Raw genomic sequence first — 104,883 nt, forward strand, 5'->3', positions numbered from 1 at the left:
GGAACAACCAGCGGCTCCACTCCGAGCTCGACTACCGCACCCCGATCGAGGTCGAGCAAGCGTTCTACGCTGCCCTCGAATCAGCCCGGCCAGCACCCGCTGGCCAAAGGGAACGATAGGAACCGAACCCAGGCCGAATCAAGATGAGCACCTCAGATCGTGTGTGATGTCTCAGGACATCGGTGACAGTTCTGCGTCAGGACATCGGTGACACTTCGTGCGTCAGGACATCGGTGACAGTCAGAGCGTGCGGCGGGGTCCGCGGGGGCGGCCGCTGCCGACGTATTTGGTTCCCGGTGTCGGCCAGGGGTGCTCGATGACGAGGGTGCCCTGCTGGTCGAAGATCAGGAGGGCGGCGGGTTCTTCGAGCAGGTAGGCGAGTTGGCCGGCCAGGACGCGGCGGACCTGGAAGCGGACCTGCCGGGCCACGACGGTGCCGTTGACCCCGATCCCGGTGACCCTGAGGCCGTCGAACGCTGGGGCGGTCGGCGGCTGCGGGGCGCAGCCGCGGCTCGGCCTGGGGCGGGGCGGTCCAGGCCTGGGCCGGCGTGATGCGGCCGGGCAGGCCCTGGTGCGGGCGTTCGGTGTTGTAGGGCCGGTCGAAGGTGTCGACCTGCTGCTGCGGCTGCTCCAGCGTCTCGGCCAGGGGCTGCTTGTCGAGGTAGCGGAACAGGGTCCGGTGGAAGCGTTCGTTCTTGCCCTGGGTGGTCGGCTTGTAGGGCTTGCCGGTGATCGGCTCGATCCCGAGCGCGGTGAGGAAGACGACCAGCTGGCCCAGGACGCCGTGCCGGGATGGGTTCAGCGCGGCCCCGTTGTCACTGAGCAGCCGTTGCGGGACGCCGTGGGCTTGGATGCCCTTGCTGACGACCGCGATCGCCGCGGCGGGGGTCTCGCCCCAGGCGACATGGGAGGCGACGGCGCAGCGGGAGTGGTCGTCGATGAGCTGGAAGATCACGCATTTCCGGCCGCCGGTGAGCACGTACTCGGTCGCGTCCAGCTGCCAGCAGGCGTTCGGCGCCGGGTATACGAACCGGCGGTAGGACGCCCGTGGTCTCTTCCGCGGCTCGACCCGGGCGACGTTCGCGGCGCGGAAGATCCGGGTCAGCGAGGTGACCGAGGGCACCGGGGTCATGCCGAGTGCGGCCATCTTGTCGTGCACGCTGATCGGGCCGTGGTCCAGCCCCGAGGACTCCAACGCCGCGCGGACCCCGATCGCGGCCTCTGCCGCAGCAGGGTCGATCCGGGTCGGGCTGCTCCTCGGGCGACGTGAGCGTGGCTCCAGCGCCGCGGCCTGTCCCTCGAGCTCGGCGCGTCTGCGGATCGCGTAGAACGTCTTGCGCGCGATCCCGTGCTCCAGGCAGAACGTCGTCACCGCCCCGCGGGGCGCCTCCGGCGGCCACTGCGCGATGGCGAGACGGACACGAGGATCGACGGGCTCGACGCGAGGCATGCCCCACCGAAGTGGGCAGAACCGTCACCACCAAACCGGCCAGAACCGCCACCGATGTGTTGATGCCCGACTGTCACCGATGTCTTGAGACATAACAAGCACCTCAGATCGAGCACCTCAGTCGGCGGACACGTCTCATGACGTCTGTCGGGCGTCGCCTTCGAGCGCACCGGCGCGAGCGGCGCCAGGGAGGTTGGGCGCGGCATCTCGACCGGGGGGATCTGACTGCGTTCTGTGACTCTTGCCGCCCGATTGCGCGGCCCGTACCCGAGTCCTGCACCACCGCTCAACGTCTCCTGACAGTTCGCGATCCCTCTCCATCCGCTCGTCCGTACGGATATACGGTATTGCTGGAGGTCAGATGTTCGTGCTGCAACTGCTCGGCGAGGGGCTCGGCGAGGCTTTCACGATGTTCTGGCAAACGCTGTGGGCGCTCGTGCTTGGTTTCGCGTTGTCGGGTGCCGTCCAAGCGTTCGTCTCACGCACTCGCATGCAGCACTCGCTCGGGGATCATCGCCCCGCGACGCTGGTCAAGGCCTCAGTCTTCGGCGTCATCAGTTCGTCCTGCTCCTACGCTGCGTCCGCGCTGGCCAAGACGCTGTTCGTACGATCGGCGGACTTCACGACCTCGATGGTGTTCATGATCGCGAGCACGAACCTCGTCGTCGAACTCGGGATCGTGCTGTGGCTGTTGATCGGGTGGCAGTTTGCGCTGGCGGAGTTCGTCGGCGGCGCGATCATGATCCTGCTGCTGGGCGTCCTCCTGCCGCGACTCGTGCCGGCTGCTGCGGCGGACCAGGCACGCGCCCGTCTTGCCGCCGCGCAGCCGCCGGAGGGGGAGATGGAGGATACCGAGGTGGCCGAGGAGTCGCTCGGTCGACGGCTGCGATCCCGGGCCGGCTGGGCGGACGCAGCCGCCTATACGATCAGTGACCTCACGATGCTCCGCAAGGAGCTGCTGATCGGGTTCCTCGTCGCCGGGTACCTCAGCGCGCTGGTTCCGGCGTTCGTGTGGCAGTCGATCTTCTTCACCGGCCATGGCTTCTGGTCGTCGTTGGAGAACGTGCTCATCGCGCCGCTGATCGCCGTTCTGAGCTTCGTGTGCTCGGTCGGGAACGTGCCGCTCGCAGCCGCCCTGTGGCATGGCGGGATCAGCTTCGGCGGGGTCGTCGCGTTCGTGTTCGCCGATCTCATCACGCTGCCACTGCTGCTGATCTACCGGAAGTACTACGGCACCGCGATCACCATGCGGATCCTCGTGGCCTTCTGGGCCACGATGAGCGCCGCCGGCCTGGCGGTGGAGTACTTGTTCTCCTTGTTCCGGATACCCCTCCCTGCACCGACCGAGACCCGCACGACCGCGGGGATCGCGTGGGACCCGACGTCCTGGTTGAACATCGCCGCCCTGCTGCTGTTCGCGCTCCTGTACGCCCTCTACCGGACACGGACCGTCGAGGGGAGCAGGTACGCCAAAGACCCGGTGTGCGGGATGCAGGTCCAGCGCGCGAACGCGCCAGCCACCCGACAGGTCGACCATTCGACCCACTACTTCTGCTCGGACCACTGCGCGGCCCGATTCGACGCCGATCCCGGTCGCTTCACCGCTTCAGCCACTGACAACCCGCACGACCACGAAGGAGCAGCCATGCACCCCGAGCACCCATCCGCCGCGTCCGCGACCGATCCGATCTGCGGTATGACCGTTGACATCGCGACAGCCGAGTTCAGCGCCTCCCATAGTGGCGAGACCTACTACTTCTGCGGCGCCGGCTGTCGGAAGGCTTTCGCCTTGAACCCCGATGCGTTCGTCGGCGCTGACGCCGAGCGCTCGTGACTCCCGACCATGCGCACCCCATCGATCCGACGCGGGTCGCGCACGCCAGGACTCGACTGCCGACGCCTGATGAGACGGCACGTCTGACCGGGCTGCTGTCGATGATCGCCGACCCGGTCCGACTCCGCCTCGTGTACGCCCTCGATGTCGCCGAGGAGCTCTGTGTGGGCGATCTCGCCCTCGCGCTCGAAGTCTCGGAGGACGCGGTGTCCTACGGGCTCCGCCTCCTGCGCTCGGCCGGTCTGGTCACCACCCGTCGCGCCGGCCGCATCGTCTACAACCGACTCGCGGCCGACTTCCCTCCTCCGCTGCGAGATCACTGCCTCCGCCAGCTCGTCGCGCTCACCTACTCCGAAGACGAAGCGCGATCGACTGAGGATCCCCGCTGATGCCTGCACCGTGGCTCGTGACGGTCGCATGGATCGCACTCGCGCTCGGCATCGGCTCCGCGTTGCTCATCGCCGTCGACGTCTTCGTGCGCGGATACCGGCTGAAGATGCCGATCATGAACGCCGTCTGGCCGATCACCGGCCTCTACTTCGGACCGGCAGCTGTCTGGGGATACCTGCGCTTCGGGCGGCCCACCAGCCGCAAATGGCTCACGCTGCACGGCCTCGACGACCCGCCCTCGAAGCCTGGCTGGGCGACTATCGCCGTCGGAGTGAGCCATTGCGGCGCCGGCTGCACTCTGGGCGACATCGGCGCCGAGTTCACAGTGGCGGCGCTCGGTCTGAGCGTCGCGGGCACCGCGCTGCCGTTCGAGTACGTCGGTGACTACATCGCCGCTGTCGCGCTGGGGCTGCTGTTCCAGTTCTTCGCGATAGCCCCGATGCGTGGCCTCGGTGTCCGGGATGGGATCAAAGCGGCAGCGAAGGCCGACATCCTGTCGCTGTCTGCGTTCGAGGTGGGGTTGTTTGGCTGGATGGCCCTGATGGCCTTCGTCTTCTTCCCTGACCCGCATCTCACGCCCGCATCACCGGTGTACTGGTTCTTGATGCAGATCGGGATGATCATCGGGTTCGGAACCGCATGGCCGGCCAACGTCTGGCTGATCAAGCGCGGCGTCAAGGAGGCGATGTGATCGCCGCATCGCGCAGCGGATCTCACGAATGCACGGGCGTCGCCGCACCAGCCGAGACGAACTGCCGTATTCTCACTCCTCCTCTGGACCTCGTGAGGTGATCAGCGTGCTGACAGTGGGTGATCGACGCGTGCGCGCGGCGCTGCTCGCCGTCCTCGTCCTCGGCGCCCTCCTGCTGGGCATCACCGCAATGCACGCGTCGATGGTCTCCGACGGCGCCATGCACGGCTCGAGCCAGATGGCAGCGACTGGTCACGACGCGCAAGCATCGACGTCGGCAACAGTGTCGGCCTTCTCTGGTAGCTCGCCTTCCGGCGGAAGCATGGACCTGATGGATTGCCTGCTGGTCGGGATGGTCTGCTTCCTCACCGCGATCGGCATCGTGCTGCTCGCTGTCGCCTTGACGCGGCTTCGGTCAGTGCTTCGTTCTCGGGGGCTCACGCGCGCCCCTGCGATATCCGTTCGGGCGTTGCGTCCCCCCGATCCGCCCTCGCTCCTCGTTCTCTCGATCTGCCGGACCTGATCGGTCGTCCGGCCGAGCCGTCGTGCTCGGCACAGCGACGCCCCTCACGCCCGACTGATCGATTGGAACAGAACGATGATGAAGACCCGCCTGACTGCTGCCCTCGCGCTGGCTGGCAGCACCACTGTCCTGCTGGCTGCGTGCTCGACCGGGAATGCCTCCGGTGGGATGGACGGCATGAGCGGCATGGACCACTCCGGCGCCAGCATGTCCGCCACCGCAAGCCCCAGCAGCTCCGCGTCCTCCGCGCACAACTCGCAGGACGTCTCCTTCTCCCAGGGCATGGCGATGCACCACCAGCAGGCCATCGAGATGAGCGACCTGTTGCTCAAGAAGCAGGGGGTCGACCCGCGCGTCAGCTCTCTCGCGACTTCCATAAAGAGCGCTCAGCAGCCCGAGATCGATGAGATGAACGGGTGGCTGTCGAGCTGGGGCGAGCAGACCGTCTCCGGCTCGATGAGCGGGATGGACATGGGCGGCACCGGAAACGGCATGATGAGCGCCGCCGACATGGCAGCACTCAAGGACGCCTCGGGAGCAAAGGCGTCCTCGCTCTTCCTCGGCCAGATGATCCAGCACCACAACGGTGCGATCGAGATGGCGAGGACCGAGGTGAGCGGCGGTAAGAACCCGGCCGCGATCGGGCTCGCGAAGAAGATCATCACCGATCAGGCCGCGCAGATCACCCAGATGAAGCAGCTGCTCAAGACGGTCTGAGCCCCGGGCATCGCCCGACCCGTCCGCCGAGCCTGACCCGCAGCACGGCGGCATCCCGACCAGGGTGCCGCCGTGCTGCCCAGGAACACGATCGGGGAACGCACCGCTCGTCTCACGGACCACGATCGGCCCGCTGTCCGCTACTCGGGATCCCTCGCGCTGATCCGTCCGACGGCAGTCGGCTCGCGCGACTACCTCGTTCCGGCTGCTTCCCCGCCCTCCCTCAACCCATCCCCGACCTTCGCCCTCGTACTCCAGGAGTCACCACCCATGCCCATGCCCACGCCCTCGCCGCAGAACCCGATCAGCCGCAGAGCACTGCTCGGCAGCGGCCTCACCGCCGCCGGCCTCGCAGCATTGTCCGCGTGCAGCGCCGACCCCACCAGCCCAGCTCTCGTCGCGCCGACGGGGCGCGCGGTGGCCGCCGCTGAGCGAGCCCGACGATCCACAGGTGTCGTCCGGACCGCGACACTCCGCGCGCAGCAGACCACCATCGATCTGGCAGGTAGCACATCGCCGACCTGGTCCTACGGCACCGTTCCCGCACCGCTCATCCGAGCGAACGCGGGAGATACCGTCCGAGCGACGTTGCACAACCAACTGGACGTCCCGACCTCGGTGCACTGGCACGGTGTCGCGATTCGAAACGACATGGACGGGGTCCCGCCGATCACGCAGCCCGCGGTGCAACCCGGGCACCGATTCACCTACGACTTCATCGCCGAGCACCCCGGCACCTACTGGTTCCACCCGCACGTCGGCACGCAGATCGACCGCGGCCTGTACGGAGCACTGATCGTCGACGACCCGAGCGAGCCGGGGCGCTACGACGCCGAGTGGGTCATCGTCCTGGACGACTGGCTCGACACCGCTCCCGAGGCGGTCCTGCAACAACTCAGCAAGGGCATGTCCCCGATGGGCGGGATGGCCGGGATGACCATGCGGGACGGGAACATGCTCATGGGAGCCGAGTCGTCGCTGCTCAAGGGCGACGCCGGCGACGTGTTCTACCCCCGGTACCTCATCAACGGCCACCCGACCAACGACCCCGCGACCTTCCGCTCCAAGCCCGGAGATCGGGTCCGCATCCGACTCATCAACGCCGGCGGTGACACCGCCTTCCGGGTCGCGCTCGGCGGCCATGCGTTGACCGTGACCCACACCGACGGCTATCCCGTCGAGCCGGTCGAGGTGGACAGCATCCTGCTCGGCATGGGTGAACGCTACGACGCGATCGTCACGCTCACATCAGGCGTGTTCCCGCTGGTCGCATCCGCAGAAGGAAAGGGGGCCGCGGGCTTCGCGGTCGTCCGAACCGCGTCCGGACGTGCACCCAGCCCGACCCACTCGATCCCCGAGCTCGGCGGACGCGTCGCACAGGCCGCCGATCTCCACGCGGCGACCTCGGTCCGGCTGCCCGACCAACGCCTTGACCGCACGATCACTCTGACGATGACGGGCTCCATGGACAAGTACGACTGGGCGATCAACGGACAACGGTTCGACCACGAGGCGCCGCTCCGGAACGCCGAAACGATCCGCACAGGGGAGCGCATCCGACTCCGCTTCGCCAATCGCACCACGATGTGGCACCCGATGCACCTCCACGGTCACACCTATCAGCACACCGGCGGAGGACCGAGGAAAGACACCTCGATCGTGCTGCCTGGCCAGACCGTGACCGTTGACTTCGACGCGGACAACCCAGGGCGGTGGATCACCCACTGCCACAACATCTACCACGCAGAGGCGGGAATGATGGCCGTCCTCGCGTACACCGCATGACCTGCCCGGGAAGTCACCTGCCCCGCGATCGAGGACGTCTGCAGAAAACGCGCCGACACCGCGGTGACGAGCATCGCATCGGCATCACGAGTACGACGAGCGCCATCGCAGTCTCAGGCGCCGAGTACCACGCCCATCATCCCGGCGTCCTCGTGATCGAGGATGTGGCAGTGATAGACCGTGCGGCCAGGGAAATCCTGGAACGCGATCCGCACCCGGACGCTGCCGTGCGCCGGCACGTTCACCACGTCCCGCCACACCGGGCTCGCCCCATCCGTCAGTACCTGCATCGGCCATACGTGCAGATGGAAGGGGTGATCCATCGGGCTGGCGTTCACCAGGGTCCACTCCTCCACCGCGCCCATGCGTACGCGGGTGTCCACGCGGCTCGGGTCGAACGCGCGCCCGTCGATCGTGAGGGACATCCCGGACATCCCACCCATCCCCATCGCGAACGTGAGCTGCCGCTTCGCCGTGACCGCCGCGGTTCGCAGATCGCGCGCGGGCGGCGATGACGGGATGGGGGACGCCGCAGCGACCGGACGCCCGTCGACCGTGAGCGTGGCGAGATGGACGGTCTGCTGGTTGGGCTGCGCTCCTGCTCCCATCATCCCGCCCGTGCCCCCCCGGTCGACAGGGAGCGTCCAGAGGCTGTTCGTGCCGGACTGTGCGGTGACGAGGAGATCGGCGCGGTTTCCGGGGGAGAGGACCACCTCGCTGACGTCGGTGGGCCCGGTGCTCCGACCCGCGTCTATCGCCAGCAGCTGCAGGCGCTGCCCGTCGAGTCGCAGCCGCAGGACGCGAGCCGCGCAGGCGTTCACGATCCGCCACCGTTCCCGCTCACCCGGGCGGGCCGTCAGGTGCGGTGTGACCTGCCCGTTCACGAGGACCGAGGAGCCCTCGCGGCCGAGGATCCGCTCGCTCGCCGAGGCCGGCGCGGGGTGCCCGTCGGGTCCGATCGTGATGTCGGAGATGACGAGCACGCGTTCGCGCGCGGCGGGGACAGGGACCGGATCCTCGACGACGATTGCGCCGTACAGGCCGGCGAACACCTGATCCGCGACCGAACCGTGGTGATGCGGGTGGTACCAGAAGGTGCCGGGCGCATGGTCCGCGGGCAGCCGGTACTCGTACTGGAAGTCGCCGCCGGGCTCCACCGAGATGAACACGTTGTCGGAGTTCCCGCCCGGGGCGACGTGCAGCCCATGCACGTGCAGATTCGTCGGCTCCGACAACCGATTGCGCAACCGCACACGCAGCCGGTCGCCGGCACGCACGCGCAGGGTGGGTCCAGGAACCCCGCCCTCGAAAGCCCAGACCGTCGCCGACCGCCCGGCGATCACGGTCGACGTCTCGGCCGCGGTCAGGTCGACATCCAGCAGACCTCGGCTGGCGGTGCGGACGGGCGGCTGCACGAAGTCCACGCCCGACCGCACCGGCCCCGGCGCCCCCGCGCCGCCCGGCGCGGTGAGGATCAGGCCGGTGACCCCGGCAGCCACGCTCGCCGAGCCGATACCGCCGAGCAGCAGCGCCTCGCGACGCGTCACCGGACTCACGAGGAGGCCTCGCTCAGCGCGCGCACGCGTTCCTCGTACTCCTCGGTCGTGAGCTCACCGCGGGCGAACCGCTCGTCGAGCAGTCGTCGAGCAGCACTGCGCCCGGTCACGCCGGGGCGCCCGGCACGGGCGGCGACTACCCGGACGACGAGCACCACGAGCAGGACGACACCGACGAGCACGAGCCCCCACAGCCACCATCCGCCGCCGAACCAGCCGAACATCATCACCGCATCTACTCCTTCCCTGGCTTCAGCCCTCAACCGAAGCGATCCCCCAACGTCTCGCCCAGAGGCGAACTGCCCTGCTGGGGGCAAAGCCTCGATCGCTGTCCTTCTGGCGTACCCACACGATACCCGCCGGGGTATATTTTTTTCTTCGCTCAGCAATTCATGTGGACCACTGATCGACGGGAAAGCGCGTTCCCCCTTGCTACCGACGGGAGGTCGCGCACCGAGTTGGTGCAGCTGATCGGCTCGCAGCGGTAGCCGGTGGCTCGGTCCCGTAGAGGAACGGCCCGTCGATGGCGCGATGTCGCCGGCACCTCGACGCGACGTTCGGCCCGAGGCCCCTCGCTGGCCCCGTCGTTCGTGCCGTCGTTCAGGATGCTGGGGCCGGCGACGGGTTTCGTCCGGTTTGCCCTGTCCTGGCCTGCCACCTCCGCGGTGCGGCTTCCGAACCACCCTCACACAGCTTAAAAGCGTGCTGAGTGAGGGTGGTTCGGAAGTGCAGGTGGCAGGCCAGGACAGGGCAAAAGCAAAAAAGCAGAAAGAAGTTGGGAGGTAGGAGAGCGGAGTGTGGGGGAAACGAGTTGTGTCGGTGTGTCACATGAACTGACGGGAGGTGGCGGGAACGGCGTAGGAGTGGTGCTGTCGGTGGGCGGTGTTCTCGTTCGGGAAGCGGACGAGGGGCTGAATCGGGGAAGGCAGCGGGTGGCGGGATGGTGCGGACGGTAGGCCGGGGTGCGCGGACGGTGTGGGTGATGCCGCGGGACGAGCAGATGATGGTTTGGTTCCAGATCGTGCGGATCGCGAACGTGCAGTCCGTCCGCTGGGTGCTCGGGACCTTGAACGGTCAGGACGGGCCGGTGTCGGTGCGGCGGGCGCAGGCCTGGTGTGCGCGGATGGAGACCGCCGGGCTCCTCGACCGGGCACAGCTCGGCGGCCCGGGTGGGTCGTTGGTGTGGGCGACGTACGCGGGGACCGGGATGGGGAAGCCGAGCCTGTATCGGCAGACGACCCGGCACGAGGTCGCCGTCGCTGCGGCGTCGGCGCGGTATGCGACCGCCGGGTACGCGTGGCAGCGGGACGAGAAGCCTGCCTACGCCGGCGGGCACCAGGCGGACGGGGTCGCGCTCGGACACGAGTGGGTCGAGTTGATCGAGGTCGAGCTGACCCCGAAACGGTTCCCCCGGTACGTGTCGATCTTCCACGCCTTCAGCCGACGCTTCGCCGCCGGTGAGATGTCCGCGGTCACATACCTGTGCAACCAGGAGAGCGCGCGAGCGGTCCGTGACGCGCTCACCTCGCTACCGATCGGCCGGACGATCGCCGATCGCGTCACGGTCCACGAGGTGTACGACCAAGCCGGGCTCTGGCTCGACGAGGCGCCACCGAAATGGCTGCCGCCCGCTCGAGCACGCAGCTATCGAAAGGACAGGTAGATGGCGACCGTCACGGCCTACGACACGGCTGCGGGGAAGCGGTACCGGGTTCGTTACCGCAAGCCGGACCACTCTCAGACGGACAAGCGCGGTTTCCGGACGAAGCGCGAGGCGGAGCTATTCGCCGCTTCGGTGCAGGTGGCGATGGCCCGCGGCGAGTTCGTGGATGCGACCGAGGCACGCCAGCCGATCGGCCCACTCGGCACGAGATGGTTGACACAGCAATCGCACCTCAAGCCGTCGTCATTGCGGGTGCTCGAGATCGCGTGGCGGCTGCAGGTCGAACCACGGTGGGGCACCACGGCGGTATCCGATGTGCGGTACAGCGACGTGCGTGCGTGGGTCACCGAGATGAGCGAGCGACGCAGCGCGACTGTCGTCATCCGAGCCTACGGGGTCCTCGCCGCGATCCTCGATGTCGCGGTCCGGGACCGGCGGATCCTCTCCAACCCGGCTCGCGGGGTGAAAATGCCGCGGAAGGGCAAGAAGGCGCACACGTACCTCTCGCACGACCAGGTGAGCGAACTCGCGATGGCGGCCGGCGATTTAGGGCCGCTCATCCTCGTGCTGGCGTACTGCGGACTGCGGTGGGGTGAGGCCACCGGACTTCGTGTCCTGGACGTCGACCCGGCGCGTCGCCGGCTCAACGTGCGGCAGAACGCTGTCCAGGTCGGCGATCGCATCATCGTGGGCACGCCGAAGTCGCACAAGCAACGGTCGGTGCCGTTCCCGGCCTCCCTCTCCCCCGCTATCGCGCGGGCGTGCGCGGACAAGGGCGACGACGACCTCGTGTTCCCCGGACTCGACGGCGATTACCTCCGACGCGTACACGGCCCCGGCAAGGGCTGGTTCTGGAACGCTGTGGTGGCATCCGGCGTGCCGCACCTGACGCTGCACGACCTGCGACACACGGCCGCGAGCCTCGCCATCCGGTCAGGGGCGAACGTGAAGGCGGTGCAGCGGATGCTCGGCCACGCGTCCGCGGCGATGACGCTCGACGTCTACGCCGACCTGTTCGACGACGATCTGGACGCTGTCGCCATCCGCCTCGATGAGGATCTGGCGCGCACGAGTGTGGGCAAAATGTGGGCAAACACGGATTTCAGGCCGAGTAAATCAGCCACGAAATCAGGTCACAACCAGGCGAAACACCGCATCGAAGGCGAGCGGAGGGCGTGGGATTCGAACCCACGGAGCATTGCTGCTCACCGGTTTTCAAGACCGGGTCCATCGGCCGCTCGGACAGCCCTCCAGGACCCCGAGGTTACCGTCGCCGCGCCTCCGGGGGCCGCCCGCGGCAGAAGGGGCGGTGCGCGGCGCCCCGATTGCCGCGGGGGACCCCTGGAGCGCGTGGAGGCGCATCATTGTGAGCATGGCCGCGCGAGGGCAGGTCCGGATGACGCCTGATGAGGCGCAGCGCATCCGTGCGCAGGACGCGGCCGGCCGCCTCGACCACGACGATCCCGAGGTGCGGCGCGTGCTCGAGGAGGCGAACCGCATCTCGGTGCGCGCGCACGTCTACGGGCGCGACGCGGCCGCTCGGCGGACGACGCGGGCGTCGTTGCTCGTCGTCGCGGGAGGCGCAGCGCTGTACGCGGGCGGCCTCGCGCTGCACTTCCTGCTGCTGCGGCACTAGATCGACGTCGTGTCCCTCTTTCGACGGGGCGCGGCGTCGAAAGAGGGACAGGACGTCGATCTGGGCCGGCGGGGCTACGGGAGGGTGTCGAGGACCCGCGCGAGGCCGTCGTCGCGGACCGGTCGCGTCGTCTCGCTCGCGGCCGCGACGACGTCGGAGGGGGCCTGCCCCATCGCGATACCGCGGGCGGCCCACTCGAGCATGTCGATGTCGTTCCGCCCGTCGCCGACGGCCATCGTGCGCTCGGCGGGGACGTCGAGCTCGGACCGCACCCACTCCATCGCGGTCGCCTTGTTCACGCCGTCCGGCGCGATGTCGAGCCAGGCGGTCCACCCGATCGCGTAGCTGACGCGCTGCAGCCCCATCTGCTCCACGACGCCCAGGAACTCCTCGACCGCGTGGCTCGGCGAGATGACGACGACCCGCGTCGCGCGGACCGTGAGCAGCTCCTCGAACGGGACCTCCTCGCTGCCGGGGCTCATCGCCGACTCGGGGAAGCGCGGGGTGTAGCGGAACCGCCCCTCCGCGTCCTCGACCGCATACCGGGCGTCCGACAGCGCGCCTGAGATCGTGGTGAGCACCTCCGTCGGGTCGAAGGTCTCGATGCGGGCCCGGCCGTATCCCTCGCGGCCGTCACCGTCCCGCTCCAGGGTCACGGCCCCGTTCGAGCACACGAGGAACCGGGGTGCGACGCCGAGCTCCGTGAGCACCGGGATCGTGGACGCGGCCGATCGGCCGGTCGCGAGCATCACCTCATGCCCGCGCGCGTCCGCGTGCTGCACGGACCGCCGGACCGCGTCGGAGAGGAACCCGTCCTCGTGCAGCACCGTGCCGTCCACGTCGAGCCCGACGAGCCAGCCTCCCGGCCCGAGCGTCATCCGAGCGGCTCGAGCACGTCGAGACCACCGAGGAACGGGCGGAGCACCTCCGGCACGACGACGGAGCCGTCGGCCCGCTGGTGCGTCTCCAGGATCGCGGCGATCCACCGCGTGGTGGCGAGCGTGCCGTTCAGCGTCGCGACCGGAGCGGTGCGGCCGCTCTCGGTCCGGTGCCGGATCGCCAGTCGCCGCGCCTGGTACGTGGTGCAGTTGGAGGTGGACGTCAGCTCGCGGTACGTGCCCTGCGTGGGGATCCACGCCTCCACGTCGAACTTCCGGGCGGCGGAGGAGCCGAGGTCGCCGGCGGCCGTGTCGATGACGCGGTAGGCGAGACCGAGGTCCGTCATCATCCGCTCCTGCATCGCGAGCAGGCGCGCGTGCTCCTGCTCCGCGTCCGCCGGGTCGACGTACGAGAACATCTCGAGCTTGTCGAACTGGCGCGTGCGGATGATGCCGCGGGTGTCCTTGCCTGCGCTGCCGGCCTCGAGGCGGTAGCAGGTCGACCAGCCCGCGTACCGGAGGGGTCCGTCGGACAGGTCGATGATCTCGTCGGCGTGATAGCCGGCGAGCGCGACCTCGCTGGTGCCGGTGAGGTACAGGTCCTCCGACTCGACCTTGTACACCGCGTCGGAGTGCGCATCGAGGAAGCCCGTGCCCCGCATGATCTCGGGCTTCACGAGCGTCGGGGTGATGAGCGGCACGAACGCGGCCTCGAGCGCACGGTCGAGCGCGAGGTTCATCAGCGCGAGCTCGAGACGGGCGCCCACGCCGCGGAGGTAGGAGAAGCGCGTTCCCGAGACCTTCGCGCCGCGCGCCATGTCGATCGCGCCGAGCAGCTCGCCGATCTCGAGGTGGTCCCGGGGCTCGAAGTCGAACGCGGGGATCGTGCCGACCTCGCGGAGGACGACGTAGTCGTCCTCGCCACCCTCCGGCACCCCCGCGAGCACGACGTTGGGGATGGCCGCCACCGCCTGCTCCGCGGCGGCCTCGGCCTCGCTCGAGCGCTCGGCCGCGGCCTTCACGGCGGCCGCGAGGTCCTTGACCTGGGCGAGCAACGCCGGCTTCTCCTCGCGGGAGGCGACGGCGACGCGCTTCCCGAACGCGTTCTGCTCGGCCCGGAGCCGTTCGAACTCCGCGATCGCGTCCCGCCTCGCGGCGTCCGCCTCAGCCGCCTTCGCGACGAGCCCGACATCCGCGCCGCGGGCGCGCTGCGACGCCTCGACGACCTCCGGAGCCGCGCGCAGCAGCTGCGGATCGATCACGCCGTCAGCCTATGCGCGCACCCGTGCGGGCACGTTCTCATACGGCTTCCAGCTGATGCACTGAAAGTACTCAGTACCGTTCTCCCATGCCGGATACCCCTGACCCGTCCGCCGCCTTCGCCGCGGTCGTGTTCAACCCCGTGAAGGTGGACGAGGGGAAGCTCCGCGGCTTCGTCGAGCAGGCGCAGCGCGACGCGGGGTGGGCCGAGAGCCGCTGGTACCCGACCTCGGTCGAGGACCCGGGCGTCGGTCAGGCGCGGCAGGCCGTCCAGGACGGCGCCGCGGTCGTCATGGCCGCAGGCGGTGACGGCACGATCCGGGCCGTGTCGGAGGGGCTGGGGGACGGCGATGTGCCCATCGCCCTGCTGCCGTCCGGCACCGGCAACCTGCTGGCCCGCAACCTCCGGCTCTCCCTCGACCGGCTCGAGGAGTCCGTGCGTACCGCGTTCACCGGGGTGGACCGGCGCATCGACCTCGGGGTCGTGGACCTCGAGCGCGAGGACGGCGGCCGGGACTCGCACGCCTTCGTGGTCATGGCCGGGCTCGGCATCGACGCCGCAATGATCGCGAACACGGATCCCGAGCTGAAGAAGCGGGTCGGCTGGCTGGCGTACGTGGGCGGGATCGCGCAGGCGCTGCGCGGGCCGAACGCGGTGCGCCTCCGGTTCCAGCTCGACGACGAGCCGCCCAGGTCCGTGCGGGTGAACACCGTGCTGATCGGCAACTGCGGCCTGCTGACCGGCAACATCCTCCTGCTGCCCGAGGCCGCCGTCGACGACGGGATCTTCGACATCGTCGCGCTGCGACCGGAGGGCCTGCTCGGCTGGATTCAGATCGCCTGGAAGGTGCTCTGGGAGAACGGCGTGATGCGCCGCAGCGAGATGGGTCGGAAGATCCTGAGCAAGACGAAGGAGGTGCGGACGCTGCGCTACCTGAAGGGCAAGGAGGTGGTCTTCCGCACCGAGACGCCCCAGCAGTTCCAGCTCGACGGCGACGCCATGGGCGAGGTCGTCGCCGTGCGGGCGCGGGTGCGGCCGGAGGCGCTCGTCATCCGGATCCCCGCGACGGAGGCGGACAGCCTCCCGGCGTCGGAGGCGGCGAAGCAGGCGCAAGCGGCCTGACGCGGCCCGCCCGATCGGCGCATCCGGCGAAGGGGCGCTCGCTGCACCATCCGCCCGGCGCGCCGCTCTGGCATCGTTGTGCCGTGGCGGAGTCGATCGAGGGGCTGCTCGTCGTGGTCGGCGCGGCGCTCGGACCGGGCCGCTGGTTCGCCGACCGGCTCGCCGACGGCCTCCGGCCCGCGGTCCTCGTCGACACGGCGGGAGCCGCGAGCGGTTTGCGCGACCGCGACGACGGCGTGACCCTCGTCGCGACGATGGACGACGACGGGGCGTTCACCCGGGTGAGCGACGGCTCACGGATCATGCCGGGCGTCGCCGCGACGGTGGTGGTGGCGGTGCCCGCAGCCGCGGTCCCCGGAGTGCTCGACGCGCTCGCCGTGCACACCGACGACCGGACCGACGTGGTCGTCGTCACGAGCACCATGGGCGGGACGCTCGCCGCCGCCCGGCCGCGCGTCGGCGGCGCCGCGCTGTGGGGCGCCCATCTGCTGTTCGATCCCGGTCTCACCGCCGTCGACGGGCAGAGCGTGTTCGTGACCGGCGACCGCCCGGCGCCCGCCTGGCTCGAGCGGGTCGTCGCGGGGAGCGGCGGTGTGCTGCGCGCCGGCAGCGCGGAGGCGCACGACCGCGCGATGGCCGTCGTCCAGGCGACCACCCACCGGGCGCTCGTCGGCTTCGCCGACGCGGTGACGAGGAGCGAGGTCGACCTCGCGACGCTGTGGCCCCTCCGGACCCCGCTGTTCGACAGCCTGTTCGGCCTCACCACGAGGGCGCTCGACCCGCGGCAGCAGTCCTCGGTCGTGTCCGTGCAGGCGGCGAGCGGCCGGGAGGCGGCCGAGCTGCTCACCGCCTCCCTCCGCGACCTCGAGGTCGAGGACTTCGAGACGTCGCTCGTGCGGGTCCGGGATCGCATCACCGGCGCCCTGTTCGAGGAGCTGCAGGCGTCGGCCGCGGCCGGGATCCAGGCCGCGCAGGCGCGCCGGCGCGACATCTCCCGTCGCCGCCGCGACGGCCGGCTGGTCGGCCTGCGCCGGGTCGGGAGCGCCGGGCCGGTGCACGTCGGCCGCATCGTCGACGTGAGCCCGACGCGGGTCGAGCTCGACGTGCTGCTCGTCGGGCCGCCGGGCCGAGCAGCGCTGCTCGACGGTGCCGGGCTGGACAACGCGCAACGGCTGGGCGTCTCGCTCACGGTGCGACGGCGATCGTTCGGACTCGGCCACATCGAGCTGGTGCCGGAGGCGGAGCTGGCGGTCGTCCTCGACGAGCAGCTCGCCTTCCTCAGCCGGGACGTGCGGTTCCTCGTGCCGGAGTCGGTCGCGGGCAGCGGGGTGACCCGGGTGGTCGCCCAGTTCGGGGGCCTGCGCGACGTGCGCCTCGTCGACGAGGTCGTCCGCACAGGGCAGCGCTCGGTCGTCGTGCACGTGGGGATCCGGGCGGACCGCGATGTCGACGCGACCATCGAGGCGGTCCGTCGCGAGGTCGAGGCCGCGTACGCCTGGCCGGTCGGCATCGCGCGGACCGTCGCGAGCGACGTGGCCGACGTCGCCTACCTCGGCCCCGCAGGCACCTTCTCCGAGGCGGCCGCGCTGCAGTGCGCGACGAGCATCGGGCTGCGGGCGGCGAACCTGCTCGCGCACCGGACGTTCCCGGAGGTGCTCGCGGCGGTGCGCCCCGGCACCATCGCGGTCCTCCCGATCTCGAGCTCCGCCTCCGGGCTCGTGTGGCGGGCGGTGGACGCCCTGCTCGCGCATCACGGCCCCGTCGCCGCGAGCGGCGTCGTCGACGTGGCCGTGCGCTTCGACGCCTACACGGCGAGCGCCGGGCCGCTCGAGTCCTTCCGCGGCGCGACCGTGTACAGCCATCCGCAGGGCCTCGCGCAGTGCACCCGGTTCATCGCGAGGTGGGACCTGCGTCCCGTGCAGACCGATTCGACGGCCGGTGCGCTGGCCCGCGCGCTCGCCTCGGACGGCCGCGCCATCGCGCTCGGGGGCGCCGACCTCGCGACCGGGGACCTCCGGGTCATCGAGCGCGAGGTGGACGACCTCTCCGGCTCCATCACCCGCTTCCTCGTCCTCGGCGCCCCGGGCGAGTTCGCCCCGCAGCGCGACGGTTCCGACCCGACGCTCCGATCCGTCCGGGTCGGCGCGCGCGCCGAGGACGTGCTGCCGCTGCTCACGGGGACGGGCGCCGCGTTCACCGAGCTCCTCACGGACGACGCCGGGCGCTTCCTCCTGATCTCGAGCGACACGGCGCCGGAGGAGCGGCCGGGCCTCCGGCTCCTCGGGACCCTGCCCTGGTCGCCGCGCACCCCAGTCGTCCGGGTCCCCTCCGCCTGACCCGACCCCGGACTCTTCGCGGATCCGGAGTAATTCGCCCACACCCCGCAGCACGGGCACCGCCCTCGGGGTGTCGGCGCGGATCTCCGGATCGGCGAAGGAAGTCCGGATCGGCGAAGTCCAGGGCGGTGCGCCAGGATGACGCCATGAGTTCACGTGCAGGGACGCCGGCGCAGTCGTCCGATCTCATCGATGTCGAGCAGCTCGTCCACGCCTACTGGAACCGGCATCCCGACGTGCAGCAGCCGGACCAGAAGGTGGTGTTCGGCACCTCCGGTCACCGTGGCAGCTCGCTGAACACGGCGTTCAACGACGACCACATCGCCGCCATCACCCAGGCCATCGTCGAGTACCGGGCGGCCCAGGGCACGACCGGGCCGCTCTTCATCGGCGCGGACACGCACGCGCTCTCCGCGCCGGCGCAGACGACGGCGCTGGATGTGCTCGTCGCCAACGGTGTGCGGGTGCTCGTCGACGAGTTCGACGGCTACACCCCGACCCCGGCGGTCAGCCACGCGATCATCCGCTACAACCGCACCGCCGCGGCCGACGACCAGGCGGACGGGATCGTCGTCACCCCGAGCCACAACCCGCCCGCGGACGGCGGCTTCAAGTACAACCCGCACCACGGCGTCCCGGCCGACTCCGACGCGACGAACTGGATCGCGAACCGCGCGAACGAGATCATCGCCGACGGCCTCCGGGCCGTGCGGCGGGCGGAGGCCTCCGCCGTGGAGACCTACGACTTCCGCAAGCACTACGTCGAGGAGCTCGCGGAGATCATCGACATCGACGCGATCAAGCGGTCCGGCATCCGCATCGGTGCGGACCCGCTCGGCGGGGCCTCCGTCACGTACTGGCAGGCCATCGCGGACACCTACGGGCTCGACCTGACCGTCGTGAACCCGGTCGTCGACCCGCAGTGGGGCTTCATGACGCTGGACTGGGACGAGAAGATCCGGATGGACCCGTCCTCCCCCTCCGCGATGGCCTCCGTCGTCGCCCGGGCCGGCGAGTACGACATCCTCACCGGCAACGACGCCGACGCGGACCGGCACGGGATCGTGACGCCCGACGGCGGCCTGATGAACCCGAACCACTACCTCGCGGTCGCGATCCAGTACCTGTTCACGCACCGCCCGGACTGGCCGGCGACCGCGAAGGTCGGCAAGACGCGCGTGTCGTCGTCGATGATCGACCGCGTCGCCGCCTCCATCGGTCGCGAGCTGGTCGAGGTCCCCGTCGGCTTCAAGTGGTTCGTGCCGGGGCTGATCGACGGCTCGGTGGCGTTCGGCGGGGAGGAGAGCGCGGGCGCGAGCTTCCTGAAGCGCGACGGGTCGACGTGGACCACCGACAAGGACGGCATCCTGCTGTGCCTGCTCGCCTCCGAGATCCGCGCGGTCACCGGCCGGTCGCCGAGCGAGCTCTACCGCGACCTGACGGCCGAGTTCGGCGACCCCGCGTACGCCCGGGTCGACGCGGCGGCGACGAAGGCGCAGAAGGCGGCGCTCGGCAAGCTCGACGGCGACGCGGTGACCGCGACGGAGCTGGCGGGCGAGCCGATCGTCGCCAAGCTGTCGAAGGCGCCGGGCAACGGCGCCGCGATCGGCGGCGTCAAGGTGCAGAGCGAGGACGCGTGGTTCGCGGCGCGCCCCTCCGGCACCGAGGACGTCTACAAGATCTACGCCGAGTCCTTCAAGGGCCCGGAGGACCTGAAGGCGGTGCAGGAGGAGGCGCGGCGCATCGTCGACGAGGCCATCGGCGGCTGATGCGGTGATCCCCGACTGATGCGGGACGCATCCGCACCACATCAGTCGGGGATCACCGCACGAGGCGCGAGACTCGGACGCCGGCGCTCGCGAGGATCGAGCCGAGGAGGCGCGCGTCGCGCCCCTCGGCCCATCCCCATCGGGCCCACCCCCGCGTGACCCGGCGGCCGCGGTCCTCCCGCACCTTCTCGTCGTAGGCCTTCTTGCCCGCCCCCATCGGCGCGTACCTCGGATCGAGGTACTTGACGAGGCCGTCGAACTCGCCCGCGACCTCCTCGTCCGGGAAGAAGAAGTCCGTGTCGCCGATCCGGCCGCGACGGTCGAACAGCGGATGCTGGAGCACGGGGTGCAGGCCGAGCCGCCTCACCATCGTCACGCGGCTCACCGACTCGCCTGCGGACTTCCCACCGCCGTCGGCGAACGCCACCACTTCCGCGATGCTGCGCCACGCTCGCCGCGGCCCGGCGAGATCGACCGCGTGGTCGAGCCGGTCGCGGGTGAGCCCGCCCGCGAGCGCGGAGTCCGCGGTGACGACGCCCTCCTCGAACGTCCCTGCGCCGGCGATGTCGACGACGGTCCGTCCGATCGTGGTGACGAGCAGCCCGTGCACCTCCTCGACCTCGCAGTCCTGCAGCGCGAAGACGTGGCCCGCGACGCGATCGAAGCTCCTGAGGCCTGGGGCGGAGAAGGTCACGTGCACCCTCCCGAAACGGTTGCCGAGCGTCGCGCGATCGTGTGCGACGGCCGAGGACCAGTGCGAGAAGACGAGCGGTCGGTCACTCGCGAGCGCGAGGGCGCGCATGCCGATCAGGTGGAGGTCCTGCGCCGATCCACCGGCGAGCGCGTCGGCGGGGACGTAGATCCCCGCGCGGACCCTCCGGAAGCGCCCGCGGGCAGCCTCGCGGGCGGCGGCGCGCTGCTCCCGATCGCCCCGAGCCGCGATCAACTCGATCTCCCAAGCGTTCACGCCGAGCAGCATGGAGCGCCGCCGCCCGCTGCGCTTGTGGAGGGACGGAACGGAGGGCGTGTGCGGTGATCTCCGACTCCTGCGGCGCGAATGGACGCGCATCAGTCGCGGATCACCGCACGAGGGCGGGGGTCAGTAGGTGGGCGCGGGCGGCAGGTCGAAGAACTGCTCGAGCGTCTTCACGCCGCTCTCGTGCATCGCCGTCGCCGCGGGCACCCCGATGTACCGGAAGTGCCACGGCTCGGTCTGGATACCGGTGATCGCGGTGTACCCGAGCGGGTAGCGGAGGATCCAGCCGAAGCGCCACGAGTTCGCGAGCAGCCACTTCGCGGCCGGATGCGACTCGAAGCACACCTCGAGGTCGCAGGAGGTGCCGTCACCGAGGTCGTCGGCGAGCCCCGTCTGATGCTCGCTGTACCCGGGCTCGGCCGTCAGCTCCAGGGTCTTCGCCGACCCGAGCTCGCGGGTGTTGCGGTCGAAGATCGACTTCTGCGTCGCGTAGGAGCGATACGCGGACAGCGAGTACAGCGTGATCCCGTCCTCCTCCTTCGCGTCCTCGAACATCTCCACGAGGGCGTCCGAGGCGACCTTCCGCAGCTGCGGCAGGTTGGTGTGCGGCACCTCGGGGGTGACGAGGTCCGGCGGCACGTAGTCGGCCGGCTGCAGCGGACGGCGCTTGTTGACGATCACCCAGATGCTCGTCGGATCGTCGAGCGAGTGCGCCGACCGGTCGAAGCCGGCCGTCCGCGACCTCGTCGGCGTCGCGGTGGGGGAGGGCGTGCCGGAGGCGCTGGTCACGCTCGGCGACCCGGCTGCCGCGGTGCTCCCCGGGGAGTGCGACGACGCGCACGAGGTGAGGAGCAGAGCGGCCGCGACGGCTGCGACTCCCCCGCTGATGAGACGACTGGGGGAACGGCGGAGCACGCGGCGACCATACTGGCGGCCCGCGGACGGGGGAGCGGCGACAGGCCGCCGAGGCGCCTCGTTCATGGTCGTGGCACCCGGGCCCGGCTCGAGTCGGTCGGCCGGATGGACCGCGTGTTCCGGGTGGTCTCGAGGCTCGCTCCGCTCGCACCTCGACCGGCGGCAGGGGGAGAGCGGGACCGCAGGCCACCTGCCACTGCCTGCTGATCCAGGTGCGGCGAAGCCCAGCCCACACCAATCGCTCCGGGTGGTCTCGAGGCTCGCTCCGCTCGTACCTCGACCGGCGGGAGGGGCGACCCGCTGTCTCAGCGAGGACGCGGGCGCCCCGCCATCGACTCGAGGCGGGCGATGCGCTCCTGCATCGGCGGGTGGGTCGAGAAGAGCCGCCCCACGTCCCGCGCGCGGAAGGGGTTGGCGATCATGAGGTGGCTCGCCGACTGCAGCTGCGGCTCCGGAGCGAGCGGACGCGCCTCCACCCCGCGCTCGAGCTTGCGCAGCGCCGAGGCCAGCGCGAGCGGGTCGCCGGTCAGCTTGGCACCGTCCTCGTCCGCGTCGTACTCGCGCGTGCGGCTGATCGCCATCTGCACCAGTCCGGCGGCGATCGGGCCGAGGATCAGCATGAACAGCGCGCCGATCCCGCCGCCGCCCCGCTCACGGTCGTTCCCGCCGCCTCCGAAGAGCATCGCGCCGTACGCGAGGTACGTGATCACCGAGCTCATCGCCGCGGCCAGGGAGCCCGTCAGCATGTCGCGGTTGTACACGTGCATCAGCTCGTGCCCGAGCACACCCCGCAGCTCCCGCTCGTCGAGGATCTGCAGGATCCCCTCGGTGCAGCAGACGGCCGCGTGCTCCGGGTTGCGGCCGGTCGCGAACGCGTTCGGCGCGAGGGTCGGGGACACGTAGAGGCGCGGCATGGGCTGCCCGGCCCGCTCCGACAGCTCCCGGACGATTCGGTGCATCGCCGGCTGCTCCGCCTCCGTCACGGGCCGCGCCCGCATCGCGCGGATGGCGACGGTGTCGCTGAACCAGTACGAGCCGAGATTGACGGCGAGCGCGATCACCAGCCCGATCGTCAGCGCGGCGAGGTTCCTGCCGAACAGGAGGTAGCTCGCGAGCAGGACGACCCCGCCCAGCAGTCCGAAGAGCAGCGCGGTCTTCAGGCCGTTGTAGTGGCGGTGCATTCGTCCCTTCCGTTCCGCGCCGCGAGCCGACGCGCCGTATCGGTCAGAACACCAGCGTGACGGCCGATCTTCCCCACCGGGGCCCCATCGTCTTGGAGATGGGTAAGAGATCCTTGAGCGCCGCGCCGGGCTCGCGCTACGGCACGCGCTCGAGCCACTCCCTGGTCGAGAACTTCGTCTCCACGAGCCGCTCCGCCGCGGCGAGCTCGGCCTCGGTCAGGTCGCCGCGGGCCGCCCCGGTGAGACGCACGAACGTCTCCTCCATGCGCTCGATGATCGCGGCGCGGGAGAGGCCGCTCTGCTTCCGGAGGGGGTCAACGCGCTTGGCCGCGGAGACCGTGCCCTTGTCGCTCATCTTCTCGCGACCGATCCGGAGCACCTGGACCATCTTCTCGCCGTCCATGTCGTACGACATCGTCACGTGGTGCAGCACCGCACCCGCGCCGAGCCGCTTCTGCGCCGCCCCGCCGATCTTGCCCGCCGGCGAGCTGATGTCGTTGAGCGGCTGGTAGGTCGCGTCGATGCCGAGCGACCGGAGGGCCTGCAGCACCCAGTCGTCGAGGTAGGCGTACGACTCCGCGAACGACATCCCCCGCACGAGGTCGCCCGGCGCGTAGAGCGAGTACGTGACCACGCTCCCCGCCTCCATGAACATGGCCCCGCCGCCGGAGATGCGCCGGACCACGTCGACCCCGTACCGCGCCGCGTTCTCGAGGTCGACCTCGTTCTTCAACGACTGGAAGCTGCCGATCACGACCGCCGGCTCGTCCCACTCCCAGATCCGGAGGGTCGGCTTCCTGCGTCCGGCTCCGACCTCCTCCGTCAGCACCTGATCGAGCGCGAGGTGGACCGCAGGCCGGACGGCCGGCGGGTGCAGCAGCTCCCAGTCGAAGTCGCGCCAGTCGGCGGCGCGCCCGATCGCGCGGCGCACCGCGGTCGCGACGGACTCCGGCGTGAAGCCGAGGAGCACGGCGTCCGGCGGCAGGGCGGCACGGACGGCGGCGGCGATGTCGGCCGCCGATGCCTCGAGCGGCAGGCCCACGACCGCGCGATCGATCGCCTCCAGCGCCTCGTCGGGTTCGAGGAAGAAGTCGCCGGCGAGCCGGAACCGCGCGATCCGCCCCTCCGCCACCCCGAGGTCGACGACCACGAGCTTGCCGCCCGGCACCTTGTACTCGCCGTGCAGCAGGTCGATCCCATCGGTCATGCGCCGCGCTCCTTCAGGACGTGGGTGCGAATCCAGTCGACGAGGTCGGCCACGACCTCGTCCCGGTTGGTCTCGTTGAGCACCTCGTGCCTGGCGCCCTCGTACACGCGGACGGTGACGTCGCGCAGCCCGGACCGCTCCCGGTAGACGCGGGCCAGGCGTTCGACGCTCCGCCTGCCGCCGAGGGTGTCGTCGGAGCCGACCTGCAGCAGGAGGGGGAGCGCGGGCGGCAGATCCCTGGCCGGGCGCCCGAGCAGCCGGAGGGAGTCGCGGATGCCGATCAGCTTCGTCGTCCGCGCCAGGAAGGTCAGCGGGTCCTGCACCCAGGCCTCGGCGACGGCCGGGTCGCGGCTCAGCCACTCCGCGCCCGTCGTGCCGAGCGAACGGTGCCGGCGGTTGAGGTCCCCCGCATCCATGAACCCGGGGAGGCGGTACGCGGTGCCGGTGAGCACGACCCCGTCGTACGCGTCCGGCTCCTGGTTGAGGGACATCTGCGCCATGAGGGAGCCCCAGCTGTGCGCGAGCAGGACGAGCGGGACGCCGGGGAAGCGCGCACGCGTCAGCTCGCGGAAGCGCGAGATCGCCCCGACCGCGGCTCGCAGGCCGCCGGGGCCGAGCCGCCCGAGCTTCGCCGGGTCGCCCCACTGCCGCATGCCGGTCGCACCGTGGCCGCGGTGGTCGTTCGCGACCACGGTGAAACCCGCCCGGTTCAGGTCGGCGGCGACGGCCGCGTACCGGCCGCTGTGCTCGCCGATGCCGTGGCTGATCTGCACCACGGCGGCAGGGGAGTCGACCGGCCACTCGACGGTCTCGATGACGACGCCCTCGTCGTCGGTGAAGGAACCCACGCCCCGATTCTGGTGCGCCGTCGCTGGGCGCGTGCGCCAGATACACAGTCTGGACTGCGTATACTCGACGACGATGAGCGCGGTGACCGGTGCGGGGATGTTCCGCTCCCTCCGTGTGCACGACTACCGCCTGTGGGCCTCCGGTGCGATCGTCTCCAACGTCGGCACATGGATGCAGCGGACGACGCAGGACTGGATCGTCCTCACCCGGCTGACGCACCACGACGCGTTCGCGGTCGGTGTCACCACGGCGCTGCAGTTCGGGCCGCAGCTGTTCCTCTCCCCCGTCACCGGGTACGTGGCGGACCGGGTGCCGAAGCGCACGCTGCTCACCATCACGCAGGCGACCATGGGCATCCTCGGCCTCGGGCTGGGTGTCCTGGTGCTGACGGGCGCGGGCACGCTCCTCGAGGTCTACGGCTTCGCGCTGCTGCTCGGCATCACCGCCTCGTTCGACGCCCCCGCCAGGCAGAGCTTCGTCTCCGACCTGGTCGGACCGGAGGACGTCTCCAACGCGGTCGCCCTCAACTCCGCCTCCTTCAACCTTGCGCGGCTGCTGGGCCCCGCGGTCGCGGGCCTGCTCACGGAGGCGGTCGGCCCGGGCTGGGTGTTCGTGATCAACGCGGCCAGCTTCGCCGCGGTGCTCACCTCGCTGCGCTTCATCCACGCGCCCGCCTTCGACGCGGCGGGACGCCCGCACCGATCCTTCAGCGACATCGGCGAGGGCTTCACGACCGTCGTGCGGCGGCGCGACCTCGCGATCGTCTTCGTCATGGTGGCGGTGCTCGGCACGTTCGGCCTGAACTTCGCGATCTACGCGTCGACGATGGCGGTCCTCTTCGGTCAGGGAGCGACCGGGTACGGGCTCCTGTCCTCCGCGCTCGCGATCGGCGCGGTGACCGGAGCGCTGCTCTCCGCCCGCCGCCCCGCACCGCGGTTCCCGCTGCTCGTGCTCGCGGGCGTGCTGTTCGGCGTCGGCCTGCTGCTCGGATCGGTCGCTCCCTCGTACCTGTGGCTCGCGATCGTGCTGCCGCTCGTCGGGGTGGCCGCCCAGACCTTCATGACCACCGCGAACGGGCTGGTCCAGATGGGGGTCGACCGCGTGGTCCGCGGTCGGGTGATGGCGCTCTACATGGCCACGGTCATGGGCGGCACCGTGCTCGGCGGCCCGCTGATCGGGTGGATCGCGAACGTCCTCGGCCCCCGGGACGGCCTCATCGCCGGTGGACTCGCGGGGCTGGCGACGGCCGCGATCGGCGCGGTCTACCTCCGTCGGCATGCAGGCGAGCCCGCCCCGGAGCTCCGCACGCAGTAGCCCGTGCGCATCGCGGGCCGTCCAGGGCCGCGGTGCGTCCAGCCGCAGCGGGGACGACCCCCCGCCCACACGACCCGACCCACCCACGCGCATCGCGGCCCGTTCAGGGCCGCGGAGCGTCCAGCCGCGCCGCAGCGGCGGCGGCGGCGGCGCGGCAATGAAATCAGAGCAGGTCGGCGGCGAGCGCGAGGGCGCCGATCACGCCGGGGGAGTCCGGCACACCGGGGGCGACCAGTACCTCCGACGGGTCGGACACCGACAGCGCCTTCGGGCCGTAGCCGCGAGCGATCGCCGGGAGGGCGGCTCGCGTCGCCTCGAGCAGGCCGGGGGAGAGCATCACGCCGCCCCCGAGCACGACCTTCTCCGACCCGGTCGTGAGGATCACGCTGTAGGCCATCTGCGCGATGTACGAGGCGAGCACGGCGATGCGGCCCGCGCGCTCCGACTCCGGGAACGAGGACGCGTCCGCACCCCACCTGCCGAGCACCGCCGGCCCCGCGGTCAGGCCCTCGAGGCAGTCGCCGTGGAACGGGCAGTTGCCGGCGTAGTCGTCGTCGGGGTGCCTGCGCACCAGGAGGTGGCCCACCTCCGGCCAGCCGTCGCCGCCGATGGGGCGCCCGTCGACGACGATCCCGACGCCGACCCCGGTCCCGATCGTGGCGTAGGCGAGGGAGGAGGTGCCGCGGCCCGCCCCGTAGCGGAGCTCCCCCACCGCGGCACCGAGGACGTCGCTCACGAACGCCGACGGGGTGCCGCGCGGCACGACGCGGCCGAGCAGGTCGACGTCCGCCCAGCCGGGCTTCGGGGTCGTGGTGATCCAGCCGTACCGGGCGCTGGCGGGGTCCGCGTCCACGGGGCCGAAGGAGGCCAGGCCGATCGCCTCCACGGCATCCTCGGCCCCCGCCTCGGCGATGAAGTCGTGGATCCGACCGATCGTCTCGTCGGCCGTGGTCGTGGGGAAGCGTCCGGTGAGCACCGGGACGTCGGGGGCGTCCGCCCGCGCGGCCGCGCAGACCACCTTCGTGCCGCCCGTCTCGATGCCCACGATCATGCCGAACCCCGTTCCTCCCGCCGCAGCGCGGTCGAGCCCCGAATCTAGCGAGCGCCGGCACCCCCGTGTCGGGCGACGGCGAGCGACCGTGCAGCCTGGGGCACTAGCGTTCGTGAGCGGCGCGGCTCCTCCGGCCCCGCCCCGAAGGCGGGCGGCCACCACAGTTCCGAACGAAAGGTTCGTGCCCCCGTGACGACCTCACCCGTCGACCCCACCACCTCCGGCGCCTGGCAGGCGCTCACCGACCTCGCCGAGGACTTCGCGCCGGACCTCCGCGCCTGGTTCGAGGACGAGGGGCGCGCCGCCCGCTACACCTTCCAGGCCGCCGACCTCACCGTGGACCTCTCGAAGAACCTCGTGACGGAGGAGATCCTCGGGCACCTCCTGGAGATCGCGCGCACCGTCGACGTCGCCGGGCGGTACCGGGCGATGCTCTCCGGCGAGCACATCAACGTCACCGAGGACCGCGCGGTGCTCCACACCGCCCTGCGGCGCCCGGCGGGGGGCGCGCTCGAGCCGGCTGCGCCCCTGACCGTCGACGGCCAGGACGTCGACCACGACGTGCACGAGGTGCTCGCCCGCATCGCGACGTTCGCGGACGCCGTACGGGACGGTTCCTGGACCGGCGTGACCGGCAAGCGCGTCGAGACGGTCGTGAACATCGGCATCGGCGGCTCGGACCTCGGGCCCGTGATGGTCTACGAGGCGCTGAAGCCCTACGTGCAAGCGGGCCTCGAGGCGCGGTTCGTGTCGAACATCGACCCGACCGACCTCTTCGAGAAGACCGCGGACCTCGACCCGGAGACGACGCTGTTCATCGTCGCCTCGAAGACGTTCGGCACCCTCGAGACCCTCACGAACGCGCGGCTCGCCCGCGACTGGCTCTGGAAGGGGCTCGCGGACGCCGGCGCGATCGAGGACACCGACGAGTCGCGCCGCGACGCGGTCTCGAAGCACTTCGTGGCCGTGTCGACCGCGCTCGACAAGGTGGCGGCGTTCGGGATCGACCCCGCGAACGCGTTCGGGTTCTGGGACTGGGTGGGCGGCCGCTACTCCGTCGACTCCGCGATCGGCACGTCGCTCGCGATCACGATCGGGCCCGATCGGTTCGCCGAGTTCCTGGCCGGCTTCCACGCCGTCGACGAGCACATGCGGACCGCGCCGCTCGAGTCGAACGTGCCCGTCCTGATGGGCATGCTGAACGTCTGGTACTCGAACTTCCTCGGCGCGCAGAGCCACGCGGTGCTGCCCTACGCGCAGTACCTGCACCGGTTCCCCGCGTACCTGCAGCAGCTGACGATGGAGTCGAACGGCAAGAGCGTCCGGTGGGACGGCTCCCCGGTCGTCACGGACACCGGCGAGGTCTTCTGGGGCGAACCGGGCACGAACGGCCAGCACGCCTTCTACCAGCTCATCCACCAGGGCACCCGGCTGATCCCCGCCGACTTCATCGCCGTGGCGAACCCCGCGCACCCGCTGCGGGACGGCGACACCGACGTGCACAGCCTCTTCCTCGCGAACTTCTTCGCGCAGACGAAGGCGCTGGCCTTCGGGAAGACGGCGGAGGAGGTCCGGGCGGAGGGGACCGCGGAGGCCGTCGTACCCGCCCGCACGTTCAGCGGCAACCGCCCGACGACCTCGATCCTCGCGCCGGCGCTGACCCCCTCGGTCGTCGGCCAGCTGATCGCGCTCTACGAGCACATCACGTTCGTGGAGGGCACCGTCTGGGGCATCGACTCGTTCGACCAGTGGGGCGTCGAGCTCGGCAAGCAGCTCGCGCTGCAGATCGCGCCGGCCGTCGAGGGCGACACCGAGGCGCTCGCGTCGCAGGACCCGAGCACGAAGTCCCTCATCGCGAAGTACCTCGAGCTCCGGCGGTAGCGCCTCCGGGCGCGTGTCCCGCCCCCCGCCGGAGCAGTTCCCGGAGCACGACAGCAGGACCCTGGAGCATCAGCAGGCCGGGTAAGCCCCCTGGGTCCTGCCGATGGTGCCGGTTCCTGCTGTCGTGCTCCCCAGCGCGGAGCGGTGGTGCGCGGGTCGGCTCAGGCGGCGCGACCCGCGTGGCCGAGGTGCACCTTCGGCGCGTCCACGTCGAGCGGGCGGCGCCGGCTGCGGACGGGCGCGGAGGCGCTCCCCGGCAGTTCGACGCCGGTCCGGTGCGTGCGCGGACCGTGGGCGAGCAGCGGGTTCGTGGCGGTCGCGGTGGCGAACCGGCTCAGGAGGCGGCTCATCGGCCGTCGTGGAACAGCTGGATGGTCAGCGGGGCGTTGAACTGCAGGGCCGAGTAGCGGTCCCAGCGCAGGAACAGCTCGCGGACCAGTTCGGTGATGCGCGTGGTCATGGCTCCCCCTCGGAGTCGTCGATCCGATCTGGATCTCTTCGTATGGTAACTGAACGAACGAAGATGTGCGAGTGTTCCCGTGCGACGTGAGGAGGCCCGATGACGCTGCCCGAACCCCTGGGCGAGACGGCGGCGCGCGCCTTCCGCGCGCTGCTCGACAGCGGCCGCGCCACCCCTCCCGAGCTGGCGGAGGCCCTCGGGGTCACCAAGCAGACGATCTCCGCGGCCGTCGTCGAGCTGGAGGAGCGGGAGCTCGTGGAGGCCGTCGCGGTCCAGCAGGGCCGGACCGGTCGCTCCGCGCTGCGGTACGCGCTGCACCGGCGTGCGGGCTGGGTGGCCGGCATCGATCTCGGCTCGGCACGGCTGCGGGTGGCGGCGGCCCGGCTCGACGGCACGGTCGTGGCCGAGCGACTCGTCCCGAATCCCGCGCCGACCGTCTCGCGCGAGTGGCCCGACCAGCTCGAGCTGGCCGCGCACGCCCTCGCCGACCTCGCCCACGAGCTCTCCGAGTCCGAGGGCGGCCTGCTCGGCGCCGCGATCGCGGTCCCGCGTGCCGTCCCCGTGCGGCAGGACCTCCTCGGCCTCGGCGCGGAGGACGTGGACGTGCGGCTCCTGGCGGCCCTCGCGCCGGTGGCCCCCGCGGCCGTCTGGACCGAGAACGACGTGAACTGCGAGGCGATCGCGCAGCTCGTGTACCGGCCGGGTCCGACCCCGCCGAGCGTGCTCCACCTGCACGTGGGCGCCGGCGTGGGCGTGGCGCTCATCATGGAGGGCACGATCCTGCGCGGGGCGCGAGGCCGCGCGGGGGAGATCAAGGGTCTCGCATCGCCGATCGGGCGCGGCCGGACGGTCGAGGACGCCCTGTCGCTCGCCGGTCTGCTGGAGGCGGCGGGTCACTCGCCCGCCGCGCCGCTGCCCGGGGCGCTCGACGACCTGTTCGCGGCCGCGGCGACCGGGGATCCGGCGGCCGAGGCCGCGCTCGCGGAGGAGGCGACGGGGGTCGCGCTCCTGCTGCGGGATCTCACCGCCCTGGTGGATCCGGATCTCGTCGTGCTCTCCGGCGCCCTCGGCGCACGGCCCGAGCTCCACGACCGCGTCGTCGCCGCGTGCGCGCGGCAGGGCGTCGAACCGGTGCCCGAGCCGGACCCGCTCGGGGATGCGGCTCCCGTGCTCGGCGCGGCGGCGCTGGCCGCGGACCTCGTGCTCGGCGCCCTGGCCCCTCGGGGCTGAGCGGGCTCAGCCGGCCGCGATCAGCCGATCGACCGCGGCGACGACCACGGTCGGCGCCACGGACGTGAGGCACGGATGGCCGGGCACGGGGCAGAGCGTGGCGCGGGTGCCCGCGCAGGGCGCGTCCCGCTGCCCGAGGAGCTCGACCGGCACCCCGTACGGCGCCCAGCGCTCGGGCGGCACGACCGCGGAGAAGAGGCTCACGATGGGTCGGCCGACGGCGGCCGCGAGATGCGCGGGTCCCGTGTTGCCGACCACCACGACGGAGGCGCCCGCGAGCGCGAGCGCCGTGCCGCCGAGGTCGAGCAGGCCGCCGAGGTCGATGCCGTCGCTGCCGGCGACCCGCGCGGTCAGCTCCCGCTCGTGCTCGCCGCCGGTGACCGCGACGGCATGCCCCGCCTCCGCCAGCAGTCGCACGACCTCGGCGAAGTGGTGCGCCGGGTACTCCCTGGCCGGGTACTGCGCGCCGGGATGCACGACGACGTACTCGTCGGGCAGCGCATCGAGCGTCGCGGGTCTCGCCGGAGGGAGCCGCACGTGCAGCCGCCCGTCGTCCTCGTCGGGGAGCGCGTAGCCGGCGAGGCGCACGATAGCGAGGTTCCGCTCCGGCTCGGGGATGTCCTCCGGGAACGTCTCCCCCGGGATCCACCGCTCGTCGAGCAGCCCGGCGGAGGCCTCCACGGACGCGCCGAGGATCCGCGGCACCCCCGCGAGCCGGAGGAGGAGTGCGATCGGCAGCGGCGACTGGTGGAACGACGTGAGGATGATCGCCTCGTCCGGACGGCACTCCTCGACCACGGCGTTCACGTCGGCGACGAGCTCGGCGTCGACGGGCCGGTCCACGGCCGTGATCCACGGGATGCCGACCACCCGCAACTGGTCGATGCCCGGGAGGAGGCGCGCCGCGGACCTCCCCCGCGGCCCGGCCATCATCCACACCTCGGTGTCCTCACGCGCGGCGACGGCGCGCACGGCGGGACCCGCCATGAGCACGTCGCCCATGCTGTCGAGGCGGACGAGGAGCACCCGCCGCACGGGGCTCAGCGCTTCAACGCGGCGCGCGCGGTGTCGGCGAGCTTCGCCGCCGCGTTCGCCCTGGTGTCGGCGTCGGGCACGCCCGCGATCGCGAGCCGGACCGCCTTGCGGATCTGCTCGGCCTCGAGCAGCCAGGCGATGTGCCCCAGGAACTCGGAGGCGTGCTCCTCCGGAGGCAGGTCCTTCGCCGCGGGGCTCAGCCCGAGCTTCGGGAGCACGATCTCGTGCGCGACGACGAAGGCGCCGATGCCGTACGCGGCACCCGCCCAGAGCTTCGTCCTGGGGAGGTACTCGGCCGCGACCGAGTACGCCGCGACGGTGACCACCGAGAAGCCGAAGTGCACGGCGAGCACACCCCAGGGGACCTGGTTGCCGTTGTACTCGTAGGTCGCGCCGTCCGGGTCGACGCCGCGCTGCTTCAGGAAGGTCACGGGCGGCACCTCCCGATCGGGCGTGCGCGGCGGGAACAGGGCCTCCCAGCCCATCTTCACGGCACCGGAGGTGAGCCCGGCGACGACGCCGGCGACCAGCGCGGCGCCCGGGCGGCGGCTCTCCTTGGCGGACAGGTCGAGCAGTCCGAACGGCGTCTTCATGGCTGCATCGTCCCGTGCGCCTGTTACCGCTGTCTGGGAACCGGCTGCAACCCCTTGCGGAGGAGCTCGCACCGGCCCCTCGAGTCGGTCAACCGGGCACGAGGGCGGGCACGAGCACCGCGAGCAGCACCGCGGGCAGGGCCACGAGGGCGAGCCCGGCCGCTGCCGGCGCCGGGCGATCTCGGCGCCGCTCGGCCACGACGAACTCGGCGACCGCGGCCGCGAGCACCACCACGGTGAGCACGCGGACACCCCCGCTCGGTGGGGAACCCGTGAGGAGCCCCCCGATCTGCGTGAACGCCACCGTCCCCCACGGCACGATCCCGAGCACCGCCGACCAGTGCAGGGGGCGCGGATCGCCGCCCGGTCGGTGCAGGGACCGCAGCAGCACGGCGCCACCGCTCGCGGCGTAGACGAGGACGATCGCCACCGCGTCGGCGATCCCGTTCAAGCGGGCGACCAGGACCAGCACGATCGGGCTCGCCGCTCCGAGCGCCCAGGCGACGGCGCCGCCCGCGAGCCGCCCGCGCGCCCGGATCACCGCGACCACCGCGACGAGCGCGGGAGGGATCAGGACCGCGTCCCCGACGCGGAGGTCGGCGATGCGGACGGGACCGCCCGGCAGGACCGCGAACACGGGACGGGCCACCGGCCCGTGCAGCACGGCGACGACGCCGAGCAGCACCGTGACGAGCGCGAGGCCCGCCGAGAGCCACCCGGCACGCCGCGCGTCGTTCACGGCAGCGCGGCGCCCGTCGGGTCGCTCTCGGCCGCCGGGATGCGGCGGTCGGTCCACCGGTCGACCAGCCAGTCGCCCTCGACGCGGTCGAGGATCACCACCCCGGTGTTCGGCAGCCCGTGCTCGGCGCCGAAGTCGTCGGGCACGTTGACGGCCCGAGCCGACGCCCACGCGCGGATCGCGGCGCCGTGGCTCACGCAGAGCACCGAGTCCGCGCCGTCGAGCGCCGCGGCGATCGCCCGGTCGAAGCGCTCGAAGAACGTCTCCCCCGTCTCCGGTGCGCCGGGCACCGTCGCGGCGAGATCACCGGTCGCCCAGGCGAGCACCGTCCCGAGGTAGCGCAGGTGCGCCTCGCGGTCGGCGCGCAGCTCGAGCTCGCCCGCGAGGACCTCGCGCAGCCCCGCGTCCGTGGCGAGGTCGAGACCCCGCGCCGCCGCGATGGGGGTCGCGGTCTGGACGGTGCGGGCGAGCGGGGACGCGACCACCCTGTCGATGCGCTCGTCGGCGAGGACACCGACCAGCGCATCGGCCTGCCGCCGCCCGGTGGGCGTCAGCTCCGCGCCCGGGATCGCCGTGTCGAGCAGCCCCTGCACGTTCGACCGGGTCTCACCATGACGGACCAGGATCACGCGGCTCATGCCGCCATCCTTCCCGAACAGTCGTGCACACCCGCTGCGCGCATCCGGATCGCGCGCGTACCGTGCCGCCATGGACAGCGACGTCATCGGCAGCTCGAACCCCGGCCCCGAGGAGGGTGAGCCCCGCTCGCCCGGGCAGGGCACGGAGGATCCCGGTCCCGGCGGGGAGATCCCCGGGCGCGGCTCGTCGAACCCCGGGCCCGCGGAACCGGACGAGGTGGAGGAGCCGGGGCGGGGATCCGAGAACCCGGGTCCGGAGGAGGACTGATCACGCCTCCCGCGTGATCTCCACCTCCACGAACAGCCGGCTGCCGAACGGCCCGGCGTAGATCCCGCGGAGCGGCGCCACGTCGCCGTAGTCCCTCCCCCTGCCCACGAGCACGTGCCGCTCGCCGATCGGGAGGTCGTTCGTCGGGTCGAAGCCGTGCCACGAGCCGCAGAACCACTCGACCCACGCGTGGGACTCACCCGTCACGGGGACGCCGACCGGGAAGGCCGGGTCGGGGTGGAGGTAGCCCGAGACGTACCTGGCCGGCACGCCGATCGCCCGCAGCGCACCGATCGCGATGTGCGCGATGTCCTGGCACACACCGCGGCCGTGCGCCCACGCCTCCTGCGCGGTGGACTGCACCCCGGTGACGCCGGCCATGTAGACGATGCGGCGGTGGATCTCCCGGCAGACCTCGAGCGCGGCGGCGCAGGGAGCGAGGTCCGCGGCCGCCGCTCGGGCGAGCTCCACGACCTCCGCCGGCGGCTCGGTCGACACGGTCTGCTGGAGCTGCTCGACGGTCTCGACGGACGACTGCGCGGCCCGCGCGAGCTCCTCCCAGGTCAGCGGGGCCGAGCGGTGCTCCTCGCGCCGCACCTCCACGAGGCTCGTCGCCGTGAGCGAGAGCTCCCGATGAGGCGTGAGGATCTCGAACGAGTTCACGCGGGTGCCCCAGTAGTCGACGTACCCGTGCGACGAGGAGATGGGGGAGATCTCGAGATGCGAGGCGAGCACGAACTGGCCGTCGTCGCTGCCGGGAAGCATCCTGGCCTCGTTGTACGACTGGGTGACCTCACCGCCGTAGTGATAGCCGGTCGCATGCCTGACCCGGAGTCGGCTCATGCCGCACCACGCATCCTTCTCGCCACGGCTCAGAACTCCCCGACCCACACGGGCGTCGCGTTCGTCGGGAAGTAACGCTGCCGGATCGCCTCCGACGCCGCGGAGGTCGCGCCCTGCACCGCCTCCATCTGCACCCCGAGCTGCGCCAGGATCTCGTCGATGGGGCGGTACTCGAGCTCGGAGCGGATCTGGCCGAGCACCCGGAGCGCGCGATCGGAGGTCCCGACGCGCTCGTTGCGCGGCTCCAGCTGCCGGAGGCACGACTCCGCCCGCTGGATCGAGAACAGGATCGAGCGGGGGAACAGCCGATCCACCGCGAGGAACTCGGCCGCGTTCTGCGCCGACGGGTTGCCACGGTAGGTCCGGAGGTAGGCCTCGTAGCCGCCGCACGAGCGCAGCAACGTCGTCCCGCTCGGGCCGTTGTTGCCGGTGGGGGCATGGGTCGCGAGCAGCCGGGCCGTCATGTCGGCGCGCTCGATGCTCCGGCCGAGGGTGAAGAACTGCCACGCGTCGTCACGGCTCGTCGCGCTCTCGATGATGCCGACGGCGAGCGCCGTGCGCTCCCGCACCCAGGCGAAGTACTCGGCCACGTGGGCAGGCGATACCTGCCGCGGCATGCGCGACCTGGTGGTGTTCAGGCACTCCCAGAGCTCGGTGCTCACGATCTCCCGCGCGCGTCTCGCGTTCTCCCGCGCCGCGGTGAGCGAGTACGCGATCGACGCGGGATGGGTGCGGTCGATGGCGAGGACCGCGAGGACGTCGCCCCGGCGGAGGGGGCCGTCGGCGGGGGGCGGGGAGCCCATCACCGCGAGCAGCGCCCTGCAGGCGGTGTCCTCGTCGACCCACGGGTCCTCGAGCAGCAGCTGCAGGTGCACGTCGAGGATGCGGGCGGTGCCGTCGCCGCGCTCGATGTACCGCCCGATCCAGAACAGGCTCTCCGCGATCCGGCTCAGCACGGGGCGCCCTCGTCCGTGGCGTTCGGGGTGGTCTCGAGGCTCGGGGTCTCGAGGCTCGGGGTGGTCTCGAGGCTCGCTCCGCTCGCACCTCGACCGGCGGAGGGCATCGACTGCTGCTGTTGCTGCTGCTGCTCGCCGGTGTCGTCGACGACGTCGAGCGGCGCGCGATCGGGCTCGTGGGACGGGGGCTCGGCGATCCGCTCGGCCCGGTCGTGGGCCGCCTGGCCGCGCACGATCGCGCCCACGGACCGCTCCTGCTGGATCGGTCCCGACCCGATGACCCAGGTGTCCTTCGAACCGCCGCCCTGGCTCGAGTTGACGACCAGCTGCCCCTCCGGCAGCGCGACCCGGGTGAGGCCGCCCGGCAGCACCCACACGTCGCGCCCGTCGTTCACGGCGAACGGCCGCAGGTCGGCGTGCCGCGGGCGCACCCCCTCCTCCACGAGGGTCGGGATCGTCGAGAGCTGCACGACCGGCTGCGCGATCCAGCCCCGCGGATCGGCGATCAGCGTCCGGCGCAGCGCGTCGAGCTGCGCGGTCGTCGCCATCGGCCCGACGACGAGCCCCTTGCCTCCCGAACCGTCCACGGGCTTCACCACGAGCTCGTCGAGCCGGTCGAGCACCTCCGCGAGTGCCTCCGGCTCCTCGAGGCGCCAGGTGTCGACGTTCCGCAGCCTCGGCTCCTCGCCCAGGTAGTAGCGGATGAGGTCGGGCAGGTAGGTGTAGACGAGCTTGTCGTCGGCGACCCCGTTGCCGACCGCGTTGGCGATCGTGACGTTCCCCAGCCTGGCGGCGAGCATCAGGCCGGGGGAGCCGAGCAGCGAGTCGGCACGGAACTGCAGCGGGTCGAGGAACTCGTCGTCGACCCGGCGGTAGATGACGTCGACCCGGGTCGGGCCCGCGGTCGTCCGCATCCACACGCGACCGCCCGAGCAGAACAGGTCGCGCCCCTCCACCAGCTCCACGCCCATCAGGCGCGCGAGGAGGGTGTGCTCGAAGTAGGCCGAGTTGTACACGCCGGGGGTGAGCACGACGACGGTCGGATCGTCGATCCCGGGAGGCGCGGCGGCGCGGAGGGCCTGCAGCAGCCGCCGTGGGTACTCGCCGACCGGTCGGATGCGCATCTGGACGAACAGCTCCGGCAGCGTCTGCGCCATCACCCGCCGGTTCGAGATGACGTAGCTCACGCCCGACGGCACGCGCACGTTGTCCTCGAGCACCCGCCAGTCGCCGTGCTCGTCGCGGATCAGGTCGATCCCCGACACCTGGATCCGCACCCCGTTCGCCGGCACGACCCCGGCCGCCTGCCGGTGGAAGTGGGAGGAGGAGCTGATCAGCGCCGCCGGGACGACCCCGTCGCGCACGGCCGCCTGCGGCCCGTACACGTCGGCGAGGAACGCCTCGAGCGCCCGGACCCGCTGCTGCACACCGGCCTCGACGAACGCCCAGTCGTCCGCCTCGATCACCCGCGGCACCGCGTCGAGGGGGAACGGGCGCTCCTCGCCCGCGAAGTCGAAGGTGACGCCCTGCGCGAGGTACGAGTCGGCGAGCGCCGCGGTCCGCCCCCGCAGCTCCGCCTGGGTCATGGTGGCGAGCGCGCCGTGCACCTCCCGGTACGGAGCGCGGGGCACCGCGTCGGCCGTGGTCATCGGCAGCTCGGCGAACATCTCGTCGAACGGCCCGGTCGCGCCGGGCGCGGAGGGGCTGCCCGTGCGCGCGTACCCGTCGAAGAGGTCCGCCATGACCGCAGCGTAGCCAGGGCCGTGTTCCGGGCTTGTTACAGGTGTCGGGGCCGTCGACCGCCGTCCGGACCGGCCCTGGCAATACGATCGCGCCCATGTCGGGCCCGCCGTGGAGCGCGCGCCGCGCGCTGTCGGACGGGCTGCGCGCTGCGGGCCTCTGGTACGGGGGCGCCGTCCTGCTGCTCGCGTGGGGCGCCACCGCGGTCCTCGGCGCCGCGCCGCCGACGCTCGGGCTGCTCGCCGTCACGTCCGCGGTCGTCGCCGCGGGGGGCCTGCTGTTCCTGCTGCCGGTGTCCCGGCCGGCGGGCGCCGTCATCGTGCTCGCCGCGGTCGTCGTCATGGCCGCGGGCTTCGCGGCGTCCCTGGTGGTCCTCGCACGGTCGTCGGTGCCGCTGACCAGCACCGCCGGGTTCCCGCTGTCGCCGATGAAGAGCGCGATGCTGGCGTTCGCGGTGAACGCGGGCAGGCGCAGGGCCCCGCTGACCGCCGGGCTCGCTCTCGTGGCGGTCAGCGAGACGCTGTGCGCCATCGCCGGCCCCGCGCTCGGCGTGCGGTGGGGGTTCGACCTGCCGGAGGCGGCGACCCTCGCGCTCGTCGCCCTGGCCTCGACGGGGTTCCTCATCGCCGGGCGCCGCACGGAGCAGCCGAGGCGCGCGTCGCGGGCGGCCGCGGGGGAGGAGGCGCTCACCCGCACCAGGTCGATCGCCCGGTCGCGGGCGGCGGCGGTCGTGCACGACACGGTGCTCGGGGACCTCGCGGCGATCGCGGCGACGGGACCCGGCCGGCTCCCTCCCGCCGCCGTCGGCCGGCTGGAGCGCACGCTCGAGCTGCTCGCCTCGCCGGACTGGGCCGCTCCGGCCGCCTTGCCGGAGTCGATCGGCGGCCCAGTGCTCGCCGCCATCGCACGCCGGGAGGCCGACGGCCTCGTCGTGCGGCTCGACGGCGAGCTGACCGAGCTCCGCGGGCTCGGCACGGAGGTCGAGCAGGCGCTGGCCGCCGCGATCGAGCAGTGCCTCGTGAACACCGCCAAGCATGCGGGGACGGAGATCGCGGACGTGACCGTGCTCGCGGACCGGGACGGGCTGACCGTCATGGTCGCCGACGCGGGATCGGGGTTCGATCCCGACGCCGTGGACCGCAACCGGCTCGGGATCAGCACCGCCGTGCGCGCGCGCATCGCGGAGGTCGGCGGCACCGTCAGGGTCTTCGCCCAGCCGGGCGTCGGGACGACCGTGCTGCTCACCGTGCCGAAGGGCGCCGGCGCATGAGCCTCGCCGCCCGAGACCCCCTGCTGCTCGGCGCTCCCGCGCCCGTGCTCGCCGCGGGCGGTGCCGCCGTCGCGGCCGTGGTCGCTGCCGTCGCGACCGTCCAGGGTCGCGCGCAGATCGCCTCCTGGCCGATCGAGGCGGCAGCGCTCGCCGCCCTCGTCGCCGCGGGCGTCGTCGTCGTGCGGTTCGCCAGCCCGTTCCGGGCGCCGTTCCGCGCCCGGTCGCACATCGCCGTGCTCGCCCTCGTGCTGCTCGCCGCGGTGCTCGACGAGGCGGCGCAGATCGGGCGGGACGTCCTGATCCACGACGACTGGGGCCTCGTCGTCGTGCCCGTCTTCCTGCTCGTCCTCGCCACGCTGCGACCCCCGGGGGAGGTCCTCGTCGGCGGGCTGGTCGCGACCGCGGTCATCACCCTGACCGTGCTCGTGCTCTCCCCCTTCCTCCTCGCGCCCCTGCCACCGCTCGCCAGGGTCGCGATCACGATCACGCAGGTGCTCCCGCCCGCGCTCGCGGCCGCCGCGCTCGCCCGGATCACGGTGCGCAGGCTGGAGGTGCCCCACGCCTCCCCCGAGCCGGTGCCCGACCCGACGCTGTCGGTGCAGCAGGAGGCGATCGCTCGGCTCGAGGCCGAAGCGATCCCGCTGCTGTCGGCACTCGCGCGGACCGGCACCGCGTCGCCCGCGCAGGCGGACCGGGCGCGCGCGATCATGACCGAGCTGCGGGCGGCGCTGGTGGCGGACCTGGCCAGGGGCTGGCTCGCGGAGGCGGGCTTCGGGGTCGACGACCCGGACGCCTACGCCGAGCGGATGACGCCCGAGCAGCGCACCGCGCTGCGCACGACCGTCGCGAGCCTGCCGCTCGCCGACTTCGAGCGGCCGGGGACCGCTTCCGTGCGCGGGCAGGACCGCGAGGCGCGCCTGGTGCTGGACCTGCCCGTCGCCGCGCGGCCGCGCCGCACCCGGGTCGCACCGCTCGTGCCGCTGCTGCGCACCGCGTTCCCGCGGGCCGACCTGCGGATGGACGACGCGCACGTCCTCGTGGAGGTGGCCTTCACCGTGCCGCGGTGAGCGCCGCCTCCTGCTCCTGCACGTGAGCACGGTCGGGCGGTGCGACGGGCAGCCGCAGCACCAGGACGGCGCCGGGCAGGTCCCCGTCGACGGGGTCGGCGCAGACGAGCGAACCGCCGTGCGCCTCGAGCAGGCCGCGGGCGATCGGCAGGCCGAGCCCCGCACCGCCCCGCGCGGCCGAGCGCGCCGGGTCGAGCCGGACGAGGCGGTCGAACACGACCTCCCTGGCCTCCGGCGGGATGCCGGGGCCGTCGTCGGAGACCCGCACCACCGCCTCTCGCCCCTGAAAGGCGGCGCGGAGGCGGACGCGGCCCGCGCCGGCGGCAGCGGCGTTCGCGATGAGGTTCGCGAGCACCTGCTCGATCCGGCCGGGATCGACGGCGACGGTCGCGTCGATCCCGGACACGTCGACCTCCGGTGCGTCGCGTCGGGCGGTGACCCGCTCGGCCGCGTCGGTGAGGACCGCCAGGATCGACCGCGGCACCGTCTCGACGGTGAGCTCACCGAGCCGCGAAACGAGCAGCAGGTCCTCCACGAGCCGTCCCGCGCGGCGCGTCTCGCGCACCAGCTGGACGAGCACCCGGTCGCGCTCGGCGTCGTCGACGGGATCCCGGATGAGCCGCTCCGCCCCCGCGGACAGCGCCGCGATCGGCGTCCGCAGCTCGTGGGAGGCGTCCGAGAGGAAGCGGGCGAGTCGATCGGCCGCCTCCGCCGCTCGGTGCTCGGCCCCCTCCAGCTCCTCGAGCATCGCGTCGAACTGTGTCGCCGCGCGCCCGAGGTCCGTGCCGGGGTCCTTCGGCGCGAGCCGCCTGCCCCTGCCGCCGGCCGCGGTCTCGCGGGCGGCGCGGGTGAGCTCGCCGAGCGGGCGCATCGCGCGCCGCAGCACGACGGGCAGCAGGAGCGCCGCGAGGACCACCGCCGCCGCGCTCGCGATCGACATGATGAGGCGCACCCTGGCGAGCTCCGCGTCGATCTGCCTCGCGTCGGCGGTCAGGACGAGCGTGACGCCGGGCCGGATGGTCTCCCGCGCCACCAGCAGGCCGCCCTCCTCCGTCACGGTCGCCGTCGCCGAGCCGGGGGCGGCCGCGGGCGGGCGGGGCCTCCCCTGCCTCGGCTCGCCGGGCTGCGGGACGCCGACGACCGCGCTGCCGCCGGATCGGTAGGTGATGCGCGCCTCGATGCCCGGCATGCTCAGCCGGTCCGCGAGGGACTGGTCCGACAGCCCGGTCAGGGCCCCCGCGAGGGAGGCCACCGACTCGAGGCGCTGCCGCTGCTCCGCCTTCAGCACGGCGGCGAGCGTCAGGTCGACGCCGACGCCCACGACGAGGAGCAGCAGGGCCAGCACCGCGACGGACCAGAGCACCACCCGGCGCCGGAGGGACGGGGTCCTCACGCCGCCCTGACCTTCTCGACCGGCCGCAGGACGTAGCCGAACCCGCGGACCGTGTGCAGGATCCGCGGGCCGTGCTCCTCGAGCTTCCGGCGGAGCGCGCTGACATGCACCTCGACGAGGTTCGCGTCGTAGTCGTCGTACCCCCACACCTGCGTGAGCAGCTGTGTCTTCGACAGGATCCGGCCGCGCTCGTGCGCCAGGTAGGCGAGCAGCCGGTACTCGGTGGCGGTGAGGTCGAGGAGGACGCCGGCGCGCACCACCGCGGTGCCGCCCTCGTCGATCGTGAGATCACCGAGGTCGAGGGTCGCAGGCAGCCGGCCCAGTCGGCGCAGCACCGCCCGGACCCTGGCGATCAGCTCCTCCACGATGAACGGCTTGACGACGTAGTCGTCGGCTCCTGCGTCGAAGCCCGCGAGGCGGTCCGCGGCCGTGTCGCGCGCCGTCAGGAAGATCACGGGCACGTCGCGATCGCGTCGCAGCACGCGCGCGAGCCCGAAGCCGTCGGCGGGGCCGGGCAGGGAGACGTCGAGGAGCACGAGGTCCGGCAGGAAGTCGGCCGAGACGGCCGCGATCCCGGTGCCGTCCTCGACCCCGCGCACCACGAACCCGTCGTGCGCGAGCGCGGCCAGCACCGACTCCCGGATGAGGGCGTCGTCCTCGACGACGAGCACCCGGGCGCAGGAGGACATCCCTCGACCCTCGGGGCACGGCCTGAAGCGGACCTGAAGCGGACCCGATGGATCCACCCTGAGGCGGGGCTGAAGAAGCCGGCCGCTTCAGCGCCGCTTCAGCGCCGCGCCGTCGGCTGGAAGGGCCGCGGCGGTCGCGGCACGAACCGAGGAGAACGACATGCCCGCTTCCATCCGACCCGCTACCCGGCGCGCGGCGATCATCGCCGGGGCCGCCGGGCTGGCCGTCATCGGCACGATCGGCGCCGGCGCCGCGGCCTTCGCGGACGGCGCACCCTCCCCCGCCGCGTCGACGTCCGCGTCGTCGACGGTCGCACCGGGCCCGCACGGCGGCCCGGACCGCGACGCCGGCCCGCACCACGCTCCGCACATCGGCGGCCGCGTCCTCACCGTCGACGGCCGCACGGTGACCGTGCAGGACCGGGACGGCTTCACGCGGACGATCGTCCTCGCGTCCGGAGCGAGCATCACGAAGGACGGGGCCGCCTCCTCCGTCGCGGCCATCGCGAAGGACACGTGGATCGAGGCGACCGGCACGGTGGACCGGAACGGGACCACGCTGGATGCGACCACAGTGACCATCGGCCGGCCCACGCCGCCGAAGGGCGGACCCGCGGGCCCGCGCGGAGCGGGGCCGGGTGCGCGCGCCGGCCAGAAGGACGCCCCGGCGACCCCGTCGACCGGCGCGACGAGCGCACCGAGCGCACCGAGCGCACCGAGCGCACCGGCCCGATCCTGATCCCTCCGGTGCCGGGTGGGCGCGCGCCCGGCACCGGACGGATGATGGCGTGGTGGACGACGCGACACGACGCAGCAGGGACTTCTGGGAGGGCCGCTACCTGGCCGCGGAGGCCGACGGGACCACCCTGTGGGGCGACGCGCCGAACGGCTGGATCGCCGAGCAGGTGGGCGCCCGCCTGCAGCGACCCGGCCGGGCGCTCGACATCGGGGCGGGGGAGGGGCGGAACGCGCTCTGGCTCGCCCGCCGCGGCTGGAGCGTGGTGGCGACCGACTTCTCGGCCGCGGCGCTGCAGGGGCTGCGCTCGCGCAGCGCCGGGCTGGACCTCGAGACGATCGAGGCGGACGCCACGACCTGGGCGGCTGCGGAGTCCGCCGACCTCGCCGTGATCTGCTACCGGCAGCTGCCCGCCGACTCGCTGGCCGCGGCGATCGCCCGCGCAGGCGAGTCCCTCCGGCGCGGGGGCGTCCTGCTCGGGATCTGGCACGACCGGGAGGACCTCGCGCGCGGCCTCGGGGGCACCATGACCCCGGCGATCCGCACGACGCCCGATGAGACGCGCGCCGCGGCGGAGGCGGCGGGCCTGCAGGTCGAGCTGAGCGGCAGGCGCGACCGCGAGACGGCCGCCGGAACGGCCTGCGACTGCCTCCTCATCGCGACCAGGCCCTGACGCCGACCGGGCGTCAGGGGCGCAGGGCGGCCTCGAAGACGTCGATCGCGTGGTGCAGATCCGCCTCCTGGATGACGATCGGGGGAGCGAACCGCACCGTCTGGCCGTGCGTGTCCTTGGCGAGCACGCCGCGGGCCATCATGCGCTCGCACACCTCCCGCGCGGTGCCGAGCGCGGGGTCGATGTCGACCCCTGCCCAGAGGCCGCGCGTCCGCACGGCGGTGACGCCGTGCCCGACGAGGGGCTCGAGCCGGCCGCGCAGCACGTCGCCGAGCTCACGGGCCCGCCGCTGCGGCTCACCGGTCGCGAGCATCTGCACGACCTCCAGCCCGACGGCCGCCGCGAGCGGGTTGCCGCCGAACGTCGACCCGTGCTCCCCCGGCCGGAGCACGCCGAGCACGTCCTCGTCGCCGACGACGGCCGATACCGGCACGATGCCGCCGCCGAGCGCCTTGCCGAGCAGGTAGAGGTCCGGGACCACGCCGACGAGGTCGCACGCGAACGTCGCGCCGACCCGGCCGAGGCCGGACTGGATCTCGTCGGCGATCATGAGCACCCGGCGCTCGTCGCAGATGCGACGCACGGCCGGCAGGTAGTCCTCGGGAGGCACGACGACACCGGCCTCGCCCTGCACCGGCTCGAGCAGCACCGCGACCGTCGTGTCGTCGATCGCGGCCTCGAGCGCCTCCGCCGAGCCGTACGGCACGATCCGGAATCCGGGGGTGTACGGGCCGAAGCCGTCCCGGGCGGACGGGTCGTCGCTGAACGACACGATCGTGGTGGTGCGACCGTGGAAGTTGCCGCTCGCGACCACGATCGTCGCGGCGCCGTCCTGGACGCCCTTGACGCGGTAGCCCCAGGCGCGCGCGACCTTGATGCCCGACTCGACCGCCTCCGCACCGGTGTTCATCGGCAGCACCATCTGCTTGCCCGCCAGGGCCGCGAGCTCCCGGGCGAACGGTTCGAGCCGGTCGTTCTCGAACGCGCGGCTCACGAGCGTCACCCGGTCGAGCTGCTGCTTGGCTGCTGCGATCAGGCGGGGGTGGCCGTGCCCGAAGTTCACCGCGGAGTACGCGGCGAGCAGGTCGAGGTACCGGCGCCCGTCCGTGTCGGTGACCCACGCGCCCTCCCCCGAGGCGATCTCGACGGGCAGCGGGTGGTAGTTGCGGGCGAGCGCGCTCGGCCGCGTCCCCTCGACGAGGTGCGTGCCGCTCATCGCTCGCCCCGCAGCTCGAGCGTGCAGCACTTCACACCGCCACCGCCGAGCAGCAGCTCGGCGAGGTCGAGCCCGATCGGCGTGTAGCCGCGGTCGCGCAGCGACGCCTCGAAGCCGGTCGCCCGCGAGGCGATGACCACGTTGCGGCCGTCGGAGATGGAGTTGAGCCCGAGCCAGCGGGCATCCTCGATGCCGACCTCCACCGCGTCGGGGTAGCGGCGCGCGAGCTCGGCCCTGGACGCCTCATCGAAGGCCTCGGGGAGGTAGGCGATGTTCGCGTCGGCCCCCACCGGATCGAGCACGGCGAGCGCCGTGTCGAGGTGGTAGAACCGCGGGTCGACGAGCCGGAGGGTGACGACCTCGCGGCCGGTCACGCCCGCGAGCTCGGCGTGGCTCTCGACGCTCGTCCGGAAGCCGGTGCCGGCCAGGATCACGTCGCCGACGAGCAGGAAGTCGCCTTCGCCCTCGTTCACCTCCTGCGCCTCGTGCACGCGGAAGCCGTGCGCCCGGAACCAGTCGCCGTACGCGGGGCCCTCCGGCTGGCGCTCCGGATGGGTGAACCGCGCGGTGTAGGCGACGCCGTCGAGGGTGAAGCCGCCGTTGGCCGCGTAGACCATGTCCGGCAGACCGGCGATCGGGTCGATCAGCTCGACCTCGTGACCGAGCGCGACGTAGGTGTCGTACAGCGTCTGCCACTGGCCGAGCGCCACCGAGGTGTCGGTCGGGTCCTCCGGATTCATCCAGGGGTTGATCCGGTACGCGACGGTGAAGTGCTCGGGCCGGCACATGAGGAAGCGGCGCCGGAGCGCGGCACGTTCCCCCTGGAGGGCGGAGGCGGGGACGGGAAGCGACACGACGGTCCTTTCGTTCGGGTGACGCTGAACGGTGCCGGACCAGGTCGACGGCTCTTCCAGTGTGCCTGCGAAATCGCGCAACGGCCGCGGATCCCACGCAATCCCGCTGCGTCCGCGCCCGCGGGACGCAACGATCCGCGGGTCTCGTGCCTCCGTCGCGCCGACCCGATCATCCGCTTCCCGCGAGCGCGCGCGGCGAGCGGGGCGCGCACCGATGCTGCGCGGACAGCCTCCTGGACGCAATGGAGTCCTACGCTTTTCGCATGGATGCCATCGACTCCCGCATCATCGACCTCCTGAAGCGCAATGCACGGTCCGCCTACGGCGACATCGGCGCGGTCGTGGGCCTCTCCGCCTCCGCGGTGAAGCGCCGGGTGGATCGACTGCTCGCCGAGGGCGTCATCCGGTCGTTCACGGTGCAGGTGGACCCCGCGACCGAAGGCATGAGCACGGAGGCGTGGGTCGAGCTGTTCTGTCGGGGCACGGTGTCCCCGACCGAGCTGCGGCGCATCCTCTCCGCCGTGCCGGAGGTGGTGTACGCGGGCACCGTCACGGGCAGCGCGGACGCGATCGTGCACATGCGCAGCCGGGACATCCCGAGCCTCGAGCTGGCGCTCGAGCGGGTCCGCGTCGCGCCCAACGTGGACCACACGCGCAGCGCCATCGTGCTGTCGCGCCTCGTGAACCGCACGAGCGCCTGATCGGCGCCGGATTCCGCTGAGCGGGATCCGATGCGACCATCGGCGCTGCCCTGGGAATCCCGGGCACGACCTGGGGTTCGAGTGCCTCGACGGGGCCGATCCGACCACACCGCGGGGCCGCCGCCGGCGACCCGCTCGCACTCGGCGTGATCGTCCTGTTACCTTCCTCCGCGACAACCCGCCGTCCTCCCGATGCCCCCGGGGAGACGCCCATCCGGCGCCAGCGCCATGGCCGACGACACCCGCGTCCGGCCGGCCTCCGGCGCGCCTGCGGCATGCCTTCGACCTGCCGCGCCCGACGTCAAGGAGTCCCCCATGCGCATCCGGACCGCCGCTCGGCGCACCGCGCTCGTCCTGACCGGCGCAGCGACCGCAGCCGCTGTCGCCGTCGGCTGCGTCGTCGCAGCGGCACCCCACTCCGCCCCGGACGCAGCGGCCCCCTCCGCCGCCCGGCAGACGGCCGTCGAGCAGCTCGTGCAGGCCCGGCTCGCCGTCCTCGAGGGCCAGGCCGATCGGGCCGGCCGGACGGCGCAGCTCGCCGACGAGGCCGTGCTCGAGCACGACACCACGGCGAACCGGGCCGCCGCGGACCGGGCCGAGCGGGCGCTCGCCACGCTGGCCGCGCAGCAGACCCCCGAGCTCGACGGGCTGCTCGGCCGCCTGACCGCCCTCGGCGTGCACGTCGGTGCCCCCACCGCCGACGGCGCCGTCGTCACCACCGCGGCGCTGGTGGGGCGAACGAAGGCGCTGCGTGCCGTGTCCTTCGCTCGCAAGCAGATCGGCGATCCGTACGTGTTCGCCGCCGCGGGGCCGCACCGCTACGACTGCTCCGGGCTGACGATGCGGTCGTACCAGGCGGTGCACGTCGGCATCGGCGGCCACAGCGCGACCGCGCAGTGGCGGACGGCCAAGCGGCACCACCGGCTCGTCTCGTACGCCCACCGCAAGCCGGGCGACCTCATCTTCTACGGGCGTCCCGGCGCGGTGTACCACGTCGCGATCTACGTGGGGCACAACCGGATGATCGAGGCACCGTACCCGGGCAAGCGGGTGCGGGAGGTGCCGGTGCGCAGCTTCCAGCGGCTGTCGCAGGTCGGACGGCCCGCGTAGCCGGACCCCTCGGGCACGGGCCGTCGCTACAGTCGAGCGGTCCGTGTTCGAGCGCGTCAGGAGCGGTATGCCCGTCGACCCCACCGATCCCGATCTGCCGCTGTACGGCGCCTCCCCGCTGACGGCCTACGCGCGGTACTGGCGCCGGTACGTGGTGTTCTCGGGCCGCGCGAGCCTCTCCGAGTACTGGTGGACGGTGCTGATCAGCGTGGTGATCGCCGTCGTGCTCGGGGCCGCGGGCGCGATCCTGCTGGCGATCGGAGCAGCGATCGCCAGGCAGGGCTCGGGCTTCGCCGCGATCCCGAACGCGGTCGGCGCCGTGCTGCTGTTCACGCTGGTGGTCTTCGCCCTCGCGCAGATCGTCCCCAGCATCGCGCTCACCGTGCGGCGCCTGCACGACGCGAACCTCTCCGGGCTCCTCTTCCTCCTCGGTCTCATCCCGTCCGTCGGGGGCCTCATCCTGCTCGTCCTGAGCGTGCTGCCCGCGAACCCCGACGGTCGCCGCTTCGATCAGGGGGCCACCGCATGGCCGCCGTCCGCTCCGGCCGCCCCAGCGACCTCCGCCGCGGCTCCTCCGGCCGCGCCCTCCTCGGCCGCCTCGGCGGCGAACGGCGGGTTCGACGCGTGGCCGGCTCCCGCCGATCCGGCGCCGAGCACCGCGCCCCTCCCGGTGCTCCGATCCGCCGACGCCGCGTCGGCGCCCGAGGACGCGCTCACCGCCGCGTGGGGCGCCATCGGCGAGGTCGAGCCGGTCGAGCCGCGGCTCGGCGTGCAGCCCTCCTGGCGCCGGCAGGGCTACCTGCTGGTCCGGCGGGCCGACGGGCTGCAGCTCCTCGCGACGAACGGGCTCGCCGCATCGGAGGGCGCCGCCGCGCTCGGCGCCGGTGCCGAGGTGTACCTCGCGAGCCCGGCGCTCGGCGCCGACCCGGACGCCGTGGCCGACGGGTGGCGGTTCACGGTCGTCGCGGCGGTCGCCAGACGCATCGGGGCGAGCGGGATGCACCTGCCCGCCGAGCTCGAGCAGTTCGGCGCGCTCTCGATGGCGGTTCCCGCCGACGCGCCCGACGGCTGGCGGAACGAGGACGGCCGGGTCGGCGTGCTGATCGGCGTCGGGGTGCCCGAGGTGCCCGACTCGGTCGCCACCGCTGCGGGCGAGGTCCGGCTGGTGGGACTCACGCCGCTGCGCCCGCAGGAGCTGCAGCGCATCCTCGACGGGGGCAGGGAGGCGCGGTCCGCGATCGCGGGACGGCTCGCAGCGCTCCCTCCTGCCGCCCTCACCGATCCGGAGCGCCCCGCCGTCTGACCCGACCTGCTCCGCCGCGCGGCGCCGGTCGGCTCCCACCCCTTCGTCGTTCAGGAGATCCTGCCGCCACCGGCGAAATCCTCCTGAACGACGAAGGGAGTGGGGCCTCGGCTCAGTGGAAGCGGTGGTCCTGGGGCGCGAGCCGCTGCGCCCGCCGGGGCACGGCGACGCCCGAGGCGACGATGAGGCGCATCACCCGCTGCCGATGCCCCCGCCACGGCTCGAGCAGCTCGAGCATGCCCGCGTCGTCGACCTTCCTACCGATCAGGGCCGTGCCGACGATCCCGGGCAGGTGCAGGTCGCCGAAGCTCGGGGCGTCCGGGTCGCCGTGCGACCGCTGCGTCGTCTCTGCGGCGGTCCAGATGCCGACGCCCGGCACGCTCCTGAGGCGCTTCGCGACCTCCGCACCGCCCCGGCCGAGGCCGAGGGTGCGCTCGAGGCCCGGCGCGACGGCCGTGGCCGCCATCACCGCCGCCGACCGCTTCGGGTCGACGCCGGCGCGGTGCCAGTCCCAGGAGGGGATGCGCCGCCACGTCTCCGCGGTCGGCGCGACCCGCATGCCGTCGGGGGCCGGACCGGGCGCGCGCTCGCCGTGGCGCCGGAGGAGCCACGCCCACGCCCGGTGCGCATCGACCGTGGCCACCTTCTGCTCGAGGATCGCCGCGACCAGCATCTCGAGCACCTGCCTGCACCTGGTGAGGCGCAGCCCCTGCTGACGGCGCCGCGTCTCCGCGAGCAGCGGTACGGCGGCGACGTCGAGGTCGCTCCAGTCGTCCCCGTCGCCGAGCAGCTCGGGCACGCCGTCGATGGCCCACTCGGCTCCTTCGCCCCATGCGGCGGCGTGCACGGCGCCGTCGCCGTGCTGCGCGAGCCGCAGTGTCGCGGGACCCTCGGGCGTCCGCACCGTCCGCCACACGACCGGGCGGTCGGGCTCGCGCCGGAACGTCGGATCACCGGCGCCGCGACGGAGCACCCGGACGGTCGCGAGGAGGTCGACGGGATCCGCGGGCGCGTAGACGGTCCGCACCGCCGGGACGGCGCCGAGCGCCGGACTCGCTGTCCCCCGCACGGGGGACAGCGTAGGAACGCGAGCGGCGCGCTCCCGCATCGACACGCCGCCCGCAGGCTTCTCACCTCCCGACGGACTACCGTCCCGCGGATGGCGACACAGGACGAGACCGAGCGGCTCCGCGCACTCATCGACAAGGCGCGCATCGGCATCATCACGACCGTCAGCGCGGACGGGCAGCTGGTGAGCCGCCCCATGACGCTCGAGCAGCGCGAGTTCGACGGCGACCTCTGGTTCTTCACCGAGGACCCGTCCCACAAGACGGACGAGGTGCGGGCGAACCCGCAGGTCAACGTCGCGCTCCAGTCCGGCAAGGGCTGGGTCTCGATCGCGGGCGAGGCGCACGTGGTCAAGGACGCCGCCAAGATCGACGAGCTCTGGGACACCGGCGCCGAGGCCTGGTTCGAGGGCGGCCGCGACGACCCGAAGGTGGCGCTGCTGCAGGTGTCGGCGCGGACCGCGGAGTACTGGGCCTCCGACGACCCGAAGCCGGTCGTCCTCTTCAAGTACGCCAAGGCCGCGGTGACGGGCGGTCGCCCGGACGTCGGCGAGGCCCGCACCGTCGAGCTCGACGGCTGACCGTGCGCGCGATCCTCGCCACGGAACAGGGCGCACCCGCGCGCCTGACCGACCGCCCGGACCCGGAGGGCGCCGCCGTCACCGGGCTCTGGTCCTCGCTCAACTACAAGGACGCCCTGGCGGTCGCCGGACAACCCGGGGTGCTCCGGTCGCTCCCCATGGTGCCGGGCATCGACGTGGTCGGCCGCGACGACGCCGGACGGACGGTCATCGTGACGGGCGCCGGGCTCGGGGAGCGGGTCGACGGCGGCCTCGCCGACCGGGTCGCGATCGACCCGTCGACGGCCGTCCCCGTCCCGGACGCGTTCACGCCGCAGCAGGCCGCAGCCATCGGCACCGCGGGGGTCACCGCGGCGCTCTCGGTGCTGGCGTTCGAACGCGCGGGCATCCCGGACGGTCCCGTGCTCGTCACCGGGGCGGGCGGGGGCGTCGGCGGATTCGCGATCGCGCTGCTCGCCGCCGGCGGCCGGGAGGTGCACGCCGCGACGGGCCGCGCCGCGGCGCTCGGCGACCACCTGCGCGCCCTCGGCGCTGCGGAGGTAGTGGACCGGCTGCCCGCCGAAGCCGGGCGCCCGCTGCAGCGGGCCGCCTGGGCCGGCGTCGTCGATTCCGTGGGCGGTGGCGCGCTGGTCAACGCGATCGCCCAGACGCTCCCCGGGGGCGTGGTGGCCGCGTGTGGGCTCGCCGCATCGCCCGACCTGCCGGGTTCGGTGCTGCCCTTCATCCTCCGCGGCGTCACCCTGGCCGGCATCTTCTCCGTCGACCTCGAGCCGCAGCGCCGGGCGGAGGCGTGGGAGCTGCTCGCCGAGCGGATCGACGCGGCCACCGTCGACCGACTCGTCGAGCGCACGATCGGGCTCGAGGAGGTGCCGTCGGCAGCGGAGGACGTGCTCGCGGGCCGCGTCCGGGGCCGGATCGTCGTGCGCCTCACGGCCTGACGCCGCTGCGGGGGCCCTGCGCGGCTGACGGGGCGGCGCGCGCCGCCCCATCAGCCGCGGGTCGCCCCCGGAGCGCGGTCGGGCACGGACCGGCTCGGCGGAGCGGTCGACGTCCTGACGACGAGCTCCACCGGCGCGGGCGCGGTGCTCACGGCCCCCCGGCGCACGCCCAGCTCGGCGAGCAGCAGCGCCGCGGCCCTCGCCCCCTGCTCGGCGGGTGACTGCCGCACGGTCGTGAGCCCGAATGCGGCCGAGAACGGCAGGTCGTCGAGCCCCGCGACCGACACGGCCTCGGGGACGCGCAGCCCCAGCCCGCGCGCCGCGAGCATCACGCCGTACGCGGCCTCGTCCGAGGCCGCGAAGACCGCGGTGGGGCGGTCGGCGCCGGCGAGGAGTCGCAGCGCCGCGGCGCGACTCGCCTCCAGCTGCATGCCCCCCGAGACGAAGAGGCCGTCATCGGGGTCGACCCCCGCCTCGGTGAGCAGCTCGGCCCACGCCGCCCGCCTGGCACCCACCACGAACGCGTTCAGCCCCGGCTCGCGGTCACCGCCGACGTGCCCGATCCGGCGGTGTCCCAGGTCCAGGAGGTGACGGACGGCGAGCCGGGCGGCCTCCGCCTCCGGGATCCCGATGCCGCGCACGCCGGCGACGCGGCCGCCGACGGTCACCACCGGCTCACGCACCTCCCGGACGACGCGCTGCTCCTCCTCGTCGAGCCCGAACCCGTTCACGATGTGGGCGGACGCGTTCCCCGCGTGCAGCTCCGCCGCGGTCAGCCGCCGCCGCTGGCCGCCCGCCTCGCCGAGGTTCACCAGGCTCGTCGCCCACCCCGCCTGGCGCAGCGCCGCGTCCACCCCCTCGACGACCGACGAGTAGAACCACGGCGTCAGCGCCGGCGTGACCACGGTCACCGCCTTCGGGCGCCCGGTGGCGAGCGCGGAGGCGCTGCGCGAGGCGACGAAGCCGAGACGATCAGCGGCCTCGCGGACCGCTTCCGCGGTCTCCGGGGCGACGTGCCGCAGGTCCCGCAGGGCCCGGGACACGGTGGCCTCCGACACCCCCGCCAGCCTGGCCACGTCCCGGATCGTCGCCGGCATCCCACCCGTTCCCCGCAGTCCGGTCGATCCGGGCACGGACAACGCTACGACCCGTGCAGCGCCCGCGTGGCGATTTGCTCCGCAACCGCTTGCAGATCGAGCCTGCACGCGCCTCCACGAGCGTCGACGCCGGATCCGGTGTCCCCGTGTCCGGGCCGGCGCTCCACCGCTTTCGATCCGTTCAGGAACCCGTGTCCACGAACACCGCCGCCATCCCCGTCATCCGACCCGCCGTGTCGCCGGGCGACGCCCTCCACCGGCGCGCCCGCACGACCGTCGTCGTGGTGCTCGGGCTGCTCGTCGCGCTCGGCCCGTTCACGACCGACCTGTACCTGCCGGCCTTCCCCGCGGTGCAGGCCTCGTTCCGCACCTCCGACGTCGCGATCCAGCTGACCCTGTCGGCGACGATCCTCGGCTTCGCGCTGGGACAGCTCGTCGTCGGTCCGCTCTCCGACCGCTTCGGCCGGCGCGTGCCCCTGCTCGCGGCCACGACGCTGCACGTGCTCACCTGCCTCGGCGCCGCCGTGGCCCCGAACGTGGGCGTGCTCGCGGCGCTGCGGCTGCTGCAGGGCGTGGGGGCGGCAGGCGGAGGCGTCGTCGCGGCGGCGATGGTGCGCGACCTGTTCCACGGGCACCGGCTGGTCCGCATGCTCGCGAACATGGGGCTCGTCTCCGGGCTGGCGCCCATCCTCGCGCCGCTGATCGGGTCCCAGCTGCTCGCCGTCCTCGACTGGCGCGGCCTCTTCGTCTCCCTCGCGATCTACGGCGCCGCCGCGCTCTCGCTCGCCGCGTTCTCGCTCGGCGAGACCCGTCGGTCGGACGGTGGATCGGCCGATCGCCGCGGCACGGTGCGGGCCCGCTACCGGGCCGTGCTCTCCGACCGGGTGTTCGTCGGCGCTGCGGTCGTGGGCGCGATGCAGGGTGCCGGGCTGTTCTCGTACCTCGCGGTGTCGCCCTTCCTGCTGCAGGACCGCTACGGCCTGAGCCCGCAGCAGTACGGGTTCGTGTTCGCGGTGAACTCGGTCGGGGTGATCGTCGGCGCGCAGTCCGCAGCGCGGGTCATGCGCCGGGTCGGCCCCCAGTGGATCCTCGTCGCCACGATCTCCGCGCAGCTGCTGAGCGCGGTGGCCCTCGTCTCGACGGCGCTGTACCCGGCGCCGCTGGTCGCGGTCATCGCTCCCCTGTGCCTGTTCATGACGGCCTGCGGCTTCGCGTTCCCGAGCGTGCAGGTGCTGGGGCTGATCCACCACGGGGAGGAGGCGGGCACCGCCGCGAGCCTCCTCGGCGTCGGCAACTTCGGGCTCGCCGCGATCATCCCGGTGCTCGTCGGCCTGCTCGGCTCCGCGGCCGCGTCGTCGATCGGGATCGTGGCATCGGTCGGTGGCGTGTGCGCGGCGACCGCGATGCTCCTCCTGATCCGCCCGAGGACGGTCCCGCCGATCGCGTAGCCGCCCGCGGCCGACCACGACGTGCGCTCGGAGTGGCCTCGGGGCGAGACCACCCCGGGTCAGGCGGGCGGGGTCGCCGCCGCTGCGGCCCGTGCCGCGGCGGGCAGCGCCGCCTCGACCCGCGCGAGCGCGGCGTCGTCGTGCGCCGCCGTGAGGAACCACGCCTCGAACACCGAGGGCGGCAGGCTGACGCCCTGCTGGAGCATCGCGTGGAAGAAGGCGGGGTGCCGCCACGCCTCCTGCTCGCGGACCTCGTCGTAGTCCCTGGGCGGCCGGTCGAGGCCGAACGCGACGCTGAACAGGTTCCCCGCCCGCGAGATCGCGTGCCGGACCCCCGCCTCCGTGAGCGCCGAGCCCACCGCGGCGACGACGCGGTCCGCTGCGGCGTCGACGCGGGCGTACACGTCCTCGTCCGCCGCATGGAGGGTCGCGAGGCCCGCGGCGACGGCGAGCGGGTTCCCCGACAGCGTGCCTGCCTGGTACACCGGGCCGAGCGGCGCGAGGAGGTCCATGACCGCCGCTCGGCCACCGAGCGCGGCGAGGGGCATGCCCCCGCCGATCACCTTGCCGTAGGTGAGCAGGTCGACGTCGACGGCGCCGGCGGGATCGAGCGCCCACCAGCCGCCCGCGTGCACGCGGAACCCGGTCAGCACCTCGTCCATGATCACGAGGGCACCGTGCGCGTGCGCCACCTCGACGAGGGTGCGGTTGAAGTCGGCGTCCGGTGCGACGACCCCCATGTTCGCCGCGGCGGCCTCCGTGATCACCGCGGCGATCCGGCCGGGGTGCCGCTCGAACGCGAGCCGGAGCGCGCCCTCGTCGTTGTACGGCAGCACGAGCGTCTGCGCCGCGATCTCGGCGGGGACGCCCGCGGAGGCGGGCAGTGCGAGCGTGGCGACGCCCGAGCCCGCATCGGCGAGCAGGCCGTCGGAGTGCCCGTGGTAGTGCCCGGCGAACTTCACGATCAGCGGCCGGCCGGTGGCGCCCCTGGCGAGCCGCACCGCGGTCATCGTCGCCTCGGTCCCCGTGGACACGAGGCGCAGCCGCTCGACGGGGGAGCGGCCGTCGCGGCGCACCCGCGCGCGGACGAGCTCGGCCAGCTCGACCTCGCCCTCGGTGGGCGCCCCGAAGGAGAGCCCCCGGTCGGCGGCGCGCTTCACCGCCTCGACGACGGCCGCGTGGCCGTGCCCGAGCAGCGCGGGTCCCCAGCTGGCGACGAGGTCCACGTACTCGCGGTCCTCCGCGTCGTAGACGTAGGGGCCGGAGGCGCGCTGCACGAAGCGCGGGGCTCCCCCGACCGAGCGGTAGGCGCGGACGGGCGAGTTGACCCCACCTGGGATCGAGCGCTGTGCCCGCTCGAACAACCGGGCGTTCGCGTCGAACGGCTCCTGCGGCCCGGGGCCGCTCGGCTCGGCGGCGGCGTCCGCGAGGTGCGCAGCGCCGGTCAGCGGTTCCTCAGCCATCCGGCCACCTCCACGGCCCAGTAGGTGAGCACCGCATCGGCGCCCGCGCGCCGGATCGCGGTGATCGACTCGAGGATCGTGCGCTCGCGGTCGATCCAGCCGTTCCGCGCAGCGGCCTCGACCATCGCGTACTCGCCCGACACCTGGTAGGCCCAGACGGGCACCGGGCTCTCCCGCGCGACGTCGGCGAGCACGTCGAGGTAGAACGAGGCCGGCTTGACCATGACGACGTCGGCGCCCTCCTCGACGTCGAGCACCGCCTCGCGGCGCCCCTCGCGGCGGTTCGCCGGGTCGAGCTGGTAGGTGCGGCGGTCGCCCTGCAGCGCCGACTCGACCGCGTCGCGGAACGGCCCGTAGAGCGCGGAGGCGTACTTCGCGGCGTAGGCGAGCAGCAGCACGTCCTGCCTGCCCGCCGCGTCCAGCGCCTCGCGCACCGCGGCGACCTGGCCGTCCATCATCCCCGACAGCCCGAGCATGGCCGAGCCGGCGTCCGCCTGAGCGAGGGCCATCTCGCGGTAGCGGAGCAGCGTCGCGTCGTTGTCGACGCTGCCGTCGGGGGCGAGCACCCCGCAGTGCCCGTGATCCGTGAACTCGTCGAGGCAGAGGTCGGTCTGCACGACCAGCGCGTCCCCGACCTCCTCCGCCACCGCCCGGGTCGCGACGTTCAGCACGCCGTCCGGGTCGCTGCCGCCCGAGCCCACCGCATCGCGGTGCTCGGGGACGCCGTAGAGCATGATCCCGCCCACGCCCGCCTCAGCGGCCTCGACGGCGGCGCGGCGCAGGCTGTCGAGGCTGTGATGCAGGGTGCCCGGCATCGACTCGATGGGTCGGGGTTCGGTGATGCCCTCCCGGACGAAGGCGGGGAGCACGAGCTGGGCGGGGTCCAGCCGGGTCTCCGCGACGAGGCGGCGGACGGCGGCCGACTGGCGGATGCGGCGGGGGCGGATGGGGAGGTTCACGGCAGTGGTCCCTGCATGGTTCGGTGGAGGGCGAGCTCCACGAGCGTGTCGATGAGCGACTCGCTGCTGCGCTCGCGGGCGACGAGGTCGACGCGCAGGCCGGCGGCCTCGGCGTCGACGGCCGTGCGCGGGCCGATGCACGCGATGACGGTGCGCGACGGCACGAGCCCGATCTGCATCGAGATCTGGTTGGCCACGCTGCCTGAGGTGATGAGGATCGCGTCGAACTGGCCGGCCGCGACGCTCGCGATCGTCTCCGGTGCGATCGGCACCCCGACGGTCCGGTACGCGACCACCGCGTCGACGTCGTGCCCTGCGGCCCGCAGGCCGTCGGTGAGCACGGGCTTCGCGATGTCGCTGCGGAGGGCGAGGATGCGCAGCGGCACGACGCCGTCGGTCGCGTCGGCCCACTCGGCGAGCAGCCCGGCCGCGGAGTTGTCCCGCCGTGGCACGAAGTCGACGCGGTAGCCGACGGCCCCGAGCGCGGCGGCCGTCGTCTCGCCGACCGCCGCGACCTTCGTGCGCTCGGGGATGACGACCCGGTGCGCCGCGAGCACGTCGACCGTGGTGGCGCTCGTGATCGAGATCCAGTCGTACTCCCCCGCCCGGAGCCGCTCGAGCCCGCGGTCCAGGGCGGGCTCGTCGGCCGTGCCCGCGAAGTTGATCGAGGGCGCGACGACGGGGTTCGCGCCCCGGAGGCGCAGCTCCGCGGCGACGCCGTGACCCCACGGACCGCCGCGCGGCACGAGCACGCGCCAGCCGCGGAGCGGCTTGTCCGCGCTCATGCGGAGGCTCCGAGCGGAGCGAGTTCGGCGGCTCCGGCAGCGAGGAGGTCGCGCGCGAGCGCCTCCGCCGCGGCGAGGAGCACCGCGGGGCGGTCGCGGCCCGCGAGGTCCACCGCGGTCCGCCGGTCGATCCGCCGGCCGCCACCGGGGCGGTGCACCGCGGCCCACAGCTCGGCGGTCCCCTCGTGCACGGCGCTCGCGACGCCGATCGGCGCGGCGCAGCCGGCCTCGAGCAGCCCGAGCACGCGACGTTCGGCGGTCGCGGCGTCCCGGGCGACGGGATCGGTCAACCGGGCGACGAGCGCCCCGATCGTCGTGGCGGGGTCGGCGTCCGCCGCGCGGACCTCGATCGCGAGCGCCCCCTGGCCGGCCGCGGTGGGCCACGCGTCCAGCTCGAGCACCTCCGTGACCGCCTCCAGCCTGCCCAGCCTTGCGAGGCCGGCACGCGAGAGCACCACCGCGTCGAGGTCGCCGTCGCGCACCCGGCCGAGGCGCGTGTCGACGTTGCCCCGCAGGTCCACCACCCGCAGGTCCGGCCGCCGGTCGACGAGCTGCGCGTGGCGGCGGGGCGAGCCCGTGCCCACCGTCGCGCCCGCGGGGAGGCCGGCGAGGTCGAGCCCGTCGCGCGCGCACAGCACGTCCCGCGCGTCCTCGCGCTCGGGCACGCCCGCCACGACGAGGCCGGGGGCGGGAGCGACCGGGAGGTCCTTCAACGAGTGGACGACCAGGTCCACCGCACCCCCGGCGAGGGCGGCCCGCAGCGCGCCGGCGAACACGCCGGTACCGCCGATCTGCGCGAGCGACGCCTTCGACACGTCCCCGTCGGTCGTGACGGTCACCAGCTCGCACTCGGTTCCGAGCGCCCGGATCGCGTCCCGGATCGTCCCGGCCTGCGCGAGCGCGAGCGCGCTCCCCCTCGTGCCGAGCCGGACCGTCACGGAGCGAGCCCCGCGACCGCCGGACGGAACCCGAGCCTGGCGTTCTCGCAGCACCCTGGCCGGCAGACGTCGTACCAGGGTCCGAGCGCGGTCTCCGCCGGTCGCTCCGCGGTCGGGGTGCCGTGCACCCGCTCGAGCACGAGGTCGACGAGGCCGGCCACGTAGGCCGGGTCGACGCCGGGCGTCGGGGTCCTCACCGCGACGAGACCGAGCTCCGCCGCGGTCGCCTTCGCCTCCTCGTCGAGGTCCCACATGACCTCCATGTGGTCGGAGACGAAGCCGAGCGGCACGAGCAGCACACCCTTCACGCCGCGCTCCGCGAGCGTCGCGAGCGCGTCGTTCACGTCGGGCTCGAGCCAGGGCTGGCTCGGGGGGCCGCTGCGCGACTGGTAGACGAGATCCCACGGCACGTCCCGGCCGGACCTCGCCATGACGACCTCGGCGACCGCCCGGTGCTGGGCCGCGTACGCGCCGCCCTCGCCGAAGCCGCGCTCGTGAGGCCCGCTGCGGGACGCGTCCCCGGTCGGGTTCGAGTGGGTGCAGAACAGCACGTGGGCCTGGGTGGCGAGATCGATGCCCGGCACCCGCCGTTCGAGCTCGGCGAGCCCGTCCGCGACGCCCGCGACGAACGGCGCGACGAAGCCGGGGTGGTCGAAGTACTGGCGCACCTTGTCGATGACCATCGTGTCCGCGAGCCCCGTCTCGTCGAGCTCGCGCGCGAAGTCCTCGCGGTACTGACGGCAGGAGGAGTACGAGCTGTATGCGCTCGTCGCGATGGCGATCAGCCGGGTGTCGTCCGCGGCGGCCGCCTCACGCAGCGCCTCCGAGAGGTACGGCGCCCAGTTGCGGTTGCCCCAGTACACGGGCAGGTCGACGCCCCTCGCGGCGAGCTCCGCTTCGAGGGCGGCCTTCAGCGCGCGGTTCTGCGCGTTGATGGGCGAGACGCCGCCGAAGTGCCGGTAGTGGTGCGCGACCTCCTCCAGCCGCTCGTCGGGGATGCCGCGGCCGCGGGTGACGTTGCGGAGGAACGGGATGACGTCGTCCTGCCCCTCTGGGCCGCCGAAGCTCGCGAGCAGGATGGCGTCGTACGCGACGGGCTCCTCCACGTGCTCGGGGCCGGAGACCGCGGCCTCGGAGGCGTTGCGCACGGCGCCGAGGTTCACGGCCGTCACGACAGCACCTCGACCAGCTCGTCGAGCTCGATGCGGCGGCCCGTGAAGAACGGGGTCTCCTCGTTCACGTGGAGCCGGGCCTCGGTGGCGCGGAGGGCGCGCATCATGTCCACGAGGTCGGTGAGCGAGTCGGACTCCATGGGCAGGATCCACTCGTAGTCGCCGAGCGCGAACGCCGCGACCGTGTTCGCGACCACCGACGTGTACGCGGCGCCCTTCCTGCCGTGCTCGGCGAGCATGCGCTTCCGGTCGTCCTCCGGGAGCACGTACCAGTCGTAGCCGCGGACGAAGGGGTACACGGCCAGCCACGCGCGGGGACGCTCGCCGCGCAGGAAGCCGGGCACGTGGCTGCGGTTGAACTCCGCGTCGCGGTGCACGCCGAGCGCACTCCAGGTGGGCAGGAGCGGCGCGATCATCGCCGTGCGGCGGATGCGGCGCAGCGCCGACTGCAGGACGGCGGGATCGTCGCCGTGCAGCCAGAACATGAGGTCCGCGTCGGCCCGGAGACCCGAGACGTCGTAGATCCCGCGCGTCGTCACGCCGCGTTCGGCGAGCTCGTCGAGCACGTGGGCCAGGTGCTCCGGCGTCTCGTCGCCCGGTATCTGTCCAGCGGTCCCTCGGCGGAACACGGCCCAGAGGGCCCAGCCCTCGTCTGTCATGGTGCGGTACTTCCTTCGCCGGCAGCGCGTTCTGGTTCGTCCGCGCGGGCGGCTGCGACCCGCACGGCGGTCGGCACGCACTCGAGCGCGCCCGTCGTCGGCCGCGTCCGCGCGGGCCGCCACCAGTGTCGCACCCGTTCCCGAGCGCCTCGTCCCGGCCCGGGATGCCCGGGCCGGGACGAGATCGTGGACCGGGCGGTGCTACCGCCTCGCCGCACTCCGGACGATCAGCGCCGTCACGCCTGCGACCAGACCGAGCGCGCTCGCGATCGCGGCGTACACGTACTCCGGGTGATCCTGCCGGATCGCGTCGAGCCGCTCGATCGCGTCGCGCACGGCCTCGCGGACGCGCTTCGGCACGTCGAGGCGGTCCTCGATCGCATCGAGGGTCTCCGCGAGCCGCTGGCGGGTCGCCTCGATGTCCGACCGGATCTCCGAGAGCTGCCGCTCCTTGTCATCGGTCATACTGCTGGACCCCCTTGAACGCCTTCACGTCGTCTTTCACGCTGTCGACCGCCTCCTTGGGCACCGGAGGCACGCCCTTCTTGAGCCGCGACACCCCGATGAGCGCCAGCACCACCGCGACGAGCAGCAGCGCCACCCCGACGATGAGGGCGGACAGCCAGAGCGGCAGGGCCTCCCCGATGCCGAGGATCACCGCGGCCATGAGCGGGAACGCGGCGAAGTACAGGAACACCGCGGCGCCCAGGAAGAGGGCGATGCCGATGCCCGCGCTCTTCAGGCGGCCGACGGCCTCCCGCTTGATCTGCTCGAACTCGTCCCGGATGAGGGTGGTGATGAGCCCCGGCAGCTCACCGATGAGTGCGAAGACGGACTTCTTGCCGTCGCTCCTCTCGGCCGCCATCGTCGTCAGATGGACGGCGACGGGGCGCCGTCGTCGTCGGTCTTCTTCACCTTCGCGGCCACCTTCTTCGCCTGGCCGACGACGGCGTCCTGCACCTCCGGCGCCTTCTCCTTGACGAAGCCCTGGACGGTGCCGACGACCTCGTGCACGCCCTTCTGGACGTTGCGGTCGTTCCAGAGGCGGTCGGCGGCCGCCTTGATCTGCTCATAGCGCCGCCGGCCGGCCCGCGCTCCGAGGACGTACCCGACGGCTGCGCCGGCGACGAACAGGATTCGGCCCTGCATGGCTCACCCCTTTTTGGATCGAAGGAATCGGGCCACTGTATCGAGGGCCGACTGTGTGCTCAGGAGCTTCCCGACGGATGATCAGGAGCCTCGAGGCTCGCCGCCCTCTCGGCGCCGGCCACCACGGAGGCGAGCCCCGTGCCCGCCACCCAGGAGCCGGCGACCGTCAGGCCCGCAGGCAGCGCGGTCCGAGCGAGCGCGCTGCGGACCGCGAGCGTCTCGGGTGCGAGCGCCGGCGCGCTGTCGGTCCACACCGCGTCCGCCCGAGCGGCGACCGCGATCCGGTCGACCCCGAGCAGTGCGGCGGCGTCCGCGGCGGCGACGCCGTCCGGCACCTCGTCGCCGCCGCGGTACGACAGCCGGAGGTAATGCGTACCCGGCTCGACGCGGTCGCGCAGCCATGGCCACTTCGCGGTGAGGTGGGTGATCGCGGTCGCCCGCACCCCTTCGCGGCCGGCGGCCCGGAGCACACCCGTGCCGCGCGGCGCCGCGTCCAGGCGGCGGTCCGGCACCTGGAGGAGCACCGCCCGCGTGCGCGCCGGCGCGGGCAGCGGCAGCGCCGCGAGCGCCGGCGCGGCGTCGGCGAGCAGCTCGAGCGCGGTCGCGCCGTCCGCCGCGACCACGACCCGGTCCGCCTGCAGATCCTCCTCGGCGGTGACGACCGTGATCGGGCCCCCGAGCGGATCCGGGTGCACGCCGATCACCCGCGACCCGAGCCGCAGATCGACCCCCGCCGCGCGCAGCCCGTCGGTCAGCGCCGTCACCAGGCGGTGCACGCCGCCGGCGATGCCCTGGGCGGCGGCACCAGGAGGCGCTGCGGCGCGCAGCTCGAGCACCGCGCCCGACAACGTGCCCGCCCGGGTGAGCGCCGCGTTCAGACCCGGGGCGACCGCGTCGAGCGGCACCTCGTCCGGGTCGGCGCCGTACACGTTGCCGACCACCGGGGCGACGAGCCGATCGAGGACGCGGTCGCCCATCCGCCGCCGCACGAGCGGGCCGAGCCGGTCGTAGCGACCGACCCCCAGCACCGGGAGCAGCCGATCGACGTAGGCCCGTGCCGCGCCGCCCGCACCGAGGACCCGGATCACGTCGGTGGCGAGCGGCGAGGAGGGGATGCCGAGCAGCCCGGCGCTCGGGAGGGGCACCGTCCTGTCGGGGAGGGCGACCCAGGCGGACCCCGCCGGGTCCTGCACGTCCGCACCGAGCCCGAGCCGGTCGACGAGGGCCCGGACGGCGCCGCCGCGCACCGCGAAGCTCTCGGCGCCCGTGTCGAGCACCACACCGCCGAGCTCGGTGGCGGCGACCCGGCCGCCCAGGCGGTCCGCGGCTTCGAGCAGCACGACGTCCGCACCGCCCAGCACGAGCCGTCGCGCGGCGACCAGCCCCGCGACGCCCCCGCCGATGACGACCGCGCGCATCAGCGCCGGTGCGTCCACTCGACGATGCGCGTGAGCACGCCGGGGTCGGTGTCCGGCGGCACCCCGTGACCGAGGTTGAGCACGTGGGCCGGTGCGGCGCGACCTGCGGCCGCCACCGCCTCCAGATGCCGCTCCAGCACCGGCCACGGCGCGGCGAGCAGCGCGGGATCGATGTTGCCCTGGACGGGGGTGCTCCCCCCGAGCAGCGCGGAGGCGGCGTCCAGCGGGAGCCGGTGATCCACGCCGACGACGTCCGCGCCGGCATCCCTCATGGCGGGCAGGAGGAGCGCGGTCCCGGTGCCGAAGTGCACCTTGGGCACGTCGTGCACGGCGGCGAGCGCCGCCGCCGACGCGGGGAGCGCGCCGGCCCGGTAGTCCGCCTCCGACAGCGCACCCGCCCAGGAGTCGAACAGCTGCACGGCCCGGGCGCCGCTGCGGACCTGGGCCGCCAGGAACGCGCCGGAGATCCGAGCGAGGTACCCGGTCAGCGTCCGCCACGCCTCCGGCTCCGCGTGCATCAGGGTGCGCGCGCGGAGCTGGTCCTTCGACGGGCCACCCTCGACGACGTAGGAGGCGAGGGTGAACGGCGCGCCCGCGAAGCCGATGAGCGGCACGTCGCCCAGCTCCGCGACCGTGCGCGCGACCGCCTCCTCGATCGGTGCGAGCGCCTGGGGGTCCAGGTCGTGGGCGACGAGGTCGGCGAGGTCCGCCGCGTCGCGCACCGGCCGGCCGAACACCGGTCCCCTGCCGGGGACGATCTCCACGTCGACGCCGGCGAGCTTCAGCGGGACGACGATGTCGCTGAAGAAGATCGCGGCGTCCACCCCGTGCCGGCGCACGGGCTGGAGCGTGATCTCCGCCGCGAGCTCCGGGGTGAGGCACGCGTCGAGCATGACCGTGCCGGCGCGGCTGGCCCGGTACTCGGGTAGGGAGCGGCCCGCCTGGCGCATGAACCACACCGGCAGCCGGTCGGGTCGGATGCCGCGGTAGGCGGACAGCAGCGGGGAGTTCGACACGGTGCGGCATCCTGCCAGGGCCCGCTCGCAGCGTGCACGGCACCTGGTCGGCTCCGCGTCCCCGCACGGGGCTCCGATTCGACGGCTGGTAGAATCTCGCGCCGTGCTCACCGCCTTGACCGCCGACTACCGCAGCGCGGGGTTCGAGGTCCTGGAGCGGCTGGCCACCGTCTCCCCCGAGTCGATCGCGCGGTTCGTGGACTCGCGCCCCGAGGTCCGCGGCGGCGTGCTGCTCGCGACCTGCAACCGGTTCGAGGCGTACCTCGACGCGGCCGACGGCGCGGAGGTCGAGCAGCTGCTGGCGTTCGCCGCCGCGGAGGCCGGCGTGGACGCAGCAGCGGTCGCCACCGCCGCGGAGCGCCGCACCGGCACCGACGTCGCCGGGCACCTCTTCGCGGTCTCGAGCGGCCTGGAGTCGCTCGTCGTCGGCGAGGCGGAGATCGCCGGCCAGGTCTCCCGCGCGCTCGAGGCGGCGCGCGCGCTCGGCACCACGACGCCCGACCTCGAGCGCCTCTTCCAGCGCGCCTCCCGCACCTCGAGCGCCGTGCAGCAGCGGACCAGGGTCGGCAGCGCCGGCCGCAGCATCGTCCGGCTCGCGCTCGATCTCGCCGAGAGCCGCTTCGCCGACTGGGCCACGACCCGGGTGCTGCTGATCGGCACCGGCACCTACGCACGCGCGACCCTCGCCGCGCTGCGCGACCGCGGGGTGAGCGAGGTGCTCGTGTACTCGCCGAGCGGCCGCGCGCTGCGGTTCGCGCAGCGGGAGGGCGTGACAGCGGTGGAGCGCGCCGATCTGCCGCACCGTCTCGCGGTCGCCGACCTCGTCATCTCCTGCAGCATCGCGACCACGCCGATCCTCGACGCGGCCAAGCTGCGTCGGGCCCGCTCCGCGGTGGCGGCACCGAGCCGGCAGCTCGTCGTCGACCTGGGCATGCCGAGGAACGTCGAGCCCGACGTCGAGCAGCTGGAGGACGTCGAGCTGCTCGACCTCGAGACCATCGGGCGGCACGCGCCGCTGCCCGAGCTGCAGGCGACCGACGACGCGCTCGCGCTCATCGCCGAGGCCGTCGCCGAGTACGGCGCCGATCAGCGGGCGACCGCGGCGACACCGGCCGTCGTGGCGTACCGGGCGCACGTCTTCGAGCTCGTCGACCAGGAGCTCGAGCGCCTCCGGCGCCGCGGTGAGGCGACCGAGACGGTTGAGCGCGCCATGCGACACCTCGCAGGCGTCCTCGTGCACACCCCCTCCGCCAGGGCGAAGGCGCTGGCGGCGGCGGGCGAGGCGGACCGGTTCGCCGCCGCGATCGAGACCGTCTACGGGCTCGTCCCGGAGGCGACCGAACGCCGGGAGCCGGGCGCCGACCTCGCCGGATGATCCGGCGGCGACCCGGCTCGCATACGTAACGCCTGCGTATCATCTGGGGCGTGACCTACCGCGTCGTGATCCCGCGCAGCATCCCGTTCGACGACTCGAACCGGGTTCAGCGCGAGGTGTGGAAGCGCGGCTACAGCACGCGTCTCGCCGGCCGTGACGTGGCCCACCCCGATCACCTGGTCGTCGAGTTCCTCCGCCTCGTCGACGAGCTCCCGGAACCCGCCGACGTGCCCGCGCTCGAGCAGGACCTCGAGCGCCTGCTGTCCGGCAGCCGCATCCACGCGCCGTTCAACGGCCGGGGCGGCTGGGTCGAGACGGTGCAGAACCGGCCGCAGCGCGCGACGAAGCGCTCCGCCTGACCCCTCAGACCCTTCATTTTGAAGGGGATTCGGTCCGCCCCTTCGTCGTGGAGCGCTCCGGCTGAACCTTCATATTTTGAAGGGGATTCGGCGCACAGGATCAGAGCAGGCGTCGACGGCCGACGCCGAATCCCCTTCAAAATGCAGCCCGGCGAGACTCGAAATCAGGCTGGCGATGCGAGTCGCGTCTCAGCAGACGTACTCGAGGATCCCGATCCCGATCGTGCGCATCGCCTGGAGCACGGCGAGCCGACGGGTGTGCACGTCGTCGTCGAACTGGATCGTCACCGTGTAGGCGACGGAGGACCGCGGTCCGCGCAGCACACCCGCCTCGCTGCGGACGCCGGGTGCGGAGCCGGTCTTGTTCAGCAGGCTCAGCCCGTGATCGCTCCGTACGTGCGACAGGGGGTCGAGCGCGAACGCCGACGCCACCAGGGACAGATCGGCGTTCAGTGCGAGCCAGTCGGAGACGCGCGACGACACGGCGCGACTGACCGCCTCCCCGCGGGCGATGCGGGCGAAGAGCGTCGTGAGCTCCGCGGCGGAGCCGACCGAGAGCTGGGGCGCGTCGTCCGGACCGCGGCGGTCGCGGACCCGGTCGAGCAGCGCGGTGCGCTTCAGCCCGAGCGCGTCCGCACGAGCCCTGATCGAGTCGAGACCGACGGCCCGCAGGAGGACGTTCGTCGCCAGGTTGTCGCTGGTGGCGGCGACGAGCGCGGCCAGGTCGGTCAGCGGGAGGCTCGGCGCGTGCAGGTACTGCCAGACGCCGGCTTCGGAGACCAGATCCTCCGGCGTGCGGTCCAGCAGGTCGAACCGGGTGTTCACCTGCTCCTCGAGCCGCGCGGCGATCTCGATGAGCAGCAGCACCTTGCCGACGCTCGCGGTTGGCAGCACCACGTGGTCGTCGACCGAGAAGAGCGCCCTGCCGGACAGCAGGTCGATCACCCGGGCCGAGACCTGCGCCCCGTCGAGCGCCAGGTGCGCGAGCGCGGTGAAGCCGTCCGTGAAGTCCGCGCGCACCGCTTCGCCCCGGTGCCTGGCGTTCTCCTCGCCGCTCCGCTGCCGGGACCGTCGGGTCTCGGCATGAGCGGCGGTCACCAGATCGTGACCCGCTTCGTCGGATCCAGCCACAGGGCATCCGTCTCGGTGAGGTCGAACGCCGCCGCGAACTCGTCCAGGTTCTTCACGATCTGGTTGCAGCGGAACTCGGGCGGGGAGTGCGGGTCGATGGTCAGGAGGCGCTTCGCCTCCTCCTCCCGGCGCTTCTCGCGCCACACGGTCGCCCAGGCGATGAAGAACCGCTGCGCCCCGGTGCGGCCGTCGATGACCGGGGGCTCAGCGCCCTCCAGGGAGAGCACGTAGGCCTTCCAGGCGATCGCGAGGCCGCCGAGGTCGCCGATGTTCTCGCCGATCGTCAGCGCCCCGTTGACGTGATCGGTCAGCCCCTGCGGCACGAGCGCGTCGTACTGCGCGACGAGCGCCTTGGTGCGCTCCTCGAACGCGGCGCGGTCGGCCCCCGTCCACCAGTCGTGCAGCCGCCCCTCGCCGTCGAACTGCGAGCCCTGGTCGTCGAAGCCGTGCCCGATCTCGTGGCCGATCACGGCGCCGATCCCGCCGTAGTTCTCGGCGTCGTCGCGGTCGGGGTCGAAGAAGGGGGGCTGGAGGATCGCGGCCGGGAAGACGATCTCGTTCATGCCCGGGTTGTAGTAGGCGTTCACCGTCTGCGGCGTCATGAACCACTCGTCGCGGTCGACCGGCCGGCCGATCTTGCCGAGCTCCCGGTCGAACTCGAAGGCGCTGGACGCCTGCACGTTGGCCACCAGGTCGTCGGCGACGATCTCGAGCCTCGAGTAGTCGCGCCAGAGCGCCGGGTACCCGATCTTCGGCGTGAACCTGCCGAGCTTCTCGAGCGCCTTCGCGCGTGTCTCGTCGCTCATCCAGTCCAAGGAGGAGATCGAGTCGCGGTACGCCGCCACGAGGTTGGCGACGAGGACGTCCATGCGGACCTTGGCGATGGGCGGGAAGTGCTCCTCGACGTAGAGGCGCCCGACCGCCTCCCCCATGGCCCCCTCGACGAGCGCGACGCCGCGCTTCCATCGGGCGCGCAGCTCCCTGGCGCCGGTCAGCGCCGTGCCGGTGAACGCGAACTGGGCGTCCACGAAGGCCGACGAGAGGTACGGCGCGAGCGGCCGGATGACACGGATCGCGAGCCAGTCGCGCCAGGCGTCGAGGCGGTCGTGCGTGAGCAGGTCGAGCACACCGGTGACGAAGCTCGGCTCGCGGACTACGACCGTCGCGAGGGCGCCGGCGGGCGCGCCGAGGCCCGCGGCCCAGGCGTCGAGCAGCGCACCCCGCTCGCCCGCGCCGGCGACGAGGTCGGCCCAGGAGGTCGGGTTGTAGGTCGCCTGCACGTCCCGGGTCGCGACCGCGTCCCAGTGCGTCAGCGCGATCTCCGTCTCGAGCGCGAGCACCCGGTCCGCCCTGGCCTCCGCACCGTCCAGGCCGGCGAGGCTGAACATCGCGACGAGGAACACCCGGTACGCGTCGCGGTGGGCGGCGAAGTCGTCCTCGCGGTAGTACCGCTCGTCCGGCAGCCCGAGGCCGCCCTGCTCGACGAACACGAGGTAGCGCTCGGGATCGCCGGGATCGTTGTCGACGAACAGGCGGAAGAGGCTGCCACCCCCGCGCCGCTCGAGCGTGCCCAGCACCGCGAGCACCGTCGCGATCGAGTCCGCGGCGGCGACGAGGCCGAGCGGCTCGGCGAGCGGAGCAGCACCGAGCGCCTCGATGCGCTCCTCGTCCATGAAGGAGGCGTAGAGGTCGCCGATCTTGCGCGCCTCCGTGCCGGGCTCCGCCTCCTGCGCGCGCTCCACGATCGCGCGGACGGCGATCTCCGCCTCGTCAACGAGGTCGAGGAAGGCGCCGGATCGCGCCCGATCGGCGGGGATCTCCGCCGTCGCGAGCCACTCGCCGTTGACGGCGCGGTAGAGGTCGTCCTGGATGCGCGCGGGAACCACCGCGCCTTCGGGTTCGGCCACGGTGCGAGTCTAGGAGCGCCCACCCCCCGGTTGCGGGAGGGCTCGCGCGGGTCGACCGGACCCGCAGCGTTCTCGCGGCGGCCACCGTCCGAGCATCCTGCGAGGATCGCGGGGTGAGCCGCCGCGGGATCCTGTTGTTCGCGGCGCTCGGCATCGCCTGGGGCATCCCGTACCTGCTGATCAAGATCGCGGTGCAGGAGGTGGATCCCGCCGTCGTGGTGGTCGGTCGCAGCGCGCTCGGCGCACTCGTGCTGCTGCCGCTCGTGGTCGCGAGGCGCCAGCTCCTGCCGGTGCTGCGCCGCTGGCGCCCCCTGGTGCTCTACTCGATCGTCGAGATCGTCATCCCGTGGAACTTCCTGAGCGCCGCGGAGCGGCACCTGCCGAGCTCGACCACGGGCCTGCTGCTCGCGGCGGTACCGATCGTCGGGGTCGCGGTGGCATTCCTCGCCGGACGCCCCGAGCCGCTGTCGCGCATCAACTGGCTCGGCATCGGGGCGGGGATGCTCGGCGTGGCCGCCCTCGTCGCCCTCGCCCCGTCGAGCGCGTCGGCGCAGCAGGGCGCGTCGCCCCTCATCGGGGTCGCCCAGATGGTCGTCGTGGTCATCGGGTACGCCGTCGGCCCCGTGATCCTCGCGCGGCACATGGCCGATCTGCCGGGCGCAGGGGTCGTGGCGCTGTCGCTCGCCATCACCGCCGTCGTGTCCGCGCCGCTCGTGCCGCTGCTCGGCTCGTGGCCGCACCGCCTCCCGTCCGCGGAGACGATCGGCGCGATCGTGACGCTCGCCCTCGTGTGCAGCGCCGCCGCGTTCCTCATCATGTTCGCGCTCGTCGCGGAGATCGGTCCGGTGCGGGTCACGATGATCACCTACGTCAACCCGGCCGTCGCCGTGGCCGCCGGCGCCGTCGTGCTCCACGAGCCGGTGACGGCGTGGACCCTCGTGGGCTTCGTGCTGGTGCTGGCGGGCTCGTACCTCGTGACCAGGAGGCGTCGTGCCCCCGCCGTCGTGGAGGAGCGGACCGCCACCCCCTGACGGCCGCGCGCGCCGCGGGTCCGTAGGCTTGCCGCCCGTGCGACTGGTGGTGGCGGAGTGCTCGGTCGATTACGCGGGACGACTGTCCGCGCACCTCGACCCGGCGCGCAGGGTGCTCATGCTGAAGGCGGACGGGAGCGTGCTCGTCCACGCGGACGGCGGCTCCTACAAGCCCCTGAACTGGATGAGCCCGCCGTGCTCGCTCGCGGTCGAGGAGCCCGACGAGGACCTGGCCGCCTCCGGCGTGCAGCAGGTGTGGCGCGTCGCGCACGCGAAGACGGGCGACGTGCTCATCATCCGGATCCACGAGCTGCTGGTCGACGAGACCGTCGAGCTCGGCGTGGACCCCGGGCTCGTGAAGGACGGCGTGGAGGCGGACCTGCAGCGGCTCCTCGCGGAGCAGATCGAGCTGCTCGGCGACGGCCACTCGCTCGTGCGCCGCGAGTACATGACCGCCATCGGCCCGGTGGACATCCTGGCCAGGGACGCCGGCGGCGTCGCGGTCGCCGTGGAGATCAAGCGCCGCGGCGACATCGACGGCGTCGAGCAGCTGACGCGCTACCTGGAGCTCATGAACCGCGACCCGCACCTCGCGCCGGTCTCGGGCGTCTTCGCGGCGCAGGAGATCAAACCGCAGGCGCGCACGCTCGCCGAGGACCGCGGCATCCGATGCCTCGTCCTCGACTACGACGCGATGCGCGGCGTCGAGGTGGGCCCGGCCCGCCTGTTCTGAGCGCGCCGCACCTCCGGTCCTCGCCCACCCTCCCGCTCGGGGTGGTGCAGCGCGGAGGGACGGTCCGGGAGGATGGCTGCCTCATGCCTCAGCCGTTCACCGTGATCCTGGTCGACCTCGACGGCACCGTCATGGAGTCGGCGTCCTCCATCACGGGGAGCCTCGCCACCGCGATGGAGGAGCTCGGCCACCCGGTGCCGCCGCCCGCGCGCATGGTCGAGTTCGTCGGACCGCCGCTCCTCGACGGGCTCAGGGACATCGCCGGACTCCCCGACGACGCGGCCCGGGCGGTGCTGGAGCGCTACCGCGTCCACTACCGCGCAGTGGGCGCGTTCGAAGCCGAGCCGTACCCCGGCATCCGCGAGGCGCTCGAGGCGCTGCGGACGACGGCGCCGCTCGCGATCGCGACCTCCAAGCCGGAGTCGATCGCGACCCGGATCCTCGAGCACGCGGGCCTCGCGCCGCTCTTCACGGTCATCGCCGGCGCCTCCGACGACGAGTCGCGCAGCAGGAAGGCGGACGTGATCACCCGCGCCCTCGAGCTGCTCGCCGACCGCGGGGTCGACGTGACCCGGCCCGTGATGATCGGCGACCGCATCCACGACGTCGAAGGCGCCGCCGCGCACGGCATCCCGACCGTGGTCGCGGGGTGGGGGTACGGCGCTCCTGAGGAGACCGCCGGTGCGATCGCGATCGCCAGGTCGACCGCCGACCTGCCCGGCATCATCGCCGCCGGATGGCCGCGGGCCGCCGACCGGCCGCCCGGCGGCTGAGCGTCGTGCCACGCGAGTGCGGGAGAATCACCCCATGACCCTGACGCAGGTGGAGCGGCAGTACCAGAAGGCCGCGCAGTCGACCGCCCCGCACGTCGTCGTCCTCTTCGGCGCTGCCGGGGACCTGGCGAAGCGGAAGCTGCTGCCCGGCATGGCGAACCTGGTCCTGTCGTCGCTCGCACCGGACATCGAGATCGTCGGCACGTCGCTCGAGGACCTCGACGACGAGACGTACCGCGAGCAGGCGAAGGCCGCGCTCGACGAGTTCGACCGACGGCACCTCACGGACGACGAGTGGAACCACTTCTCCGAGAAGCTCCACTACGTGCCGAGCAAGGCGGGACCGAAGGCGCTCGCGCAGGCGGTCGCCGCCGCGGCCGGCCGTCTCGGGCCCTCCGCGCGCCGGATCCACTACCTCTCGGTGCCGCCGAAGGCGGCCCTCGCCGCCGTCGAGACGATCCGCGACGCCGGCCTCGTCGAGGGCTCCAGGATCATCATGGAGAAGCCGTTCGGCACCGACCTGGCGAGCGCCGTCGAGCTGAACCGGCGCCTCCACGAGACGTTCGACGAGGCGCAGATCTTCCGGATCGACCACTTCCTCGGCAAGGAGCCCGCGCAGAACATCCTCGCGATCCGATTCGGCAACGGCCTCTTCGAGCCCATCTGGAACCGTAACTTCATCCAGCAGATCCAGATCGACGTGCCGGAGACGCTGGGGCTCGAGCAGCGCGCCTCGTTCTACGAGGCGACGGGCGCCTACCGCGACATGGTCGTGACCCACCTGTTCCAGATCCTCGCGTTCGTCGCGATGGAGGCGCCCACCGCGCTCGAGCCGAAGGCGATCAGCGAGGAGAAGAACAAGGTCTGCAACTCGATGAAGGCGATCGACCCCGAGTCGGTGGTGCGGGGCCAGTACGTCGGGTACAAGGACATCCCCGGCGTCTCGCCCGACAGCGAGACGGAGACCTTCGTCGCGCTGAAGTGCGAGATCGACAACTGGCGCTGGGCGGGCGTGCCGTTCTACCTCCGCACCGGGAAGAAGATGGCGGAGGGCCAGCGCATCGTCTCGATCGCGTTCAAGGAGCCGCCGCAGTCGATGTTCCCGGCCGGGTCCGGCATCGGGTCGAAGGGCCCGGACCACCTCACGTTCGACCTCGCCGACGCGTCGAAGATGTCCCTGTCGTTCTACGGCAAGAAGCCCGGCCCCGGCATGCGGCTCGACAAGATGTCGATGCAGTTCGCGATGCAGGACACCGCGAACGCGGGTGACGTGCTGGAGGCGTACGAGCGCCTGATCCTCGACGCGATGCGCGGCGACCACACCCTGTTCACCTCGGCGGCGGGCATCGAGCGGCTCTGGGAGGTCAGCCAGCCGCTGCTCGACGACCCGCCTCCCGTGCGGCCCTACGCGGTCGGCAGCTGGGGGCCGAACGCCATCCACCAGCTGATCGCCCCGTACGCGTGGCGCCTGCCGTTCGAGCGCGTCTGGCGCGAGTCCCACCACTGAGTTCATGGCCTTCGATCCGCGAGCGGATCGAAGGCTGTGCGGTACGAGAACGCTGAACGCGTTCTCGCTGACCGCGATCGACTCGCCGAGGTCCTGATCGCCTGACCGTTGTTCACGGATCAGGGCCCAGGCCCTCATCCGTGAACACGACCAGGCGGAAGTCCGCCCGGCGAATGTTCGGAAGAGGTATGGCGGTCCCTCCGTTCGGGGGATCCGCCCCTAGCGTCGAATCGTGCAGGTAATCCCCGTGCTCGGCGGCCGGTACCGGCTGGGGCCGGAGATCGGTTCCGGCGGCATGGGCGCCGTCCACCGCGCGTGGGACGAGCGGTTCAACCGCGAGGTGGCGATCAAGATCCTGCGCGCCGGGTCCGACTCGGTCGAGCGGGAGCGCCTGCGCCGCGAGGCGCAGTACCTCGCGCACCTCGACCACCCGAACCTGGTGGCCGTGCTCGACGCGGGATCGGACCGGCTGCGGTCGCGTGAGGCCGTCTGGTTCGCCATGGAGCTCGTGCAGGGGCCCGACCTCCGCACCGTCGTCCGGCAGGACGGCCCGCTCGACGGCGTCGCCGTCCGCCGGGTGCTGCTCGGCCTGCTGGCCGCGCTGCACGCACTGCACACCGCCGGGGTCGTGCACCGGGACCTGAAGCCGGCGAACGTCCTGCTCACGGCCGAGCCCGCCTCCGGGCGCTGGGACGTCAAGCTGGTCGATCTCGGCATCGCGCAGCGGATCCACACCGATCAGCTCACCTCCACGGGCCAGGTCGTCGGCACCGCCGCGTACCTCAGCCCCGAGCAGGTGAACGGGGAGACCGTCGGCCCGGCGAGCGACGTGTACGCGCTCGGCCTCGTCGCGATCGAGGCGGTCACTGGCCGCATCGCGTTCCCCGGCTCCCCCAACGAGTCCGCGGTGGCACGGCTCGTCCGCGGCCCCGAGCTGCCGGGCGACCTGCACCCGGCCTGGCGCCGCGTGCTCGGCGGCATGACGGCCCTCGACCCGCTCGACCGGCCGTCCGTCCCCGAGCTCTGCGATTTGGTCGCCGTCCTGCCCGACGATCTCCGCTCGCCGTACGACGCGACCGACCCGAGCACCGAGGTGCTGACCCGCGCCTGGTCCCGCGACCCCTCCGCCACCGCGGTGCTCGAGGCACCGGAGGCGCCCCTGCTCCGGCCGCGGGTCCGCAGACGGCCGCGACGGCACCTCCTCGTGGCCGGCTTCCTGCTGCTGACCCTGGCCGGCGCAGGCGGCTGGGTCGCCGCGCTCTCCGGGGGCCCCTCCCCGACGGCCGCCGCCCGCACGACCGCATCCCCGGCCGCACCCGCGCCTGCGGCGGTGGTGACGCCGGCACCGACCGTCACCGTGACCGCGCCGCCCCCGGCGACCGCCCCCGTGGCGAAGCCCGTCGTGCAGCCCGTCACCCACCCCACCGCGCGCACGAAGGACGCGGCCGCGCAGTGGCGGGCCCGTCTCCGCGCCCTCTTCGCTCACCACACGCACCACTGACGCGCAGGCCGCCGGGCTAGCGTCCCGGCATGGCTGACGACCTGCACAAGGGCGACCACGTGTCGTGGAAGTCGCACGGCGGCGAGGCCGAGGGCCACGTCGAGAAGAAGATCACCACGGAGACCGACGCGGGCGGTCGTCACGTCGACGCGTCGGAGGACGACCCCCAGTACCTCGTGAAGAGCGACAAGTCCGGCGGGGAGGCCGTCCACAGGCCGAGCGCCCTGAAGCAGGACTGATCTCGCGCAGAGGGGCCCATCTCCACGATGATCGGAGCGTGAGCTTCAACGCGCGCCTGCGGGCCCTGGTCGGCATCCGGCCGGGCAGCGCGCTGTCGTCGAGCCTGCGCAACGCCGCGCAGATCGACGTGTATGGCACGGTGCGGCGCCCTGGGCCGTTCGACGTGCCGCTCGCGGAACCCGTGGAACTCGTCGATCCCATCCCGTGGGAGCTGCAGGACGGACACGGCGCGGTGGCCGACTGGGTCAACCGCGCCTGAACCGCGGCGTCAGCGGGGCAGCGTGCGGCGCCGGAGGGTCGGCCCGACCGCCAGCGTCCCCGCGAGCGCCGCGAGACCGAGCACGCCGCAGCCGATCGTCCACAGATCCAGCTCGGCCCCGTCACTCAGCAGGGCCGAGCCCCGGACGCCCGCGACCGCGAGCAGCGCGACGGTGATGGAGCCGGAGAGAGCCATCAGCACGAAGCGCATGCGCGGAGCGTAGAGCGGTTCGCACCCGACGTCGCGGTCCAGGTCTGGGACTTGACAGCCGCTGCCGCGCCGCGTGCGCGAGCCGGTCGCTCGGAGGCCGCCGAGGCACTCCACACGGCGCCCGGAACCGGCCCGGAAACGAGGGATCCCCGGCTCTGCTTCCGCATGAAACCGGGGATCCTGTCGTGCGCGAGGGGGGAGTTGAACCCCCACGCCCTTCCGGGCACACGGACCTGAACCGTGCGCGTCTGCCTATTCCGCCACTCGCGCGTGCGCGGCACCCGATGGGCGCCGAAGGCCCGGCGAGCCTAGCACGGGGTGGGGGGCCGATCCGGGTCCCGCGAGCGCCGAACATCCGGCGCGCGCAGCGCGGTGCCCCCCGTCTTGGCGCCCCGCGTTACCCTGGGCCATTCGCGGGCGGGCCCCTCCGTGCGCAGTCACACACATGAACGGGTCCGGCTGGTGGGCATTCTCGACAGCTTCGAGCGCGGTCTGGAGCGCGCCGTCAACGGCGCGTTCGCGCGGACCTTCCGTTCCGGGCTGGCCCCCGTCGAGATCACCGCGGCGCTCCGCAAGGAGCTCGACACCCACGCGTCCCCGGTCTCGCGGGACCGAGTGCTCGTCCCCAACCGCTTCGTGGTCCGCATGAATCCGGAGGACCACGCCACGATGTCGGCGCTCGGTGACGGGCTCATGGACGAGCTCTCCTCCGCGCTCACCCGGTACGCGGAGGAGCAGCGCTACCAGATGGTCTCGCCGCCCGTGATCCTGCTGGAGCCGGACTCGGCGATCACCCTCGGCCTGCTCGACGTGCGCTCCTCCTCCGAGCGCGTGGAGGTCTCCTGGGAGCCGACGGTCGAGATCGACGGACGGCGCCACGTGCTCGGCGCCAGGACGGTCATCGGTCGCGGGTCGGAGGCGGACATCACCGTCGACGACTCCGGGATCAGCCGGCGCCATCTGGAGATCCAGTGGGACGGGCGCCGAGCCGAGGCGCGCGACCTGGGCTCCACCAACGGCTCGACGCTGAACGGGACGCGCCTGACCCACGCCGCCCTGCCCAACGATTCGGTGCTGCAGATCGGCCGCACGCGGATCGTGTTCCGCGTCGTCGCCCGGGCGCGGGAGCAGTGACATGAGCGATCTCACCCTGCTCGTCCTCAGGATCGCGTTCCTCCTGCTGCTCTGGGTCTTCGTCTTCGCGGTCGTGTACTCGCTGCGGAGCGACCTGTTCGGCGGCCGCGTCCGCCGGGTGCCGGAAGCGACGGCCCCTCCCGCTCCCGCGCCCCCGAGCGCGCCGCCCGCGGTGCAGTCCCTCCCCTCGCCGCCCACCCCAGGGGCCGGTACCCGCGCCTCCCAGGGGCCGGCGTCGACGCTCGTCATCACGTCGGGCGGCAAGGCGGGGCTCGAGATCCCGCTCGGCACGGAGCCGCTCATGATCGGGCGGGCGAGCGACGCGGGCCTGCAGATCCGCGACGACTACACGTCGACGCACCACGCCCGCCTGCTCCTCTGGGGATCGGACTGGGTGATCCAGGACCTCGACTCCACCAACGGCACCTTCGTGGACGGTGCGCGGATCGACTCCCCCACCCAGGTGCCGGTCGGCGTGCCGGTGAAGGTGGGCGCGACCACGTTCGAGCTCCGTGGCTGACCGCGTGACGACGATGACCACCGGCGCGGCCGTCAGCCACGTCGGCAGGGTGCGCACCCAGAACCAGGATTCCGGGTACGCGGGCAGCTCCCTGTTCGTGGTCGCGGACGGCATGGGCGGGCACGCCGGTGGCGACATCGCCTCCGCGATCGCCGTCCGGCGCATCGCGGAGACCGACCGGCTCGACTTCGCGACGCCGCAGGAGGCGGAGTTCGCCCTGCAGTCGGCGATGATCGCGGCGAACCAGGAGATCAGCGCCGCGGTCGAGGACCGGCCGGAGCTGACCGGCATGGGGACCACGGTCAGCGCCCTCGTCCGCGTCGGCGACGTCATCGCGACGGCGCACATCGGCGATTCGCGGATCTACCTCCTCCGCGACGGCGAGCTGTCGCAGATCACGAACGATCACACGTTCGTCCAGCGGCTCGTCGAGACCGGCAGGATCACGCCGGAGGAGGCCGCCGTGCATCCGCGCCGCAGCGTGCTCATGCGCGTGCTCGGCGACATCGACCAGTCCCCGGAGATCGACACCTCCGTGCTCGGGACGGTACCGGGCGACCGCTGGATGCTCTGCTCCGACGGCCTGACGAGCTATGTCCCGCTCGAGCGCGTGCTCGTGGCGATGAGCACCGCCGAGACCCCCGCCGAAGCGGCCGAGGCGCTCGTCGGCGAGGCGCTCGAGCACGGGGCGCCGGACAACGTGACGGCGATCGTCGTCGACATCGACCGTCCGGGCACCGGACCGGCCGCCGCGCAGCTCGTCGGCTCCGCGGCGAGCGGGCTCGACCCGGAGCTCGCCGCGTCCGGGCGGGCGCACAACCGCCTCCCGGCCCTGCTGCTGCACCCGATCCGCACCGCCACCCCGGAGGCGAGCTTCCAGCCGGAGTCGGAGGACTACCTCGACGCGCTCATCCGCGAGGACCGCCGCCGGGTGTGGCGGAGGCGCCTCACCTGGCTCGCCGCGACGGCCCTCATCCTGGCCGCGCTCGTCGGCGCGGCGGTGCTCGGTTACCGCTACACCCAGACCCGGTACTACGTCGGCTTCGACGGCGACCGCGTGGCCATCTACCAGGGGGTGCAGGGCACGATCGGGCCGATCACGCTGAGCCACGTGGTGGAGGTCACCGACGTGACCCGGCAGCAGCTCGGCTCGTTCACCCGATCCCAGATCGACGAGACCATCTCGACGTCCTCCCTCCGGGACGCGCAGGCCGTCGTCGACAACGCGAGGACCGACTCCGATGGCTGACGCGACCACGACGCTCGCGCGCCCCGAGGTCGATCGCGCGCCCGGCATCCGGCCCTCCACGCGCCTCCGCAACACCGAGCTCGGGCTGCTGCTCATCGCGCTGGGCGTCGCGGCGAGCGCGATCGTGCTCGTCCAGCTCGGCGCGCTCGGCCGCGTCGACCTGAACGTCGTCAAGCTCGTCGGCGGCGTGGGTCTGCTCACCATCGCGATGCACGTGGTGCTCCGGTTCATCGCCAGGGACGCGGATCCGTTCATCCTGCCCATCGCGACCGCCGTCAACGGGCTCGGCATCGCGGAGATCTACCGCATCGACCTCAGTCCGACCGGGCAGCGGAACCACTGGGACTACGGGACCAGCCAGATCCTGTGGACGGCCCTCGGCGTCGCGGCCGCCATCGTCGTGCTGTTCGTCATCCGGAACCACCGGCTGCTCCAGCGCTACACGTACATCGCGATGCTGGCGTCGATCGTGCTGCTGATCCTGCCGCTGATCCCCGGCCTGCGCCTCAGGAGCGCGACCGCGCTCGTCTGGGTCAGCATCGGCCCGCTGAACTTCCAACCGGGCGAGATGGCGAAGATCACGCTCGCGATGTTCTTCGCCGGCTTCCTCGTCGCGCGCCGGGACTCGCTCGCGATGGTCGGGCGCAAGATCCTCTTCATCCGGCTGCCGCGGGCCCGCGACCTCGGCCCGATCTTCGTCGTCTGGGCGCTCGCGCTCGTCGTGATCATCGCCGAGCACGACCTCGGCACCGGTCTGCTGCTGTTCGGCATGTTCGTCGCGATGCTGTACGTCGCGACCGGCAGGACGAGCTGGATCCTGCTCGGCCTGCTGCTCGCCGCCGCGGGGGCCTTCGCGGTGGCGCGCACGCTCTCGTACGTGCAGGGCCGGATCACGAACTGGCTCGACGCGTTCGACCCCAAGCTCTACGACGCCGCAGGCGGGTCGTTCCAGCTCGTCAACGGCATCTTCGGTCTCGCGCACGGCGGCCTGTTCGGCACCGGCCTCGGGCAGGGCAGGCCGGACCTCACCCCCGCGGCGAACAGCGACTTCATCATCGCCTCGATCGGCGAGGAGCTCGGCCTCGTCGGCGTGTTCGCGATCCTCTGCCTCTACCTCCTGTTCGTCTCCCGCGGCTTCCGGATCGGCTTCTCCGGCCCGGACGACTACGGCAAGCTGCTCGCCGCCGGACTCGCGTTCGTCTTCGCGCTGCAGGTCTTCATCGTCGTCGGCGGTGTGATGCGGGTGATCCCGGAGACGGGGCTCACCACGCCGTTCCTCGCGGCGGGCGGGTCGTCCCTCGTCGCCAACTGGATGATCGCGGCGCTGCTGCTGCGCATCTCCGACACGATCCGAAGCGGCCCGAGGACGGTGATCTAGGGATGAACCGGGAGCTGAAGCGCATCAGCGCGCTCGTCCTGCTGATGTTCACGACCCTGTTCGTGGCGTCGTCGATCATCCAGGTGTTCCAGACGGACAACCTGGAGGCGGACGCCAGGAACCAGCGGGCGAGGGCCGACCAGTACGCGATCCAGCGGGGTCAGATCCTCACCTCCGACGGGAAGGCGATCGTCACGTCGCCGAAGTCGGGGGACACGTACCAGTTCGACCGCAAGTACACGGACGGCCCGCTGTACGCCGCGGTCACCGGCTACTACAACCCCATCGGGGCGCCGACCGGCATCGAGGGTGCGCTCAACGCGCAGCTCGCCGGCACCTCCTCCGACCAGGTGCTCAGCCGCCTGCAGAGCATCGTGACCGGGAAGGACCCGAAGGGCGCCTCGGTCCAGCTGACGATCGATCCGAAGGTCCAGAAGGCCGCGTACGACGCCCTCGGCAACCTGCGCGGCGCCGTCGTGGCCATCCAGCCGAAGACGGGCAAGGTGCTCGCGATGGTCTCGAAGCCGTCCTTCGACCCGAATGCGATCGCCGATCACACGAACGGCGTCGCGGCGTACCAGGCGCTGTCCAGCAAGGCCGTGAACCCGCTCGTGAACCGGGCGATCGGAGGCAACCTGAACCCGCCGGGGTCCACCTTCAAGCTCATCACCACGTCGGCGGCCCTCGAGAGCGGCAAGTACAAGCCGAACTCGAGCTTCCCGAACCCGCCGATCTACACCCTCCCCGGCACGAGCACGACGATCCACAACGCGGACGGCGAGTACTGCGGTGCGTCCAAGACGGCGACGATCGCCGTCGCCGTCGCGCTCTCCTGCAACGTCCCGATGGCCCAGCTCGGCGCGAAGCTCGGGCCGGCGGCGCTCCGCACGCAGGCGGAGAAGTTCGGGTTCGACAAGCCGCTGTCCATCCCGGTCAAGGTGACGCCGAGCATCTACCCGCCCGTCAGTGCGTCCGGGCAGGACCTGAACAGCGCCGAGACCGCGCAGACCGCGTTCGGGCAGTTCGAGGTTCGGGCCACGCCGATGGAGATGGCCATGGTGGCGGCGACCATCGGCAACGGTGGCGTCGAGATGCAGCCGAACCTGGTCGACAAGATCGTGTCGCCGTCGCTCCAGACCACCCAGGCGTTCAGCCCGACGGTCCTGAACACCCCGGTGAGCAGCAAGACGGCGGATGAGGTGAAGGCGATGATGGTCGCGTCCGTCGCGAGTGGGGCGGCGACCAATGCAAGAATCAACGGGGTCACGGTCGCGGGGAAGACGGGGACCGCGCAGAACGGGACGGGGCAGCCGTACACGCTCTGGTTCACGGGGTTCGCTCCGTCGAACGACCCGCAGGTCGCCGTGGCGGTGGTCATCGAGAACGGTGGGGGTCTGGGCCAGTCGGGGTGGGGCAACCTCGTCGCCGCCCCGATCGCCAAGCAGGTCATGGAGGCGGTGCTGAACGGATGAGACCGGTGTCCGGGCTCACTTTCGGGGGCCGCTACGAGCTCTCCTCGCGGATCGCCATCGGCGGCATGGGCGAGGTCTGGGAGGCGACCGACCTCGTCATCGGGCGACCCGTCGCCATCAAGATCCTGAAGGACGAGTACCTCGGCGACCCCGGGTTCCTCGAACGCTTCCGGGCTGAGGCGCGGCACGCGGCCCTCGTGAACCACGAGGGCATCGCCAACGTCTACGACTACGGCGAGGAGGACGGCTCCGCCTTCCTCGTGATGGAGCTCGTGCCGGGCGAGCCGCTCTCCTCGATCCTCGAGCGGCAGCACACGCTGCCGCCGGACCGGGTGCTCGACGTCGTCTCCCAGACGGCGATGGCCCTCCACGCCGCGCACGCCGCCGGTCTGGTGCACCGGGACATCAAGCCGGGCAACCTGCTCGTCACGCCGGACGGCCGCGTCAAGATCACGGACTTCGGCATCGCGCGCATCACCGATCAGGTTCCGCTCACCGCCACCGGCCAGGTGATGGGCACCGTGCAGTACCTCTCGCCCGAGCAGGCGAGCGGCCAGCCGGCGTCGCCCGCGACGGACATCTACTCGCTCGGCATCGTCGCGTACGAAGCCCTCGCCGGGCACCGCCCCTTCACGGGCGAGTCGCAGGTCGCCATCGCGATGGCGCAGATCAACGACACCGCGCCCGATCTGCCCCACTCGGTGCCCGAGCCCGTGCGCCGGCTCGTCTTCGCCTGCATCGCGAAGGCGCCGTCCGACCGGCCGACCACGGCCGCCCTGCTCGCCCGTGCGGCGCAGGCCCTGCGCCGCGGCGACGTGCTCGCCGCGGCCTCGGCGGTGCCCGCGGTGCTCCCGGCCGGGGTCGCCGCTCCGACGATGGCCATGCAGACCGACGCGGCGACCTCCGTGATGCCGTCGCAGGCGCCCGGCTTCGACACGATGCTGCTGGGCGTCCCCGGCGGCACGCCGACGGCCGCCACCTCCGCGTACCCGCAGCCGGTGGAGGGTCCGCCGACGCTCACCGGCCCATACGGCACGGGCGACGGGCCGCGGGACGACGGGCCGCGCAAGCGCAGCGCCTGGACCATCCCGCTCATCATCCTGAGCGTCATGCTCGCCGTGCTCCTCGTGGTGTTCCTCATCACCACCCTCACGAGCGGCAAGGGCACGCCGGGGAGCACGGGCACCCCGAGCACCACGTCGAGCAGCGCCTCGACGTCGAGCAGCCCGTCCACCTCCGCGACGCCGATCGTGCTCGACCCGGCGCAGTACTACGGCAAGCAGTACTCGGTCGTGAAGAGTCAGCTGGAGGGCATGGGGCTCGTCGTCGCCGGCGACCAGATCCCGGCCACGAGCTCGAGCGACTCCGGCAAGGTCACGAAGATCGACCCGACCACCACCACGTCGGGCAGCACCGTGACCGTCACCTACTACGGCACGTCGACGACCCCCGACGCCCCGTCGTCGGCGCCGACGACCTCGTCGAAGTCCGTGACCGCCGGGCAGACCTTCACCGTGAACTGGCCGGTGTACACCTGCAAGTCCGGGACCGGCGGCTCGCTCTCGGGGTACACGCTCAAGCTCTCGGGCGACGCCGCATCGCCGGGCGACACGCCCCTCGGTACGGTGCAGAGCCAGCAGGTGCAGGCGGGGTCGAGCCCGGGCAAGATGACCATCGTGTACTCGGCGAACTGCGGGGCGGTCGAGACCCCCGACTCGCCGAAGCTGACGGTCACCGTGACTGCGCCGACCACCCCGAGCCCCGGCCCGACGGCCAGCTCGAACCCGAGCCCCACCACGACCCCATGACCACCGAGGACGGCACGCCGACGACCGCCGTCACGGGCCCGATCCTGGCCCTGACCGGCGGCGAGCGGCTGCTCGCGGGGCGCTACCGCGTCGAGCAGCACATCGGCCGCGGGGGCATGGCCGAGGTGCACGTCGGCACCGACACCCGGCTCGGCCGCAAGGTCGCGATCAAGCTCCTGAAGTCCTCGCTGGCCAACGACCCGACGTTCCGCATGCGGTTCCGGCAGGAGGCGCAGGCGGCGTCCCGGATGACGCACCCGACGATCGTGCGGGTGTTCGACGCGGGCGAGGAGACGGTGCTCGAGTCCGGCGGCGGCGAGGCGCAGCTGCCGTTCATCGTGATGGAGTTCGTCGACGGCAAGCTGCTGAAGGACCTCATCAAGGACGGCCCGATGACCGCGCAGGAGGCCGGCCACATCGTGGGCGGCATCCTCACCGCGCTCGAGTACTCGCACCGCGCAGGCGTGGTCCATCGCGACATCAAGCCCGGCAACGTGATGGTCACGCGATCGGGCCAGATCAAGGTCATGGACTTCGGGATCGCCAGGGCCATCAGCGACTCGTCCGCGACCGTGGCGCAGACGAGCGTCATCCTCGGCACCGCGCAGTACTTCTCCCCCGAGCAGGCCAAGGGCGAGACGGTCGACGTCCGGAGCGACCTCTACTCCACGGGCGTCGTGCTCTTCGAGATGCTGACGGGGCGCGCCCCGTTCCGCGGCGACAGCCCGATCGCCGTCGCGTACCAGCACGTCTCCGAGCGGCCGGAGGTGCCGAGCCGGCTCAACCCGGCCCTCACCGAGGCGATGGACGCCGTGGTCCTCCGGGCGCTCGAGAAGGACAAGGCGAGGCGGTACCAGAGCGCGGACGAGTTCCGGGCCGACGTCGACGCGGTGCTCGCCGGGCGCACGCCCACCGCGCGCCTCCCCACGATCGAGATCCAGCAGGAGTTCTTCGGCGGCCCCGAAGCGAGCCCCGACGCGACCGTGCGCCGGCTCGCGTTCGACGATCCGGGGCCCGCCGGCACGTCCAGCCGGCCGCCGGTCGCGTGGATCTGGGCCGGGATCCTGGTCGTCGTCGCCATCGTGCTCGCGGTCGGCCTCTGGGTCGCTTCCATCGCCACCGGCGGGTTCGGCGCCGACAACCGCACCGTCCCTGACGGCCTGCAGGGCGCCACGAGCGCGACCGCCGAGCGGGCGCTGGGCGGCCTGGACCTGCGCTGGCTGATCCACAAGGAGCCCAGCAGCACGGTCGCTCAGGGCGTGGTGATCCGCGCGACGCCGAAGGCTGGCACGGTGCTGACCAAGGGCGATTCCGTGACGCTCTGGGTCTCCACGGGGACACCGCAGGCGACGGTGCCCGCGGTGGCGGGGCTGACGCAGGACGCCGCCCAGCAGGCGATCACCCAGGCGGGCCTGAAGGTCGGCACCGTGACCACCGATCATTCGGTCGACGTGCCGGGCGGCTCCGTCATCTCCGCCTCGCAGAAGGCGGGCACCTCGATCGACGAGGGCACGAGCGTCGACCTCGTGGTGTCGGACGGCAAGGTCGACCTGCCTGACCTCACCGGTCAGCCCATCTCCGACGCGCAGGCGAAGCTGCAGCAGCTCGGCCTGTCCGCGGACGTGCAGCCGCAGCAGGGCTGCGGTCAGGCCAGCGACATCGTCTACTACCAGGTGACCGCCGCCGGCCCTGTCGCCCAGGGATCGACGATCGTGCTGCAGCAGTGCGTCGGGGACACCCCGACCCCCAACCCGACGGACACGACGACCGCGCCCCCGCCGGGGGGCTGAGCCGACGGTTCAGGAGGCGATGCGCGGGCTCAGGCCCTGCGCGCGAGCGACCGCGTCGGCGTCGCCGATGACGGCGAGCCAGTTCGCGAGCATCCGATGCCCGCCCTCCGTCATCACGGATTCGGGGTGGAACTGCACCCCGTAGACGGGTGCGGTCCGGTGCTGCAGCGCCATGATCACCCCGCCCTCGGTCCTGGCGGTCACCTCGAGCTCGACGGGCACCGTGCCGTCGACGACGGCGAGGGAGTGGTACCTCGTCGCCGTGAACGTCTCCGGCACGCCCTCGAACAGCACGCTCTCGCCGTGCACCACGCGCGACGTCTTCCCGTGCATGAGCTCCTCGGCGTTGGTCACCACCCCGCCGAACGCCTCCGCGATCGCCTGATGCCCGAGGCACACCCCGAGCAGCGGCACGTCCGCGGCGACGGCAGCGCGCACGATCGGGATCGAGACGCCCGCGTCGGCGGGCTTGCCCGGGCCGGGCGACACGAGGACGCCGTCGTAGCGTGCCAGGACGGCGGCCAGCTCGTCGGCGGGCAGCACGTCGTTGCGCACCACCTCCGTCTCCGCACCGAGCTGCCGGAGGTAGCCGTTCAGGGTGTAGACGAAGCTGTCGTAGTTGTCGACGACGAGCACGCGGGTCATCCGCGAGATCCTACGCATCCGCTGATCGGCACGTCCGCGGGGTCGGCCGGTACGCTGTCCGCCATGGCTCGAGTGAAGACGTCTCCTGCACGCCGGGAGGAGCGCCGAGCCGCCGGCGACGGCGCGAACCCCGTCTGGTTCAAGCCGCTGATGTTCGGCTTCATGCTGCTCGGTCTCCTGTGGATCGTGGTCTTCTACATCTCCGGTGGCACGCTGCCGATCCCGTTCCCCGCCGACCAGTCGAGCTGGAACATCCTGATCGGTTTCGGGGTCGCGTTCGTCGGCTTCCTCATGACGCTCTGGTGGAAGTAGCCCCTCCCTCGGGGACGCCTCGACCGGGGGCTTGCACGGGCGCCGGAAACACAGGTCTGTGATTCTCCACACGGTGCACAAGGCTGTGGATAACCTCGTGGACGGACCGTGGATGGCCCGTGGACGACGCGGCCTCCGGCCGCGCGGCGCGGCGGCGCGACCTGGGGATGCGGATCAGACGACGGCTGCCGGTACGAGGGCGAGCGCGAGCAGCGCGGCCGTGACGACGGCGGCACCGACCCGGGCCCGTACGGCGTTCCGCGGCCCCCGGCCCGCGACGAACAGCCAGCACACGACCCCACCGACGACCAGCCCGCCGACGTGGGCCTGCCAGGCGATCCCGGGCACGACGAACCCGAGCACGAGGTTGATCGCGATCAGCGCGACGAGCATGCGCATGTCGATCCCGAGCCGCCGGTGCACGACCGCGACGGCGCCGAGCACCGCGAAGACGGCGCCGGAGGCGCCGTAGACGGCGATGTCCGGTGCGAGCAGACCGACGAATGAGGCGTAGAGCACGCCGACGGATCCGCCCAGGGCGCCCAGGAGGTAGATCGCGACCAGCCGGGGAGCGCCGATCACGCGTTCGAGCACACGGCCGAAGGACACCAGCGCGATCATGTTGAACCCGATGTGGGTGATGCCGATCAGCGAGCCGGGGAGGGCGATCGGCTGATGGATGAGCGCCGAGGTCAGCATCCGCCACGGTTCGAACGGCGCGCCGGTGGACGGGAGCGAGTACACCGGCGCGTAGAGCCACCACTCCTCGAGTCGCGGCGCGGTCGCCAGCTCCACGACGTAGGTGATGACCGTGATCACGGCGATCCAGCCCGTCGCCGTGCGGGGTCGGTACCGCGCCGACCGCCGCCAGAGCCGGCGGAGGTCGGCGCGGGCGTCGCTCATCGGCTCAGCTGGTCGGCGTCACGTCGATGCTCGACAGCACCTGCGGCTCGACAGGACGGTCGGAGCGGTCGGTCGGGACCGCGCCGAGCTTGTCCACGACGTCGCGGGACGCCTGGTCCGCCACCTCGCCGAAGATCGTGTGCGCCCCCTGCAGCCAGGTGGTCGGCGCGGTCGTGATGAAGAACTGCGAGCCGTTGGTGCCGTGGCCTCCGCGCTTGCCGGCGTTGGCCATCGCCAGGATGTACGGCTTGCGGAAGTCGAGGTCCGGCGCGATCTCGTCGTCGAACTCGTAGCCGGGACCGCCGGTCCCGTTCCCGATGGGGTCGCCGCCCTGGATCATGAAGTTCGGGATGATGCGGTGGAACACGAGATCCTTGTAGAGCGGCCCGGTCTCCTCCGCACCCGTGCGCGGGTTGCGCCACGGCTGCTCGCCGGTCGCGAGGCCGATGAAGTTCTTCACGGTCTTCGGCGCGTGGAGCCCGAAGAGGTTGACCGTGATGTCCCCCTGGGTCGTGTGGAGGACTGCGGTCGCGGTGACGTCTGCCATGTCGCCAGTCTGGCATCGACCTCCCGCCTCGCAGGCGCCCGTCGCCGGTCGCCGATGCGGTCCTCAGGCCGGTCGGAGCGTTCGTCCAGCGCACCAGCATCGCCTTGCGGACTTTCAGGTCGCGCGCAGCGGACTCGATGGGAGGATGGCTCCACCCGCGCCGGCGACCACGCCGGCGCGCACCGACGACGCCGAGGAGCGCTGCGATGGTCTCGCACAAGAAGCAGGTGAAGCGGTTGAAGAAGGACGCCCAGCGGCTCTGGGACGACCAGCAGGCGCTGTTGACCCGTGCGAACGGGGTCGCCCGCGACGCTCTGCCGCACGCGCAGCACTTCGCGAAGGACACGTTCGACCACTTCGCACCCGCGGTGCAGAAGGCCGGCCCGGTCGCGAGCCGCACCGCCAAGGCGGCCGGCAGCTACGCCGCTTCCACCACGAAGGACGCGCTCACCGGCACGATCCTGCCGGCGTTCTCCAGCGCAGCGGCGGCCGCGATCGCCCTCGCCGAGGAGGCCGGCGACCGGCTCGGGCTCGCCGACACGGAGCTCGCCAAGCAGGGCAGGAAGACCGCCAAGCAGCTCGGCTCCGTGACGCGCTCCGGCCACCGCTCGGAGCTGAAGGCCGCGGCGAAGCTCAAGGGCGCGAGCAAGGCGGGCAGGGTCGCCGCCAAGCAGGGGGCGAAGCGGGTCGCCGCGGCGACCGGGCGCAAGCAGGGCATGGGTGCCGGCGGCGTGATCGGCATCCTCCTCGGCGTCGGCCTGCTCGCGGCCGTCGGCTACGCGATCTGGCAGACCCTGCGCGCCGACGACGACCTCTGGGTCGCGGACGAGGACCCGGAGTCGACGACGGGCAACTGACGGCGGACCGACCCGTCCGGGAGGGCCTCACGCCACGGTGTGGGGCCCTCCCGCATGTCCGGGTCGGCTCGCCGCCGTCTCCAGCGCACGGCGGAGGGCGACGACGGCCGGCCTGTCGGCTCCGGACAGCCGGGCGGCCGTGAACACCTCCCGCTCCGGTGCACCGTCGGGGACGAGCATGCGCCCGGGGGCGCTCCGACCCGACCAGACGAGGTCCGGCAGGAGCGCGACCGCGTTGCCGGATTCGACGAGCCGCATGTGCACCTCGAGGTCGGCCGACTCGTAGCGGACGTCCGGCTCGAAGCCCGCGCGTCGGCACTGCTGCTCCGCCCAGTGCCGCGAGGCCGCCCCGCGGGGTTCGAGCACCCACGCCGCCTCCGCCGCCTGCTGGAGGGAGCCGACCGCCGAGTCGATCGGCACGGCGAGTCGGATCGGGTCCCGGACCAGCGGCCGGTGATCGAGTCCCGCATGCCAGGCGGTCGCGTGTCCCGGGTACTGCTCCGCGACCACGAGGTCGAAGTCCCTGGTCGCGGTCCGCTGGAGCGCCGCCTCGGGCTCGTGCTGCACGACCTCGACCCGCACCTGCGGGTGCTGTCGGGTCATCAGACTCAGGGACGCGGGCAGGAGCGCGAGCGCAGCGGACTGGAAGATCGCGAGCCGGACGGTGCCGGTCACCGAGACGGTACGCGCGGCCACCTCCGACTCCGCCCGTTCGAGGAGGTCGAGCACCTCGCCAGCGCGGTCGGCGAGCAGCTGCGCCTCCGGCGTGAGCACGACGCGGCGCCCGGAGGGGACGAGGAGCGGGACCCCGACCTCGCGCTCGAGGATCGCGAGCTGCTGCGACACGGACGACGGGCTGAAGCGCAGCGCGGCCGCCACCTCCGCCAACGTGCCCCGGTCGGCGAGCTCCTTGAGCAGCCGCAGCCTGCGGACGTCGTACACGCGCACTCCGTTCGGTTTCTCCGAAGAGTACTGGTGGTCAATCATCACTGTTGCCGATGCGTCTGGAGACGGACAATGCGAGCATGAGTGGAACCGTCGTGCGCTCGACCCCGTCGGCAGGATCGTCGTCCTCGATCGCGGAGGTGGAGGCGCTCGTGCGCCGCTGGCTCGCCGAGGCGGCGGACGCGCCGACGGACCCCGCTGCCGCCCGGCTCGCCGGCGTGCTGCGCGACCCCAAGGGTCTCGCGTTCACCGTCGGTTTCGTCGACGGCGTGGTCCGGCCGGAGGATCTGGGCGCGGCCGCCCAGCGGCTCCGGGCCATCGCCCCCGACGTCCCCCGCTTCCTGCCGCTCCCGCTGCGGCTGGCGGTCCGCCTCGGCGGGCTCTTCGCCCCGATCCTGCCGTGGCTCGTCGTCCCGGTCGCCCGCACCGCGCTCCGGCGCATGGTGGACCACCTCGTGATCGACGCGACGCCGAAGCGGCTCGGCACCGCCATCGCCCGGATCCGCGGGCGCGGCGTGCGGCTGAACCTCAACCTGCTCGGCGAAGCGGTGCTGGGACAGAAGGAGGCGGACCGTCGTCTCGCGGGCACGCTCGCGCTCATCGAGCGCCCCGACGTCGACTACGTGTCGATCAAGGTGTCCGCGGCCGTCGCCCCGCACGCCGTCTGGGCGTTCGACGCCGCGGTCGACGACGTGGTCGCCCGGTTGACGCCGCTCTACGAGGCCGCGCACCGCACCGGCACCTTCATCAACCTCGACATGGAGGAGTACAAGGACCTCGATCTCACGATCGCGGTCTTCACCAGGCTCCTCGACATGCCGCGGTTCCTCGACTACCGGGCGGGCATCGTCCTGCAGGCATACCTTCCCGATGCGCTCAGCGCGATGATGCGGCTCCAGGAATGGAGCGCCGCGCGTCGGGCTCGTGGCGGAGCGCGCATCAAGGTGCGGCTGGTCAAGGGCGCGAACCTCCCCATGGAACGGGTCGAGGCGGCGATCCACGACTGGCCGCTGGCGACGTGGCACGAGAAGGTGGAGAGCGACACCAACTACAAGCGGGTGCTGCACTGGGCTCTCACGCCGGAGCGCACCGACGCCGTGGAGCTCGGTGTGGCGGGCCACAACCTCTTCGACGTGGCGCACGCCTGGCTGCTCGCGCAGGAGCGCGGGGTGACCGGTGCGGTGGAGTTCGAGATGCTGCTCGGCATGGCCACCGGCCAGGCGGAGGCGGTGCGCCGCGACGTCGGGGGCCTGCTCGTGTACACGCCTGTCGTGCACCCGCGGGAGTTCGACGTGGCCATCGCCTACCTCGTCCGCCGGCTCGAGGAGGGCGCGAGCGACGACAACTTCATGTCGAGCGTCTTCGACCTCGCATCGAGCGAGCGCCTGTTCACCCGGGAGCGGGACCGGTTCGCGGCCTCCCTCGCCGCGCTCGACGAGACGGTGCCCGCACCGCACCGCGTCCCGAGGACCCTGCAGCCCGTCCCGGCCGACGCACCCTTCCGCAACGCGGTCGACACCGATCCCGCGGTCGCGGAGCACCGCTCGTGGGCGGCGGGGATCCTGGAGCGCGCCGCGCACTCCGACGAGGGTGTGCGGACGCTTGCGGCGCACACCGTGACCGACGAGGACACGCTGTCCGGGCTGCTCGCCTCGACGGCTGCCGCGGGATGCGCGTGGGGCGCCCGGCCCGCCGCGGAGCGCGCGGCGATCCTGGCCCGCGCCGCCGACGCGCTCGAGGCGGCACGGGGGCGCCTGGTCGAGGTCATGGTCGCCGAGGCCGCGAAGACGCTCGACCAGGCCGACCCGGAGGTGAGCGAGGCCATCGACTTCGCGCGGTACTACGCGAGCAACGCGACCGAGCTCGAGCGGATCGATGGGGCCCGCTTCCGCCCCGCGGCGCTCACGCTGGTGACGCCGCCGTGGAACTTCCCCGTCGCGATCCCCGCGGGCGGCGTGCTGGCGGCCCTGGCGGCCGGCAGCGGGGTCGTCCTCAAGCCCGCCGGCCCGGCGAGCCGCTGCGGGGCCGTCGTCGCCGAGGTGCTCTGGTCCGCAGGCGTGCCGGAGGACGTGCTCGCACTCGTGCAGGTCGACGAGGACGCGCTCGGTCGGCAGCTGGTCGCCGACCCGCGGATCGATCGGGTGATCCTCACGGGCGCATGGGAGACCGCGCGGCTGTTCCGCGACTTCCGGCACGACCTGCCCGTGCTCGCGGAGACGAGCGGGAAGAACGCGATGGTCATCACCCCCTCCGCGGACCTCGACCTCGCCGTCAAGGACCTCGTGGCGAGCGCCTTCGGCCACGCGGGCCAGAAGTGCAGCGCGGCGAGCCTCGCGATCCTGGTCGGACCGGTCGCACGGTCGAAGCGCTTCCTCGGCCAGCTCGTCGACGCGGTCGGGTCCCTCGAGGTGGGGACGCCGTGGACCGCGACCACGCGCATGGGTCCCGTCATCGAACCGGCGGCAGGCAAGCTGCTGGAGGGACTGACCACTCTGGGTCCCGGTGAGTCGTGGCTGCTCGAGCCGAAGCGGCTGGACGCGGAGGGCCGGCTGTGGAGCCCGGGGATCCGCACCGGCGTGCGCCGCGGCTCCGCCTACCACCTGACCGAGTACTTCGGCCCGGTGCTCGGGATCATGACGGCGGCGGACCTGGACGAGGCGATCGCGCTGCAGAACGAGGTCGCCTACGGCCTGACCGCCGGACTCCAGTCCCTCGAGCCCGAGGAGATCTCCAGATGGGTGAACGGGGTGCAGGCGGGCAACCTCTACGTCAACCGCGGCACCACCGGCGCGATCGTCGGCCGCCAGCCGTTCGGCGGCTGGAAGCGCTCCTCCGTCGGCACCGGGACCAAGGCGGGCGGCCCGAACTACCTCATCGGCCTCGGCGAGTGGGAGCCGACCAGCGGTGCCGCACCGACGGCGGCCCGGCTCGATCCCGCGGTCGCGAAGGTGGTCCGCGCTGCGGCGGCCGTCGGTGACGAGGCGCGGGCGTTCGTGTCCGCCGGCGCCGCAAGCGACCAGGCGGCGTGGCAGGCGGAGTTCGGCTCGACCCACGAGCTCGCCGACCTGGGCGTCGAGCGGAACCTCCTCCGCTACCGCCCCGTCCCCGTCACGATCCGCGCCGCCGCGGATGCCGACCCGGCTGCGGTGCTCCGCGTGGTGGCCGCGGCGGTCAGGAGCGGTGCCACGACCTCCGTCGTGGCCGCGGCCACGCTGCCGGCCGAGCTCGCGCACGCGCTCGGCGAGCTCGGCATCCCCAGCCGGGTGGACGCGGCCCCCGTGCTCACCGGCCGGGTCCGCCTGATCGGCGGCTCCGCGTCGGAGCTGCTCACCGCTGCGGGTGGGGATCCGGACCTCGCCGTCTGGTCGAGCCCGGTGACGACCGCGGGACGCATCGAGCTGCTGCCGTTCCTGCACGAGCAGTCCGTGAGCATCACGGCCCACCGGTTCGGCTCGCCGAGCCCGGTGCTCCAGCAGCTGAGCATCTGAGCAGGGCGCGGGGCCGCGTCCGGTGAACTCCGACGGCTGCGGTGCGGATCAGGGCCGCAGCCGTCGGAACGCACCGCGGACCCCATCGGCGAGGATCCGGGGTGGCGCGGATCCCAGGGACGAGGAACGGAAACCCTCAGGCGCAATCCAGGTGGATGACCACAATCTCCCTATCGCACCCGGTCGTCAGGAGGGTCCGTCCATGCCCGACTCGCTGCTCCAGCTGCCTGTCTCCACCCCCGTCTCCCTCCGCACGCGCTGGCGCGACCGCAGACGGCTGCAGCGGATCGATCGACTCGGGGCACGTCTCGCTCGGCTCGACGCGGTCGACGCCCTCCTCGGCCGCACCTCCGACCGCCTCGCGGCGGGCTGGGTGCAGGACGCCTGGTTCACGACGATCGACGAGCAGGGCGTGCGGCTGCACGTCGGCACGCTGCGGGCGCACGAGGGTGAGCGCAGCGAGCGGGCCTGCCTCGTCGCCGCCGTCGCGATCGAGGCACTCCCGGGCACCATCACCGGTGCGGTGGGCCAGCGGGCGATCGGCACGATGTGGAACGTGCTGCACGGCGGGGGCTCCGCAGGCGACTGGGCCACGCCGCCGGGCGTGACCGCCGCACGGGCCTACGACCTCGTGCGGTGGAACGACGCCGCCGACCGGCGCCAGTCCGACGTGCTCGCGCTGGTGAAAACGTCCAGGGCCGCGGTCGGCCGGGCCGCCGACTCGACGCGCTCGGAGCTCGCGGGCGTCTGAGGTCAGTTCGGCGACGGGCCGCCGTGCCCGTTCGCGAAGATGCGCGTCTGCACCGGGAACGCCACCGCCGAGTCGTAGATCTGCGTCTCGTCGAGGTCCCCTCTGAAGAAGAGCCGCGTCGGGGCGTTGGTGCCGCCGGTGGCGTTGTCGTAGCCGAACCGCCAGTAGCCGGAGTACGCCGCGGCTGAGACGGTCAGGACGAACGGCACCGTGACCGTGGTCGACGACCTGGCGTCGACGGTGATGGAGCACCCGGACAGGCTGAGCGTAGCCACCACGAGGTGCCAGGTGCCGTCCGCGTACCCCGCAGCCGTCGTGCAGTACCGGAACGCCGTCATGACCAGCCCACTGACCTGCACCGACGAGGCGGCGAACGTGAGCGTGCCGTTGTCGCCCATGTAGAGGCCCTGATCGACGCCGGTCGAGGCCGTCGCGGTGTTGGAGCTGCCGAAGTCGGCGAGCACCCCGCCCGCGTTCCCGGGCGCCACGCGGAACCACGTCGCGATCGTGGTCGTGCTGGGGTGACTGCGCAGCTTCGAGGCCGTGACCACGCCGCTGAGGCCGTCGAACGTGACGAACGGCGACCACCCGTTGGTGCAGGTCGACCTGCTGACGCCGCCGCGCAGCGTGCCCGTGTCGCCCACCGTCCCCAGATCGCGCACGTCGGACGATCCGGTGCCGGGTGCGTACCCGTAGGACAGCTGCGGCGCGACCCCCGTCGACAGCGCCTGATCACCGCACGTGGTCCCCCACGTGCTGCCGCCCGTCGCCGATGTCGCGCTGTACCCCGCGTATCCGGCAGCTGCCGAGGGTGCCGCGGCGCAGCAGCTCATCACGACGAGGGCGACGCTCACCGCCGTGGCGCGGTGCAGCCCACCGAGACGGCTGCCGCGATGCCGACGGCGTCGCCGGTCCTCCTCGTCCTCGAGCAGTCGACCGAGCCGGACGCCGCCCGCGAGCAGGAGGACCAGCAGGCCGAGGCCGATCAGGGGCAGGGGCCGGCCCGTGCGGAGCCAGTAGCTCGGCAGGCCCGCGTACGGGATGCGCAGGAACGCGGCTCCGTGCACCGCGCCGATGTCGACCGTCGACGAGTCGCGCGAGCGGTTCGCATCCCCCTTGGTGACCAGTCGGCCGTCGTCCTGCACGGCCACGAGGCGGTGGAGCCGGAGCCGCCCGGGGCGGTCCGGATCGTCGACGAGCAGGACCTGCCCGCGGGTGAGCTCCGACCCGCTCACGTGGCGTACCACGACGGCGTCCCCCACCATGAGCCGCGGGGCCATCGACCCGGACATGACCGTGGTGGTCGGGAGCCCCACGAGGTTCGGCAGCACGCTCCACAGCAGCAGCGCCACGATCGTCGCCAGCACGCTCCGCGAGACGACGGTGACGACCAGCACGAGCCACGCCACGCCGTCGGGGAGAACCGGCTGCTCGTCCCCGCGGTGCGACGGCCCGCGCCGCCGGGACGAGCCGACTAGCTGCCCTGCGCTTCCCACGTGAAGGTGTCGGTCGCGGTCGAGCTCATCGGTGCGGTCGAGTCGTAGCTCCACACGAACTGGAACTGCTTCGACTCCGGCGCGCTCCCGGAGCTCTGCGGGGTCCACCCCGTCGCGAGCCCGTTCGCGAAGTTCTGGTGCGGTGCGCCGTTGAAGCCGGCGAGGGTGCCGGTGTACAGGTTCCCCGCGGAGGCGAACCCGGTGCAGCTCGCGTCCGTCGCACCGGAGCCGACGTTGATGGTGAGCACGATGTGCTGCCCGAGCGAGTTCGTGTCCGAGTAGCTCGTGCTGTACAGCCGGACGGTGCTGGCCAGGGTCCCGTTCGACGTGACCGTGATGCACTTGGTCCCGGTGGCGCTCAGCTGCTGGTTGGTGCCACTGAACATCGCGGACGCCGTGTCGTTGGTCAGTGCGACCGACCCGGTGTTCCAGGAGTTCGCGGCGTTCTGCGTCGTGCTGCTGAAGGCCGAGTAGGACGCGGCGAGCACACCGCTCCCCGTGCCGACGATCGCGACCCCGGCCGCGATCAGGCCGGACAGCCGGCCGAGCCGGCGAGTCGTCTTCCGCATGCGATCCCCCATGTGTCCGCGACGCGGAGCGCCCCTCGCGCTCCGCGTCACCGGACTGTGGCAGGCCGACACGCCGCGCGGACGGGCGGAATCGCGATCTGCACGAATCCACGTGCGGGTACCGCGCGGATCGACGGGCGGTGCCCCCATAATCCGCGCTCACGTCCCTCGGGCGGGCGGCACTCGTTGGGGGGCCCTGACGAAGCGGGCGTGCGCTCGGGGAGGGGGGTCTCGCGGCTCGCTGCGCTCGCACCTCGACCACCGGATGGGGTGCGCCGGTCGAGGGGTTGTGGAGACTAGGGGACTCGAACCCCTGACCCCCTGCTTGCAAAGCAGGTGCTCTACCAACTGAGCTAAGCCCCCGAAGGGATCTTCCGCAGACCAGCCTAGGCGAACCGGCCCGCAGCACGAGCAGCCACCGCCAGAGGCCGTCCAGGCCCGCCGGTACGCCAGTCCCGCCGCGGCGGCAGACCGGACTTCGGCAAGAAGCCGAACGAGCATGCCGTCAGCCGAGCGGCCCGTTCAGGCCCGCCGGTACGGCAGTCCCGCCGCGGCAGCACGGAAGCCGACGCCGACGCGAACCTCAGCGAGAAGCGGACCGATCATGCCGTCAGCCGAGCGGCCCGTCCAGGGCCGCCGGTACGGCAGTCCCGCCGCGGCGGCAGCGGCGACGCAGAACCGGACCTCGGCAAGAAACCGATCGATCACGCCGTCAGCCGAGCGGGCCGTTCAGGCCCGCCGGTACGGCAGTCCCGCCGCGGCGGCAGCGGCGGGACAATAAACACAGTGGGGCTACCAGAAACACAGTGGGGCTACCAGGACTTGAACCTGGGACCTCTTCGTTATCAGCGAAGCGCTCTAACCGCCTGAGCTATAGCCCCGAGTGGCCGCATCGGGCCGCAGAAGAGCGTACCAGGCCGCTCAGCCGTTCTTGAATCCGACGAGGATGCCGCCCGTGATCCGCACCGACAGGTTGTAGAGCACGCAGGCGATCGCGCCGAGCACGGTGCCGACGACCACGTTCAGCGCGGCGATGACGAGCGTGAAGCCCATCACCTGCGCGAACGAGACGACGTTGCTCACCGTGAGGGTGCTCTGCCCGGACACGTCCTGGAGCAGCGTGGAGATCTGGGTGAACACGCCGGTCGAGGCGAGCACCGTCCAGATCAGCAGCACCGCGACGACGATGATGATGCCGATCGCCGCGGCGATCAGGAACGAGAACTTCACGGCGGACCAGAAGTCGATGTAGACGAGCTTCAGGCGGACCTGCTTCGTCTGCGCCGTGTGCGGCGTCTTGTCGGACAACTTGTCCGCCACGCTATCCTTCGGACCCGTCTCCGACGGTCGACTGGGAGTCCTCACCGAGCTCATCTGCTGCGTTCTCCTCAACGATCGTCTCGCTGTTGCGGGCAATGGCGATGATTCTGTCATCCGCGGCGAACCGCGCGAAGACCACACCCATCGTGTCGCGGCCCTTCGAAGGAACCTCGGATACGTTCGAGCGCACCACCTTGCCACTTTCCAGCACGACGAGCACCTCATCGGTCTCGTCGACGATGAGGGCGCCGGCGAGGTCTCCCCTCGCCTCCTGCAGCTTGGCCACCTTGATGCCCAGGCCGCCGCGGCCCTGCACGCGGTACTGGTCGACCGCGGTGCGCTTCGCGAATCCGCCCTCGGTGACCACGAACACGAAGCCCTCGTCGCTGACGACCCGGGCGGCCAGGAGCTGGTCGTCCTCCCGGAAGTGCATGCCGATGACCCCGGAGGTGCTGCGGCCCATGGGCCGGAGCGACTCGTCGGAGGCGGTGAACCGGATGGACATCCCCTTGCGGGAGACGAGCAGGAGGTCGCTGTCCTCCTCGACGAGCAGCGCCTGGATGAGCTCGTCGCCCTCGCGGAGGTTGATGGCGATGATGCCGCCCGTGCGGTTGGTGTCGTACTCGGCGAGCGCGGTCTTCTTCACCAGGCCGCCCCGCGTCGCGAGCACGAGGTACGGGGCGACGGTGTAGTCGCGGATGTCGAGGATCTGGGCGACGCGCTCGTCGGGCTGCATCGCGAGGAGGTTCGCGATGTGCTGACCCTTCGCGTCCCGCGCGCTCTCCTGCACCTCGTAGGTCTTGACCCGGTACACGCGGCCGGCGTTCGTGAAGACGAGCAGCCAGTGGTGCGTCGAGGTCACGAACAGGTGGTCGACGACGTCGTCCGCGCGCAGCTGCGCACCGCGGACGCCCTTGCCGCCGCGCCGCTGGGAGCGGTACTGATCGCTCCGCGTCCGCTTGATGTAGCCGCCGCGGGTGACCGTGACGACGACCTCCTCCTCGGGGATGAGGTCCTCGACGCTCATCTCGCCGTCGTAGCCGGCGAGGATCTGCGTGCGCCGGTCGTCGCCGAAGCGGTCGACGATCTCGGTGAGCTCCTCGGCGACGATCGCGCGCTGCCGCGGGACCTTCGCGAGGATGTCCTTGTAGTCGGCGATGAGGCGCTCGAGCTCGGCGGCCTGATCGATGATCCGCTGCCGCTCGAGGGCGGCGAGGCGCCGCAGCTGGAGGCTGAGGATCGCGTTCGCCTGCACCTCGTCGACCTCGAGCAGGTCGATGAGGCCGGTGCGCGCGTCGTCGGGCGTCGGCGAGCGCCGGATGAGGGCGATGACCTCGTCGAGCATGTCGAGGGCCTTGAGGTAGCCGCGCAGGATGTGCGCGTCCTGCTCCGCTTTCCGGAGGCGGAACGCGGTGCGGCGCTGGATGACCTCGAGCTGGTGCTCGATCCACGCGGAGATGAACCCGTCGAGGGCGAGGGTCCTGGGCACGCCGTCGACGAGCGCGAGCATGTTCGCGCCGAAGTTCTGCTGCAGCTCCGTGTGCTTGTACAGGTTGTTCAGCACGACCTTCGGCACCGCGTCGCGCTTCAGCACGATCACGAGGCGCTGACCCGTCCGGCCGGAGGAGTGGTCCTGGATGTCGGCGATGCCGGCCATCCGTCCCTCCTTGACCATCGTCGCGATCTTGTCGGCGAGGTTGTCGGGGTTGACCTGGTACGGCAGCTCGGTGATGACGAGGCAGGTGCGCCCCTGCAGCTCCTCCACGTTCACGACGCCGCGCATCGTGATCGAGCCGCGGCCCGTGCGGTACATGTCCTGGATGCCGCGCGTCCCGAGGATCGTCGCCGCGGTGGGGAAGTCGGGCCCCTTGACCCGCTCCATCAGGCCGGCGAGGAGCTCCTCGCGGGTGGCGTCGGGGTTGTCGAGCGCCCACAGGGCGGCAGCGGCGACCTCGCGCAGGTTGTGCGGCGGGATGTTCGTCGCCATGCCGACCGCGATGCCGGCGGCGCCGTTCACGAGCAGGTTCGGGAACCGCGCCGGCAGCACGACCGGCTCCTGCGTCCGACCGTCGTAGTTGTCCTGGAAGTCGACGGTGTCCTCGTCGATGTCCCTGACCATCTCCATGGCGATCGGCGCCATCTTGGTCTCGGTGTAGCGGGGGGCGGCGGCGGGGTCGTTGCCCGGCGATCCGAAGTTGCCCTGCCCGAGCGCCAGCGGGTAGCGGAGGCTCCAGTCCTGCACCAGCCGGACGAGCGTGTCGTAGATCGCCGAGTCCCCGTGCGGGTGGAACTGCGCCATCACGTCGCCGACCACGCGGGCGCACTTCGAGAACGCGCGGTCCGGGCGGTAACCGCCGTCGTACATCGCGTAGATCACGCGGCGGTGCACCGGCTTCAGGCCGTCCCGCACCTCCGGCAGCGCCCGCGCCACGATCACGCTCATCGCGTAGTCGAGGTACGACCGCTGCATCTCGAGCTGCAGGTCGACCTGCTCGATGTTGTCAACCATCAGAAGTCCTTATCGGTGGTGCTCGGGCGCTGCGCGCGTGCGTTTTGAAGGGGTTTCTGCGGGCCTCCGGCCAGCAGAAACCCCTTCAGAACTCAGATGTCGAGGAAGCGGACGTCCTTCGCGTTCTGCAGGATGAAGTTGCGGCGGGATTCGACGTCCTCGCCCATCAACGTCGCGAAGATCTCGTCCGCGGCGGCGGCGTCCTCGAGCGTCACCTGGCGGAGCGTCCGCGTCTCGGGGTCCATCGTCGTGTCCCAGAGCTCCGAGAAGTCCATCTCGCCGAGCCCCTTGTACCGCTGCACCCCGTTCTCCTTCGGGATGCGCTTGCCGGAGGCGAGGCCGTCCGCGAGCAGGGCGTCCCGCTCCCGGTCGCTGAACACGTACTCGTGCTTCGCGTTGCTCCACTTCAGGCGGTACAGCGGCGGCTGCGCGAGGTAGACGTAACCCAGCTCGATCAGGGGTCGCATGAACCGGAACACGAGCGTCAGCAGCAGCGTGGTGATGTGCTGGCCGTCGACGTCCGCATCGGCCATCAGCACGATCTTGTGGTAGCGGACCTTCTCCGGGTTGAAGTCCTCGCCGATGCCGCAGCCGAAGGCCGTGATCATGGCCTGCACCTCGGCGTTGCCGAGCGCCTTGTCCAGACGCGCCTTCTCGACGTTCAGGATCTTGCCCCGCAGCGGCAGGATCGCCTGGGTCTCCGGGTTCCGACCGCGCACCGCGGAGCCGCCGGCCGAGTCGCCCTCGACGAGGAAGATCTCCGCCTTCGACGCGTCCCGGGTCTGGCAGTCCTTGAGCTTGCCCGGCATGGAGGCGCGGTCGAGGGCGGTCTTCCTGGTCGCGTCCCTCGCCTTCCTCGCGGCGAGACGCGCGGTCGCGGCCTGGATGCCCTTGCGCACGATGTCCCGCGCCTGGTTCGGGTTCGATTCGAACCAGTGGGTGAGCTCCTGCGTGACCACGCGCTGCACGAACGGCTTCGCCTCGGTGTTGCCGAGCTTCGTCTTCGTCTGGCCCTCGAACTGCGGCTCGCCGAGCTTGATCGAGATGACGGCGGTCAGGCCCTCGCGGACGTCGTCGCCCGTGAGGTTCTCGTCCTTCTCCTTGATGAAACCCTTCTCACGCCCGTACCGGTTGATCAGCCCGGTGAGCGCCGCGCGGAACCCCTCCTCGTGGGTGCCGCCCTCGTGGGTGTTGATCGTGTTGGCGAACGTGTGCACGCTCTCCGAGTACGCACCGGTCCACTGCATGGCGACCTCGAGCGAGATCACCTTCTCCCTGTCCTCCGAGTCGAAGGCGATGACGCCCTCGTGCACCGGCTCGGCCTTCTTGGCGCTCGACTTGTTCAGGTACTCGACGTAGTCGACGAGCCCGCGGTCGTAGCGGAACACGTGGGAGCGCAGTTCGGGCGCCTCCGCCTCGCCCTCGACCGGCTCGCTCGCGCGCTCGTCCGTCAGCGCGATCGTGAGCCCCTTGTTGAGGAACGCGGTCTGCTGGAACCGGGTGCGCAGCGTCTCGTAGTCGAAGTCGACGGACTCGAAGATCTCGGCGTTGGGCCAGAACGCGACGGTGGTGCCGGTCGCGCTGGTCTCCTCCCCCTCCTTCAGCGGCGCGTTGGGCACGCCGTCGGTGTAGGACTGCCGCCACACGTGCCCCTGACGCCGCACCTCGACGTCGAGCTTGTGGGAGAGCGCGTTGACCACCGAGCTGCCGACGCCGTGCAGGCCGCCGGACACCGCGTATCCGCCGCCGCCGAACTTGCCGCCCGCGTGGAGGACCGTGAGGACGACCTCCACGGTCGAGCGCCCCTCGACGGGGTGCACGTCGACCGGGATGCCGCGGCCGTTGTCCGCGACGCGGATGCCGCCGTCGGCGAGGATGCGCACGTCGATGTGGTCGCAGTAGCCCGCGAGCGACTCGTCGACCGCGTTGTCCACGATCTCGTAGACGAGGTGGTGCAGGCCGCGGGGACCGGTGGAGCCGATGTACATGCCCGGCCGCTTGCGGACGGCCTCGAGCCCTTCGAGCACCTGGATGGACCCGGCGCCGTAGTCGTCGCCGGCGGCCGCGCGGCGGCGGCTGCCCTCCGCATCGTCGTCCACCGCGGCGAGCGGCTCGCCGGCCGCCTGCTGGGGTGCGGAGGATTCAGGACCGAGGTCGTCGACCGGATCCGTCACGTCGTTCGTCTCGCCGTCGATGGACCCGTTCGCGTCGCTCGTCACTGATCCGTACTCCCGTCATCGGTAACCGTCCGAGTCTACCGTGCGGCGGCCGTCCCCGAGGCCGGATTCGCCATTCTGCGGGCTCAGAATCGGCGCGGGGACCGAATCACCCGCGAGAAGCGCCGACACGCGGCGATCCGGCGGCACACGACCGCTTGCGCCACCCCTGGGCGACCGCCTCGAACCACCCGCGATCGGGTCAGCCGTAGGTGTCTCTCGGACCGCGGCCCGGAACGGAGCGCGGACCGTGGTTCCAGCTGGGGGTGTTGGGCCCCAGGAACCGGAGGGAGTCGACGCCCGCGTCGGGGAAGTCCTTCGCGATGCGCTCGCTGATCTGCGTGCGCATGAGCGACAGCTGCGTGGCCCACGCGGTCGAATCGCAGCGGACGAGCAGCACGCCGTCCGCGTACCCCTCCACCACCGCGTGCTTGGCGGTCTCCGCCCCGGCGATCGATCTCCAGGCGCTCGCGAGATCCGTCCGGGCGAGCGGGGTGCGCCACCCGAGCGAATCGGTCACGGTGTCGAGGACCGACGACACGGCGAGCGGATCGCGACCCTTCGCGAAAGGCGTGCTGCCCGGACGCTCGCCGAGGACGCGCCGACGCGACCTCGGTGCGCCGAACACCGACCGCAGCCGCGCCCACACCCGCTGGGCCTCGGTCCGGGGCTCGTCGGCGCCGTCCGCGCGCCCTGGCAGGGTCACGACGACGATCCTGCCGGATCGGTGCCTGCCCCGCTCTCGACGTGGCCGGCCCGGATCCTCGTGACCCGGCCGGCGAGCGCCGGAGGGATGTCCGCCTCGACGGCGGCGGTGACGATCACCTGCTCATACCTCGCCACCCGCTCCGCGAGCCGCAGCCGGCGCCGTTCGTCCAGCTCCGCGAACACGTCGTCGAGGATGACGATCGGGTCGCCCGTGGGCAACGCATGGCGGAGCAGCTCCACCGCCCCGAGTCGCAGCGCGAGTGCGAGCGACCAGGACTCCCCGTGGCTCGCGTAGCCGCGCGCCGGCAGCCCGTTCACGGTCAGCAGGATCTCGTCCCGGTGCGGGCCGACGAGCGTGACACCGCGCTCGATCTCGCGGCGGCGCACCCGCGCGAGCGCGGCGACGAACCGCTCGGCGGTGGTGCCGCCCTCCGTCTCCTCGTCGACCGTGCGCTGGGCCTCGATGGCGACGCGCTGGTCGTCGCCCGCGACGACGGCGTACTGCTCGGCGACGAGCGGCTCGAGCGCCGCGAGCAGCTCCGTCCTCGCGTCGAGCAGCTCGGTCCCGGTGGTGACGAGGCGCTCGTCCCACACTGCGAGCGACTCCGTGTCGACGAGCCCGCGGCTGCCGCGCAGCAGCCCGTTGCGCTGCCGGAGGGCCTTCTCGTAGTCGCCGACCGTGCCGGCGAGCCGCGGGGTGCGCTGCACGAGCAGCTCGTCCACGAAACGGCGCCGAGCGGAGGGCTCGCCGCGGACGATGCCCAGATCCTCCGGAGCGAAGAGCACGCTCGAGACGTTCCTGGTGATCTCGCGCGGCCGCACGGCCGACCGGTTCAGCTGGGCGCGGTTCGCGCCGACCCGGTTGATGAGCACCTCCGCGAGCACCTCGCGGTCCAGGGCGGTCACCGTCGCGCGGATCACCGCGGCGTCCTCGCCCGCCCGCACGAGCGCCGCGTCCCCCGACACCCGGTGCGAGCCGAGCGTGGTGAGGAACCCGATCGCCTCGACGAGGTTCGTCTTGCCCTGCCCGTTGCTGCCCGCGAGCACGTTCGCGCCAGGACCGAACGCGACATCGGCGGCGGCGTAGTTGCGCCAGTCGGTGAGCTGGAGGCGGGTGATGCGCATGGCGGGGCGTCCTGTTCACGGATCCGGGACCGGGAGGCCGGATCCTCCGGATCCGTGAACGGGAAGGGGACTACCGCTTGGTCGGGTGCATCTGCTGGGCGGTCTCGACCTCGGCGGCCTTGACCGCGTGGCCGCCGAACTGGTTCCGCAGCGCCGCGACGGCCTTCATGGCGGGCGACTGCTCCTGACGGGACACGAACCGCGCGAAGATCGACGCGCTGATCGCCGGCATGGGCACGGCGTGCTCGATGGCCTCCTCGAGGGTCCACCGCCCCTCACCCGAGTCGTCGACATAGCCGTCGATGTCCTTGAACTCCGGGTCCGCGTCCAGCGCTCGGACCATCAGCTCCAGCAGCCACGACCGCACGACGGTGCCGCGCTGCCAGGCGCGGAAGGTCCCGGAGACGTCGATCTTCCGATCGGAGGCGGCGAGCAGCTCGTACCCCTCGGCGTACGCCTGCATGATCGCGTACTCGATCCCGTTGTGCACCATCTTCGTGTAGTGGCCGGCACCCACCGGGCCCGCGTGCACGAAGCCCTCCTCGCGCGGTCCCTCCGGTCGCAGCGCGTCGAAGACCGGCATCATGCGCTCGACCTGCTCGTCGCTGCCGCCGACCATGAGGCCGTAGCCGTTCTCGAGGCCCCAGACACCGCCGGACACCCCGGCGTCCATGAAGGAGATGCCCTGCGCGTCGAGCTGCACGGCGTGCTTCTCGTCGTCCGTGAACTTCGAGTTGCCCCCGTCGATGACGAGGTCGCCCGGCTCGAGCACCTTCGCGAGCTCGTCGATCACCGAATCGGTGATGCGGCCGGCGGGGACCATCACCCAGACGGCGCGGGGTGCGGGCAGAGCCGCGGCCAGGGCGGCGTAGTCGGGCACGTCGCTCACGGCCGGGTTGGTGTCGTAGCCGACGACGTCGACGCCGCCCTTCTTGAGCCGGGCGCGCATGTTGTTGCCCATCTTGCCCAGGCCGACGAGTCCGATCTTCATGCTGGTGTCCTCACGTCTGTCGTATGCCGGGCGCGCGGAGATCAGCGCAGCAGCAGGTTCGGCTGGAGGAGGTAGCGGAACTCCTCGTTGCCGACCTCCTCCCGCGACTTCTGGCCGGTGATGAGCACCGGGCCCGGCTTGTTCGGGTTCTCCGTCTTCGTGAACGAGATTCGCACGAAGTCCGTGTGGACACCCGAGAGCCCGTCCAGGAGGAACTGCGGCTTCAGCGACACGACGATGTCGTCGCCTGCGAGCACCGCGTCGAGCTGCTCCGACGCCTGCGCCTGCTCGGATCCGGCCGCCTCGAGGGTCAGGCCGTCGGCCGAGAACGAGTAGCGCAGTGCCGCCTCGCGCTCGAGCACGAGCTGCACCCGCCGCGTCGCCTCGACCAGCTCGGCCGTGCCGATCACCGCGTAGTGCTCGGTCGTGTCCGGGAACAGCCGCTTCACGGGCGGGAAGTTGCCCTTGATGAGGAGGGAGGTCACCGTGCGCCGATCGGACGCGAAGGCGATCAGCTCACGGTCGCCGCCGCGTGTGATGCCGATGCTGACGTCGCCGCTGCCGGCGAAGGTGCGCCCGACCTCCTGCAGCGTCCGCGCGGGCACGAGCGCGCTCACCGGCTCCTCGGCGTCGCCGTTCCAGGGCAGCTCGCGGACGGCGACCCGGTAGCGGTCGGTCGCGGTCAGCGAGATCGCGCCCGCGGTCGCCTCGAGCTGGACGCCGGTGATCACCGGGGTGACGTCGTCGCGGGAGGCGGCGACCACGACCTGCGCGATGGCTCCGGAGAACGTGCCGGCGGCGACGACCCCGGTGGACTCGCCGATCGCCGGGAGGCTCGGGTATTCCGCCACCGGCATGGAGAGCAGCGTGAACTTCGCACTGCCGGCGCTGACCAGCACGCGGTTGTCCTGCGTCGACACCTCGACGGGGACCCCGGGGAGGCGGTTCGCGATGTCGGCCAGCAGGCGGCCGGAGACGAGGACGCGCCCCTGCTCCTCCACCTGGGCGTCGATGCGGACGCGCGCGCTCACCTCGTAGTCGAACGAGGACAGGGAGAGCCCGTCCTCGGTCGTCTCGATGAGCACACCCGACAGGATCGGCAGCGTGGTGCGCTGCGGCAGCAGACGGACCGCGAACGAGACGGCGTCGCTGAAGACGTCCCGGTTCGCATGGAATCGCACCGTCGCACTCCTCGGTTCCTCTGGACCCCAGGGCGTGCCGGGCGTCTCCTTCGGTCAGGTCGCTGAGCATGCTAGCGGGTGAGGCGTCCTGCGCTCCCCGCCGATGCGCCCCGGACGGGGGTCGGTGTCCACAGCGCGGAATCGAGTGGAGGGAAGGAGAGAAGGAGAAGGACAATCACACTCTTAACAGGTGTGCACACTGTGGATAACTCCGTGCAACCGGCCTGGCGAGCGGGAACTACATCCCTGTCAGATGTCGAAACCGTGCGGATGGACGGCGGACACCTCGGTGCCTCCATGTTGACGCGTTCCGACCGACTCCACATCGCCCCAGGGGGAGGGGGCCCCGGACGGGGGACCCGCCCGGAGTTATCCACAGATCCCTCACATGGGGGTGGATTCCTCCTCCGCCCACGGAGAACTCCCTGATCGGCGGCCGATGCGCCGGCGCCGACCGATGTCCGACCCCTCGTGTACGCCCCGGGGCGGGCCGCGCTCGAGCCTCCGGATGTCCTCGATGGACGCCCCGTCCCAGATCCGACCGAGCGCTCCGTCGATCGAGAGACTGAGCGTCGGGGCAGCACACGGAGGCGCGCAGGGCAGGCGCGCAGAGCGATCCGAGGCCCGACGGCGGCTAGCGGCGGAAGCGCTGCTCCTGCTTGATCCTGCTCGTGAGCTCGGTGACCTGGTTGTAGATCGAGCGCCGCTCCTTCATGAGCTCGCTGATCTTCTTGTTCGCGTACATCACGGTGGT

97 protein-coding genes, 4 tRNA genes and 2 pseudogenes are annotated in these 104,883 nt (G+C 72.5%); 46 read left to right on the forward strand and 57 right to left on the reverse strand.

What is annotated here, in order from left to right; translation table 11 throughout:
• Positions 1–508 precede the first annotated feature (508 nt).
• Positions 509–1,450: pseudogene (locus ACTHLI_RS13470) on the reverse strand (integrase core domain-containing protein); the annotation flags it as partial.
• Between the two features lie 361 nt (positions 1,451–1,811).
• Between ACTHLI_RS13470 and ACTHLI_RS13475 the strand changes: the two are divergent.
• From ACTHLI_RS13475 to ACTHLI_RS13500, 6 genes are all read left to right on the forward strand, one after another.
• Complete coding sequence (locus tag ACTHLI_RS13475) at positions 1,812–3,284, forward strand: permease (protein WP_440184608.1); 1,473 nt, start codon at positions 1,812–1,814, stop codon at positions 3,282–3,284.
• Positions 3,281–3,673 (forward strand): ArsR/SmtB family transcription factor, encoded by a 393-nt coding sequence (locus ACTHLI_RS13480; protein WP_440184610.1) that lies wholly within the window; start codon positions 3,281–3,283, stop codon positions 3,671–3,673. The genes ACTHLI_RS13475 and ACTHLI_RS13480 overlap by 4 nt, the downstream gene beginning before the upstream one ends.
• The gene (locus tag ACTHLI_RS13485) at positions 3,673–4,365 is read left to right on the forward strand and encodes a DUF4396 domain-containing protein (RefSeq protein WP_440184613.1); all 693 of its coding nucleotides are present in this window, start codon (positions 3,673–3,675) and stop codon (positions 4,363–4,365) included. The genes ACTHLI_RS13480 and ACTHLI_RS13485 overlap by 1 nt, the downstream gene beginning before the upstream one ends.
• A 97-nt stretch (positions 4,366–4,462) precedes the next feature.
• The gene (locus ACTHLI_RS13490) at positions 4,463–4,888 is read left to right on the forward strand and encodes a hypothetical protein (RefSeq protein WP_440184615.1); all 426 of its coding nucleotides are present in this window, start codon (positions 4,463–4,465) and stop codon (positions 4,886–4,888) included.
• 75 nt (positions 4,889–4,963) lie between these two features.
• The gene (locus ACTHLI_RS13495) at positions 4,964–5,605 is read left to right on the forward strand and encodes a DUF305 domain-containing protein (protein ID WP_440184618.1); all 642 of its coding nucleotides are present in this window, start codon (positions 4,964–4,966) and stop codon (positions 5,603–5,605) included.
• Positions 5,606–5,881: 276 nt separating this feature from the next.
• Complete coding sequence (locus ACTHLI_RS13500; RefSeq protein ID WP_440184845.1) at positions 5,882–7,390, forward strand: multicopper oxidase family protein; 1,509 nt, start codon at positions 5,882–5,884, stop codon at positions 7,388–7,390.
• A gap of 113 nt (positions 7,391–7,503) precedes the next feature.
• Here the strand turns inward: ACTHLI_RS13500 and ACTHLI_RS13505 are convergent, their stop codons facing one another.
• Together ACTHLI_RS13505 and ACTHLI_RS13510 are read right to left on the reverse strand one after the other, a co-directional pair.
• Entirely contained in the window at positions 7,504–8,946 is a 1,443-nt protein-coding gene (locus ACTHLI_RS13505) for a multicopper oxidase family protein (protein WP_440184620.1), read from the reverse strand.
• A complete protein-coding gene (locus ACTHLI_RS13510) occupies positions 8,943–9,173 on the reverse strand; it encodes a DUF1707 domain-containing protein (protein WP_440184848.1) in 231 nt (76 codons plus the stop codon). Before ACTHLI_RS13510 ends, ACTHLI_RS13505 begins: the two co-directional genes overlap by 4 nt.
• Positions 9,174–9,928: 755 nt before the next feature.
• Here ACTHLI_RS13510 and ACTHLI_RS13515 point away from each other — a divergent pair.
• Positions 9,929–10,609, forward strand: coding sequence for a hypothetical protein (locus ACTHLI_RS13515; RefSeq protein WP_440184623.1), 681 nt, complete (start codon positions 9,929–9,931; stop codon positions 10,607–10,609).
• A gap of 531 nt (positions 10,610–11,140) precedes the next feature.
• Positions 11,141–11,614: pseudogene (locus ACTHLI_RS13520) on the forward strand (tyrosine-type recombinase/integrase); the annotation flags it as partial.
• Positions 11,615–11,776: 162 nt separating this feature from the next.
• Here ACTHLI_RS13520 and ACTHLI_RS13525 read toward each other — a convergent pair.
• Positions 11,777–11,861, reverse strand: a tRNA-Ser gene (locus ACTHLI_RS13525).
• Positions 11,862–11,981: 120 nt separating this feature from the next.
• Here ACTHLI_RS13525 and ACTHLI_RS13530 point away from each other — a divergent pair.
• Positions 11,982–12,245 carry a hypothetical protein gene (locus ACTHLI_RS13530; protein ID WP_440184626.1) on the forward strand — a complete coding sequence of 88 codons (264 nt, stop codon included), beginning with the start codon at positions 11,982–11,984 and terminating at the stop codon, positions 12,243–12,245.
• A gap of 74 nt (positions 12,246–12,319) precedes the next feature.
• On the opposite strand, the gene ACTHLI_RS13535 is transcribed toward ACTHLI_RS13530, so the two are convergent.
• Both ACTHLI_RS13535 and serS read right to left on the reverse strand, forming a co-directional pair.
• Positions 12,320–13,123 carry an HAD family hydrolase gene (locus ACTHLI_RS13535; protein WP_440184629.1) on the reverse strand — a complete coding sequence of 268 codons (804 nt, stop codon included), beginning with the start codon at positions 13,121–13,123 and terminating at the stop codon, positions 12,320–12,322.
• Positions 13,120–14,385 (reverse strand): serine--tRNA ligase, encoded by a 1,266-nt coding sequence (gene serS, locus ACTHLI_RS13540; protein ID WP_440184631.1) that lies wholly within the window; start codon positions 14,383–14,385, stop codon positions 13,120–13,122. The genes ACTHLI_RS13535 and serS overlap by 4 nt, the downstream gene beginning before the upstream one ends.
• An 86-nt stretch (positions 14,386–14,471) precedes the next feature.
• Here serS and ACTHLI_RS13545 point away from each other — a divergent pair, with 86 nt between their 5' ends.
• The 3 genes from ACTHLI_RS13545 to pgm all read left to right on the forward strand — a co-directional run bounded on the left by ACTHLI_RS13545 (position 14,472) and on the right by pgm (position 19,611).
• Positions 14,472–15,506: a diacylglycerol/lipid kinase family protein gene (locus ACTHLI_RS13545; RefSeq protein ID WP_440184634.1), complete on the forward strand. Its 1,035-nt coding sequence runs from the start codon at positions 14,472–14,474 to the stop codon at positions 15,504–15,506.
• 83 nt (positions 15,507–15,589) lie between these two features.
• Complete coding sequence (locus tag ACTHLI_RS13550; protein ID WP_440184637.1) at positions 15,590–17,842, forward strand: prephenate dehydratase domain-containing protein; 2,253 nt, start codon at positions 15,590–15,592, stop codon at positions 17,840–17,842.
• Positions 17,843–17,988: 146 nt separating this feature from the next.
• The gene (gene pgm / locus ACTHLI_RS13555) at positions 17,989–19,611 is read left to right on the forward strand and encodes a phosphoglucomutase (alpha-D-glucose-1,6-bisphosphate-dependent) (protein ID WP_440184640.1); all 1,623 of its coding nucleotides are present in this window, start codon (positions 17,989–17,991) and stop codon (positions 19,609–19,611) included.
• A gap of 52 nt (positions 19,612–19,663) precedes the next feature.
• Here pgm and ACTHLI_RS13560 read toward each other — a convergent pair whose 3' ends face one another.
• The 5 genes from ACTHLI_RS13560 to ACTHLI_RS13580 form a co-directional block, all read right to left on the reverse strand.
• Positions 19,664–20,578, reverse strand: a complete 915-nt coding sequence (locus tag ACTHLI_RS13560; protein WP_440184642.1) for a hypothetical protein — start codon at positions 20,576–20,578, stop codon at positions 19,664–19,666.
• Positions 20,579–20,710: 132 nt separating this feature from the next.
• Complete coding sequence (locus ACTHLI_RS13565; RefSeq protein ID WP_440184644.1) at positions 20,711–21,376, reverse strand: M15 family metallopeptidase; 666 nt, start codon at positions 21,374–21,376, stop codon at positions 20,711–20,713.
• A 431-nt stretch (positions 21,377–21,807) separates the two neighbouring features.
• Complete coding sequence (htpX, locus tag ACTHLI_RS13570) at positions 21,808–22,683, reverse strand: zinc metalloprotease HtpX (RefSeq protein ID WP_440184647.1); 876 nt, start codon at positions 22,681–22,683, stop codon at positions 21,808–21,810.
• A gap of 136 nt (positions 22,684–22,819) precedes the next feature.
• Positions 22,820–23,869 (reverse strand): lipoate--protein ligase family protein, encoded by a 1,050-nt coding sequence (locus tag ACTHLI_RS13575; protein WP_440184851.1) that lies wholly within the window; start codon positions 23,867–23,869, stop codon positions 22,820–22,822.
• Between the two features lie 17 nt (positions 23,870–23,886).
• A complete protein-coding gene (locus tag ACTHLI_RS13580) occupies positions 23,887–24,738 on the reverse strand; it encodes an alpha/beta fold hydrolase (protein ID WP_440184650.1) in 852 nt (283 codons plus the stop codon).
• Positions 24,739–24,811: 73 nt separating this feature from the next.
• Between ACTHLI_RS13580 and ACTHLI_RS13585 the strand changes: the two genes are divergently transcribed.
• Positions 24,812–26,053 (forward strand): MFS transporter, encoded by a 1,242-nt coding sequence (locus ACTHLI_RS13585; protein ID WP_440184653.1) that lies wholly within the window; start codon positions 24,812–24,814, stop codon positions 26,051–26,053.
• Between the two features lie 163 nt (positions 26,054–26,216).
• On the opposite strand, the gene ACTHLI_RS13590 is transcribed toward ACTHLI_RS13585, so the two are convergent.
• A complete protein-coding gene (locus tag ACTHLI_RS13590; protein WP_440184656.1) occupies positions 26,217–27,104 on the reverse strand; it encodes an ROK family protein in 888 nt (295 codons plus the stop codon).
• Between the two features lie 189 nt (positions 27,105–27,293).
• Here ACTHLI_RS13590 and pgi point away from each other — a divergent pair, with 189 nt between their 5' ends.
• Positions 27,294–28,985: a glucose-6-phosphate isomerase gene (gene pgi / locus ACTHLI_RS13595; protein ID WP_440184659.1), complete on the forward strand. Its 1,692-nt coding sequence runs from the start codon at positions 27,294–27,296 to the stop codon at positions 28,983–28,985.
• Positions 28,986–29,146: 161 nt separating this feature from the next.
• Here the strand turns inward: pgi and ACTHLI_RS13600 are convergent, their stop codons facing one another.
• Positions 29,147–29,335, reverse strand: a complete 189-nt coding sequence (locus tag ACTHLI_RS13600; protein WP_440184662.1) for a hypothetical protein — start codon at positions 29,333–29,335, stop codon at positions 29,147–29,149.
• A 209-nt stretch (positions 29,336–29,544) separates the two neighbouring features.
• On the opposite strand from ACTHLI_RS13600, the gene ACTHLI_RS13605 reads away from it, so the two are divergent.
• Positions 29,545–30,675, forward strand: coding sequence for an ROK family protein (locus tag ACTHLI_RS13605; RefSeq protein ID WP_440184664.1), 1,131 nt, complete (start codon positions 29,545–29,547; stop codon positions 30,673–30,675).
• Between the two features lie 6 nt (positions 30,676–30,681).
• On the opposite strand, the gene ACTHLI_RS13610 is transcribed toward ACTHLI_RS13605, so the two are convergent.
• The 4 genes from ACTHLI_RS13610 to ACTHLI_RS13625 all read right to left on the reverse strand — a co-directional run bounded on the left by ACTHLI_RS13610 (position 30,682) and on the right by ACTHLI_RS13625 (position 33,680).
• The gene (locus ACTHLI_RS13610) at positions 30,682–31,710 is read right to left on the reverse strand and encodes a glycosyltransferase family 9 protein (RefSeq protein ID WP_440184666.1); all 1,029 of its coding nucleotides are present in this window, start codon (positions 31,708–31,710) and stop codon (positions 30,682–30,684) included.
• Between the two features lie 5 nt (positions 31,711–31,715).
• Positions 31,716–32,303 (reverse strand): YagU family protein, encoded by a 588-nt coding sequence (locus ACTHLI_RS13615; protein ID WP_440184669.1) that lies wholly within the window; start codon positions 32,301–32,303, stop codon positions 31,716–31,718.
• A gap of 88 nt (positions 32,304–32,391) precedes the next feature.
• Positions 32,392–33,042, reverse strand: a complete 651-nt coding sequence (locus ACTHLI_RS13620) for a hypothetical protein (protein WP_440184671.1) — start codon at positions 33,040–33,042, stop codon at positions 32,392–32,394.
• Positions 33,039–33,680, reverse strand: coding sequence for a histidine phosphatase family protein (locus ACTHLI_RS13625; protein WP_440184673.1), 642 nt, complete (start codon positions 33,678–33,680; stop codon positions 33,039–33,041). The genes ACTHLI_RS13620 and ACTHLI_RS13625 overlap by 4 nt, the downstream gene beginning before the upstream one ends.
• Before the next feature lie 70 nt (positions 33,681–33,750).
• Here ACTHLI_RS13625 and ACTHLI_RS13630 point away from each other — a divergent pair, with 70 nt between their 5' ends.
• Positions 33,751–33,948: a hypothetical protein gene (locus ACTHLI_RS13630; RefSeq protein ID WP_440184676.1), complete on the forward strand. Its 198-nt coding sequence runs from the start codon at positions 33,751–33,753 to the stop codon at positions 33,946–33,948.
• On the opposite strand, the gene ACTHLI_RS13635 is transcribed toward ACTHLI_RS13630, so the two are convergent.
• From ACTHLI_RS13635 to ACTHLI_RS13645, 3 genes are read right to left on the reverse strand one after another with little or no spacing between them, the layout of a single operon-like run.
• Entirely contained in the window at positions 33,949–34,791 is an 843-nt protein-coding gene (locus tag ACTHLI_RS13635) for a transglutaminase family protein (RefSeq protein ID WP_440184679.1), read from the reverse strand.
• 29 nt (positions 34,792–34,820) lie between these two features.
• Positions 34,821–35,747, reverse strand: a complete 927-nt coding sequence (locus ACTHLI_RS13640) for an alpha-E domain-containing protein (RefSeq protein ID WP_440184681.1) — start codon at positions 35,745–35,747, stop codon at positions 34,821–34,823.
• Positions 35,741–37,489, reverse strand: coding sequence for a circularly permuted type 2 ATP-grasp protein (locus tag ACTHLI_RS13645; protein ID WP_440184684.1), 1,749 nt, complete (start codon positions 37,487–37,489; stop codon positions 35,741–35,743). The genes ACTHLI_RS13640 and ACTHLI_RS13645 overlap by 7 nt, the downstream gene beginning before the upstream one ends.
• 95 nt (positions 37,490–37,584) lie before the next feature.
• Here ACTHLI_RS13645 and ACTHLI_RS13650 point away from each other — a divergent pair, with 95 nt between their 5' ends.
• Both ACTHLI_RS13650 and ACTHLI_RS13655 read left to right on the forward strand, forming a co-directional pair.
• Complete coding sequence (locus ACTHLI_RS13650; protein WP_440184687.1) at positions 37,585–38,757, forward strand: sensor histidine kinase; 1,173 nt, start codon at positions 37,585–37,587, stop codon at positions 38,755–38,757.
• Positions 38,754–39,824: a hypothetical protein gene (locus tag ACTHLI_RS13655; protein ID WP_440184689.1), complete on the forward strand. Its 1,071-nt coding sequence runs from the start codon at positions 38,754–38,756 to the stop codon at positions 39,822–39,824. The genes ACTHLI_RS13650 and ACTHLI_RS13655 overlap by 4 nt, the downstream gene beginning before the upstream one ends.
• On the opposite strand, the gene ACTHLI_RS13660 is transcribed toward ACTHLI_RS13655, so the two are convergent.
• Positions 39,808–41,217: an ATP-binding protein gene (locus ACTHLI_RS13660; RefSeq protein WP_440184692.1), complete on the reverse strand. Its 1,410-nt coding sequence runs from the start codon at positions 41,215–41,217 to the stop codon at positions 39,808–39,810. The genes ACTHLI_RS13655 and ACTHLI_RS13660 overlap by 17 nt on opposite strands.
• The gene (locus ACTHLI_RS13665) at positions 41,214–41,906 is read right to left on the reverse strand and encodes a response regulator transcription factor (RefSeq protein ID WP_440184695.1); all 693 of its coding nucleotides are present in this window, start codon (positions 41,904–41,906) and stop codon (positions 41,214–41,216) included. The genes ACTHLI_RS13660 and ACTHLI_RS13665 overlap by 4 nt, the downstream gene beginning before the upstream one ends.
• Before the next feature lie 160 nt (positions 41,907–42,066).
• Between ACTHLI_RS13665 and ACTHLI_RS13670 the strand changes: the two genes are divergently transcribed.
• Positions 42,067–42,645 carry a hypothetical protein gene (locus ACTHLI_RS13670; RefSeq protein WP_440184698.1) on the forward strand — a complete coding sequence of 193 codons (579 nt, stop codon included), beginning with the start codon at positions 42,067–42,069 and terminating at the stop codon, positions 42,643–42,645.
• Between the two features lie 49 nt (positions 42,646–42,694).
• Positions 42,695–43,315, forward strand: a complete 621-nt coding sequence (locus ACTHLI_RS13675) for a class I SAM-dependent methyltransferase (protein WP_440184701.1) — start codon at positions 42,695–42,697, stop codon at positions 43,313–43,315.
• A 13-nt stretch (positions 43,316–43,328) separates the two neighbouring features.
• On the opposite strand, the gene rocD is transcribed toward ACTHLI_RS13675, so the two are convergent.
• Together rocD and ddaH are read right to left on the reverse strand one after the other, a co-directional pair.
• Positions 43,329–44,531: an ornithine--oxo-acid transaminase gene (gene rocD, locus ACTHLI_RS13680; protein ID WP_440184703.1), complete on the reverse strand. Its 1,203-nt coding sequence runs from the start codon at positions 44,529–44,531 to the stop codon at positions 43,329–43,331.
• Entirely contained in the window at positions 44,528–45,319 is a 792-nt protein-coding gene (gene ddaH / locus ACTHLI_RS13685) for a dimethylargininase (protein ID WP_440184853.1), read from the reverse strand. The genes rocD and ddaH overlap by 4 nt, the downstream gene beginning before the upstream one ends.
• A gap of 329 nt (positions 45,320–45,648) precedes the next feature.
• Between ddaH and ACTHLI_RS13690 the strand changes: the two genes are divergently transcribed.
• The 3 genes from ACTHLI_RS13690 to ACTHLI_RS13700 all read left to right on the forward strand — a co-directional run bounded on the left by ACTHLI_RS13690 (position 45,649) and on the right by ACTHLI_RS13700 (position 48,499).
• Positions 45,649–46,086 (forward strand): Lrp/AsnC family transcriptional regulator, encoded by a 438-nt coding sequence (locus tag ACTHLI_RS13690; RefSeq protein WP_440184705.1) that lies wholly within the window; start codon positions 45,649–45,651, stop codon positions 46,084–46,086.
• A 315-nt stretch (positions 46,087–46,401) separates the two neighbouring features.
• Entirely contained in the window at positions 46,402–47,196 is a 795-nt protein-coding gene (locus ACTHLI_RS13695) for a C40 family peptidase (RefSeq protein ID WP_440184708.1), read from the forward strand.
• 67 nt (positions 47,197–47,263) lie between these two features.
• On the forward strand, positions 47,264–48,499 hold the full coding sequence (locus ACTHLI_RS13700; protein WP_440184710.1) for a DUF805 domain-containing protein: 1,236 nt from the start codon (positions 47,264–47,266) through the stop codon (positions 48,497–48,499).
• Positions 48,500–48,611: 112 nt separating this feature from the next.
• Here ACTHLI_RS13700 and ACTHLI_RS13705 read toward each other — a convergent pair whose 3' ends face one another.
• Positions 48,612–49,577 carry a DNA-3-methyladenine glycosylase family protein gene (locus ACTHLI_RS13705; RefSeq protein WP_440184855.1) on the reverse strand — a complete coding sequence of 322 codons (966 nt, stop codon included), beginning with the start codon at positions 49,575–49,577 and terminating at the stop codon, positions 48,612–48,614.
• An 81-nt stretch (positions 49,578–49,658) separates the two neighbouring features.
• Between ACTHLI_RS13705 and ACTHLI_RS13710 the strand changes: the two genes are divergently transcribed.
• A complete protein-coding gene (locus ACTHLI_RS13710) occupies positions 49,659–50,147 on the forward strand; it encodes a pyridoxamine 5'-phosphate oxidase family protein (protein ID WP_440184712.1) in 489 nt (162 codons plus the stop codon).
• Positions 50,148–50,149: 2 nt separating this feature from the next.
• On the forward strand, positions 50,150–51,085 hold the full coding sequence (locus ACTHLI_RS13715) for a zinc-binding dehydrogenase (RefSeq protein WP_440184715.1): 936 nt from the start codon (positions 50,150–50,152) through the stop codon (positions 51,083–51,085).
• A 50-nt stretch (positions 51,086–51,135) separates the two neighbouring features.
• Here the strand turns inward: ACTHLI_RS13715 and ACTHLI_RS13720 are convergent, their stop codons facing one another.
• Positions 51,136–52,161, reverse strand: coding sequence for a LacI family DNA-binding transcriptional regulator (locus tag ACTHLI_RS13720; RefSeq protein WP_440184718.1), 1,026 nt, complete (start codon positions 52,159–52,161; stop codon positions 51,136–51,138).
• A gap of 212 nt (positions 52,162–52,373) precedes the next feature.
• Here ACTHLI_RS13720 and ACTHLI_RS13725 point away from each other — a divergent pair, with 212 nt between their 5' ends.
• The gene (locus ACTHLI_RS13725; protein ID WP_440184721.1) at positions 52,374–53,630 is read left to right on the forward strand and encodes a multidrug effflux MFS transporter; all 1,257 of its coding nucleotides are present in this window, start codon (positions 52,374–52,376) and stop codon (positions 53,628–53,630) included.
• Between the two features lie 59 nt (positions 53,631–53,689).
• Here ACTHLI_RS13725 and ACTHLI_RS13730 read toward each other — a convergent pair whose 3' ends face one another.
• From ACTHLI_RS13730 to hemE, 11 genes are all read right to left on the reverse strand, one after another.
• A complete protein-coding gene (locus ACTHLI_RS13730; protein WP_440184724.1) occupies positions 53,690–55,093 on the reverse strand; it encodes a glutamate-1-semialdehyde 2,1-aminomutase in 1,404 nt (467 codons plus the stop codon).
• Complete coding sequence (gene hemB / locus ACTHLI_RS13735; RefSeq protein WP_440184727.1) at positions 55,075–56,052, reverse strand: porphobilinogen synthase; 978 nt, start codon at positions 56,050–56,052, stop codon at positions 55,075–55,077. The genes ACTHLI_RS13730 and hemB overlap by 19 nt, the downstream gene beginning before the upstream one ends.
• Positions 56,049–56,837 carry a uroporphyrinogen-III synthase gene (locus ACTHLI_RS13740; protein WP_440184729.1) on the reverse strand — a complete coding sequence of 263 codons (789 nt, stop codon included), beginning with the start codon at positions 56,835–56,837 and terminating at the stop codon, positions 56,049–56,051. The genes hemB and ACTHLI_RS13740 overlap by 4 nt, the downstream gene beginning before the upstream one ends.
• Positions 56,834–57,775: a hydroxymethylbilane synthase gene (hemC, locus tag ACTHLI_RS13745; RefSeq protein ID WP_440184731.1), complete on the reverse strand. Its 942-nt coding sequence runs from the start codon at positions 57,773–57,775 to the stop codon at positions 56,834–56,836. The genes ACTHLI_RS13740 and hemC overlap by 4 nt, the downstream gene beginning before the upstream one ends.
• Positions 57,772–58,947: a ferrochelatase gene (locus ACTHLI_RS13750; RefSeq protein ID WP_440184734.1), complete on the reverse strand. Its 1,176-nt coding sequence runs from the start codon at positions 58,945–58,947 to the stop codon at positions 57,772–57,774. The genes hemC and ACTHLI_RS13750 overlap by 4 nt, the downstream gene beginning before the upstream one ends.
• Complete coding sequence (gene hemQ / locus ACTHLI_RS13755; RefSeq protein ID WP_440184737.1) at positions 58,944–59,606, reverse strand: hydrogen peroxide-dependent heme synthase; 663 nt, start codon at positions 59,604–59,606, stop codon at positions 58,944–58,946. Before hemQ ends, ACTHLI_RS13750 begins: the two co-directional genes overlap by 4 nt.
• A 201-nt stretch (positions 59,607–59,807) precedes the next feature.
• Complete coding sequence (locus ACTHLI_RS13760; protein WP_440184740.1) at positions 59,808–60,071, reverse strand: DUF3618 domain-containing protein; 264 nt, start codon at positions 60,069–60,071, stop codon at positions 59,808–59,810.
• Positions 60,061–60,471 carry a phage holin family protein gene (locus tag ACTHLI_RS13765; protein WP_440184742.1) on the reverse strand — a complete coding sequence of 137 codons (411 nt, stop codon included), beginning with the start codon at positions 60,469–60,471 and terminating at the stop codon, positions 60,061–60,063. Before ACTHLI_RS13765 ends, ACTHLI_RS13760 begins: the two co-directional genes overlap by 11 nt.
• A 5-nt stretch (positions 60,472–60,476) precedes the next feature.
• The gene (locus ACTHLI_RS13770) at positions 60,477–60,755 is read right to left on the reverse strand and encodes a hypothetical protein (protein ID WP_440184745.1); all 279 of its coding nucleotides are present in this window, start codon (positions 60,753–60,755) and stop codon (positions 60,477–60,479) included.
• Positions 60,756–60,814: 59 nt separating this feature from the next.
• Complete coding sequence (locus ACTHLI_RS13775; protein WP_440184748.1) at positions 60,815–62,191, reverse strand: protoporphyrinogen/coproporphyrinogen oxidase; 1,377 nt, start codon at positions 62,189–62,191, stop codon at positions 60,815–60,817.
• On the reverse strand, positions 62,173–63,189 hold the full coding sequence (gene hemE / locus ACTHLI_RS13780) for a uroporphyrinogen decarboxylase (protein ID WP_440184751.1): 1,017 nt from the start codon (positions 63,187–63,189) through the stop codon (positions 62,173–62,175). The genes ACTHLI_RS13775 and hemE overlap by 19 nt, the downstream gene beginning before the upstream one ends.
• 103 nt (positions 63,190–63,292) lie before the next feature.
• Here hemE and ACTHLI_RS13785 point away from each other — a divergent pair, with 103 nt between their 5' ends.
• Together ACTHLI_RS13785 and ACTHLI_RS13790 are read left to right on the forward strand one after the other, a co-directional pair.
• Positions 63,293–64,564 carry a glutamyl-tRNA reductase gene (locus ACTHLI_RS13785; RefSeq protein WP_440184753.1) on the forward strand — a complete coding sequence of 424 codons (1,272 nt, stop codon included), beginning with the start codon at positions 63,293–63,295 and terminating at the stop codon, positions 64,562–64,564.
• Between the two features lie 50 nt (positions 64,565–64,614).
• Complete coding sequence (locus ACTHLI_RS13790; protein ID WP_440184755.1) at positions 64,615–64,923, forward strand: hypothetical protein; 309 nt, start codon at positions 64,615–64,617, stop codon at positions 64,921–64,923.
• 189 nt (positions 64,924–65,112) lie between these two features.
• Here ACTHLI_RS13790 and ACTHLI_RS13795 read toward each other — a convergent pair whose 3' ends face one another.
• Together ACTHLI_RS13795 and ACTHLI_RS13800 are read right to left on the reverse strand one after the other, a co-directional pair.
• Positions 65,113–66,021 carry a serine hydrolase gene (locus tag ACTHLI_RS13795; protein ID WP_440184758.1) on the reverse strand — a complete coding sequence of 303 codons (909 nt, stop codon included), beginning with the start codon at positions 66,019–66,021 and terminating at the stop codon, positions 65,113–65,115.
• On the reverse strand, positions 66,018–67,961 hold the full coding sequence (locus ACTHLI_RS13800; protein WP_440184760.1) for a M13 family metallopeptidase: 1,944 nt from the start codon (positions 67,959–67,961) through the stop codon (positions 66,018–66,020). Before ACTHLI_RS13800 ends, ACTHLI_RS13795 begins: the two co-directional genes overlap by 4 nt.
• A 113-nt stretch (positions 67,962–68,074) precedes the next feature.
• Here ACTHLI_RS13800 and ACTHLI_RS13805 point away from each other — a divergent pair, with 113 nt between their 5' ends.
• The 7 genes from ACTHLI_RS13805 to ACTHLI_RS13835 all read left to right on the forward strand — a co-directional run bounded on the left by ACTHLI_RS13805 (position 68,075) and on the right by ACTHLI_RS13835 (position 74,005).
• Positions 68,075–68,992, forward strand: coding sequence for a DMT family transporter (locus ACTHLI_RS13805; protein ID WP_440184763.1), 918 nt, complete (start codon positions 68,075–68,077; stop codon positions 68,990–68,992).
• Positions 68,993–69,029: 37 nt separating this feature from the next.
• Complete coding sequence (gene nucS, locus ACTHLI_RS13810) at positions 69,030–69,725, forward strand: endonuclease NucS (protein ID WP_440184766.1); 696 nt, start codon at positions 69,030–69,032, stop codon at positions 69,723–69,725.
• A gap of 83 nt (positions 69,726–69,808) precedes the next feature.
• Positions 69,809–70,498 carry an HAD hydrolase-like protein gene (locus ACTHLI_RS13815; RefSeq protein WP_440184768.1) on the forward strand — a complete coding sequence of 230 codons (690 nt, stop codon included), beginning with the start codon at positions 69,809–69,811 and terminating at the stop codon, positions 70,496–70,498.
• A 34-nt stretch (positions 70,499–70,532) separates the two neighbouring features.
• Complete coding sequence (gene zwf / locus ACTHLI_RS13820) at positions 70,533–72,005, forward strand: glucose-6-phosphate dehydrogenase (RefSeq protein WP_440184771.1); 1,473 nt, start codon at positions 70,533–70,535, stop codon at positions 72,003–72,005.
• A 232-nt stretch (positions 72,006–72,237) separates the two neighbouring features.
• Complete coding sequence (locus ACTHLI_RS13825) at positions 72,238–73,506, forward strand: serine/threonine-protein kinase (RefSeq protein ID WP_440184773.1); 1,269 nt, start codon at positions 72,238–72,240, stop codon at positions 73,504–73,506.
• Between the two features lie 29 nt (positions 73,507–73,535).
• Entirely contained in the window at positions 73,536–73,745 is a 210-nt protein-coding gene (locus ACTHLI_RS13830) for a DUF2945 domain-containing protein (RefSeq protein ID WP_440184776.1), read from the forward strand.
• A gap of 38 nt (positions 73,746–73,783) precedes the next feature.
• Positions 73,784–74,005 carry a hypothetical protein gene (locus ACTHLI_RS13835; protein ID WP_440184779.1) on the forward strand — a complete coding sequence of 74 codons (222 nt, stop codon included), beginning with the start codon at positions 73,784–73,786 and terminating at the stop codon, positions 74,003–74,005.
• Positions 74,006–74,014: 9 nt separating this feature from the next.
• On the opposite strand, the gene ACTHLI_RS13840 is transcribed toward ACTHLI_RS13835, so the two are convergent.
• On the reverse strand, positions 74,015–74,215 hold the full coding sequence (locus ACTHLI_RS13840) for a hypothetical protein (protein ID WP_440184781.1): 201 nt from the start codon (positions 74,213–74,215) through the stop codon (positions 74,015–74,017).
• Between the two features lie 186 nt (positions 74,216–74,401).
• Positions 74,402–74,485, reverse strand: a tRNA-Leu gene (locus tag ACTHLI_RS13845).
• Positions 74,486–74,677: 192 nt separating this feature from the next.
• Here ACTHLI_RS13845 and ACTHLI_RS13850 point away from each other — a divergent pair.
• The 7 genes from ACTHLI_RS13850 to pknB are packed head-to-tail and all read left to right on the forward strand — an operon-like array spanning position 74,678 to position 83,566.
• Positions 74,678–75,349: an FhaA domain-containing protein gene (locus ACTHLI_RS13850; protein WP_440184784.1), complete on the forward strand. Its 672-nt coding sequence runs from the start codon at positions 74,678–74,680 to the stop codon at positions 75,347–75,349.
• A 1-nt stretch (position 75,350) separates the two neighbouring features.
• Complete coding sequence (locus ACTHLI_RS13855) at positions 75,351–75,869, forward strand: FHA domain-containing protein FhaB/FipA (protein ID WP_440184787.1); 519 nt, start codon at positions 75,351–75,353, stop codon at positions 75,867–75,869.
• Positions 75,862–77,118, forward strand: a complete 1,257-nt coding sequence (locus ACTHLI_RS13860; RefSeq protein WP_440184790.1) for a PP2C family protein-serine/threonine phosphatase — start codon at positions 75,862–75,864, stop codon at positions 77,116–77,118. The genes ACTHLI_RS13855 and ACTHLI_RS13860 overlap by 8 nt, the downstream gene beginning before the upstream one ends.
• Complete coding sequence (locus tag ACTHLI_RS13865; RefSeq protein WP_440184793.1) at positions 77,111–78,496, forward strand: FtsW/RodA/SpoVE family cell cycle protein; 1,386 nt, start codon at positions 77,111–77,113, stop codon at positions 78,494–78,496. The genes ACTHLI_RS13860 and ACTHLI_RS13865 overlap by 8 nt, the downstream gene beginning before the upstream one ends.
• A gap of 2 nt (positions 78,497–78,498) precedes the next feature.
• Complete coding sequence (locus tag ACTHLI_RS13870) at positions 78,499–79,968, forward strand: peptidoglycan D,D-transpeptidase FtsI family protein (protein WP_440184795.1); 1,470 nt, start codon at positions 78,499–78,501, stop codon at positions 79,966–79,968.
• The gene (locus ACTHLI_RS13875) at positions 79,965–81,776 is read left to right on the forward strand and encodes a serine/threonine-protein kinase (protein WP_440184798.1); all 1,812 of its coding nucleotides are present in this window, start codon (positions 79,965–79,967) and stop codon (positions 81,774–81,776) included. Before ACTHLI_RS13870 ends, ACTHLI_RS13875 begins: the two co-directional genes overlap by 4 nt.
• Positions 81,773–83,566, forward strand: coding sequence for a Stk1 family PASTA domain-containing Ser/Thr kinase (pknB, locus tag ACTHLI_RS13880; protein WP_440184801.1), 1,794 nt, complete (start codon positions 81,773–81,775; stop codon positions 83,564–83,566). The genes ACTHLI_RS13875 and pknB overlap by 4 nt, the downstream gene beginning before the upstream one ends.
• Positions 83,567–83,575: 9 nt before the next feature.
• On the opposite strand, the gene ACTHLI_RS13885 is transcribed toward pknB, so the two are convergent.
• Positions 83,576–84,211: an aminodeoxychorismate/anthranilate synthase component II gene (locus tag ACTHLI_RS13885; RefSeq protein ID WP_440184804.1), complete on the reverse strand. Its 636-nt coding sequence runs from the start codon at positions 84,209–84,211 to the stop codon at positions 83,576–83,578.
• A 63-nt stretch (positions 84,212–84,274) separates the two neighbouring features.
• On the opposite strand from ACTHLI_RS13885, the gene ACTHLI_RS13890 reads away from it, so the two are divergent.
• Positions 84,275–84,523: a cell division protein CrgA gene (locus tag ACTHLI_RS13890; protein WP_440184806.1), complete on the forward strand. Its 249-nt coding sequence runs from the start codon at positions 84,275–84,277 to the stop codon at positions 84,521–84,523.
• A 174-nt stretch (positions 84,524–84,697) separates the two neighbouring features.
• On the opposite strand, the gene ACTHLI_RS13895 is transcribed toward ACTHLI_RS13890, so the two are convergent.
• Both ACTHLI_RS13895 and ACTHLI_RS13900 read right to left on the reverse strand, forming a co-directional pair.
• A complete protein-coding gene (locus ACTHLI_RS13895) occupies positions 84,698–85,426 on the reverse strand; it encodes a rhomboid family intramembrane serine protease (protein WP_440184808.1) in 729 nt (242 codons plus the stop codon).
• A gap of 4 nt (positions 85,427–85,430) precedes the next feature.
• Positions 85,431–85,973, reverse strand: coding sequence for a peptidylprolyl isomerase (locus tag ACTHLI_RS13900; protein ID WP_440184811.1), 543 nt, complete (start codon positions 85,971–85,973; stop codon positions 85,431–85,433).
• Positions 85,974–86,179: 206 nt separating this feature from the next.
• Between ACTHLI_RS13900 and ACTHLI_RS13905 the strand changes: the two genes are divergently transcribed.
• Positions 86,180–86,830 (forward strand): hypothetical protein, encoded by a 651-nt coding sequence (locus ACTHLI_RS13905; protein WP_440184814.1) that lies wholly within the window; start codon positions 86,180–86,182, stop codon positions 86,828–86,830.
• A gap of 27 nt (positions 86,831–86,857) precedes the next feature.
• Here ACTHLI_RS13905 and ACTHLI_RS13910 read toward each other — a convergent pair whose 3' ends face one another.
• The gene (locus ACTHLI_RS13910) at positions 86,858–87,772 is read right to left on the reverse strand and encodes a LysR family transcriptional regulator (protein ID WP_440184816.1); all 915 of its coding nucleotides are present in this window, start codon (positions 87,770–87,772) and stop codon (positions 86,858–86,860) included.
• An 83-nt stretch (positions 87,773–87,855) separates the two neighbouring features.
• On the opposite strand from ACTHLI_RS13910, the gene ACTHLI_RS13915 reads away from it, so the two are divergent.
• Both ACTHLI_RS13915 and ACTHLI_RS13920 read left to right on the forward strand, forming a co-directional pair.
• Entirely contained in the window at positions 87,856–91,263 is a 3,408-nt protein-coding gene (locus ACTHLI_RS13915) for a bifunctional proline dehydrogenase/L-glutamate gamma-semialdehyde dehydrogenase (RefSeq protein WP_440184819.1), read from the forward strand.
• Positions 91,264–91,465: 202 nt separating this feature from the next.
• Complete coding sequence (locus ACTHLI_RS13920) at positions 91,466–92,014, forward strand: DUF6197 family protein (RefSeq protein WP_440184821.1); 549 nt, start codon at positions 91,466–91,468, stop codon at positions 92,012–92,014.
• Positions 92,015–92,016: 2 nt separating this feature from the next.
• Here ACTHLI_RS13920 and ACTHLI_RS13925 read toward each other — a convergent pair whose 3' ends face one another.
• The 12 genes from ACTHLI_RS13925 to dnaN form a co-directional block, all read right to left on the reverse strand.
• On the reverse strand, positions 92,017–93,423 hold the full coding sequence (locus ACTHLI_RS13925) for a LamG-like jellyroll fold domain-containing protein (RefSeq protein ID WP_440184823.1): 1,407 nt from the start codon (positions 93,421–93,423) through the stop codon (positions 92,017–92,019).
• A 65-nt stretch (positions 93,424–93,488) separates the two neighbouring features.
• Positions 93,489–94,079 carry a hypothetical protein gene (locus ACTHLI_RS13930; protein WP_440184826.1) on the reverse strand — a complete coding sequence of 197 codons (591 nt, stop codon included), beginning with the start codon at positions 94,077–94,079 and terminating at the stop codon, positions 93,489–93,491.
• Positions 94,080–94,369: 290 nt separating this feature from the next.
• Positions 94,370–94,442, reverse strand: a tRNA-Ala gene (locus ACTHLI_RS13935).
• Positions 94,443–94,601: 159 nt separating this feature from the next.
• Complete coding sequence (locus tag ACTHLI_RS13940; RefSeq protein WP_440184829.1) at positions 94,602–94,787, reverse strand: hypothetical protein; 186 nt, start codon at positions 94,785–94,787, stop codon at positions 94,602–94,604.
• A gap of 99 nt (positions 94,788–94,886) precedes the next feature.
• Positions 94,887–94,960 (reverse strand) — tRNA-Ile (locus ACTHLI_RS13945).
• Between the two features lie 40 nt (positions 94,961–95,000).
• Positions 95,001–95,453, reverse strand: a complete 453-nt coding sequence (locus ACTHLI_RS13950; RefSeq protein WP_440184832.1) for a DUF3566 domain-containing protein — start codon at positions 95,451–95,453, stop codon at positions 95,001–95,003.
• Positions 95,401–97,908: a DNA gyrase subunit A gene (gene gyrA, locus ACTHLI_RS13955; RefSeq protein WP_440184834.1), complete on the reverse strand. Its 2,508-nt coding sequence runs from the start codon at positions 97,906–97,908 to the stop codon at positions 95,401–95,403. Before gyrA ends, ACTHLI_RS13950 begins: the two co-directional genes overlap by 53 nt.
• Positions 97,909–98,000: 92 nt before the next feature.
• Complete coding sequence (gene gyrB, locus ACTHLI_RS13960) at positions 98,001–100,007, reverse strand: DNA topoisomerase (ATP-hydrolyzing) subunit B (protein ID WP_440184857.1); 2,007 nt, start codon at positions 100,005–100,007, stop codon at positions 98,001–98,003.
• Positions 100,008–100,326: 319 nt separating this feature from the next.
• Positions 100,327–100,830: a DUF721 domain-containing protein gene (locus ACTHLI_RS13965; RefSeq protein ID WP_440184837.1), complete on the reverse strand. Its 504-nt coding sequence runs from the start codon at positions 100,828–100,830 to the stop codon at positions 100,327–100,329.
• A complete protein-coding gene (gene recF / locus ACTHLI_RS13970; protein WP_440184840.1) occupies positions 100,827–101,957 on the reverse strand; it encodes a DNA replication/repair protein RecF in 1,131 nt (376 codons plus the stop codon). The genes ACTHLI_RS13965 and recF overlap by 4 nt, the downstream gene beginning before the upstream one ends.
• Before the next feature lie 70 nt (positions 101,958–102,027).
• Positions 102,028–102,990, reverse strand: coding sequence for a phosphogluconate dehydrogenase (NAD(+)-dependent, decarboxylating) (gene gnd, locus ACTHLI_RS13975; RefSeq protein ID WP_440184859.1), 963 nt, complete (start codon positions 102,988–102,990; stop codon positions 102,028–102,030).
• A complete protein-coding gene (dnaN, locus tag ACTHLI_RS13980) occupies positions 102,990–104,129 on the reverse strand; it encodes a DNA polymerase III subunit beta (RefSeq protein WP_440184843.1) in 1,140 nt (379 codons plus the stop codon). Before dnaN ends, gnd begins: the two co-directional genes overlap by 1 nt.
• Positions 104,130–104,883: the final 754 nt, after the last annotated feature.

Source organism: Amnibacterium sp. (assembly GCF_051956055.1).
GTDB lineage: Bacteria > Actinomycetota > Actinomycetes > Actinomycetales > Microbacteriaceae > Amnibacterium.

What these genes read in the sequence shown, in the direction of transcription:
- ACTHLI_RS13475 (WP_440184608.1), top strand. Translation starts at nt 1,812, where the DNA reads ATGTTCGTGCTGCAACTGCTCGGCGAGGGGCTCGGCGAGGCTTTCACG.
- ACTHLI_RS13485 (WP_440184613.1), top strand. Translation starts at nt 3,673, where the DNA reads ATGCCTGCACCGTGGCTCGTGACGGTCGCATGGATCGCACTCGCGCTC.
- ACTHLI_RS13495 (WP_440184618.1), top strand. Translation starts at nt 4,964, where the DNA reads ATGATGAAGACCCGCCTGACTGCTGCCCTCGCGCTGGCTGGCAGCACC.
- ACTHLI_RS13500 (WP_440184845.1), top strand. Translation starts at nt 5,882, where the DNA reads ATGCCCACGCCCTCGCCGCAGAACCCGATCAGCCGCAGAGCACTGCTC.
- ACTHLI_RS13510 (WP_440184848.1), bottom strand. Translation starts at nt 9,173, where the DNA reads ATGATGTTCGGCTGGTTCGGCGGCGGATGGTGGCTGTGGGGGCTCGTG.
- ACTHLI_RS13515 (WP_440184623.1), top strand. Translation starts at nt 9,929, where the DNA reads ATGCCGCGGGACGAGCAGATGATGGTTTGGTTCCAGATCGTGCGGATC.
- ACTHLI_RS13530 (WP_440184626.1), top strand. Translation starts at nt 11,982, where the DNA reads ATGGCCGCGCGAGGGCAGGTCCGGATGACGCCTGATGAGGCGCAGCGC.
- ACTHLI_RS13535 (WP_440184629.1), bottom strand. Translation starts at nt 13,123, where the DNA reads ATGACGCTCGGGCCGGGAGGCTGGCTCGTCGGGCTCGACGTGGACGGC.
- ACTHLI_RS13545 (WP_440184634.1), top strand. Translation starts at nt 14,472, where the DNA reads ATGCCGGATACCCCTGACCCGTCCGCCGCCTTCGCCGCGGTCGTGTTC.
- pgm (WP_440184640.1), top strand. Translation starts at nt 17,989, where the DNA reads ATGAGTTCACGTGCAGGGACGCCGGCGCAGTCGTCCGATCTCATCGAT.
- htpX (WP_440184647.1), bottom strand. Translation starts at nt 22,683, where the DNA reads ATGCACCGCCACTACAACGGCCTGAAGACCGCGCTGCTCTTCGGACTG.
- ACTHLI_RS13585 (WP_440184653.1), top strand. Translation starts at nt 24,812, where the DNA reads ATGAGCGCGGTGACCGGTGCGGGGATGTTCCGCTCCCTCCGTGTGCAC.
- ACTHLI_RS13590 (WP_440184656.1), bottom strand. Translation starts at nt 27,104, where the DNA reads ATGATCGTGGGCATCGAGACGGGCGGCACGAAGGTGGTCTGCGCGGCC.
- ACTHLI_RS13600 (WP_440184662.1), bottom strand. Translation starts at nt 29,335, where the DNA reads ATGAGCCGCCTCCTGAGCCGGTTCGCCACCGCGACCGCCACGAACCCG.
- ACTHLI_RS13605 (WP_440184664.1), top strand. Translation starts at nt 29,545, where the DNA reads ATGACGCTGCCCGAACCCCTGGGCGAGACGGCGGCGCGCGCCTTCCGC.
- ACTHLI_RS13615 (WP_440184669.1), bottom strand. Translation starts at nt 32,303, where the DNA reads ATGAAGACGCCGTTCGGACTGCTCGACCTGTCCGCCAAGGAGAGCCGC.
- ACTHLI_RS13625 (WP_440184673.1), bottom strand. Translation starts at nt 33,680, where the DNA reads ATGAGCCGCGTGATCCTGGTCCGTCATGGTGAGACCCGGTCGAACGTG.
- ACTHLI_RS13630 (WP_440184676.1), top strand. Translation starts at nt 33,751, where the DNA reads ATGGACAGCGACGTCATCGGCAGCTCGAACCCCGGCCCCGAGGAGGGT.
- ACTHLI_RS13635 (WP_440184679.1), bottom strand. Translation starts at nt 34,791, where the DNA reads ATGAGCCGACTCCGGGTCAGGCATGCGACCGGCTATCACTACGGCGGT.
- ACTHLI_RS13645 (WP_440184684.1), bottom strand. Translation starts at nt 37,489, where the DNA reads ATGGCGGACCTCTTCGACGGGTACGCGCGCACGGGCAGCCCCTCCGCG.
- ACTHLI_RS13650 (WP_440184687.1), top strand. Translation starts at nt 37,585, where the DNA reads ATGTCGGGCCCGCCGTGGAGCGCGCGCCGCGCGCTGTCGGACGGGCTG.
- ACTHLI_RS13655 (WP_440184689.1), top strand. Translation starts at nt 38,754, where the DNA reads ATGAGCCTCGCCGCCCGAGACCCCCTGCTGCTCGGCGCTCCCGCGCCC.
- ACTHLI_RS13665 (WP_440184695.1), bottom strand. Translation starts at nt 41,906, where the DNA reads ATGTCCTCCTGCGCCCGGGTGCTCGTCGTCGAGGACGACGCCCTCATC.
- ACTHLI_RS13670 (WP_440184698.1), top strand. Translation starts at nt 42,067, where the DNA reads ATGCCCGCTTCCATCCGACCCGCTACCCGGCGCGCGGCGATCATCGCC.
- rocD (WP_440184703.1), bottom strand. Translation starts at nt 44,531, where the DNA reads ATGAGCGGCACGCACCTCGTCGAGGGGACGCGGCCGAGCGCGCTCGCC.
- ddaH (WP_440184853.1), bottom strand. Translation starts at nt 45,319, where the DNA reads ATGTGCCGGCCCGAGCACTTCACCGTCGCGTACCGGATCAACCCCTGG.
- ACTHLI_RS13690 (WP_440184705.1), top strand. Translation starts at nt 45,649, where the DNA reads ATGGATGCCATCGACTCCCGCATCATCGACCTCCTGAAGCGCAATGCA.
- ACTHLI_RS13695 (WP_440184708.1), top strand. Translation starts at nt 46,402, where the DNA reads ATGCGCATCCGGACCGCCGCTCGGCGCACCGCGCTCGTCCTGACCGGC.
- ACTHLI_RS13700 (WP_440184710.1), top strand. Translation starts at nt 47,264, where the DNA reads ATGCCCGTCGACCCCACCGATCCCGATCTGCCGCTGTACGGCGCCTCC.
- ACTHLI_RS13710 (WP_440184712.1), top strand. Translation starts at nt 49,659, where the DNA reads ATGGCGACACAGGACGAGACCGAGCGGCTCCGCGCACTCATCGACAAG.
- ACTHLI_RS13730 (WP_440184724.1), bottom strand. Translation starts at nt 55,093, where the DNA reads ATGGCTGAGGAACCGCTGACCGGCGCTGCGCACCTCGCGGACGCCGCC.
- ACTHLI_RS13740 (WP_440184729.1), bottom strand. Translation starts at nt 56,837, where the DNA reads ATGAGCGCGGACAAGCCGCTCCGCGGCTGGCGCGTGCTCGTGCCGCGC.
- hemQ (WP_440184737.1), bottom strand. Translation starts at nt 59,606, where the DNA reads ATGACAGACGAGGGCTGGGCCCTCTGGGCCGTGTTCCGCCGAGGGACC.
- ACTHLI_RS13760 (WP_440184740.1), bottom strand. Translation starts at nt 60,071, where the DNA reads ATGACCGATGACAAGGAGCGGCAGCTCTCGGAGATCCGGTCGGACATC.
- ACTHLI_RS13765 (WP_440184742.1), bottom strand. Translation starts at nt 60,471, where the DNA reads ATGGCGGCCGAGAGGAGCGACGGCAAGAAGTCCGTCTTCGCACTCATC.
- ACTHLI_RS13770 (WP_440184745.1), bottom strand. Translation starts at nt 60,755, where the DNA reads ATGCAGGGCCGAATCCTGTTCGTCGCCGGCGCAGCCGTCGGGTACGTC.
- ACTHLI_RS13815 (WP_440184768.1), top strand. Translation starts at nt 69,809, where the DNA reads ATGCCTCAGCCGTTCACCGTGATCCTGGTCGACCTCGACGGCACCGTC.
- zwf (WP_440184771.1), top strand. Translation starts at nt 70,533, where the DNA reads ATGACCCTGACGCAGGTGGAGCGGCAGTACCAGAAGGCCGCGCAGTCG.
- ACTHLI_RS13830 (WP_440184776.1), top strand. Translation starts at nt 73,536, where the DNA reads ATGGCTGACGACCTGCACAAGGGCGACCACGTGTCGTGGAAGTCGCAC.
- ACTHLI_RS13840 (WP_440184781.1), bottom strand. Translation starts at nt 74,215, where the DNA reads ATGCGCTTCGTGCTGATGGCTCTCTCCGGCTCCATCACCGTCGCGCTG.
- ACTHLI_RS13855 (WP_440184787.1), top strand. Translation starts at nt 75,351, where the DNA reads ATGAGCGATCTCACCCTGCTCGTCCTCAGGATCGCGTTCCTCCTGCTG.
- ACTHLI_RS13865 (WP_440184793.1), top strand. Translation starts at nt 77,111, where the DNA reads ATGGCTGACGCGACCACGACGCTCGCGCGCCCCGAGGTCGATCGCGCG.
- ACTHLI_RS13870 (WP_440184795.1), top strand. Translation starts at nt 78,499, where the DNA reads ATGAACCGGGAGCTGAAGCGCATCAGCGCGCTCGTCCTGCTGATGTTC.
- ACTHLI_RS13875 (WP_440184798.1), top strand. Translation starts at nt 79,965, where the DNA reads ATGAGACCGGTGTCCGGGCTCACTTTCGGGGGCCGCTACGAGCTCTCC.
- pknB (WP_440184801.1), top strand. Translation starts at nt 81,773, where the DNA reads ATGACCACCGAGGACGGCACGCCGACGACCGCCGTCACGGGCCCGATC.
- ACTHLI_RS13885 (WP_440184804.1), bottom strand. Translation starts at nt 84,211, where the DNA reads ATGACCCGCGTGCTCGTCGTCGACAACTACGACAGCTTCGTCTACACC.
- ACTHLI_RS13890 (WP_440184806.1), top strand. Translation starts at nt 84,275, where the DNA reads ATGGCTCGAGTGAAGACGTCTCCTGCACGCCGGGAGGAGCGCCGAGCC.
- ACTHLI_RS13895 (WP_440184808.1), bottom strand. Translation starts at nt 85,426, where the DNA reads ATGAGCGACGCCCGCGCCGACCTCCGCCGGCTCTGGCGGCGGTCGGCG.
- ACTHLI_RS13900 (WP_440184811.1), bottom strand. Translation starts at nt 85,973, where the DNA reads ATGGCAGACGTCACCGCGACCGCAGTCCTCCACACGACCCAGGGGGAC.
- ACTHLI_RS13905 (WP_440184814.1), top strand. Translation starts at nt 86,180, where the DNA reads ATGGTCTCGCACAAGAAGCAGGTGAAGCGGTTGAAGAAGGACGCCCAG.
- ACTHLI_RS13915 (WP_440184819.1), top strand. Translation starts at nt 87,856, where the DNA reads ATGAGTGGAACCGTCGTGCGCTCGACCCCGTCGGCAGGATCGTCGTCC.
- ACTHLI_RS13920 (WP_440184821.1), top strand. Translation starts at nt 91,466, where the DNA reads ATGCCCGACTCGCTGCTCCAGCTGCCTGTCTCCACCCCCGTCTCCCTC.
- ACTHLI_RS13930 (WP_440184826.1), bottom strand. Translation starts at nt 94,079, where the DNA reads ATGCGGAAGACGACTCGCCGGCTCGGCCGGCTGTCCGGCCTGATCGCG.
- ACTHLI_RS13950 (WP_440184832.1), bottom strand. Translation starts at nt 95,453, where the DNA reads ATGAGCTCGGTGAGGACTCCCAGTCGACCGTCGGAGACGGGTCCGAAG.
- gyrA (WP_440184834.1), bottom strand. Translation starts at nt 97,908, where the DNA reads ATGGTTGACAACATCGAGCAGGTCGACCTGCAGCTCGAGATGCAGCGG.
- recF (WP_440184840.1), bottom strand. Translation starts at nt 101,957, where the DNA reads ATGCGCATCACCCGCCTCCAGCTCACCGACTGGCGCAACTACGCCGCC.